This is a genomic window from Pseudomonas sp. 67(2021), from assembly GCF_017491835.1.
GTDB classification, from domain to species: Bacteria; Pseudomonadota; Gammaproteobacteria; order Pseudomonadales; family Pseudomonadaceae; genus Aquipseudomonas; species Aquipseudomonas atacamensis.
This window is the reverse complement of sequence record NZ_JAFGYL010000008.1, coordinates 1-115,343: the sequence shown is the minus strand read 5'-3', so window position 1 is coordinate 115,343 and position 115,343 is coordinate 1. Positions and strand designations below refer to the sequence as shown.

General features: G+C 59.3%; 84 protein-coding genes and 1 pseudogene (1 of these 85 running past the window's edge). 43 read left to right on the top strand and 42 right to left on the bottom strand.

Annotated features, from left to right (window positions below):
• The 4 genes from J5M66_RS12860 to J5M66_RS12845 form a co-directional block, all read left to right on the top strand.
• Positions 1-894 carry the 3' portion of a sugar diacid recognition domain-containing protein gene (locus J5M66_RS12860; RefSeq protein WP_206422082.1) on the top strand. The gene continues 225 nt to the left of window position 1, outside the view, so only the last 894 of its 1,119 coding nucleotides appear in the window; its start codon lies off the left edge, out of view; the stop codon is at positions 892-894.
• Between the two features lie 216 nt (positions 895-1,110).
• Positions 1,111-2,247: a glycerate kinase gene (locus J5M66_RS12855; RefSeq protein WP_206422083.1), complete on the top strand. Its 1,137-nt coding sequence runs from the start codon at positions 1,111-1,113 to the stop codon at positions 2,245-2,247.
• Positions 2,248-2,405: 158 nt separating this feature from the next.
• On the top strand, positions 2,406-4,031 hold the full coding sequence (locus tag J5M66_RS12850; protein WP_110645411.1) for a methyl-accepting chemotaxis protein: 1,626 nt from the start codon (positions 2,406-2,408) through the stop codon (positions 4,029-4,031).
• Positions 4,032-4,072: 41 nt separating this feature from the next.
• On the top strand, positions 4,073-5,260 hold the full coding sequence (locus tag J5M66_RS12845; protein ID WP_206422084.1) for an aminotransferase class I/II-fold pyridoxal phosphate-dependent enzyme: 1,188 nt from the start codon (positions 4,073-4,075) through the stop codon (positions 5,258-5,260).
• A gap of 167 nt (positions 5,261-5,427) precedes the next feature.
• Here J5M66_RS12845 and J5M66_RS12840 read toward each other — a convergent pair whose 3' ends face one another.
• The 5 genes from J5M66_RS12840 to J5M66_RS12820 all read right to left on the bottom strand — a co-directional run bounded on the left by J5M66_RS12840 (position 5,428) and on the right by J5M66_RS12820 (position 10,678).
• Positions 5,428-6,396 (bottom strand): D-glycerate dehydrogenase, encoded by a 969-nt coding sequence (locus tag J5M66_RS12840; protein WP_207808913.1) that lies wholly within the window; start codon positions 6,394-6,396, stop codon positions 5,428-5,430.
• 13 nt (positions 6,397-6,409) lie between these two features.
• Positions 6,410-7,708, bottom strand: coding sequence for an MFS transporter (locus tag J5M66_RS12835; protein ID WP_016774902.1), 1,299 nt, complete (start codon positions 7,706-7,708; stop codon positions 6,410-6,412).
• 57 nt (positions 7,709-7,765) lie between these two features.
• Positions 7,766-8,785: a sugar kinase gene (locus J5M66_RS12830; RefSeq protein ID WP_207808911.1), complete on the bottom strand. Its 1,020-nt coding sequence runs from the start codon at positions 8,783-8,785 to the stop codon at positions 7,766-7,768.
• Positions 8,778-9,560, bottom strand: a complete 783-nt coding sequence (locus J5M66_RS12825; protein WP_207808909.1) for an AP endonuclease — start codon at positions 9,558-9,560, stop codon at positions 8,778-8,780. Before J5M66_RS12825 ends, J5M66_RS12830 begins: the two co-directional genes overlap by 8 nt.
• Before the next feature lie 89 nt (positions 9,561-9,649).
• Positions 9,650-10,678, bottom strand: coding sequence for a LacI family DNA-binding transcriptional regulator (locus J5M66_RS12820; RefSeq protein WP_280074207.1), 1,029 nt, complete (start codon positions 10,676-10,678; stop codon positions 9,650-9,652).
• Between the two features lie 230 nt (positions 10,679-10,908).
• Between J5M66_RS12820 and J5M66_RS12815 the strand changes: the two genes are divergently transcribed.
• Both J5M66_RS12815 and J5M66_RS12810 read left to right on the top strand, forming a co-directional pair.
• The gene (locus tag J5M66_RS12815) at positions 10,909-13,740 is read left to right on the top strand and encodes a hypothetical protein (RefSeq protein WP_207808907.1); all 2,832 of its coding nucleotides are present in this window, start codon (positions 10,909-10,911) and stop codon (positions 13,738-13,740) included.
• Positions 13,741-13,987: 247 nt separating this feature from the next.
• Complete coding sequence (locus J5M66_RS12810) at positions 13,988-16,636, top strand: autotransporter outer membrane beta-barrel domain-containing protein (RefSeq protein WP_243432990.1); 2,649 nt, start codon at positions 13,988-13,990, stop codon at positions 16,634-16,636.
• 67 nt (positions 16,637-16,703) lie between these two features.
• Here J5M66_RS12810 and J5M66_RS12805 read toward each other — a convergent pair whose 3' ends face one another.
• From J5M66_RS12805 to J5M66_RS12795, 3 genes are all read right to left on the bottom strand, one after another.
• Positions 16,704-17,345 (bottom strand): DUF1345 domain-containing protein, encoded by a 642-nt coding sequence (locus tag J5M66_RS12805; protein ID WP_123442354.1) that lies wholly within the window; start codon positions 17,343-17,345, stop codon positions 16,704-16,706.
• Between the two features lie 154 nt (positions 17,346-17,499).
• Positions 17,500-20,598, bottom strand: coding sequence for an efflux RND transporter permease subunit (locus J5M66_RS12800; protein WP_207808905.1), 3,099 nt, complete (start codon positions 20,596-20,598; stop codon positions 17,500-17,502).
• 15 nt (positions 20,599-20,613) lie between these two features.
• Entirely contained in the window at positions 20,614-21,771 is a 1,158-nt protein-coding gene (locus J5M66_RS12795; protein ID WP_207808903.1) for an efflux RND transporter periplasmic adaptor subunit, read from the bottom strand.
• A 275-nt stretch (positions 21,772-22,046) separates the two neighbouring features.
• Here J5M66_RS12795 and J5M66_RS12790 point away from each other — a divergent pair, with 275 nt between their 5' ends.
• Both J5M66_RS12790 and J5M66_RS12785 read left to right on the top strand, forming a co-directional pair.
• Complete coding sequence (locus tag J5M66_RS12790; RefSeq protein WP_016774890.1) at positions 22,047-22,748, top strand: response regulator transcription factor; 702 nt, start codon at positions 22,047-22,049, stop codon at positions 22,746-22,748.
• Between the two features lie 4 nt (positions 22,749-22,752).
• Complete coding sequence (locus tag J5M66_RS12785; protein ID WP_207808901.1) at positions 22,753-24,054, top strand: ATP-binding protein; 1,302 nt, start codon at positions 22,753-22,755, stop codon at positions 24,052-24,054.
• Between the two features lie 5 nt (positions 24,055-24,059).
• On the opposite strand, the gene pncA is transcribed toward J5M66_RS12785, so the two are convergent.
• Both pncA and J5M66_RS12775 read right to left on the bottom strand, forming a co-directional pair.
• Positions 24,060-24,686 (bottom strand): bifunctional nicotinamidase/pyrazinamidase, encoded by a 627-nt coding sequence (pncA, locus tag J5M66_RS12780; RefSeq protein WP_122698179.1) that lies wholly within the window; start codon positions 24,684-24,686, stop codon positions 24,060-24,062.
• A 50-nt stretch (positions 24,687-24,736) separates the two neighbouring features.
• The gene (locus tag J5M66_RS12775; RefSeq protein WP_159894620.1) at positions 24,737-24,904 is read right to left on the bottom strand and encodes a hypothetical protein; all 168 of its coding nucleotides are present in this window, start codon (positions 24,902-24,904) and stop codon (positions 24,737-24,739) included.
• A gap of 285 nt (positions 24,905-25,189) precedes the next feature.
• Here J5M66_RS12775 and ilvA point away from each other — a divergent pair.
• A pseudogene (gene ilvA, locus J5M66_RS12770) lies at positions 25,190-26,179 on the top strand (threonine ammonia-lyase, biosynthetic); the annotation flags it as partial.
• Positions 26,180-26,215: 36 nt separating this feature from the next.
• Here the strand turns inward: ilvA and eco are convergent.
• Entirely contained in the window at positions 26,216-26,701 is a 486-nt protein-coding gene (eco, locus tag J5M66_RS12765) for a serine protease inhibitor ecotin (protein ID WP_207808897.1), read from the bottom strand.
• Between the two features lie 369 nt (positions 26,702-27,070).
• On the opposite strand from eco, the gene J5M66_RS12760 reads away from it, so the two are divergent.
• Complete coding sequence (locus J5M66_RS12760) at positions 27,071-27,340, top strand: DUF1652 domain-containing protein (protein WP_207808894.1); 270 nt, start codon at positions 27,071-27,073, stop codon at positions 27,338-27,340.
• Here J5M66_RS12760 and J5M66_RS12755 read toward each other — a convergent pair.
• The 19 genes from J5M66_RS12755 to J5M66_RS12665 all read right to left on the bottom strand — a co-directional run bounded on the left by J5M66_RS12755 (position 27,337) and on the right by J5M66_RS12665 (position 50,371).
• On the bottom strand, positions 27,337-27,735 hold the full coding sequence (locus tag J5M66_RS12755; RefSeq protein WP_207808891.1) for a hypothetical protein: 399 nt from the start codon (positions 27,733-27,735) through the stop codon (positions 27,337-27,339). The genes J5M66_RS12760 and J5M66_RS12755 overlap by 4 nt on opposite strands.
• Positions 27,736-27,825: 90 nt before the next feature.
• Complete coding sequence (locus J5M66_RS12750; protein ID WP_207808889.1) at positions 27,826-28,095, bottom strand: DUF2790 domain-containing protein; 270 nt, start codon at positions 28,093-28,095, stop codon at positions 27,826-27,828.
• 270 nt (positions 28,096-28,365) lie between these two features.
• A complete protein-coding gene (locus tag J5M66_RS12745) occupies positions 28,366-29,502 on the bottom strand; it encodes a sel1 repeat family protein (protein WP_243432989.1) in 1,137 nt (378 codons plus the stop codon).
• Positions 29,503-29,508: 6 nt separating this feature from the next.
• Positions 29,509-30,483 carry a sel1 repeat family protein gene (locus J5M66_RS12740; protein WP_207808887.1) on the bottom strand — a complete coding sequence of 325 codons (975 nt, stop codon included), beginning with the start codon at positions 30,481-30,483 and terminating at the stop codon, positions 29,509-29,511.
• 4 nt (positions 30,484-30,487) lie between these two features.
• The gene (locus J5M66_RS12735; protein WP_243432988.1) at positions 30,488-33,796 is read right to left on the bottom strand and encodes a hypothetical protein; all 3,309 of its coding nucleotides are present in this window, start codon (positions 33,794-33,796) and stop codon (positions 30,488-30,490) included.
• Positions 33,797-33,829: 33 nt separating this feature from the next.
• A complete protein-coding gene (locus J5M66_RS12730) occupies positions 33,830-34,696 on the bottom strand; it encodes a DUF4123 domain-containing protein (protein ID WP_122611354.1) in 867 nt (288 codons plus the stop codon).
• Positions 34,687-36,741 (bottom strand): type VI secretion system tip protein VgrG, encoded by a 2,055-nt coding sequence (locus J5M66_RS12725; protein WP_133336252.1) that lies wholly within the window; start codon positions 36,739-36,741, stop codon positions 34,687-34,689. The genes J5M66_RS12730 and J5M66_RS12725 overlap by 10 nt, the downstream gene beginning before the upstream one ends.
• 275 nt (positions 36,742-37,016) lie before the next feature.
• Positions 37,017-37,637 carry a hypothetical protein gene (locus J5M66_RS12720; protein WP_071172569.1) on the bottom strand — a complete coding sequence of 207 codons (621 nt, stop codon included), beginning with the start codon at positions 37,635-37,637 and terminating at the stop codon, positions 37,017-37,019.
• A gap of 44 nt (positions 37,638-37,681) precedes the next feature.
• Positions 37,682-38,620, bottom strand: a complete 939-nt coding sequence (locus tag J5M66_RS12715; protein WP_207808882.1) for a carbohydrate kinase — start codon at positions 38,618-38,620, stop codon at positions 37,682-37,684.
• 13 nt (positions 38,621-38,633) lie between these two features.
• Positions 38,634-40,130, bottom strand: coding sequence for a xylulokinase (xylB, locus tag J5M66_RS12710; RefSeq protein WP_207808879.1), 1,497 nt, complete (start codon positions 40,128-40,130; stop codon positions 38,634-38,636).
• Positions 40,131-40,334: 204 nt separating this feature from the next.
• Positions 40,335-41,807: a mannitol dehydrogenase family protein gene (locus J5M66_RS12705; RefSeq protein WP_207808875.1), complete on the bottom strand. Its 1,473-nt coding sequence runs from the start codon at positions 41,805-41,807 to the stop codon at positions 40,335-40,337.
• A gap of 15 nt (positions 41,808-41,822) precedes the next feature.
• Complete coding sequence (gene ugpC / locus J5M66_RS12700) at positions 41,823-42,926, bottom strand: sn-glycerol-3-phosphate ABC transporter ATP-binding protein UgpC (RefSeq protein WP_073476158.1); 1,104 nt, start codon at positions 42,924-42,926, stop codon at positions 41,823-41,825.
• A gap of 131 nt (positions 42,927-43,057) precedes the next feature.
• Entirely contained in the window at positions 43,058-43,888 is an 831-nt protein-coding gene (locus J5M66_RS12695; RefSeq protein ID WP_016774872.1) for a carbohydrate ABC transporter permease, read from the bottom strand.
• A gap of 8 nt (positions 43,889-43,896) precedes the next feature.
• On the bottom strand, positions 43,897-44,823 hold the full coding sequence (locus J5M66_RS12690) for a sugar ABC transporter permease (RefSeq protein WP_041480415.1): 927 nt from the start codon (positions 44,821-44,823) through the stop codon (positions 43,897-43,899).
• A gap of 156 nt (positions 44,824-44,979) precedes the next feature.
• Positions 44,980-46,290, bottom strand: a complete 1,311-nt coding sequence (locus J5M66_RS12685) for a sugar ABC transporter substrate-binding protein (RefSeq protein ID WP_123442386.1) — start codon at positions 46,288-46,290, stop codon at positions 44,980-44,982.
• 342 nt (positions 46,291-46,632) lie between these two features.
• Positions 46,633-47,538, bottom strand: coding sequence for an AraC family transcriptional regulator (locus J5M66_RS12680; protein WP_123442387.1), 906 nt, complete (start codon positions 47,536-47,538; stop codon positions 46,633-46,635).
• Between the two features lie 88 nt (positions 47,539-47,626).
• On the bottom strand, positions 47,627-48,490 hold the full coding sequence (locus J5M66_RS12675; protein WP_123442388.1) for a phospholipase: 864 nt from the start codon (positions 48,488-48,490) through the stop codon (positions 47,627-47,629).
• A gap of 98 nt (positions 48,491-48,588) precedes the next feature.
• Positions 48,589-49,893 carry a glycosyltransferase gene (locus tag J5M66_RS12670; protein WP_123442389.1) on the bottom strand — a complete coding sequence of 435 codons (1,305 nt, stop codon included), beginning with the start codon at positions 49,891-49,893 and terminating at the stop codon, positions 48,589-48,591.
• A gap of 118 nt (positions 49,894-50,011) precedes the next feature.
• Positions 50,012-50,371 (bottom strand): response regulator, encoded by a 360-nt coding sequence (locus J5M66_RS12665; RefSeq protein ID WP_016774866.1) that lies wholly within the window; start codon positions 50,369-50,371, stop codon positions 50,012-50,014.
• 267 nt (positions 50,372-50,638) lie between these two features.
• Here J5M66_RS12665 and J5M66_RS12660 point away from each other — a divergent pair, with 267 nt between their 5' ends.
• Genes J5M66_RS12660 through J5M66_RS12640 form a run of 5 tightly spaced genes read left to right on the top strand, consistent with a single transcriptional unit; the run spans position 50,639 to position 57,165 of the window.
• On the top strand, positions 50,639-54,112 hold the full coding sequence (locus J5M66_RS12660; RefSeq protein WP_122692507.1) for a response regulator: 3,474 nt from the start codon (positions 50,639-50,641) through the stop codon (positions 54,110-54,112).
• Positions 54,112-54,945, top strand: coding sequence for a protein-glutamate O-methyltransferase CheR (locus tag J5M66_RS12655; protein WP_016774863.1), 834 nt, complete (start codon positions 54,112-54,114; stop codon positions 54,943-54,945). The genes J5M66_RS12660 and J5M66_RS12655 overlap by 1 nt, the downstream gene beginning before the upstream one ends.
• On the top strand, positions 54,942-55,535 hold the full coding sequence (locus J5M66_RS12650) for a chemotaxis protein CheB (RefSeq protein ID WP_024013083.1): 594 nt from the start codon (positions 54,942-54,944) through the stop codon (positions 55,533-55,535). The genes J5M66_RS12655 and J5M66_RS12650 overlap by 4 nt, the downstream gene beginning before the upstream one ends.
• Positions 55,529-56,743 carry a hybrid sensor histidine kinase/response regulator gene (locus J5M66_RS12645; RefSeq protein WP_016774861.1) on the top strand — a complete coding sequence of 405 codons (1,215 nt, stop codon included), beginning with the start codon at positions 55,529-55,531 and terminating at the stop codon, positions 56,741-56,743. The genes J5M66_RS12650 and J5M66_RS12645 overlap by 7 nt, the downstream gene beginning before the upstream one ends.
• Positions 56,744-56,787: 44 nt before the next feature.
• Positions 56,788-57,165: a response regulator gene (locus J5M66_RS12640; RefSeq protein WP_016774860.1), complete on the top strand. Its 378-nt coding sequence runs from the start codon at positions 56,788-56,790 to the stop codon at positions 57,163-57,165.
• A 91-nt stretch (positions 57,166-57,256) separates the two neighbouring features.
• Here the strand turns inward: J5M66_RS12640 and J5M66_RS12635 are convergent, their stop codons facing one another.
• The 3 genes from J5M66_RS12635 to J5M66_RS12625 form a co-directional block, all read right to left on the bottom strand.
• Entirely contained in the window at positions 57,257-58,927 is a 1,671-nt protein-coding gene (locus J5M66_RS12635) for an ATP-binding protein (protein WP_160769343.1), read from the bottom strand.
• A complete protein-coding gene (locus J5M66_RS12630) occupies positions 58,924-60,426 on the bottom strand; it encodes an ATPase domain-containing protein (RefSeq protein ID WP_122698197.1) in 1,503 nt (500 codons plus the stop codon). Before J5M66_RS12630 ends, J5M66_RS12635 begins: the two co-directional genes overlap by 4 nt.
• Positions 60,427-60,559: 133 nt before the next feature.
• The gene (locus J5M66_RS12625; RefSeq protein WP_122611339.1) at positions 60,560-61,615 is read right to left on the bottom strand and encodes a tetratricopeptide repeat protein; all 1,056 of its coding nucleotides are present in this window, start codon (positions 61,613-61,615) and stop codon (positions 60,560-60,562) included.
• A gap of 170 nt (positions 61,616-61,785) precedes the next feature.
• On the opposite strand from J5M66_RS12625, the gene J5M66_RS12620 reads away from it, so the two are divergent.
• The 3 genes from J5M66_RS12620 to J5M66_RS12610 are packed head-to-tail and all read left to right on the top strand — an operon-like array spanning position 61,786 to position 65,066.
• Positions 61,786-63,921 carry an FUSC family protein gene (locus J5M66_RS12620; protein ID WP_207808871.1) on the top strand — a complete coding sequence of 712 codons (2,136 nt, stop codon included), beginning with the start codon at positions 61,786-61,788 and terminating at the stop codon, positions 63,919-63,921.
• Positions 63,911-64,111: a DUF1656 domain-containing protein gene (locus tag J5M66_RS12615; RefSeq protein ID WP_016774855.1), complete on the top strand. Its 201-nt coding sequence runs from the start codon at positions 63,911-63,913 to the stop codon at positions 64,109-64,111. The genes J5M66_RS12620 and J5M66_RS12615 overlap by 11 nt, the downstream gene beginning before the upstream one ends.
• Before the next feature lie 4 nt (positions 64,112-64,115).
• Positions 64,116-65,066 (top strand): HlyD family secretion protein, encoded by a 951-nt coding sequence (locus J5M66_RS12610; protein ID WP_160769339.1) that lies wholly within the window; start codon positions 64,116-64,118, stop codon positions 65,064-65,066.
• A 201-nt stretch (positions 65,067-65,267) separates the two neighbouring features.
• Here J5M66_RS12610 and J5M66_RS12605 read toward each other — a convergent pair whose 3' ends face one another.
• From J5M66_RS12605 to mexE, 3 genes are read right to left on the bottom strand one after another with little or no spacing between them, the layout of a single operon-like run.
• A complete protein-coding gene (locus tag J5M66_RS12605; RefSeq protein WP_016774854.1) occupies positions 65,268-66,689 on the bottom strand; it encodes a TolC family protein in 1,422 nt (473 codons plus the stop codon).
• On the bottom strand, positions 66,686-69,877 hold the full coding sequence (locus J5M66_RS12600) for an efflux RND transporter permease subunit (protein ID WP_122881642.1): 3,192 nt from the start codon (positions 69,875-69,877) through the stop codon (positions 66,686-66,688). The genes J5M66_RS12605 and J5M66_RS12600 overlap by 4 nt, the downstream gene beginning before the upstream one ends.
• A 15-nt stretch (positions 69,878-69,892) precedes the next feature.
• Positions 69,893-71,146 carry a multidrug efflux RND transporter periplasmic adaptor subunit MexE gene (gene mexE, locus J5M66_RS12595; RefSeq protein ID WP_039761553.1) on the bottom strand — a complete coding sequence of 418 codons (1,254 nt, stop codon included), beginning with the start codon at positions 71,144-71,146 and terminating at the stop codon, positions 69,893-69,895.
• A 370-nt stretch (positions 71,147-71,516) separates the two neighbouring features.
• On the opposite strand from mexE, the gene gcvA reads away from it, so the two are divergent.
• From gcvA to J5M66_RS12580, 3 genes are all read left to right on the top strand, one after another.
• Entirely contained in the window at positions 71,517-72,422 is a 906-nt protein-coding gene (gene gcvA / locus J5M66_RS12590) for a transcriptional regulator GcvA (protein ID WP_207808869.1), read from the top strand.
• A gap of 75 nt (positions 72,423-72,497) precedes the next feature.
• The gene (locus J5M66_RS12585; RefSeq protein ID WP_122881640.1) at positions 72,498-73,325 is read left to right on the top strand and encodes a DMT family transporter; all 828 of its coding nucleotides are present in this window, start codon (positions 72,498-72,500) and stop codon (positions 73,323-73,325) included.
• Positions 73,326-73,354: 29 nt separating this feature from the next.
• Positions 73,355-74,116, top strand: coding sequence for an SDR family oxidoreductase (locus J5M66_RS12580; RefSeq protein ID WP_122881639.1), 762 nt, complete (start codon positions 73,355-73,357; stop codon positions 74,114-74,116).
• Between the two features lie 78 nt (positions 74,117-74,194).
• Here the strand turns inward: J5M66_RS12580 and J5M66_RS12575 are convergent, their stop codons facing one another.
• The 3 genes from J5M66_RS12575 to J5M66_RS12565 form a co-directional block, all read right to left on the bottom strand.
• On the bottom strand, positions 74,195-74,572 hold the full coding sequence (locus tag J5M66_RS12575) for a type II toxin-antitoxin system RelE/ParE family toxin (protein ID WP_207808867.1): 378 nt from the start codon (positions 74,570-74,572) through the stop codon (positions 74,195-74,197).
• A gap of 2 nt (positions 74,573-74,574) precedes the next feature.
• Positions 74,575-74,865: a type II toxin-antitoxin system ParD family antitoxin gene (locus J5M66_RS12570; protein WP_123442394.1), complete on the bottom strand. Its 291-nt coding sequence runs from the start codon at positions 74,863-74,865 to the stop codon at positions 74,575-74,577.
• Between the two features lie 143 nt (positions 74,866-75,008).
• Positions 75,009-75,923, bottom strand: a complete 915-nt coding sequence (locus J5M66_RS12565) for a LysR family transcriptional regulator (protein ID WP_016774850.1) — start codon at positions 75,921-75,923, stop codon at positions 75,009-75,011.
• 270 nt (positions 75,924-76,193) lie between these two features.
• On the opposite strand from J5M66_RS12565, the gene J5M66_RS12560 reads away from it, so the two are divergent.
• From J5M66_RS12560 to pgm, 4 genes are all read left to right on the top strand, one after another.
• Positions 76,194-77,216 carry a zinc-dependent alcohol dehydrogenase family protein gene (locus tag J5M66_RS12560; RefSeq protein WP_016774849.1) on the top strand — a complete coding sequence of 341 codons (1,023 nt, stop codon included), beginning with the start codon at positions 76,194-76,196 and terminating at the stop codon, positions 77,214-77,216.
• A 550-nt stretch (positions 77,217-77,766) separates the two neighbouring features.
• Positions 77,767-79,233, top strand: coding sequence for a hypothetical protein (locus tag J5M66_RS12555; RefSeq protein WP_122698204.1), 1,467 nt, complete (start codon positions 77,767-77,769; stop codon positions 79,231-79,233).
• Positions 79,234-79,282: 49 nt separating this feature from the next.
• Positions 79,283-80,683, top strand: a complete 1,401-nt coding sequence (locus J5M66_RS12550) for a PLP-dependent aminotransferase family protein (protein ID WP_207808865.1) — start codon at positions 79,283-79,285, stop codon at positions 80,681-80,683.
• Positions 80,684-80,791: 108 nt separating this feature from the next.
• The gene (gene pgm / locus J5M66_RS12545; RefSeq protein WP_095180093.1) at positions 80,792-82,438 is read left to right on the top strand and encodes a phosphoglucomutase (alpha-D-glucose-1,6-bisphosphate-dependent); all 1,647 of its coding nucleotides are present in this window, start codon (positions 80,792-80,794) and stop codon (positions 82,436-82,438) included.
• Positions 82,439-82,492: 54 nt separating this feature from the next.
• Here pgm and J5M66_RS12540 read toward each other — a convergent pair whose 3' ends face one another.
• Positions 82,493-83,188, bottom strand: coding sequence for a pirin family protein (locus J5M66_RS12540; protein ID WP_016774845.1), 696 nt, complete (start codon positions 83,186-83,188; stop codon positions 82,493-82,495).
• A gap of 257 nt (positions 83,189-83,445) precedes the next feature.
• Here J5M66_RS12540 and J5M66_RS12535 point away from each other — a divergent pair, with 257 nt between their 5' ends.
• Positions 83,446-85,926 (top strand): UvrD-helicase domain-containing protein, encoded by a 2,481-nt coding sequence (locus tag J5M66_RS12535; protein ID WP_207808863.1) that lies wholly within the window; start codon positions 83,446-83,448, stop codon positions 85,924-85,926.
• A gap of 49 nt (positions 85,927-85,975) precedes the next feature.
• Here the strand turns inward: J5M66_RS12535 and J5M66_RS12530 are convergent, their stop codons facing one another.
• Positions 85,976-86,248 (bottom strand): DUF1652 domain-containing protein, encoded by a 273-nt coding sequence (locus tag J5M66_RS12530; protein WP_038862172.1) that lies wholly within the window; start codon positions 86,246-86,248, stop codon positions 85,976-85,978.
• 265 nt (positions 86,249-86,513) lie between these two features.
• On the opposite strand from J5M66_RS12530, the gene J5M66_RS12525 reads away from it, so the two are divergent.
• From J5M66_RS12525 to J5M66_RS12465, 13 genes are all read left to right on the top strand, one after another.
• Complete coding sequence (locus J5M66_RS12525) at positions 86,514-87,329, top strand: nuclear transport factor 2 family protein (RefSeq protein WP_073476200.1); 816 nt, start codon at positions 86,514-86,516, stop codon at positions 87,327-87,329.
• A gap of 52 nt (positions 87,330-87,381) precedes the next feature.
• Positions 87,382-88,788 carry an FAD-dependent oxidoreductase gene (locus J5M66_RS12520; protein WP_207808860.1) on the top strand — a complete coding sequence of 469 codons (1,407 nt, stop codon included), beginning with the start codon at positions 87,382-87,384 and terminating at the stop codon, positions 88,786-88,788.
• 31 nt (positions 88,789-88,819) lie between these two features.
• Positions 88,820-89,164 (top strand): cupin domain-containing protein, encoded by a 345-nt coding sequence (locus J5M66_RS12515; RefSeq protein WP_207808858.1) that lies wholly within the window; start codon positions 88,820-88,822, stop codon positions 89,162-89,164.
• A 55-nt stretch (positions 89,165-89,219) separates the two neighbouring features.
• Positions 89,220-90,305, top strand: a complete 1,086-nt coding sequence (locus J5M66_RS12510; protein ID WP_123442400.1) for a polyamine ABC transporter substrate-binding protein — start codon at positions 89,220-89,222, stop codon at positions 90,303-90,305.
• Positions 90,306-90,769: 464 nt separating this feature from the next.
• Positions 90,770-92,215, top strand: a complete 1,446-nt coding sequence (locus J5M66_RS12505) for a serralysin family metalloprotease (protein WP_076562775.1) — start codon at positions 90,770-90,772, stop codon at positions 92,213-92,215.
• Positions 92,216-92,305: 90 nt separating this feature from the next.
• Positions 92,306-92,734, top strand: a complete 429-nt coding sequence (locus tag J5M66_RS12500; protein ID WP_207808856.1) for an AprI/Inh family metalloprotease inhibitor — start codon at positions 92,306-92,308, stop codon at positions 92,732-92,734.
• A gap of 202 nt (positions 92,735-92,936) precedes the next feature.
• A complete protein-coding gene (locus J5M66_RS12495; protein WP_207808854.1) occupies positions 92,937-94,712 on the top strand; it encodes a type I secretion system permease/ATPase in 1,776 nt (591 codons plus the stop codon).
• On the top strand, positions 94,709-96,058 hold the full coding sequence (locus J5M66_RS12490; RefSeq protein ID WP_207808852.1) for an HlyD family type I secretion periplasmic adaptor subunit: 1,350 nt from the start codon (positions 94,709-94,711) through the stop codon (positions 96,056-96,058). Before J5M66_RS12495 ends, J5M66_RS12490 begins: the two co-directional genes overlap by 4 nt.
• A gap of 2 nt (positions 96,059-96,060) precedes the next feature.
• Complete coding sequence (locus J5M66_RS12485; RefSeq protein ID WP_160769327.1) at positions 96,061-97,431, top strand: TolC family outer membrane protein; 1,371 nt, start codon at positions 96,061-96,063, stop codon at positions 97,429-97,431.
• Positions 97,432-97,726: 295 nt separating this feature from the next.
• The gene (locus tag J5M66_RS12480) at positions 97,727-100,672 is read left to right on the top strand and encodes an autotransporter serine protease (protein WP_207808849.1); all 2,946 of its coding nucleotides are present in this window, start codon (positions 97,727-97,729) and stop codon (positions 100,670-100,672) included.
• 468 nt (positions 100,673-101,140) lie between these two features.
• A complete protein-coding gene (locus J5M66_RS12475) occupies positions 101,141-104,218 on the top strand; it encodes an autotransporter serine protease (protein WP_207808841.1) in 3,078 nt (1,025 codons plus the stop codon).
• 57 nt (positions 104,219-104,275) lie between these two features.
• Positions 104,276-105,964 carry a polyurethanase gene (locus J5M66_RS12470; protein WP_207808833.1) on the top strand — a complete coding sequence of 563 codons (1,689 nt, stop codon included), beginning with the start codon at positions 104,276-104,278 and terminating at the stop codon, positions 105,962-105,964.
• Positions 105,965-106,267: 303 nt separating this feature from the next.
• A complete protein-coding gene (locus J5M66_RS12465; RefSeq protein ID WP_207808933.1) occupies positions 106,268-108,121 on the top strand; it encodes a polyurethanase in 1,854 nt (617 codons plus the stop codon).
• Positions 108,122-108,351: 230 nt separating this feature from the next.
• On the opposite strand, the gene J5M66_RS12460 is transcribed toward J5M66_RS12465, so the two are convergent.
• A complete protein-coding gene (locus J5M66_RS12460) occupies positions 108,352-108,576 on the bottom strand; it encodes a YgdI/YgdR family lipoprotein (protein ID WP_016774830.1) in 225 nt (74 codons plus the stop codon).
• A 195-nt stretch (positions 108,577-108,771) separates the two neighbouring features.
• On the opposite strand from J5M66_RS12460, the gene J5M66_RS12455 reads away from it, so the two are divergent.
• The 4 genes from J5M66_RS12455 (at position 108,772) to J5M66_RS12440 (ending at position 115,275) form a co-directional block, all read left to right on the top strand.
• On the top strand, positions 108,772-110,424 hold the full coding sequence (locus tag J5M66_RS12455; RefSeq protein ID WP_207808830.1) for a VRR-NUC domain-containing protein: 1,653 nt from the start codon (positions 108,772-108,774) through the stop codon (positions 110,422-110,424).
• The gene (locus tag J5M66_RS12450; protein ID WP_207808829.1) at positions 110,421-112,751 is read left to right on the top strand and encodes an ATP-dependent DNA helicase; all 2,331 of its coding nucleotides are present in this window, start codon (positions 110,421-110,423) and stop codon (positions 112,749-112,751) included. The genes J5M66_RS12455 and J5M66_RS12450 overlap by 4 nt, the downstream gene beginning before the upstream one ends.
• The gene (locus tag J5M66_RS12445; RefSeq protein ID WP_123442407.1) at positions 112,744-114,663 is read left to right on the top strand and encodes a PAS domain-containing sensor histidine kinase; all 1,920 of its coding nucleotides are present in this window, start codon (positions 112,744-112,746) and stop codon (positions 114,661-114,663) included. Before J5M66_RS12450 ends, J5M66_RS12445 begins: the two co-directional genes overlap by 8 nt.
• Before the next feature lie 78 nt (positions 114,664-114,741).
• On the top strand, positions 114,742-115,275 hold the full coding sequence (locus J5M66_RS12440; protein ID WP_016774826.1) for a hypothetical protein: 534 nt from the start codon (positions 114,742-114,744) through the stop codon (positions 115,273-115,275).
• Positions 115,276-115,343 lie beyond the last annotated feature (68 nt).

Sequence of the window (115,343 nt, the reverse complement as noted above, 5' to 3'; positions counted from 1 at the left end):
ATCAACCTGCCGCTGTTGCTCGATCAGCGCTTGATCGGCGTGCTTGGCATCACTGGCGAGCCGGAGCAATTGCGCACCTACGCCGAGCTGGTGCGCATGACCGCCGAAATGCTCGTCGGCCAGCGCAATCAGCAGGCCGAGCAGCAATGGCGACGGCAGCGTTGCGATGATCTGCTGGCGCTGCTGTTGAGCGAGGCGGGGGATTCGCCGCGCCTGATCGATGAGGCGCAGCAGCTTGGGCTCAAGCCGCAATTGACCCGGGTGCCGTATCTGTTTGAACTGGGGCTTGAGCACGGGCCGGGGCAAACCGTCGAGGCACTGAGTGCGTGGCTGACCTCGCGGTATCCCGACAGTTGGTGCGTGAGTTCGGCGAAGTCTTCGCTGTTGTGGTGTCGCCCGGCGAGCCAGAACGTCGAGCATGATCGACTGCTGGAAAAGCTCGATGGCCTCGGCTGGAAGATTTTGCGCATCGCCGTCGGCGGGCAGGCGGATGGCCTGGCCGGGTTGCGCCGCTGTTATCGACGGGTCGGCGACTTGCTGGCGTATGGTCGTGACGTGCTGCCGAATTCGAGACTGCTGACGCTCAATCGTTATCGCTTGCCGGTCATGCTATGGCGACATCGCAACGATGATGCGCTGGACGAACTGCTCAAGCCGCTGCGCAAGGTTATCGCCAAGGACAGCAACGGCCAGTTGCTGGCGACCCTGCGCAGTTGGTGCGAGCACGACGGGCAGAGCCAGGCCTGTGCCGAAGCGCTGGGTATCCATCGCAACAGCCTGCGCTATCGCATGGAACGGATTGCCGAGTTGAGCGGGATTGATCCGTTGAAGCTGGACGGGATGCTGGCGTTGTATCTGGGGGTGCAGCTGTTGCCGCAGACTGATTCGAATTGATCGGTGTGTTCAATGGCCCCTTCGCGAGCAGGCTCGCTCCCACATTTGGAATGCATTTCAAATGTGGGAGCGAGCCTGCTCGCGAAGAGGCCGGAACATCCAACGCAAGTCTTTTGTGGAAATGAACAATAAACGTCGACGCCACTTGTGCACCCGACCGGCGTCAAGGCGCAGGCCGACTGGCAGCATGAATGCCACTGCAACCGGAGAATTCCCATGAAGATCGTCATCGCCCCCGACTCGTTCAAGGACAGCCTGAGTGCCCAAGGCGTTGCCGAAGCCATTGCCCTCGGACTGGCCCAGGTCTGGCCACAGGCGACGCTGGTCAAATGCCCGATGGCCGACGGCGGCGAAGGCACGGTCGAGTCGATTCTCGCGGCCTGCGAAGGTGAATTGCGCCGCACCCGCGTGCGCGGCCCGTTGGGCGCACCGGTCGAAGCCGCATGGGGCTGGCTACCGCACAACCACACCGCGATCATCGAAATGGCCGAGGCCAGCGGTCTGCAACTGGTCCCGCCGGGACAGCGCGATGCCTGCATCAGCAGCACGTTTGGCACCGGTGAATTGATTCGTGCAGCGCTGGATGCCGGCGCGCAACGGGTGATCCTGGCGATCGGCGGCAGCGCGACCAATGACGGCGGTGCCGGGGCGATGCAGGCATTGGGTGTGAAGTTGCTGGATGCGCAGAATCAGTCGCTGGTGCCCGGCGGCCTGGCCTTGGCGCAACTGGCGCGATTGGACCTGAGTGGACTTGATCCACGTCTGGCCGATGTGCGTTTCGACATCGCCGCCGACGTCAATAATCCGCTCTGCGGCCCCCATGGCGCCTCGGCCATTTTCGGCCCGCAGAAGGGCGCATCGCCCGCGCAGGTTGAGCAGCTCGATCAGGCGCTTGGGCACTTCGCCGAGCTTTGCGCGCAAGCATTGGGCAAGGACGTGCGCGATGAACCGGGCAGCGGCGCGGCGGGTGGTCTGGGCTTTGCCGCCAAGGCTTTTCTCGGCGCGCAGTTTCAGGCAGGCGTCGAGGTGGTGGCGGAACTGGTCGGGCTCGCTGAGGCGGTCAAAGATGCGGATCTGGTCATCACCGGAGAGGGCCGCTTCGATGCGCAGACCCTGCGCGGCAAAACACCGTTCGGGGTGGCGCGAATTGCCAAACAATACGCCGTGCCGGTGATCGTGATTGCCGGGACCTTGGGCGAGGGCTATCAGGAGCTCTATCAACACGGCATCGACGCCGCGTTTGCTGTTACCAGCGGGCCGATGACTCTGGACCAGGCCTGCGCCGAAGCCCCGCGCCTGCTGCGTGAACGCGCCACCGACATCGCCCGGGTCTGGCAACTCGCCTCAGCCTGAAAAATATTTACCGCCGACCCGAAACCTTCCTCAAGCCTGGCCGATACAACGGTCAGGCGCACACAAAACCACAACTCAGTGCTGCCGGACTGTCGCCCGCTATGGGCCAGTGCTCACGGCATGGACGCTCGTAGTTTCTTTCTTTCGAGAGTCCGACCATGTCCCTGCGTAACCTGAATATCGCGCCCCGTGCTTTCCTCGGTTTTGCCTTTATCGCCTTGCTGGTGATTGTCCTCGGCGTGTTCGCCGTCAGCCGCATGACGGTCATTCGTCAGGCGTCGATCGACATGGACACCAACCAGTTGCCAAGCGTGACCCACCTCAGCGTGGTCACGGAAAACGTCCTGCGCATGCGCATTCTTTCGTTCCGTGTGCTGGTCAATCGCGAACCGGCCAGCCTGCAAGAGGCAGAAACCCGCATCGCGGTGCTGGTCGACAAGGTGCGCAAAGCGCAGGCCAGCTACGCTGCGTTGCCGGCAGGCCCTGAAGAGCGCGCGGTCTTCCAGACGTTTTCGACGACGCTCGATAATTACCTGCAAGCGCAGAATCAGATGATTGAGCTATCGCGCAAGGGCGATCTGGAAGCGATGCGCGCGTTGATCAACACGCGCATCAAGGAAGGCACCGATCAGATGGGCGAGCAGCTCAACAAGCTGATCGGCATGAATACGGCCGGGGCCAGAGCGGCGGCCACCAAGGCCGGTGAAAACTATGACAGCGCGATCACCGGGATCATCATCGTCGCCGTGATTGCGGCACTGGCCACCGTGTTGCTCGCCTGGTTGCTGACCCGCAGCATCGTCACGCCGCTCAACCGCGCCGTGCTCGCTGCGCAAACCATTGCCGACGGTGACCTCAGCAAAGCCATCGAAGTTGACGGCAAGGATGAACCGGCGCGCCTGCTCGAAGCCTTGGCCGCGATGCAGACCAACCTGCGCAAAACCATCGAGCAGATCGCCGGTTCCGCCACGCAACTGGGCGCCGCTGCCGAAGAACTCAGCGCCGTCACCGAAGAAGCGTCGCGCGGCCTGCAGCAGCAGAACAACGAAATCGAACAGGCCGCCACCGCCGTCAACGAGATGACCGCTGCGGTGGAAGAGGTGGCGCGCAACGCCGTGTCGACTTCCGAAGCGTCAAACCAGTCGACCCACGCCGCCCGCGAAGGTCGCGATCAGGTGGTGAAAACCGTCGACGCGATCCAGACCATGACTCACGACGTGCAGAACACCGCGCAGATGATTGAAGGCCTCGCCGCGCAAGGTCGTGACATTGGCAAGGTGCTGGACGTGATTCGGGCCATCGCCGAACAGACCAACCTCTTGGCGCTCAACGCTGCAATTGAAGCGGCGCGTGCCGGCGAGGCTGGCCGTGGTTTTGCCGTGGTGGCTGACGAAGTGCGCGCCTTGGCCCATCGCACCGCGCAGTCGACTCAGGAAATCGAAAAAATGGTCGCCGGCATCCAGAACGGTACCGGAGAAGCGGTTTCGTCGATGCAGCAAAGCAATCAGCGCACCCAGTCCACATTGGAAATGGCCCGCGCGGCCGGCGTGGCGCTGGAGCAGATCACGCAATCGATTCACCAGATCAACGAGCGCAACCTGGTTATCGCCAGCGCTTCGGAAGAGCAGGCGCAAGTCTCCCGCGAAGTCGATCGCAACCTGGTCAACATTCGCGACCTCGCCACGCAATCGGCCGCCGGCGCCAACCAGACCAGCGCCGCGACCCACGAACTGTCGCGACTGGCAGTGGATTTGAACGCCATGGTGGCGCGTTTCGTGATTTGAGATACGGTGAAGGCTGGAAACCGCGCTAACAGGAGACGTACATGCGCTATTCAGCCTTGACCCAACGAATCGCCGGGGAGGGTGCCGCTGCCTGGCAGATTCACGACCGAGCGCTGGAACTGCGCGCCGAAGGCGTCGATGTTTTGTTGTTGAGCGTCGGCGATCCGGATTTCGATACGCCGTTGCCGATCGTCCACGGCGCGATCGATAGCCTGTTGGCCGGCGACACCCATTACGCCGATGTGCGTGGGCGGTTCGAGCTGCGCAGTCTGATTGCCGAGCGTCATCGCCAGCGCAGTGGTCAACGGGTTGATCCTGATCAGGTGATTGTCCTGCCCGGCGCGCAATGCGCGGTGTATTCGGTGGCGCAGTGTCTGCTCGATCCGGGCGATGAAGTGATCGTCGCCGAGCCGATGTACGTTACCTACGAAGGAGTGTTTGGCGCTTGCGGTGCCAAGGTAATTGCCGTGCCGGTGCGCCCGGAGAACGGTTTTCGTGTCGACCCCGCCGATGTCGCCGCGCGCATCACCCCGCGAACTCGCGCCATACTGCTTAACAGCCCGAACAATCCCAGCGGCGCGAGTCTGCCCTTGCTGATCTGGCAGGAACTGGCAGCGCTGTGCATTCGCCATGACCTGTGGCTGATCAGCGATGAGGTGTACAGCGAGCTTTTATACGAAGGCGAGCACATCAGCCCGGCGAGCCTGCCGGGCATGGCCGAGCGCACCGCGACGATCAACAGTCTGTCGAAATCCCATGCGATGACCGGTTGGCGCATCGGCTGGATGATCGGCCCGAAACCCTTGGCCGAGCATCTGGTGAATCTGTCGCTGAGCATGCTCTTCGGTCTGCCGGATTTCGTACAGAAGGCCGCACAAGTGGCGCTGCAAAGCGATCTGCCGGAAGTCACGCAGATGCGCGAGGAGTATCGCTTGCGCCGCGATCTGGTCTGCGAACGTTTGTACGGTTGCCCTGGGTTGCAGCCGATTTGCCCGGATGGCGGCATGTTCGTGATGGTCGATGTGCGCCAGACTGGCCTTGGCGCTCAGGCGTTTGCCGAGCGCTTGCTGGAACGTTATGGCGTCTCTGTGCTGGCCGGCGAAGCGTTCGGGCCGAGCGCGGCGGGGCATATTCGCATCGGTCTGGTGGTGGATCGGGTCAAACTGGCGGATGCCTGCGCGCGGATTGCGTTGTGTGCGGTGCAGCTGTTGCAGGCGCGCAGTGCCTGATGGATTTGTGTTGCCTGAACCGGCGCCTTGCTGATCGTTCCCACGCTCCGCGTGGGAATGCCTCTAGGGACGCTCCGCGTTCCAGCTTTCGGAAGGGACGCGGAGCGTCCCGGGCTGCATTCCCACGCTGAGCGTGGGAACGATCAGTACGCAGAGCGTGGGAACGATCAGTTTAGTGGATTCACCAGATTCGCCGGCCGCTGCCCATTCAACGCCGCCAACAGATTCTCCACCGCACAGCGCGCCATTGCTTCACGCGTCTCATGGGTCGCCGAGCCCATGTGCGGCGTCGCCACCACATTGCTCAACTGCAACAATGGCGAATCATGATTCAACGGCTCGCGCTCGAACACATCCAGGCCTGCCGCGCGAATGCGCTTGCTGCGCAACGCCTCGATCATCGCCGCCTCATCGACCACCTTACCGCGCGAGATATTGATGAAGATGCTCTCCGGCCGCATCAGCGCAAATTGTTCCGCGCCGATCAAACGTTCGGTCTGCGCCGTCAGAGGCAAAGTCAGGCAAATGAAATCGGCCTGCTGGAGCAACTCTTCGAGGCTGCGATATTGCGCAGCGAACCGCTCCTCGACCGCCGGCTTGCGCGACTGGCTGTGGTAGATCACCGGCATGCCGAAACCGAAATGCCCACGCTGGGCCAACGCTTCGCCGATGCGGCCCATGCCGATGATGCCCAGCGTCTTGCCGTGCACATCGGTGCCGAAATGCGCCGGGCCGATGTTGCGGCTCCACTGCCCGCCACGGACCATGTTCGCCAGTTCAACCACACGCCGCGCTGCAGCGAGGATCAGGGCGAAACCGGTGTCGGCGGTGGTTTCGGTGAGCACGTCGGGGGTATTGGTCAGCAGAATCTTGCGCCGATTCAGATACTCGATGTCGTAGTTGTCGACACCCACCGAGACGCTGGCAATCGCCTCCAGCTGCGGCGCCAGATCCAGCAGCGCGGCATCGAGTTTCAGGCTGGCCCCGAGCAAACCGTGGGCGCGGGGCAGGGCATCGCGCAACTGCATGAGGCCATCGGCGTCGAGGCTTTCGATCAGCGTTACGTCAAACTGCTCTTGCAGGCGCGCCATCAGCGCGGGCGAAAGTTTCTTGTACAGCACGACCTGTTTTTTCATGGCAAAAGTCCTTTCAGGAATGCGCCGGCACACGCGGTGTGGCGGCGGCTTTGGCGACGACGCGATCACTGGCGCCGGGCTTGAGGAAAATGGTCAACACCACCGACAACAGCAACGCGCCGCTCATCAACAGGTACGAGGCACCGGGCGAACCGGTGGAGCTGTTCAGATAGCCCACCAGATACGAACCGCCGAACGAGCCGAGCGCGCCCATGCTGTTGATCAGCGCCATGGCGCCACCGGCAACGTTGGCCGGCAGGATCTCCGGAACGATGGCGAAAAACGGCCCGTACGGCGCGTACATACAGGCGCCGGCAATCACCAGCAGCGTGTACGACCACCAGAAGTGTTCGGCGCCCAAGGCATACGAGCCATAAAACGCAATCGAAGCGATCAGCAGCGGCGGCCAGACGAAGCGTTTGCGCTTCTGCAATTTGTCCGAACCCCACGACACCGCGAGCATGCCCAGCACCGCCGCCAGATAGGGCAGCGACGAGAGCCAGCCAGCCTCGATCATGTCCATTTGCGCGCCGGCCTTGAGGATCGATGGCAGCCACAAAACGAATCCGTAGACGCCGATGCTCCAGCAGAAAAACTGCAGCGCCAGGATGATCACCTTCGGCGAACGGAACGCCTCGGCGTAGTTCTTCACGGCTTTGATGCCGACCTGCTCTGCGGCGAGGGCGCTTTCCAGATCGTGTTTTTCCTGCTCATTGAGCCACTTGGCCTGGGCCGGACGATCATCGGCCAGACGCCACCAGATAAACGCCCACAACACCGCCGGCAGACCTTCGATGATGAACATCCAGCGCCAGCTGAAATGCTGTACCAGATAGCCCGACACCACCGACATCCACAGCATGGTCACCGGGTTGCCAAGGATCAGAAATGTGTTGGCCCGCGAGCGTTCGGCACGGGTGAACCAATGGCACAGATAGACCAGCATCGCCGGCATCACCGCCGCTTCGACCACGCCGAGCATGAAGCGAATGACGATCAGCCAATAGGCGTTGGATACCACGCCAGTCAGCGTGGCGAGCCCGCCCCAGAGAATCAGGCTGACGAAAATCAGCTTCTTCACGCTGTGCTTTTGCGCGTAGATCGCGCCGGGCACCTGGAAGAAAAAGTAGCCGAGAAAGAACAGCGCGCCGAGCAGCGAGGACAGGCCCGGCGTGATCATCAGGTCTTCGGCCATGCCCGACGCGGCGGCAAAACCGTAGTTGGCGCGATCGAGATAGGCCAGGCTATATGTGATGAACACAATCGGCATGATGTACCACCAGCGGCGGGTGGCGAGGGTTGCAGTTTTCATCGGTGTGACTCCTGAGCTTGTTGTTTTTGTCGCAGCAGGTTCATTGATTTGCGGTAATCAGGCGGGCCTCTTCGCGAGCAGGCTCGCTCCCACAGGCGATTGCATTCCAATTGTGGGAGCGAGCCTGCTCGCGGAGGCGGATTCAAATTCAACCGATAACTCTTGGCGGGTCGGCAACCCCTCCATATCCCCGCGACTCTGCACCGCGCGACTGCCAATCCAGTTCGCTCGCTGCACGGCCTCGGCAAAACTCTGATGCTCGAGCAGGGCGCTGATCATCCCCACCGCAAAGCCATCACCGGCGCCTACGGTATCGACCACCTTGGTCACCGGCACGCCAGCGACAAAACCCTGATCCAGCTGCGTGCGGTAATAAGCGCCCTCAGGCCCGAGCTTGATCGCCACCGCCTCCGCACCTTGATCCAGATAGAACGCAGCAATGTCGGCCGGGTCGTCGAAACCGCTGAGCAAGCGGCCCTCGCTTAACCCCGGCAGCACCCAGTGGGCGAGGGCGGCGAGGCGGTTGATTTCGCGGATCATCTCGGCCTCGCTGGCCCACAGGCTTGGGCGCAGATTCGGGTCGAACGACACGCTGCGTCCGGCGGCGCGCATGCGGGTCATCAGTTCGACGGACATTTCCCGCGCCGAGGCGGATAGCGCTGGAGGAATACCAGTGGCGTGTAAATGGCGGGCGCTGAGCAGGTTGTCGTTGATGGAGTGCGGCGACAGATGACTGGCCGCCGAACCACGGCGGAAATACTCCACCTGCGGGTCGCTGCCGTCGTCGTTACGCGATTTGAACTGAAAGCCTGTCGGATGGTTTTTATCGACCTCGACGTGGCTGCAATCCAGACCTTCCTTGACCAGCGTCTCGACCACAAAGCGACCGAGTGAATCGTTGCCGACCCGGCTCAACCACGCGACGTTGAAACCCAGACGCGACAAGCCGATCGCGACGTTGCTGTCGGCCCCGGCAATCCGTTTGTGAAACTGCTCGACCTTAGCCAGATCGCCGGTCTGCTCGGCGACCAGCATCGCCATGGTTTCACCGAAAGAAAGGATATCGATATCAGACATGGGCTGGCTCCAGGCGCGATTGACCGAGGCGGGCGAGGGCGGCGACGTGTTCGCGGGTCAGTTGCACCAAGTCATCGCCTTGCAGCGGGTATTCGGCGGCGCGCATAACGCCTTGGTCCATGTGCCGCAGCAGTTGTTCCCACAGATGCAGGTCGCTGACGGCCGGCGGCACCGCAACCAGTTTGCCGTCGGCGCGGCGCGCCACGGCTTTGCAATGCACGTAACCGACATGACGCCCCAGCGCGCGGGCGGCGCTGGCGGCAGACTGGTCCTGCCAGCGCCAGTTTCCAATGTCGAAGGTCATCTTGATCGGCAGGTTGTGCTGCTCGACGGCGGCGAAGAAACGCTGGAACGGCTCGATGCGCCCGCCGTGCAGAGTTTGATCGTTCTCTACCAGCAGTTGCACCGGGCTGTGTTTGAGTCGCTCGGCCAGTGCCTGCAAATCAGAGTTGTCGGTGAAATAACCGAGGGACACTTTCAGCCATTTCGAGCCGAATGCCCGGGCCTGTTGCAGCGCGGTAATCAGTTCGGGATTTGGCTGCGCTTGCCCTGCGAGCCAGAGTTCGGTGGGTGAGGAATAAATGCTTTGCAAGCCCTGCGCCTGGGTAGCCTGAGCGAGTTGCGCCGGGTCTTCCCGGGTCAGCAACTCTTCGCGCCACTCGATGCGATTGGCGCCGGAGGCCGCGAGAATCTCAATAAAGGAATCCTGCCCACGCTGGCGCACAAGCTCGGCACCGTAGCTGGACAGACTGATGGAAACGGCTGGTTTATTCATTGTTATTGACCTCTGAAACCGGTTTCATTTTTGTTCAAAAAAATATCAGATGGTTCTGTGGTGTCCTTCCGGGCGCCTTCGCGAGCAGATCAGACTCCGCCAACCTCACGGGTCGACCCACGCTCAACCAGCGCCGGCGCAAAATCCAGCACCCGCGCCATCTCATCATCTCCGCGCAAGCGCTTGAGTAGACACTCAAACGCCCGCGCGCCTATCTCTTGCGTTGGCTGTGCCAGCGCGGTAATTCCGCTGCCCACCAATGGATACCAATCCAGATCATCCAGGGCAATCAAGCCGACATCTTCAAATAGACGCACGCCCAGCGCGCGCAGCGCATGCGTTGCCGCCAACGCCGCCACGCCATTGGCGCAAAACAGCGCTTTCGGGCCATCACCGGGTGTGTTTAAAAAGTTTTGAAGTTGCGCGTTCAGATCATCACCGGTTTCCAGCACCGCCCCAGTCAGGGTCGCGCGCTGAGTAATCTGCGCCTGAAAACTGCTGACCCGCTCGATCCGCGAGCTGGTGCCGTCATACGGTTCGGTGACCAGCAAAAGATCCCGATATCCGCGTTGTTCGAGATGCGCGAGCGCCATCTCTACTGCTTGCGAGTTGTTCAACCCGACCATGTCGCTGTCGAGCCCGTCGACCTTGCGATCCACCAGCACCAGCGGCATCTCGCGGCGCAGTTCGTGCAGTTCGTCCCGGTGATGGCCCAGCGTGTTCACGATCAGCCCTTCGATGTTGTACGAGCGCAACAGCGCCAGATGCTGGCGCTCCTGCTCGTCATCGCGGTCGGTGTTGCAAACCACCAGGCTGTAGCCGTGCGCCCGGCAGGCGGTTTCCACCCCGTGCATCACGGCAATTGAATAAGGGTTACGGATATCGGCGACGAGCATGCCGATCAGGCGCGTACGTCCGCGTTTCAGGCCGCGCGCCATCTGGTTGGGGCGGTAGCCGAGTTCGGCAATCGCGCGCTCGATGCGCAGGGCAATGGCATCTGAGAGCAGGGCGCGGTCATCGCCGATAAAACGCGAGACGCTGGCCTTGGACACCCCAGCGCGTACGGCGACGTCGAGCATGGTCACGCGGCTGCGCTGGGCAGTGGAGAAGTCATTCACGGCTTTCTTCTTTTTGTCTGAAACCGGTTTCAGGAAACACCACTTTCTTTGGTTGCGTCAAGTGAAGACCTGGCTGCTGGTGAAAGGATAGGCGCCCATTTCCGACAGACGGTAGCGACACCTGTCAGATCTGACAGTTGGCGAATCTTAGGGGGAGGCGCTTAATTCGCTCAGCGGATCAGCAATCGTTTTTATAAACGGAACTTGAGTTGGTATGGTGGATGGAAATCATGAGTTCAGTCGATACCTCCAGAAATAGTTCTCGGAACGGTATATTTGCCGCACCACTCTCAGTCGAGGGTATCGATGACAATGATCTGGACGGATATATCCCCAGAGATATTTTGTTAAAAGGTACTCGTATCGTTATTCCTCGCCCGGATGACACTGGATCCGATGACCAATTGATGGTTTTTTGGGTTCAGAATGCGATAGAGACAACGATTTTCGACCAGACCTATCCAGTCGGGATTGTTGATCCTTTTATTTACGTGCCTCTGACGCCGCAACAAATGGCAACTAACGGTGTTGCGCAAGTTTATTACAAGTTTTGGAAGAGAGGTGGCGGTAATCCGGATGAGTCGCCACCGCGTCGGCTGACCATCGATCACACAGCGCTATTGAGCTTTGCGGAGCCCTTGGCGGTGAACGCAACACTCTGGGGTTATTGGAATAACAATACGAGCCCGCCATTGACCAATGGTGGCACTCTGCGAATTCGCCCTCTTGATAGTATTGCCCAGCCCTTAGATGTCGCATGGATTGTATGGAGAGGATATCGGAGTCTTAACGGAAGTGGCCCGGAGGTGGCAGAGGCTTATGGTCGCTGGGAAAAAACACTATCCGCTACAGATATAAAGAACGGCTTCTATTATGTAGTTCCGTTCCAAAACCATATCAGTTCTTTGGTTGACGACGACTCCGCTATTGTGGTCTGTCAATTGTATCGCGGCGGGAGAATTATTGCTGAATCAGAAAAAGGATTGGTGAAAATCGATCGAGTAACACCTGGTAAGCCTGGCCCTTTCGGCCTGACCTCGCATGGAGAGACGATAATGGGAATTACATTTGTACCTAAAAAACAACGGCCAGTTTCCATTGGTATTTCAGCAGCCGCTGGGCCTTTTGCGGATATTGCAGTTGATACGCTCGCGGATGGTTTTATAGCAAAATCTGTAATGGATTCGGGTACTTTGACCATCAATTTCACTCGAACGCAAGACGAATTGGATGACGACAGTATTGATGTTAAATACCGGGAAAAAGGACAGGTGGACTGGAAAGATTACCCAGTCTCCATAGACCTTGGGCCGGTTGCCGATCGGCCGGTTGGCACCATCCCACTGCCGTTGGATGCCGGATTGTTTGCTGAAAAGGCGACCTCCCCCGGTCCGACTGTCTGGGAACTCATGATTGAGCTTTATAAAGGCGGGGGTGGTAACAAGGAAGACTCCAATACTCTGGAATTTACGGTAGATCAGCTTGCGCCGGTCAATACGAAAAACCCTCCGAGAAAAATCAGGCCGACGCCAGTTCCGGTTTTCGTCAATGGCACGCCGCTTCCGCTGCGGAATATCGATCGGACCTGGATAAGTTCTAATGCGGATATGAATTTCACGGCCAATGTTGATTATTTCGGGCGTCGTCCTGACGACGAACTGACCGTCTGGTTGAGCTCCGCTACGCAAGGTTCACCAAGAGTTGAAGTCTATAATGACAAGGTTCCTGCTGATGGTAAGTTCGATATTCCTAGCAGCGAGTTGCTTCAATTCACGAATGGGCGCGTTAATCTGACTTATCGCTGGGATGACTGGTTGGGGAACCTGGGCGAGGAGTCCGTTCCTACTCCCATTCTGACATTGGTATTGCCGCAAGCGCCATCGCTAACAAAGGCCCCGCTGGTGCCAGAAACGGATCCAAATTACAGCGAAGCACTCTATTGGGAGAACTTCGACGGCGGTATTGCGGCTATCGTCGAAAACGCCTTTATCACAAACGCGGAGGCCGGGGATAACGTCTTTGTAGTAGTAACCAGATCCGATGACGAAACCAATTTTTTCGAGACTCCCAAACAGCCATGGGCTAATGCCAATTTGAACTTTGATCTGGGCTACGCAGATCTTGCCAAGATATTTGACGGTGCCGATGATCCCGTGGAAGCCAAGATCCATAGTGAAATGGAGCGGACTGGTATCCCGAACGCTCTCTCACCTTCTGCCACCATTACGTTGGCATTAGATATTGCGGGTGTGACACCACCAAATCCTCCCGATCTGGACAACCCGAATCTACAACTACCGGTCGTGAGGGGGATGTCTGGCGTTGATAACGTGATCGCGGCTACCGATCGCGACAAGCCAGGTACTTTCAGAGTGACAAACGCTCTTTCAGATCCGGATATTGAACCGGGGCATACCGTCAAGTGTTACTTGGGCAACTCCACTATACCTTTCGATAGGTTCACTCCGCTTGTCTCTGTATCAGAGTTTGAGGTCAAGATTGATGCAAGTGATATGGCCAAGTTAACACCGCCAAGCGATACAGCTCGTTATACTATCGAGAAGACCGGAGTCGGTAAGAACGTCAACAAATCCTTGCCACAGACAGTAACGGTCAATAGGATTCCGGTCGTCCTGCCGGAACCTACTATCAGAATCCGAAGGCCTGATCTTCGCGACTATATCGAGTGCTACGCGATGACCAGTCCCACGAGCGGTTATGTTCTGGGACTGCAGATCAGAAAAGATGCGCTGTTACCGCAGGGCACGGTTATCACGGCACATTTTGAAGCACACTCGAATGCGCAGGGTACTGCGTTGATTCCGGGTACGCCGGCGTCGGCGACTTATACCATCAAGGGGCCCACCGAGCCCGATGTTGCTGGCGTGGGTACCGCTGCACACTTCAAGGCCGCACAGCCTAAGCGACTAGGTCCAGCGGTATGGGGGAAATACTGGTATGAAGCCCAAGGCGGTCAGCAATCATCAATTCCAATCATTAAACAGTTGGATACGATCAATAACAGCTTCCAGTACTGCGATCTGACAGAAGCGCCAGTCTAGGGCTGCGATCAATAACGTTGTTTTCTCATCGCGGGAGAGGCAATTTTCTCTCTCGCGATTGTTACCCCAAGTCATGAGGATTTTGATTAAGACTGCAAGCCGGAAGGATAAGTCTCTGTGCATATAAGGACTATTCCTACATAAAACATCAAATTTTATTATTAGGCTATCGCACGTTTTTAGGTGGGCGCTTTTAACACTGCCGAAAAAACAGAGGTTGTTATTGTGCAGACTTGAGGAAGTACCCATGTCCATTTCTTTTCGCTCCAAACACCCGAACACTCTCAGACTGATGATGGCGGCGACATTGATCGCTGCGCCCCAGGCTTATAGTCGAACCCTGTTGCCAGGCGAGAGTGAAGTGGTCACCAATCCGCCAGCACCAGAAGCCTGGGTGGTGTCCCAAGGGGGCACCCTGACCATCGACGACTCGACGGCCCTGACCATCAGTTCACAAAGTGCGAATGTCATTTTCAACGGTGGCCAGAGTCAGCGTATCAATGCGAACACCTCTTCGTTGAACATGTCCGGCGCTGAAGTCAATAGCGCCACGGGCCGGGGAGCGATCCAGCTGATCGACAGCAGAGCAACGATCGACAACTCGACAATCACCAGCACCAACAGTTTCGGGCTGTTGCTGGGACGTAACATCAGCACCCCTGCATCTTCCTCTGCCACCGTGACCGGTAACAGTGTCATCACTGGCGCTATCGGTGGCGCGCAAGCCGTAGGCTTCGCCGTCCTGAACGTTGCGGACTCCAAAATTGTCGGCACGGGCGCCAACAGTTATGGCGTACAACTGGGCGGCGCAACGCTTTCAGCAACGGATAGCACGATCACCGGGGGAAAGGATGGCTTGCAAATCGTGACTGACACGGTCGGCATCAGCGCCAGCACCGTGACGCTCCATAACACCCGTATCACCAGTGGAAGCGGATCGGCCATCGTTCTTGGCTCGTCAGGGAATGCCGGGACTGTCGCCACCATCGATGTTAGCGGTAATTCCGAGCTGGTTGGCGGCAATGGCTCAGTGTTGCAAGCGACCAACCGCTCTACGGCCAACTTCAATGTCAATGGCAGTACTCTGACGGGTGACGTGATTGCCGAAACCAATAGCACTGTTGCTCTTGTCATGCAGAACGCAGCCACGCTCAACGGCGACCTGCAAAACGTTACGAAGTCACTATTCGACTCCTCCAGTACCTTGAACGGCAATGTACTGGGAATCGCCGGGACGGCAACTACGGTTGGAATCGACAACAAATCGACGATCAACGGCAACGTCAACAATGTGGCCAGCCTTTCTCTGAACAATTCCAGCGCACTGACCGGAAACGTCACCGGCGACGCGAACAGTGTCGTTGTTCTGAATAACGCTTCTGCCATTAACGGCAACATCAACAACATCGCCAAGCTCTCGCTGGACAATGCCAGCGCTCTGACGGGCGATGTCGACAGTTCCAGCAACGGTACTGTGTTGCTGAACAACAATTCGACGCTCACCGGGCAGATCAACAACTCGGGAAGCCTGAATATCAACAATGCCGCGCGATGGGTGATGACGGGTGACAACACCGTGCAACGCCTGGCGCTGGATGGCGGTATTGTTCGCATGGGCACAAACGAGGAGTTTCAGCAACTCAACGTCGGCGATCTATCCGGTCACGGTACCTTTGTGATGGGCACGGATCTGGGCAATGGAAATACCGATTTTTTAAATGTCACGGGCAATGCCAGCGGGCAACACCAACTGCAGATCGCTGCTACCGGCACGACGCCTGTCACGGCCGAAGCGGTGAAGGTCGGCAATATTGCTGCAGGCGACGCCAGCTTCTCGCTTGGCGGGCGTGAAACGGTTGATGCCGGCGCTTTCGTCTATCGATTGAAACAGGATGGTCAAGGCTTATACCTCAACCCGGACAGGGAAACCGTCAGCACTTCGACCAACACAGCGTTGGCCTTGGCTGGCAGTGCGCGCAGTGTATCGAACGCGGAAATGAACCTGCTTAATTCTCAGATCGGTGATCGCGGCCTCAGTATCCGACCCAACGCAGCAATGCGCGCGGCCAGTGAAAGCGATACCACCAAGTTGAGCAACAGTGTCTGGGTACGCACGTATGGCAACCAATACAACGTCAAGAATGCTTATGGCGACGGCTATACACAAAACCAGACCGGGATTACCGGTGGTGCCGATACAACGGTGAATATCGCCGGTCAAGATGCGGTATTGGGCGCATTCGTTGGTACAAGTCGGACTGATATGGATCTGAAATATGGTTCCACGGCAACCATTGATAGCGTGAGTATCGGCGTTTACGGCAGCACCTTTGATCCTGTGAGCGGTATATTCATCAACGGTTTGCTCAAGATCAACCAGTTCAACAACAAGGCCAAAGTCACCATGAGTGACGGTACCCGGAGCAAAGGAGACTACAAAGCCTTGGGTGCGAGTGGTGCGGTCACGGTGGGCAAGCACTATCGCTTTGGAGGGGATTGGTTTCTTGAACCTCAAGTCGGCCTGTCAACGGGGGTAACCCAGAGTGACAGCTATCGGCTGGACAACGGTCTTGAAGTTGATGCAGATACCATGCGTTCGGTGCAAGGAAACATCGGCATCCGGGGTGGACGTTTGTTGACACTTGAAGGTGGTGCCTTGCTGGAACCCAGTGTTTCGCTGGGGGCAAACCATGAGTTCGTCAAAACCAACGAAGTCAAAATCAACGACGATAGCTTCGATGACGACCGCGCCAGTAGCACGCTGGAGTACCGTGCCGGGTTGAAGTGGACACCTGCTCAGCGAAACTGGCAGGTCGCGGGCGAAGTCGGCGGCGGTGCAGGCAATACCGTTTCTCAGGACTGGAGCGCGAGTTTGAGAGTAAGTCATTTCTTCTGAACACATGTCATTCAAGTGCCCTGGCGATGCCGGGGCATTTTTTGTGTCGCAAACGCTCCGCTGTAGCTCAACCGAACAATCCAGCAGCGATATTGATTGAAAATCCTAGAATTGCTGTATTGAAAACAAACCCTATCAACGACTGCGCCAGCACGATTTTCCGAATATCTCGAGTTGCAACCCCAACATCGGCCGTCTGCACGGCAACACCGATGGTGAATGAAAAGTACAGAAAGTCCCAGTAATTGGGAGTGGTCAGCCCTTCGGCGAAACGCAGCGCCGGCTCTTTGCCGTTCCAGGTGTAAAACAACCTTGCGTAGTGCACGCAGAAGATCACTCCTATCAGCAGCCACGAGCCGGTCACCGTCAGCGCTGTGAACCCGTAGTGCATCAGTTTGCGTGAGGTTTCCAGATCTCTGCTGCCGGCCAGTTCGAGGGTGATGGTGGCGAGGCTCGCCAATGCGGCGATGCACACCACAAACAGCACCAGTCCGGCGTTCTCATCTTCGACTTCGGCGATGCGACGCACATCCGGGGCCTTCGCGCGTATGGTCAGCCAGAACATCAGGATCAGGTAAGTCCAGACACCGGCGTTCCAGCCGATGAGGATTTTGCTGACGATGGAGTCGGCCGGAACCAGCAGGCCGGTGGCGAGGCCGAGCACGGCGGCAGCGGAAAGGCGAGGGTGGGTGCGGGCGAGCAAGCGCATGGGGACTCACGTTGGTGAACTGTCAGCGCACCATAGCGCAGGCGATACGGCTTTTGTAGGAGCTGCCGAAGGCTCGGGCCGCGATCGGACGATCTTTTGATCTTCTAAAAGCAAAGTCAAAAGATCGCAGCCTTCGGCAGCTCCTACAATTAGATCAGTGTCGTTTGGTGAATCGTTGTACGAGCTTCATGACGACGACGAAGAACACGGGGACGAAGATGACTGCCAGCGTAGCGGTGATCATCCCGCCGATCACGCCAGTGCCGATCGCTTGCTGACTCGCCGAGCTGGCACCCGTGGCGATGGCCAATGGCACCACGCCGAGAATGAACGCCAGCGAGGTCATCACGATCGGCCGCAAGCGCAAGCGAGCAGCCTGCAACGTTGCATCGATCAGGTCGTGACCTTCGTCATACAGGCTCTTGGCAAACTCGATAATGAGGATCGCGTTCTTCGCCGACAGTCCGATGATGGTGATGAGACCGACCTTGAAGAACACATCGTTGGGCATGGCACGCATTGTCACCGCCAACACCGCGCCGAGCACGCCCAGCGGCACCACCAGCAATACAGAGGTCGGAATCGACCAGCTCTCATACAGCGCCGCCAGACACAGGAACACCACCAGTAGCGACAAACCGAGCAACATCGGCGCCTGATTGCCGGACAGACGCTCCTGCAACGACAACCCAGTCCATTCCTGGCCCAAGCCCTTCGGCCCCAACGCTACCAAACGCTCGATTTCCGCCATCGCTTCGCCAGTGCTGTGCCCAGCTGACGGTTCGCCGGAGATGGCAATCGCCGGATAGCCGTTGTACCTGGTCAACTGCGCCGGGCCTTGAATCCAGGTGGCCTGGACGAATGCCGACAGCGGCACCATGTTCCCAGCGTTGTTGCGCACGTGCATTTTCAGCAAATCATCCACCTGACTGCGCTGATCACCTTCGGCTTGCACGACCACGCGCTGCATGCGGCCCTGATTGGGGAAGTCATTGATGTAGCTGGAACCCACCGCAGTGGACAGCACATTACCGATGTCGGCGAACGAAACGCCCAAGGCATTCGCCTGCTTGCGGTCTACGATCAGTTGCACTTGCGGTGCTTCGGCCAGCGCGCTTTCACGGACGTTCATCAACACCGGACTTTTCTCGGCGGCGGCGAGCAGTTCCGTACGCGCCTGCATCAACGTCGCATGGCCCAGGCCACCGCGATCCTGCAAACGGAATTCGAAACCGCTGGACGTGCCAAGGCCATCCACCGGCGGCGGCAGCACCGAGAAGGCCATGGCGTCCTTGATCTGACTCAACGCAGCGTTGGCGCGATCGGCAATCGAGCTGGCAGCATCGTCACTGCCACGTTCCGACCAATCCTTGAGCGTCGAAAACGCCAGCGCCGCATTCTGGCCGCTACCGGAGAAGCTGAAACCCAGAATCACGACACTGTCACTGATCCCCGGCTCATCGGCGTTGTGCGCTTCGAGCTGTTCGGCTACTTGCACGGTGCGGTTCTTGGTCGCGCCCGGCGGCAGCTGGATATCGGTAATGGTGTAGCCCTGATCTTCTGTAGGCAGAAACGAAGAAGGCAGGCGCGCAAAACAGAACCCAAGTCCAATCAACAGGACTGCGTAGATCACCAGGTAGCGACCAGTGCGCTTGAGCGCATAGCCGACCCAACCCTGATAGCGATCGGTCAGTTGCTCGAAGCGACGATTGAACCAGCCAAAGAATCCGGACTTCTCGTGATGCTCACCTTTGGCGACAGGCTTGAGCAATGTTGCGCACAACGCCGGCGTCAACGTCAGGGCGAGAAACGCCGAGAACAGAATCGACGTGGCCATGGACAGCGAGAACTGTTGGTAGATCACGCCGACCGAGCCCTGCATGAACGCCATCGGAATAAACACCGCGACCAGCACCAGAGTGATGCCGATAATCGCGCCGGTAATCTGCGTCAATGCCTTGCGCGTGGCTTTCTTGGGCGACAGGCCCTCCGTGGCCATGATCCGTTCGACGTTCTCCACCACGACGATGGCGTCATCCACCAGAATGCCGATGGCCAGCACCATGCCGAACATGGTCAGCACGTTGATCGAGAAGCCCAGCGCCAGCATGGTCGCGAACGTGCCCATCAGCGCCACCGGCACCACCAGCGTCGGGATCAGCGTGTAGCGCACGTTCTGCAGGAACAGGAACATCACTGCAAACACCAGCAGCATCGCTTCGCCAAGGGTGTAGATCACTTTGGTGATCGAGACTTTGACGAAGGGCGAGGTGTCATACGGAATCTTGTACTCCACGCCCGCCGGGAAGTAGCGCGCCAGCTCGTCCATCTTCGCCCGCACCAGCGTTGCGGTGTTCAGTGCGTTGGCGCCGGGAGACAGCTGCACGCCGACGGCGGTGGACGGCTTGCCGTTCAGGCGAGTGCCGAACTGATATTCCTGACTGCCGATTTCGACGCGCGCGACATCACCGATGCGCACCGTGGAGCCGTCGCGGTTGGCCTTGAGCACGATGTCGGCAAATTCCTGCGGCGTCGACAGCTGGCCTTTGACCAGAATCGTCGCAGTGATTTCCTGTGTGGAAGGCGACGGCAAATCACCGATGCTGCCCGCTGAAACCTGGGCGTTCTGCGCAACGATGGCTTCGTTGACATCGGCCGGCGTCAGGTTGAAGGCGATGAGCTTCTGTGGGTCGATCCAGACGCGCATCGCCCGCTCGGCACCATACAACTGCGCCTTGCCGACACCGTCCAGGCGCTTGATCTCGGTCATCACATTGCGCGCCAGATAATCGCTGAGCGCCACGTCATCGAGCTTGCCGTCGCTGGAGGTCAGGGTAATCAGCAAGAGGAAACCGGAAGAGACCTTCTCCACCTGCAAGCCTTGCTGATTGACCGCTTGCGGCAGACGCGACTCGACAACCTTCAGACGGTTCTGCACATCGACCTGCGCCAGTTCCGGGTTGGTGCCCGGCTGGAAAGTTGCCTTGATCGTCGCGCTGCCGAGGCTGCTCTGCGATTCGAAGTAGAGCAAGTGATCGGCGCCGTTGAGCTCTTCCTCGATCAGGCTGACCACGCTTTCATCGACGGTCTGCGCCGAGGCGCCTGGGTAGACGGCATAGATTTCGATCTGCGGCGGTGCAACGTCCGGGTATTGCGCGACCGGCAACTGCGGAATGGCCAGCGCACCGGCCAACAGGATGAACAGGGCGACCACCCAGGCAAACACCGGGCGGTCGATAAAGAACTGCGGCATATAAGAGCGTCCTGCTTACTGACCAGCGGTCTGGGCAAGTGGAAGAGGGGTTTCGTCGACCTGTACTTTTTCCCCGGGACGGGCGTGTTGCAGGCCTTCGATGACAATGCGGTCGCCGGGCTTCAGGCCGCCGGTGACGATCCAGCGATTATTCTGCACCGCACCCAGTTGCACCCGTTGCTGCGCCACGCGCATCTGCTCATCGACGGTCAGCACCTGGGCAATGCCGGCACTGTCACGCTGCACCGCGCGTTGCGGCACGGTAATGCCGTTCTGAATGGTTGCCTGTTCAAGGCGTACGCGGATGAAACTGCCCGGCAGCAGGTCGAGATCCGGATTGGGGAATTCACTGCGCAGGATGATCTGGCCAGTACCCGGATCGACAGTGATGTCGCTGAACAGCAGCTTGCCGGGCAATGGATACAGGCTGCCGTCATCCTGAATCAGCGTGGCCTTGACCTGATCCTGACCGACTTCCTGCAACTGCCCGGAACGGAACGCCCGGCGCAGTTCATTGAGCTCGCGAGTCGACTGGGTGAGGTCGGCATGGATCGGGTTGAGCTGCTGAATCAGCGCCAGCGGCGTGGTTTCGTTCTGCCCCACCAGCGCACCTTCGGTGACCAGCGCGCGGCCGATGCGGCCGGAGATCGACGCGGTGACGGTGGCATAACCGAGGTTCAGTTTCGCCCGTTCCAGCGCTGCCTTGCTGGCGGCGACATCAGCGGCGGTCTGCCGGGCAGCGGCGCGGGCGTTGTCGTAGTCCTGACCGCTGATGGCCTGGTCCTCGATCAACTGCGCATAGCGTTGTTCTTGCAGTTTCGCCTGAAAAGCGTTGGCCTCGGCTTTGCGCAGCGCTGCTTCGGCACTGTCCAGATCGGCCTTGAAAGGTGCCGGGTCGATGCGGAACAGCACATCGCCCTTTTTCACATCGCTGCCTTCGCGATAGGTGCGCTGCAACACCACGCCCGCCACTCTCGCACGCACTTCGGCAATCCGTGGCGCGGCGATGCGCCCACTCAGTTCGCTGCTGATCGACAGGGGCTCGGTTTTAATGGTCTCGACGCGCACGGTGGCCGGCGGCGTCTGCTCTTCGTCGTTCGAGGATGAATCACAAGCGCTCAGCGTCAGCGCCAATGCGATCAGGCCGAGCCCGGCCAGCAGTTTTCCAGACATGTACAACCCCCAATATTGAAGGCCGCATCCTACGGCCAGACGGGGAGGTTAGCGGTGAAGCTTTGTAGCTGCTGTGTGAAATTGTGTAAGGGTTTTGCTCCGTGGCGGGTGAGGGCGTATATCCTGCAGGCCTTGAAATTTATTGCGACAGTTCGATCGCTTTCGCGAGCAGGCTCGCTCCCATTCGCGAGCAGGCTCGCTCCCACAGGAGATCGCATTTCAATGTGCGAGCGAATGAGCCCTGACTGTCGCCCCAGCATTTTCTGGAACACCCCATGCCCAACATCCTCCTGGTCGAAGACGACACCGCCCTCGCCGAACTGATTTCCAGCTACCTGGAGCGCAACGGTTACTCCGTCAGCGTCATCGGCCGTGGCGACCATGTGCGCGAACGGGCGCGGATCAGCCCGCCGGATCTGGTGATCCTCGACCTCATGCTCCCGGGCCTCGACGGCTTGCAGGTGTGCCGCTTGCTGCGCGCCGATTCAGCGACACTGCCGATCCTCATGCTCACGGCCCGCGATGACAGCCATGATCAGGTGCTGGGCCTGGAAATGGGCGCTGACGACTACGTCACCAAGCCTTGCGAGCCACGGGTGCTGCTGGCGCGGGTGCGTACCTTGTTGCGGCGCAGCAGCCTCGGCGAGCCGTTGGCCGTCAATGACCGGATCGTCATGGGCAATCTGTGCATTGACCTTTCCGAGCGCACCGTGACCTGGCGCGATCAAGCGGTTGAGCTGTCCAGCGGCGAATACAATTTGCTGGTAGTGCTGGCCCGCCACGCCGGCGAAGTGCTAAGTCGCGATCAGATTCTGCAGCGGCTGCGCGGCATCGAGTTCAATGGCACTGACCGCTCGGTGGACGTGGCGATTTCCAAACTGCGGCGCAAGTTCGATGATCACGCCGGCGAGGCGCGCAAGATCAAGACTGTGTGGGGCAAGGGCTATCTGTTCAGCCGCTCCGAGTGGGAATGCTGAGCTGATGTTTCGCATTCTGTTTCGCCTGTATCTGGTGACGATCGTCTCCTATAGCGCGGCGATCTATCTGGTGCCGGATCTGGTGGTCATGGCCTTCCGGGATCGCTTCGTCACCTACAACCTGGACTTTTCCCGAGGTCTGCAATCGCTGATCACCAAGCAGTTTCATGCTGCGCCGCAAGAGCAGTGGCCGGAGATTGCAGCGGCGATGGACAAGGAATTCCAGCCGCTGCACATCGTCCTGACGCCAATCGACGACCCGGTGTTCACTCCCATCGAGCAGGAGCGTCTGCACCGTGGTGAAAACGTTGTGCGCATCGGCGACTGGGGCTGGCGAACATTGGCGGTGACTCCGCTGAATGCGGACATGGCCGTGCGCATGGTCGTGCCGCCCGATCCGGTCGACGTCGATCTTTTGTACTGGAGCATCAACGTGCTGATCGGCGCCATGTTGCTCGGCTGCCTGCTGCTCTGGTTGCGCCCGCACTGGCGCGATCTTGAACGTTTGAAGAGCACTGCCGAACGCTTCGGCAAGGGGCATTTGAGCGAGCGAACCAGAATCGCCCCGAGTTCGAACATCGGCAGCCTCGCCAACGTGTTCGACACCATGGCCGGCGATATCGAGAACCTGCTCAACCAGCAGCGTGATCTGCTTAACGCCGTTTCCCATGAATTGCGTACGCCGTTGACGCGTCTGGATTTCGGCCTGGCATTGGCCTTGTCGGAAGACTTGCCGGCCGCCAGCCGCGAGCGCTTGCAGAGCCTGGTCGCGCACATTCGTGAGCTGGATGAATTGGTGCTGGAGTTGCTTTCCTACAGCCGTTTGCAGAATCCGGCGCAATTGCCCGAGCGCATCGAGGTGTCGCTGGATGAGTTCATCGACAGCATTCTTGGCAGCGTCGATGAGGAGCTGGAGTCGCCGGAAACCGTGATTGACGTTCTGTTGCACGGCCAGCTCGAACGCTTCGCGCTGGATCCGCGCCTGACCGCTCGGGCCATCCAGAACCTGTTGCGCAATGCCATGCGCTATTGCGAAAAGCGCATTCAGATTGGCGTGCAGGTCATTGCCGGCGGGTGTGAGATATGGGTTGACGACGATGGCATCGGCATTCCCGACGACGAGCGCGAGCGGATCTTTGAACCGTTCTATCGGCTCGACCGCAGCCGTGATCGCGCGACGGGTGGGTTCGGCCTCGGTTTGGCGATCAGCCGCCGCGCACTGGAAGCGCAGGGCGGTACCTTGACGGTTGAAAGTTCGCCGCTGGGTGGGGCGCGATTCAGGCTGTGGTTGCCGGCCATGGCCTGAATATCCTAACGGACATCGGATGATTGAATCAGGCTGACGCCGGCCTCTTGCATCCGCGCTATGGCGGCTGCCAGCGAACCGTCCAGATCAATCGCGCGACAGCCATCCAGCACCACACAGACATTAAAACCCGCCGCGCGCGCATCCAGTGCCGAAAACATCACACAGAAATCCAGCGCCAGGCCAACCATGTAAACGGTATCGATGCTGCGCTCTTTCAAATAGCCGGCGAGCCCGGTGGTGGTGCTTCGATCCGCTTCGAGAAAAGCCGAGTAGCTGTCAATATCGGGATTGCACCCCTTGCGGATGATCAATTGCGCGTGCGGTAGATCCAGTTCCGGATGAAATTCGGCGCCGACACTGGCTTGCACACAGTGATTGGGCCACAACGTTTGTGCGCCGTACGGTAACTCAATGACATCGTAGGGCTGGCGCCCAAGATGGCTGGACGCAAACGAGATATGCCCGCTCGGGTGCCAGTCCTGCGCAATCACGACTTGCCTGAACTGGCGCGCGAGGCGGTTGATCAGCGGCACAATCTGTTCACCTTCAGGCACCGGCAATTGGCCGCCGGGAATGAAGTCGTTTTGAACATCGATGACCAGCAATGCAGCGCGGGACGAAATGGGCACGGGGAAATCTTCCTGAGAATAAAACCTCGGCCAGTTTAGCAGGGCTTCTGTCAGCCGCTGGTCTGCAGCACGCATTGCTGGGTTTTACTGTCCCACACCTGGCCTTTCGGACATTCGGGCTTTTTCACGGCGTCGCTTTCATCGACGGCGAAAGCAGCAGGGCTGGACAGGGCGGCGACCAGCAGCGGGACGGCGAACAGCATTTGGCGGATATTCATGGTCGATCTCCACTTTCATCGGCTTGGAGCAGAAGTTGTTGTTCTCCTTTGCAGTGACTGTTCAGTTCTGCGGAAGATTCAAAGTTCTGCAGCGGGCCATTGACTTGTCATCCAACGGCAGGCTAATTTCAGTCCATGACTTTCACCGTATCGCGCTGCCAGCCAAGCATTATTACCGCCATTCCTCATTTGGCGGGCTAGCTCACGACTGCAGCACCCAACCCGCCCTAGAGGCGGGTTTTTACTTTCTGTCTCCGGGGTTCTGAAAACTGTCAGGAGACGACCATGCCGCACAGCCCCGACCAGCAAGCCCTGCTTGAGCATTACGTGAAAAAGATCCTGGCAGCGCCGGTGTACGACATTGCGGTGCGTACCCCGTTGCAGCCTGCGCCGGCATTGTCGCAAGCATTGGGCAATCGGGTCCTGCTCAAGCGCGAAGATCTGCAACCGACGTTCTCTTTCAAGATCCGTGGTGCTTACAACAAACTCGTGCAACTGAGCGATGAGCAGCGAGCGCGGGGAGTGATCACTGCGTCGGCGGGTAATCACGCGCAGGGTGTAGCGCTGGCGGCACGGGAGTTGGGCATCTGCGCGACGATCGTCATGCCGTCTACCACCCCTGAGCTCAAAGTGCTCGGGGTGCGCAGTCGCGGTGCCGAAGCATTGCTGCACGGTGAGAGTTTTCCCTTTGCCTTGGCCCACGCGCTGCAACTGGCCGAGGAGACAGGACGCACGTTCGTTTCACCCTTCGATGATCCTGACGTGATCGCCGGCCAAGGCACCGTGGCAATGGAAATCCTGCGCCAGCATCAAGGCGCGCTGGATGCGATCTTTATCCCGGTCGGCGGCGGAGGTTTGATCGCCGGTATCGCGGCCTACATCAAATACCTGCGCCCGGAAGTGCGGATCATTGGCGTCGAATCCGAACATTCGGCCTGTCTACAAGCCGCATTGCGCGCGGACGAGCGGGTGATTATACCAAGCGTCGGTACCTTTGCCGATGGCGTAGCGGTGGCGCAGATCGGCGCGTATGGCTTTGAGGTTTGCCGCTTCTGCGTAGATGAAGTGATCACGGTCAGCAATGACGAGCTCTGCGCCGCGATCAAGAATATCTACGACGATACACGTTCGATCACTGAACCTTCAGGTGCGCTGGCTGTTGCGGGGATCAAGCAGTACGTGGCGCGCAGTGGGGTTCGCGATCAGACATTCGTCGCCATCGACTCCGGGGCCAACATCAACTTCGACAGCCTGCGCCATGTCGCCGAGCGCGCCGCTGCTTGCGGCGTGCCGGCGTAACAAGCGCTCCGGTTATTCCGGCAGGGCGGTGCCGACTTTGTCCGACGCCGACCAGATGCGATAGCGCACTTCGACGTCCGAAGGCGCGTACACCACGACTGGCAGCTTGCTGTTGTAGCGCAACATGAAGCCATCACCGACGACCGGAACGAACGCGCGCTTTTTCTTGCTGCCAGGCGGGCAGGCCATCATCGTGCTCATCGGGCCGATGACCTTTTCCAGGCGATAGAACGGATAGCCCCAGCCTTGCAGATTCTTTTCATCGAGCACACCGCCCAGACGCTGGCGATTGCAATCCACTTCGAGGGTTCTGCCAGCGAGAATTTCAACCTGGAAATTCTCTTCCTGCTCTTGTTTCGGCAGATGGATGACCTGACGGGTAAACCCGGCTTCGGCTTTGGGATACGGCGCCACGTCTTCGAGCTTGGCGGCGTGGGCGAGGGTGGAAAGGTTGGCGATTAACAGCCCAGTGATCGCGCAAATGCGTAAGGAATTCATGGAAGCCTCCGTGCGAGTTGAATTGCAATGGGAGACATTCTTGCCGTCATGGTCTTCGAAAGCAAATTCGGCCGGAGATTGCAGATTGCAGTGGATGGGCGGTCGGTTCATGCATTTTGCAAATAGCAGGATACTGGCCATCTTTCCAAGTGCTTGATTTTGCAGGGCGCCAAACGAACCGATCAAAGGCACGTTTTATGCGTTCTTCCGGTGAGGCGCACCGGATTTGGACGCCTACACTCCAATGGGCATTTCGCAGTACCACCATTTGCCGCACCAAGGAAACAGCGGGGGCACACCCGTGAAGGCGCAGCAAAGGGTCAGCGTGAATACTTGATTGGCAATCGCACAGAAAGGAGAGGGTTCGCCATGTTTTTATCTGCCTTGGAATTACGCAATATCATTGAAAGCAGCTTCCTGCCGAAACGCTGCCAGTGCACGCTGTCACCCGACTTGTCGATGTCCGTCAAAGTATTTGGCGACCATCGGACCGACCAAGCCGATCTCTACGTCAGTGGAATCGACGCCAGCCGACTGAACAGCTGCCGTGAAATCAACAACCTGGTCGCTGGCCTGCGTTCCGACCTCGGGCAACAAACCACGACACATCAAACCAGCGCTCGTTCTCGAGCCGTTTAACCCACCGTTTCACCCAGTTCGACCGTCTCGCGCCGGGCCTGCACGAAACCCAGGCCCAGCGCGAACTCGACCAGCACCGCGAGCAAAATCCCGGGGCCGGCATGGCCATTGAGCCATTCGCCAAAACCCAACGCCGCCAAACCGAAACAGCCGACGATAAAACCATTGCTCAGCGCACTGCGTGCCGCTGACGGCGGAGCATTGCGCAGCAAATAAAACATCACCCCCAACGCCGCAAACAGCCCCGCGCTGCGCCTTGCGACTACGCCAGTGCCTTCCGAATAGCCAATACTCCAGATCGCCAGCAACACCTCCGGAAAAAATCCCCAGACCAGCGCCAGCAGAAAACACAGGATTGAAGAGAAGCTCGACAACGTGCGAAACGACAACTGCATGGCCAGTCCTTGCGGCAGTAGGGAAGGCCCCGAGCATAACCGCCGGAGCCACCCCACGCCTATGGCGAACCGGAAAATCAGAAGCGTCTGTCAGTTCTGCCGACTGCATGCGTCAGATAATTTCCTGTAACTGATTTGTGCGGGCTTGCCGGTGTTGTCGATGTATTTCATGTCGGCGGTGATGACTTTGCACTCGAAGGTCGGCGGTTCGGTTAGCGAAAGTACCTTCGCCACGTGTAGTGGCATGCCGTATTGGTAGGGTGTTTGATTCGATGTGGCGGAGGTGTCGTTGGCTTGGGCCAGTGCGGCGTATGAGCAGCAGGCGAGGGTGGCGGTGAGCAGGAAGGGACGAATGTTCATGAGAGGACTCCAGCGTAACGGATAGGCGCCCGGCACGAAGCCGAACGAGCCTGCCGCACTGGGCGTCAGCGGGGGAGAGCTGAGGGTGTGCGGTGATATGGAGTCTCTGACTGTGGCGTTAAGGCTGAGTTAACCGATTTGAACATGAGCTGAGTTATTTACGGTTGCTTTTCCCTTGTCTCGGGCATTTGTCGTTTGCGATATGAATCATTAGGGTACGGGCTTTGACGTGCTCGAAAAAAATTAATGATAAGGCTGTACTGCTAAATTTCAGTACCCTAACTTATCTGGAAAAAACGAGAGCGGTGGGTGAGTGGCCTTCCACGTTTTTGCGAGTTCTTTTGCTTTTTCTAATTGCTCTTTTGACAGCTTTTTTTCTACTTCCGGCAATACGTCGTTAACGTTGTTTATTACGTTTCCACCACCATCAAGCTCCAGTAGATTCGACAATAGTGCGTATGACTTTACCGGGTCTGATTGGAATCCGTATTTTGGTTCAGCTTCGCCAATATATGACGCGTAACCAAAAACTGCAGATGCATAGCCTGAGGCTGCAGCTTTTTCATTCCATTTTCTAAATGATGACAAATCGGCTTTTTCAATCCTGGTAGCGGCAAATCCCATCATGGCTGGTGGATAACCATTCTCTGCAGCGGCTTTCATCCATTTTTCGATTTCATCTGATCTGCTAGAGGGTAGTAGGAACATGCCTCCCCCCTCTTGATACTTGGTCGCTAAACGAAATTGCGCTAATGCAAAACCTTTTTCTGCGGACTTTTCAAGCCATTCATCGTTTCCTGTTATCTCCCATAGTAGGTACATCGACTCAGCGTCACCATGAGATGCCTGATCTGTAGCAAGGGTTTTGGCTTTGTTCATCCAATCTTTAGTTGATTGCTCAGAGGAAGAACAATTATTCATAGTTACGCACAAATCTTGATCCGCGCCGCCGAGCCGAATCATAGAATAAATATTGCCTTTCTTTGCTGACTCCTCGTAAGCCTTTTGCGCTTCTTGGGTCATATATCTGTTGTTTTTTCTTATTGATTCTCCTAGATAGTAAAGTGCTTCATCATCACCGCCTTCGGCTGCTATTTGCAATGTTTCAGTTGCGGAGATGGCCTTGTTTTGATTGTATAGTTCAATGCCCTTGATTTTTGCCTGAGATTGTTCGTTCGTAAGCGCCAGTGACTGGGGCGACGCTAACGTTAATAAAATAAGCGTAGTGGTGATCACTTTTGGTAGTGTAAGTGCTAAGTTGTTTCTCGGTTGCAGTTGTTTAGCTGGTATATCGGTCTTTGTGAAACTTTTGAAAACGATACGGCAGAGCGCGAACGACAAGGCTGTCGATTGTTCTAATTGGGGAAGATTAGCCTCGTACCGGTTATTTCTTGCATTCTGCTTCATTACTAATTAAAAACCTAATTTCCTTGGAAAGAAAGAAAGGGGCGGGTGGGTGGCCTTCCACTCAATTGCATATTTTTCCGCTTCCTCAATCTGGTTCGATGTCATTTTTGCAGCAATTTTAGGAAGCTTCCCTTCCACATAGACTTGAACGTTTCCACCGCCATCCAATTCTTTAAGCAAAGAGACGAGTGCGTAGCCCTTGATCAAATCGACGGGGTAGCCAACTTTGTCGGGCGTGTGGGAAAGATATGCACCATAGGTTGCGACGGCATTTTGATAACCGGTTTTCGCCGCTTCTTCCCACCAATGCCGAACACCTGCCAGATCATTTCGCTGGGAAAGAATCGAAATATATTCGATCATTGCAGGAGGGTAACCTCCTTCCGAAGCAGCCTTTAGCAACTCCTCCTCGGCACTCTTTCTTTTCCAAGGTAGCAAAAATGTGCCTTCCCCCTCGGCGTAACGATTAGCGAGCAACCACTGTGACGGCGCATATCCAGCCGCTGCTGATTTCTGCAACCAATCCAACTCTGCAGTCGCGTTGTAAAGCACAGCCATCGCTTCGCCGTCGCCACCCAAAGCGCGAGGTGTAGCAGTTTTTATCAATAAATCTAGCCAGTCACTTGGTTTTTTACTACTAGCAGGACATTGGTTGACAACCGAGCACAGGTCTTCCGATACGGTGGCGAGTTTAAACATCGCATAATAATCACCCTGTGATGCTGATGCCTCGTACCATTTTTGCGCTTCGACAGTCATTCCTTGTTTTTTTTGATGAAGCTCGTCAGCTAAATAGAATTGTGCTTCCGCATCGCCCGCTTCGGCTGCTATGCGAAGTTCCAGTTCTGCTGGTTTGTATTGATTGAAAAGCATTATCCCACGAGTTTTTGCGGCCTGCTGAGTTGGTGTAAGCTCGGCAAGTACGTTGTTTGATAAGAGGGTTGCAATTGCGGTTGCTATATATATAAGTGTGCGCGACATTTTTTTATCCCTTGATGTATGTAGCTGGAGGGACATATTTTGCTTTTCCGCCAGGAACAAAAGTTTGTCCGTAGTATCGGGTTCTGTGACAAAAGCCATCTAGGTTCGCGCCTAAAAGGTTCACGTGCGCTTTATACCGGGCACGCATTTCGTCGTTCGCATCGTCGTGCAGTCGCAGAATTGCTTCTGACATGAAATTGTCCATATGCAGTCGATTCTCGCAATATAGCTGTTCTGCTTCGTCTGCGGCTTTGGTTCCGAACCGATTCATGCTCATGCATGCTTCTTCAAATTGAGCTTGGGCAAGGGTTATTGTTCCTTGCTTTTCCGCTTGGCGGACAATCAATCCTAGTATGCGCTCAACAGCCTGCTGCTGAAGCAGTTGACACTGGTCTTTTGTATAAGACTTTTCTGTGGCTTTAGAGCTTGCACTAGGCGCTCCATATTCCGAAATCTTGAATTTCTCCGGCGCGGAAATCAATGTCATCAACATTGGGCCAAGCGCACCTGGAGTCGCTGCCAAGATCCATTGGTCTAACTCAGCTTGATTATGATAATTCATAATCGTATGAGCGATAATTACTCCTCTGCCGCCCCCGGTTAACGCCTCATATAACGACATCACCATATCAACGCCTTGCATGTAAGTCATCGCCACTTCCATCCCGGCAGCGCCAAGAAAGTTTAGTTTGTCGATGTAGTCGGCGGCTTCGTCCGTCACAAAAATTAGCGATTTATCCTGATTTTTATGCATTTCCCGTCGCAGCAAGTTAATCAAGTCAGTAACACCGTCATAGCCTACTTCAAATTGAAATTCGCCGCCGACACCAGCGCCGACGATGACGGAAGCCTTGAACCGCATGATGAAGCGGCCTTCATGCAAGGAGATCCCAATATCTGCCGTAGTACCCAGCCCATACGCGGCAGTAAAGCCTGCTGTGAGTCTGGCCAGGCTCGCCCATTGGCTAGCTTTCGCGTTGTTGACGGTGTTCGCCATGCCGGGCGAAGGGGCGGTGCGCAACACAGCGATATCTTTCGGCGGAGCCCAGTTCAAGGCGCCTGTCAGTAGAATCCCAGCCTGAACTCCTGCAAAGAGATTGAATTGGGCTTTAGCCCCATCTTCAACCCGTACTTTCGCGGCGTCGCCCGCCAGAACAGGTTCGCTTCTAGTTGTAGTTGCTACGGCATTGGTGGTCTCCGGACGTTTTGCATCGGTGATTTCCGGAAGATTGAGGCCGCCTTGTACGTTTGCACGTCCCAACTGCACGCTGGAGGAGAGGAGGAGGGTAGCGCCTGTGTAGCCCCACGCTCTAGCGCCCAAATGGATCGAAAACCTGCCGAGATTCAGGTTTTTGCGGTTTTTCTCGTAATCCAGGTACGGGATCAGGATGTCTTTTGCTTGATCTTTACCCGGCAGATCCATCTTCATCAACTCAACTTCACCGCGTGCCAAGTCAATCCCAAGGCTGGCTTCGGCTTTGGCAGAGGCCTTGAAGTTATCGGTGACGCTGAAGCTCGGACCAGTGACCTTGGTTCCAGTGTGGATGGAGGACTGTGGTGGCGTGAGGCAACGAACCAATTGTGCTTGAGGACTGTTATCGAACAGGCGCAACGAACTTCGAACTTCTTCTTTGAACAGCAGCTGCCGAAGGCGCAGCCCCCAGTCTTTGCGGGCGCCTGCGTCCTCAATAGTATCCACTGTCAGTTTTTTCGACTTGAGATAGGAATGGAAGAGTTCTACATCGAACCAGCCTTTTTCATCGAACCAGTTGCTTTCCTGATCCTTGATGGCCATCGCGCCTTCGAGGCGTAGCCATTCATGGAAAGGGTTATCGTCTGTGTCAGTTTGCGCTTTCCCGTTGCTGTTGCCGGGAAGTTTCTGCAGGTCTTTGCTTGCAGTAGCACCGAGCGCGCTTACGTCTTTTTTCAAGGCTTTTTCAATGCCTTCCAGATTAAGCAGACTCAAATGCTTGACCGGACTGTTGGGGCTATTGAAAAGCGCCACTTCGCGCAACGGAAAGCCAGCCTTGACCAGGCGCTCTTCCGGTTTCGGCTGAAATTGCTCTGGCTCCCACAACAGATGGCGCAGTGGTAGGGCTGCGGCTACAGCGGCTTCTGCATCATCGCGAAGCTTCATGCGCTCTTGTTGAATGCGCTGCCACTCGGTTTTTTCAGCCTGCACGATGCCCGCTGGTGCCGCTACGTTTTGGCCGCTGGCGTCAATCCAGGCTTTGTATTTGGTGCGGATTTGTTCAGCCAGTTTGACCTGCCGCTGTTCCATCTCGAGATATGATTTGAATTTCTCGATACCTGCGCTGATTTCGCCTGTGTCAGGAATGAGGGCAAACTCAGGAAGTGCCAAGCCATAGTCGGCGACTTTCAAAATCGAATCGATATAGGCAGCAAAGTCTTTTTCGATTTTTTTGCGTTCCTTGGCCACGTCGTTCAAATAACCGCACATCCGGGCCTTGCCATCGATCACACAGTTTGTGGCGTCCAGATACGCCTTCTTGTTCTTCTTGAAATCTTCTTCTTTGAGAGTAGTCAGCTTGCCGCTGGCTGTGAGTGCCGCACGGGCTTTCAGATAGGTCTGAACACGAGTTCTAGCCTCAAGAGCACCGGGCGAAAACAGGTTGCCACTTTCATAGATATAGCCAGCTATCTTGGCTTGCTCTATTGCTACAGCCTTCAGCTTCTTCCACTCGTTGTAGAGTCGTTGCAGCTTTTGCCCCTCGGAGTTGGCCTCAAGCAGGCTAGCCTGTTGCTGACCGGCCAGTGCCCGGTTCCGTGCGTACTCACTCTGATCCGGCAACTTCTCCAGCGCCGCTGAATTTCGGGCGTCACGGCTCACGGATTTCAAGCGCATGGCCATGGTTGGCTGCGCAATATCCGGCTCCTGAGCTTCGATTTCCAGCATTCGGCTTTTCTGTTCACCTTGCAGGAAGTTTGACAACTTGGGTTCGAGGAAGTACTCGAGCAACCCCGCGGTGTTCATCCCCTTTAAACGTTCCTCAGGAGACTTGCTTGCGCTGATATGTTGCTCAAGTTCATTCATCGCTTCTTTGATCGAGCTTGCAGCGCGTTCAGGCAGCAGATAGAACATTCTTTCCTTGGTTGCGTAGATCACCTCGCCATAACTTGTCGAGCAAGCCGTTTCCACTTTGTCGAACGCGTTGGGGCAACTGGCAGGCATTACAGGCTGAGGATCAAGCTCCAAGGCAGGTTTCGTTTCAACCGGTGTCGACGGGGCTGAGGCAGTTGCCGCAGAGCTGTCGCGATCTACCTTTGTTGCTTCTGAGATTTCAGTATCCATTTCGCTTCCATTCATTCTTAACGGACGGGTTCATCAAGCAACGCTGGTGGTGAGTTGCTGCAGCTGCTGTACTTTGATGAACGACTCTTCCCTGGATTGCAGGATGGCCATTGCCTGTGGCTGTGTTTCAAGCAGTGGGCCATTTGTGATTGACCCCAGCTTCAGCAAGTGACGGCCTTCGTAAATATTGTGGGCAACCAGCACATTGAGGTTTGCCACAAGGTTGGGCAGATGCTCATCGCTCGGCTCGCCGTAATCTGCGTGATGTTCATCTGCCCAATAAATCCAACCCAAATGCTCTTGAACGTTCGCCGCGGATGGCGGCAGGCTGAACACTGAAGTATCGCCCAGCCATTCGACTTCCGAGACGGCGCGCCAACTGAGCCATGGACCTTTATTGCGCCCAAAATGAACCGGCGCTGGGCTGTATACGTGCTGCCAAGGGCCGAACAGCTGATGGGAGTTGTCGCCAGCGGTATAGGCCAGCGCGGCCCACAGGCTTGGCTTGTGGTAGCTCAGCAGGCTTTGTCCGCCAGAGCCATCATTAGCGCGCAAGAGCCAGCGCGCATGGGCGAGCGCTTTGTCAGAATCAGCTGTGGTAATGGCAATGCCAGAGAAATTTTCCTCGCACAGCTTTGCTGCCTCGGCCGCAAGGCGACTGCCCCACGGCGCGGTGATCCAGAGCGGACCGTCAGCGGCGATCTCAGCGAAGGCGGTTTTGAGGAACAGGCTCTGTGCATCTACCACCGGTTCGCCAACACGATAAAGGCGGCTCATCGCGTCAGGCTGTCGAACCGGGTCAATAATGAAACACACTGTTGATTCAGAGCTTTCTCTCGGTAAATCAACGAACCCATGGCGTGGAGCTTCGAGGAGTGCGCTGAGCGCTTTCACATGCATGTGCAATCCTTACGGCTGCAGGCGCCGTTGCTTTGCTTGCCGCACAACGGCGTTATTCCAGACTCATTCAGACGTTTGGGCAGCGGGACAGGGACTTTCCCCGCCTTATCCGCATCCACAACCTTCATCGGCCCCGGCAACAACGGCGCCGCCGGCGTGCCCACCCCGGGCGAGCCGCCGGTATTGACCTTCACCTCAGCGCCGCTGATGGTCACGCCACCCGCATCGACCTTGACGAAGCTGCCGCCAGCCTTGGCGGTCAGTTCCATGGCGCCTTCGACCACGACTCTCTGGCCGGCGTAATAATGGATTTCATTGCCGGCCTCAACAAACTGCCCCGTCCCCACCTTCACATGCTGCGTCACACCCACCGTCAGGTGATCATCCGCGCGCATTTCGCTGATTCGGTCCAGATGGGTGATCCGATGTTCTTCGACCTTGAACTCGCTGAGCACATTGGCTTCAACGGTGTCATGCCGTTCGTTGCCGACGCGGATTTTCTGGTCGTGTTCGATGTTTTCGTCCCAGTCGCGCTGGGCGTGGATGTAGATCTGTTCGGCGCCTTTTTTGTCTTCGATGCGGAATTCGTTGTAGCCCTTGCCGCCCGGGGAGCTGAGGGTTTTGAATGTGCTGCGGGTCTTGTTGGCGGGCAGGTCGTAGGGGACGACGTTTTCCTTGTGGTACAGGCAGCCGGTGACGAGGGGCTGATCGGGGTCGCCTTCGAGGAAGGTGACGAGGACTTCCATGCCGATGCGCGGGATGGCAATGCCGCCGTACGCTGCGCCGGCCCAGCCGCTGGCGACGCGCATCCAGCAGGTGGTTTTGTCGTCGGACTGGCCGTCGCGGTCCCAGTGGAACTGCACTTTGATGCGGCCGTACTGGTCGCAGTGGATTTCTTCACCGGCAGGGCCGGTGACGACGGCGGTCTGGCTGCCGAGGACTTTCGGTTTCGGGTGTTCGAGGGCAGGGCGGTAGTGCGCGTCCCACGGGGTGGCGAGGAAGCTGTTGCGGTAGCCCTGGTGGAAATCGCTCTTGTTGTCGGTGACGTCGCTGGTGACGTTTTCACCGAGCACTTGCGGCTGTTTGCCTTCGTGGAAGACTTCCAGCAGCAGCCACAGGTCGTTCCACTCGGCGCGCGGGTGTTCGGCGAGCGTGAGGAAATGGCCGCTGGTGAGGGTGGGTTCATCACCTTTGCCTTCGGCGAGTTTGTAGTCGCTGCGATGGCGTTCGAGGGCGCGGGTCGAGAGGAACTTGCCGCGCTCGCGGGTGGTGAAGCGGCCGGGGTAATCGTAGTCTTCCAGGTCGGGGGCGAATTCGGATTTGACTGCGCCTTCGGGCAGCAGCTTGGGTTTTTCGAAATCGTAGTCGCGACGGCTGACGCGGGTGGTGCGGGTTTCCAGGCGCAGGTTGAAGCGCTTGATCACCGGTTTCTCCGCAGCCATGCCGGAGTCCTGCTGGTAGCTGACCGGCTTCAGTTTGCGGAACACGGTCTGGTCGTCGCCGAACACCAGTTTGTGGCCGCTGCTGCTGTGCTGGAAATGGAAGTGAATGCCTTCCTCTTCGCACAGACGCTGGATGAAATGCAGGTCGGACTCGTCGTATTGCACGCAATACTCGCGTTCCGGGTACTCGGCGCCGAGCTGGAAGCTGTAGGCGTCAGAGAGAATGCCGCGATCTTCCAACACCTGGGCGATGATTTTCGGCACCGTCAGTTGCTGGAAGATCTGCTGATCATGGTTGTGCTGCAGATAGGCCAGTTGCGGCATCAGGCTGATGCTGTAGCGGGTCAGGGTCTTGCCGGAGTCGCCCTGCTCGATGCGATAGACCTGGCCGTGAATCTTGCCTTCGCCGGTGGCGCCGAACGTCAGACAGGCGCGCTTGTGCAGCAGCTCTTCGAGCTTCAGGTCGGGGCGGGCGCTGACCAGTTCGAGGTCGAAACGGAACGGTTCGTTGAGGGCTTCGCGACCGGTGAAGCTGAGGACTTGCAGGTCGGCGTTGGCGTCTTCGATCGAGAGGGTGATGTGGGTTGCATTGGCGTCCAGCATGCCTTGAATTCCGTCCGTTGAATAAGCAGGTGATGGATGTTGCAGGATTAGACGGCCTCATTCAAGGCGCAAATGGCGTAGGTGTGGGGCCTTGATGCCATAGGGAAAACCCTTAGGAGGGCGATTTGGGTCAGTGAAATCGGGCCTTTCATAGACTTTGATGGTGTTTGAGAGATTGCCAACGCGGGCAAGCCCGCTCCCACAGGTTTCTCGGGTGTAAACAAAATCGGCGTTCACTAAGGTCCCGTGGGAGCGAGCCTGCTCGCGAACGGCTTCTACAACCAATGCCAGAACCGGCTCCAGAACCCGCGATTGAGGTCTTCCTTGCAGCCGGCATATTGCTGCGCATACAGATCCGAACGGTTCTGCACCTTGCGCGCGGTCGGCGGTAACCAGGCTTTGCTCGCGTAGGTCTTGTTGCGAAAGCCGCCCCAGCCTTCGTGGTAGTTCAGGTACTGGTTATAGGCGTCGTATTTGTACACGCCGTTGATCGAGGTGGTCTTGTCCATGTACCAGCCGACGAAGTCGATGGCGTCGTCGAAATCTTCGCGATCGGCCCAGTTGCGGCCGGTGCTTTTCTGGTAGTCGGCCCAGACTTCATCCTTGGCTTGCGCATAGCCGGAAGCGGTGGAGACGCGGCCCCAGGGAATTACCCAGAGCAGGTATTTGCGCGGCGTCTTGGCGTCGTAGCGGTAGCCGGATTCCTGATACATGATCGCGAACGGCACCTGGATCGGCACGCCCCAGCGTTTCTGGGTGACTTGCGCAGCGTCGTACCAGTCGCTTTTCTCGCGGAAGATTGCGCAGATGTCTTCCGGCGAGCGGGGCGGCGAGGTGCCGCAACCGCTCAGCAGGGTGGCCAGGGTCAGAAGGGCGAGGATGTGCCTGAGATTCAAAAGCTTGTTTCCGTCGTGCGCAAAAAGGCCGACAGTCTACGCGCTCAGCTCAATTGATGACGATAGGGCAAATCCGGACCGGTTTTGCTGCAAGTCAGCGCGGCGGCTTGTACGGCGAACCTGAGCATGCCGTCGATTTGCTCTCGACTGAGCTGCTGCACGCCTTCGACCGAGTCCAGCGAATGTTCGGTCAGCCAGGTGATCAGCGCCGCCTGGAAGGTGTCGCCGGCGCCTACCGTATCGGCGATCTGAATCTGATTGGCCGGCACCGACCACGAGCCATGCGCGCGACTGAACACCGTTGCGCCGTCGCCTCCGCGCGTCAGGAATACGATCTGGCAGCGATGTTCGAGCCAGCCTTCAATCACGTTTTGCGGATCCTGCTCGGGATAGAGCAGGCTCAGATCCTCGTCGCTGACTTTGATCAGATCGGCCAGGCGCACCAGCGTGGCGATGCGCTCGCGCCATAGATCGATGTTCGGCTCGGGATTGAGGCGCACGTTGGGATCGAGGCTGATCAGGCGTTTGCCGCTTTCGCGTTGGACCAGTTTCAGCAAGGTGTCGCCAATCGGCTGTACCACCAGCGAAAACGAGCCAATGTGCAGGCCGCGCACCTCGTCGCCGAGCGTCGGCAGATGTGCCTCGCTCAGTTGCCGGTCGGCACAGCCTTCGCCACGGAAGCTGTAATGCGGTGAGCCATTGGCGCCTACCGCGACCATTGCCAGGGTGGTCGGCGCGGAAAAATCCACCAGATAATCCGGGCGCACACCTTCGTCCTGCAGCACTTGCTGCAAACGCCGGCCGAGATAGTCGGTGGACAGCCCACCGAAGAGCGCCGAGTCCACGCCCAGACGGCGCAGACCGACGGCGACGTTGAACGGCGAGCCACCGGCAATCGCCTTGAAATTGACTTTCGAGGCCAGCCCGCTGGCATCGTTTTCGCTGAAGAAATCAAACAGGGCTTCGCCACACACCAGGTACATAGTTGTTTGCTCGTTATAGGGTTGCGACATGCTGTTGATAGCGTTCGTAGGCCTGCTGGAACGCCGCGACATTGGCGGCGATCGGCAGGGTTTCGCTGCCTGCGTCGAGTTTAACGCAGCGCTCGCACAGCTCGGCCAGGGAGACATCATCGCCGTGAGAACGCGACGCGCACCACGCCGCTTGAATCGCGGCACCCAGTGCGGCGGCTTCGCTTTGTTCGGTGCAGATCACCGGAGCGTTCATGATATCGGCGACGATCTGCCGCCACACCGCGCTCTTCGAGCCGCCGCCGATCAGGCAAATGCGCAGGCTTTGTAAACCATTCTGGCGGAGCAAATCCAGCCCGTAGCGCAAACCGAAGGTGGTGCCTTCGACGGCCGCGCGGCACAGATTGGCCTGGGTCAGGTTGTCCATGGTCAGGCCGTGCAGGCTGCCCGTGGCGTTGGGCAGGGCGGGGACGCGCTCACCGTTGAGGAACGGCAGCATGCTCACGCCTTCGGCGCCGATCGGCGATTGCGCGACCAATTCGTTGAAGGTCGGCAGGTCGAGCTTGAACAGTTCGCGAATGGCACCGGTGGCGTTGGTCAAGTTCATGGTGCAGATCAACGGCAGCCAGCCGCCGCTGGAGGAACAGAACGTGGCAACCGAGGCATCGGCGCTGACGTTCGGCTCCTCCGAATAGGCGTAGACCGTGCCGGACGAACCGAGGCTCATGGTGATCGCGCCGGGCTGGATATTGCCGGTGCCGATGGCGCCCATCATGTTGTCGCCACCGCCACTGGAAACCACCGCGTTGGGGTTGATGCCGAGTTGCTCGGCGATTGCCGGCAGGAGAGTGCCGACGGCGGCGTGCGCGTCGATCAGCTCCGGCAGTGCGGCTTGTAAACGGCCGCTGGCGTCGATGTCGCGCAGGATCTGCAAATCCCACTGCCGCGTGCGCACGTTGAAATAACCGGTGCCGGAGGCATCGCCGTATTCGCTGCAGGCGCGGCCGGTGAGCCAGTAGTTGAGGTAGTCGTGGGGCAACAGAATCCGCGCGATGCGCGAGAACACATCGGGATGCTGCTCTTTGGTCCAGAGCAGTTTCGACACCGTGTAGCCCGGCGCAATGACCACGCCGAGGCGTTCCAGCGAACCTTTCTCGCCACCCAGTTGCGCGAGCAAGCGCTCGTTTTCCGGCGTGGTTTCGGTGTCGCACCAGAGCTTGGCCGGGCGCAGCACTGCGCCTTGCTCATCGAGCAGGACCAGGCCGTGTTGCTGGCCGGAGACGCCAACGCCACGGATCGCCTGGCCGTCGACGTTGGCCGCTTGCAAGGCCTGGCGGGTGGCGCTGACGAAAGCGTCGAGCCACTGTTGAACGTCTTGTTCGCGGCGGCCGTTGGCGCCGCCGATCATCGTGTGCGGCGCCGCGCCCAGACCGAGCACCTGACCGCTGTCGGCATCGAGGATGATCGCTTTGGTGCCTTGGGTGCCGCAGTCGATACCCAGGAAGAGCTTTGTTGTTGTCATGTATGGGCCTGTCAGATTGCGCTGAAGATCAAGAGCTACCCCCTCACCCCAGCCCTCTCCCCCATGGGGGCGAGGGGGAAAGGGAGCAGATTTTCATGCCTTTCACACTCTGTATTCGACTCGGAATTTCAGGTCGATGAATAACGGAAGAACCACGCGGTCGGTTCCCTCTCCCTCCGGGAGAGGGCTAGGGTGAGGGGCTTTTCAGCCGAGCACCCGTTCCAGAGTCCGCGAAACCCCAACCTCGCGCAGACTCTGGCAGCACCACTCGAATGCCGCAACAAACTCCGCCGACTTCGGTATCGCCGTGCCGAAAATCTCTTCCACGCCCAACAGGCGCTCGGTGATCAACTCATCGTCCGCTACCAATCCCTGACAGAACGCCGCTCGCGGGTCCGGAATCGAATACGTATCGCCATTCTCATCCATGCCCTTCAAATACAGCGCCCACGCCGCGACTACCAGTGCCGCACGTTGGGTCTCGCGGCCATCGGCAATCAGCCGATTGATCGTCGGCACGGTGAACTTGGGAAACTTCGACGAGCCATCCGAACACACGCGCTCCAGTTGATCGGCAATCGCCTGATTGGAAAACCGCGCCACCAGCGTGTCCTTGTATTCGCTCAGATCAATGCCCGGCACCGGCGCCAACTGCGGCGTGACATCCAGATCCATATAAGCGCGCATGTACCGCACGAACAGCGGATCGTTCATGGTCTCGTGGACGAAGCGATAGCCCTTGAGAAAGCCCAGATACGTCAGCGCCAGGTGACTGCCGTTGAGCAGTTTGATTTTCATCTCTTCGTACGGCGATACATCGTCGGTGAACTGCACGCCGACCTTTTCCCACGCCGGGCGGCCGTTGACGAATTTGTCTTCCAGCACCCACTGCACAAACGGTTCGCAGACCACCGGCCAGGCATCGTCGACGCCGTGTTTGTCGGCCAGTTGCAGACGATGCGCGGTGCTGGTCATCGGCGTGATGCGGTCGACCATGGCGTTGGGGAAGCTGACGTTCTGGTCGATCCAATCGCGCAATTGCGGATCACGCAGCGAGGCGAACGCCAGCAGCGCCTTGCGCGCGACGGCGCCGTTGTGCGGCAGGTTATCGCAGGACATCACAGTGAATGCCGGAACGCCCGCCGCCCGGCGTTTGGCCAATGCGGCGCAAAGGAAGCCGAACACGGTGCCCGGCGTTTCGGGATGGGCGAGGTCGTGTTGAATCTGCGGCAGATGCGCCATGAATTCGCCGTTGCTGTCGTCGATGCAGTAGCCGCCCTCGGTGATGGTCAGCGAGACGATACGGATCTGCGGTTCGGCGAGTTTGTCGATCAGCGTTTGCGCGCCATCTTCGGCCAGCAGCATGTCGCGGATTGCGCCGATGACGCGCACTTCGGTGTCATCGCTGTCGCCCAGTTCAAACAAAGTGAACAGGTAATCCTGCTCGCGCAGATCATCGCGGGCACGGCGATCTTCCGGGCGCAGGCCGACGCCGCAGATTGCCCAGTCCAGCGCTTCGCCAGTGTTCATCAAGGCATCGGTGTAATACGCCTGATGCGCGCGGTGGAAACCGCCGACGCCGATGTGGGCGATGCCCTGGCGTGTGTCGCTCAGGTTGTAGCCCGGCAGTTGCACTTCGGCGGCGAGGCGGTTGAGGTTCTGTTGGTTGAGTTTCATCGGATAGTCTCGAAATCAGGCGGCAGCGCGCAGTGGGCGAGTCAGCGCCACACCTTCAGCGTCGAACAGGTGGCAGTGAGTCGGGTCCAGACGCAGGCTCAATTGCTCGCCATAACGGCTGGCCAGATCGCCGCGCACGCGCATGGTCAGGGCTTCACCGGCGCTGGTGGTGACGTGGCAGAAGGTGTCGCTGCCAAGGCGTTCGCTGACATCGGCAGTCACCTGCAGCGTGCAGTCGCCAGGTTGCGCCAGCTCCAGGTGTTCAGGGCGAATACCCAGCGTGACTGCGCTGCCGACACTGAGGTTGGCGGCGTTGAACGGCAGGGTGATGCGCGTGCCGGCGTCCAGCGAAACTTCGCAGCTGGCGCCGTCGATGCGGGCAATCTTGCCTTTGAGGAAACCCATTTTCGGCGTGCCGAGAAAGCCTGCGACAAACAGATTGGCCGGGTTGTGATACAGGTCCAGCGGCGAGCCGACCTGCTCGATCCTGCCGCCATTGAGCACCACGACTTTGTCGGCCATGGTCATCGCTTCGACCTGGTCGTGGGTCACATAGATCATCGTCGCTTGCAGGTCTTTATGCAGGCGCAGCAATTCCAGACGCATCTGTACGCGCAACGCCGCGTCGAGGTTCGACAGCGGTTCATCGAAGAGGAAAATTTTCGGGTTGCGCACGATGGCGCGGCCGATCGCCACGCGCTGGCGTTGGCCGCCGGAGAGCTGTTTCGGCTTGCGCTCGAGCATCGGCCCGAGTTCAAGAATACGTGCCGCTTCGCCGACCTTGCGCTCGACTTCGGCTTTCGGCACGCCGGCCAGATCGAGGGCGAACGACATGTTCTTTTTCACAGTCATGTGCGGGTACAGCGCGTAGGTCTGGAACACCATCGCCAGATCGCGCTTGGCCGGGCTGACTTCAGTGATGTCGCGGCCATCGAGTTCGATGGTGCCGCCGCTGACCTCTTCAAGGCCGGCGATCAGGCGCAGCAGGGTGGATTTGCCGCAGCCCGACGGGCCGACGAAGACCACGAATTCCTTGTCGTTCACTTCAAGGTCGATGCCCTTGATGATGGAAAAGCCTTCGAAGCCTTTTTGCAGATTCTTGATTTTCAGGTTGGCCATGAGATGGGCCTCCGCATTGTTGTTTTTCAAGATCAAAAGATCGCAGCCTGCGGCAGCTCCTACAGGAGATTTAAACCGATTCGACATTCCATGTAGGAGCTGCCGAAGGCTGCGATCTTTTGCTTTTCAGTTCACTTCACGGCACCAAACGACAGCCCGCGCACCAGTTGCTTCTGGCTGATCCAGCCAAAGATCAGAATCGGCGCACAGGCCAGGGTCGAGACCGCCGACAACTTGGCCCAGAACAACCCTTCGGGGCTTGAATACGAGGCGATCAACGCGGTCAGTGGTGCGGCATTCGAAGAGGTCAGGTTCAGCGACCAGAACGCCTCGTTCCAGCACAGGATCAGCGACAGCAGCACGGTCGAGGCGAGGCCGCCCTTGGCGATCGGCAGCAGCACGCGGACCATTTCCTGCCACAGCGTCGCACCGTCGAGGCGGGCGGCTTCGAGGATGTCTTTGGGGATGTCCTTGAAGTAGGTGTAAACCATCCAGACCACGATCGGCAGGTTGATCAGCGTGTAGATCACGATCAGCGCAATGCGCGTGTCGAGCAGGCCGAAACTCTTGGCCAGCAGGTAGATCGGCATCAGCACGCCCACCGGCGGCAGCATCTTGGTCGAGAGCATCCACAGCAGCGTGCCTTTGGTGCGCTGGGTTTCATAGAACGCCATCGAGTATGCCGCCGGCACCGCGATCAACAGGCACAGGGCCGTGGCGCTGAACGAGATCACCACCGAGTTCCAGGCGAAGCTGAAGTAATCGCTGCGCTCGTTGATGTGCAGGTAGTTCTCCAGCGTTGGCGTGAAGATGAACTGCGGCGGCGTGGCAAAGGCGTCGATTTCGCTCTTGAAACTGGTCATCACCATCCAGAAGATCGGGAAGAAAATCACGATCGCGATGGCCCAGGCCAGGGTGCCGAGCAGCAGGCTTTGCAGGCGGCGGGATTGTTGGAGGGTCATGGCAGGCCTCACGCTTTGTCAGTCAGGTTTTTGCCGATCATCCGCACCAGAATGATCGCGGCGATGTTGGCGATGACCACGGCAATCAAACCGCCCGCCGAGGCCATGCCGACGTCGAACTGCACCAGCGCCTGGTTGTAGATCAGGTAGGCGAGGTTGGTCGAGGCGTAGCCGGGGCCACCGTTGGTGGTGGTGAAGATTTCGGCGAACACCGAGAGCAGGAAGATCGTTTCGATCATCACCACCACTGCAATCGGCCGCGCCAGGTGCGGCAGGGTCAGATGCCAGAAGATCGCGATCGGGCCGGCACCGTCCAGGCGTGCGGCTTCTTTCTGTTCCTGATCCAGCGACTGCATGGCGGTCATCAGAATCAGGATCGCGAAGGGCAGCCATTGCCACGAAACGATGATGATGATCGACAACAGCGGGTAGTGCGCCAGCCAGTCCACCGGTTGCGCACCGAACAGCTTCCAGATGTAGGCGAGGATCCCCGAGACCGGATGGAAGATCAGGTTCTTCCAGATCAATGCGCCGACGGTGGGCATGATGAAAAACGGCGAGATCAGCATCACCCTCACCAGGCCGCGCCCAAGGAATTCGCTGGCCTCCAGCAACGCGCTGATCAACACACCGAAGACCACGCTGATCAGTAACACGCTGCCTACCAGCAACAACGTATTGGTGGCGCCGGGCATGAAGCCCGAATCGGTGAGGAAATAGGTGAAGTTCTCCAGCCCGACGAATTCGTTTTCGCCGGGGTAGAGCAGGTTGTAGCGGATCATCGAAAAGTACAGGGTCATGCCCAGCGGCACGATCATCCACAGCAGCAACAGCGCCACCGAAGGGCTGACCAGAAACCAGCCGGGATTGCGCACCCGCAGCTTGCGCTGCGGTGGCGACAGGTCGATGTGGGCTTTGGCAGTTGAAGTATTCATGGCATTCACAACCGAGTCATACAGACCTATGGAGATCCCCATGTGGGAGCGAGCCTGCTCGCGAAAGCGCTGGGTCAGTGTCATGTGTGTTGGCTGACACGACGCCTTCGCGAGCAGGCTCGCTCCCACAAGAGGCAGGAGCAAGTCGCTCAGCGCTTACTTGGGATAACCCGCGCGCTTCATCTCGCGTTCCGTGGTCTGCTGCGCAGCCGCCAGCGCCTGATCCACCGTGGTCTGGCCGATCAGCGCCGCCGAGAACAGCTTGCCGACCTGGGTGCCCACTGCCTGGAATTCAGGAATGGTCACCAATTGAATGCCGATGTACGGCACCGGTTTCAGCGTCGGCTTGCTCGGATCAGCTGCTTTCAGCGATTCCAGCGTCACCTTGGCAAACGGCGCGGCGTTCATGTACGCGTCGCTGTAGGTCGAAGCGCGGGTGCCCGGCGGCACGTTGGCGATGCCATCGGTCTTGGCAACCAGTTCGCCGTACTCTTTGGACGTGGCCCAGGCGCTGAAGGTTTTTGCTGCGTCCTTGGCCTTGGAACTGGTCGGAATCGCCAGCGCCCACGAATACAACCACGCCGAGCCTTTATCCGTGACCTGATGCGGAGCGAAGGTGAAACCGACGCTATCGGCGACCTTGCTCTGGGTCTTGTCGGTGACGAACGAGCCGGCGACGCTGGCGTCGACCCAGATCGCGCATTTGCCGCTGTTGAACAGGGCGAGGTTTTCGTTGAAACCGTTGCTCGACGCGCCCGGCGGGCCGGATTTCTTCATGGTGTCGACGTAGAAATTCAGTGCGTTTTTCCATTCCGGGCCGCTGAATTCCGGTTTCCACTGCTCATCGAACCAGCGCGCGCCGTAAGCATTGGCGACCGTGGTGACTAGCGCCATGTTCTCGCCCCAACCGGCCTTGCCGCGCAGGCAGATGCCGTACTGCTCTTTGTCTTTCTGGGTGAGCTTTTCCGCAAACCCGGCGATCTCTTCCCAGGTCGGACGCTCCGGCATGGTCAGCCCGGCTGCCTTGAACAGGTCGGTGCGGTAATAGGTGATCGAACTCTCCGCGTAAAACGGCAGCGCATACAGCGAACCCTTCACCGACAGGCCTTCGCGCACCGACGGGAAGACATCGTCGAGGGCGTAACTGGCCGGCAGGTCCTTCATCGGCTCCAGCCAACCCTTGCCGCCCCAGAGTGCGGCTTCGTACATGCCGATGGTCAACACGTCGAACTGGCCGCCCTGTGTGGCAATGTCGGTGGTCAGGCGCTGACGCAGGACGTTTTCTTCCAGCACCACCCAATTGAGCTTGATGTCCGGATGCTCGCTCTCGAAGGTTTTCGAGAGTTTCTGCATGCGGATCATGTCGCTGTTGTTGACGGTGGCGATGGTCAGGGTCTGGGCGCCAAGGCTGACGCTGCTGAGGGTCATGCAGGTGAGAGCGAGCAGAGCTTTTGCAGTGGGTTGCATCGTGCACTCCTTTTCTGGCACCCGTCGGGGCAGAAGGACAGTTATTGTTTTTGTGTCTTCCGAATGCAGGAAGAATCTGCGCTGATTACAGCCTTCCACGGCGGAGCTGACAAATCATCCCTAGCACTTTTGTTGATACTTTTTTGCACTGGGGTTTGGGCGGGGGAACGCAGGGAAGGGGTTTTGCGCGAGGGACCGTTAGCGAATGCGTACAGATTTCGCCAGCCGGGGCACGGTTTTTTGTGGGAGCGAGCCTGCTCGCGAAGATGGTGTGTCAGCCACAGGATTTTTCACTGACAGACCGCTTTCGCGAGCAGGCTCGCTCCCACAGCTGGCGTGTCGTCAGAGATGGTTCTGTTCAGTCAGCCGCTGCACCGCCAGCCGTCGATAGTGCGACGGCGTCATGCCCTTGAGTTGCTGAAAGCGTCGATTGAAGTTGGAAATATTGTTGAAGCCCGACTCGAAGCACACCTCGGTCACAGGTTTGTCGCCATCGGCCAGCAGCTCACAGGATTTGCTGATGCGCAGGCGATTGACGAATTCGATGAAGTTGCGTCCGGTGGCCTGTTTGAATACCCGGCTGAAATAGGTCGGCGTCATGCCCAGGTGCTCGGCCACTTCTTCCAGTGAAATGTCCCGGGCGTAATGGCTGAAGATGTAATCGACCGCGCGGTTGGTGCGGTCGATGTTGTGTTCGTCGGCCAGTTGCGGCGTGGTGGCACCGGACAACAACAGGTAATCCTCACTGGCCGCGAGCAGTTCCATCAGGATGAAAAAATGCCCGAGGCGGGTGATGCCGGTGCTGTCGGCGATCCGCTGCATAAGCGTCATGGCCTGACGGATCGTGCGCTTGCAACGAAATTCGATGCCGTACTGCGCACGCTCAAGCAGTGGCGCCAGGGATTTCAGCTCAGCGAACACCTGGTGGCCGCTCTCGAACAATTCGTCGGTGAAGTTGACCAGCATGTCGCGCTTCTCCACCACTTCATCTTCAGCGATCTGGCTGATCCAGTTGTGCGGCAGGTTGGGACCGGTCAGAAACAGGGTTTCCGGATAAAAGTTGCCGATGTAATCGCCGATGAACACCTTGCCGGAACTGGCAACGATCAGGTGCAGTTCGTATTCCTTGTGAAAATGCCAGCGCACCAGCGGGCAGGGGAAGCCGTGCTGGCGGTAGATGATGGACAAGCCGTTATGGTCGTCCATCAACTCGTAGGAAGGGTCGGTCACGCGAGCGGTTCGGGTCATGACGAGGCACTTTTTTATTATCGCTGCGCGATCATGCCTCGTTTTTTGCCATTTGTGCCACTTCTGACCGGCCGTCCGTGGAGACCGCTCAGCTGAGCTTGTCGCGCGCCTTTTGCAAGTTGGCCATTTGGCAGAACCGCACGATGTTCGAATTCTTGATGAAGTCGAAATTGATGATGTTGCACTTGCGCGCCCAATCGGATTTTTCCGGATCGAACCACTCGCCAAGACTGTCGAGGATTCGCTGTGGCCCGCCGAGTGTGTAACTGGTTGCCGACAGCGACCACGGGCGGCGCGTACTGACAGGTGTGCTCAGTACGTTGTCTATATAGCCATAAAGATCCGAGGTGCTGACCTGTGATTTGCCGATCCACTTGTGATTGATCTGGCTATAAAAGCGGAAGTCCAGGGTTTCCCAGGTCATCGGCGCAGCCACCATAATGCGCTGCAATGGATCAATGGCTTTGAGTTGGCCAATTGTCAGGTGCAGATTTTCGGTGGGAATGATCCGTTCCCCAAGGTGCTCCAGCAAAGCTGTTCTGAATTCCTCATGGTTGAATGGATCTGTAGCGTTGGAAAGTTCATGAAAGTCCAGAACGATAAACTCGTTCGGGCTTCTTTCATAAAACCCCTTGAGGTCTCTGATCAGGTCTTCAAGCGTTCGCGAAGAGTTGAATCCATTGTGCTGGAAACGGAATCTCGCCAGTTGTTTCGCCTTGCTGTTGTAAACAAGGCGTACATCAAGTGCGCGAGCGCCGCGATTCAACTGCGAATAAAACGAAACGTCCTGGCAGGCAAGCCAGTTTTTCCCGGGAATCAGGGCGTAAGAAGCTTCCCAGTCACAGCCGGCGTTGTGCGCGCCGGGCAGGGTCATTTCGAATAACGAAAGATTATCGATTTGTGGTGAATCAGCCATCCATTGATGGGTTGGTATATCGTCGAAGTTTTCCATGTTGCATATCCTGCGAAGTGGTTGATTAGTTGCGCGCAGGATGTTTATAGGCATGTTCGTGTTATTGCGAAAGTTCGCTTTTAATGCAAGTCATGTAATTAACGCTCTGTTGGATTCAACTGGTTTTTCGCTTCGATCCATTGAGCCATGTATTGAGTGCTTTTGAGTGTGTGATGTCGCAGCATGGCGCCGGTGAAGTTGTCGTTTCTAAGTTGTGCCAAGTGTTGTCGGCAATCAGCTATCCGGTTGATCAGACGCGGGCCATGTACGCTGCGCTGATAACGTTGCTGCAAAAGTGCCGAAGCCTGAATCTGCGCTTGCTGCCAGCGCGCTGGATCTTCGTACAGTTGCACGGCCTGTTCGGCGAAGGTGTTTGCGTCCAGGGCAACGGCTCCCGGCCAAGGAGCATCGCCGTGCATGGCTTCGGCGCCGATCGGTGTCGTCACGCTTGGCGTGCCACAGAGCATGGCGTCGACCAGTTTGCCCTTGATTCCCGCGCCAAAGCGCAATGGCGCAAGGCAGACTCGTGCTGCTGACATCACTTCAAGCGCATCTTCGGCCCAGTCCATGATGTGAAAGCCTTGGACAGGGTTGTGCAGTGCGGTGGCTTTGGGCGGCGTATAGGCGCCATAGATATGCAGTTGCGCGCGAGGCAAGCGCGCGCGGATCAGCGGCCAGAGCGTGGTCTTCATCCAGAGCACGGCATCCCAGTTTGGCGCGTGACGGAAGTTGCCAATGCTGAGGAAATGCGCGCGCTCTTCGAAACCTGGCGCGGCGGTGTCCGGAAGATCAATCATCAACGGACACCAATGCAGGATTTGCCGAGGCAGGCCGAATTCCTCCACCAGCAGGTCGATCTCGACTTCGGAAATCATCAGGTTCAAATCACACCGGTACAGCGCAGCGATTTCCCGTTTGGCCAGATCGGTGCTCGCCATCAGCTGGAATTCTTCGTGCAATGCCGGTGCGAACAGTTCGGTGAAATCAGTCTGCTCGTCGTTGATTTTCAGCCGGTCTTTCAGACGCTGATGACGCGCATGCCGCAGGCTTTGCAGGTCGGAGGTTTCCAGGATGCGCAGGGCGTCCGGACAGTGTTTCTCCACCCGCCAGCCAAACTGTTCTTCCATCATGAACTGATCGAACAGCACGATATCCGGCGCCAACTCGCTGATGAACGTATCAAAGCTGCTGTTGTTGAGTTCGATCGGCACTTCGCAAATGCCCAGCGCCGTCAGATCAGCTTTGTGTTCCCCCGGGCCGGCCGGGCTGCTGAACGTGATGTCCCAGCCTTGCTCGAGGAACGCTTCAAGAATCTGCATGACATGCCCGCTGGCCGCCGAAGAGCGGGGCTCGGGCCAGACGTAGCCGATGACCAGGACTTTGGTGGGAACGGAGTGGGACATCACTGGATTCTCGGCGCGTAAAAAAGGGCGCAATTAAACCACAGTGATGCGTGCTCATCGCCAGTGCCGGTTGATCACGATTGCTCGGGTTCCAGCCAATGCCGGTAGATGTGCAGGACTATTCCAGTATGGATTTGACCTTGTCGCGTAACTGGTCAATCGAAAACGGTTTGCCGATGACATGCATGTCGCCGGGTACTTCGATAGTTTCGGCATAACCGCTGGCAAACAGGATGGGCAGAGCAGGGCGCAGCTCCCGCGCCTTTTCAGCAAGTTCGCGGCCATCCATGCCAGGCAGGCCGTGGTCGGTCATCATCAAATCGATCAGCTTGCCAGCGTCCCCGAGAATCTTGAGTGCCGCTTTACCGTCATCTGCCTCCAGCACAGTGAATTCCAGCTCCTCCAGCACATCCACGATGAGCATGCGCACGATGTCGTCATCTTCTACGACAAGGATAGTGGAGGCATTGGCAGACATGGCAGGACTCTCAGAAAAAATGAAATCGGGGGATACCGGGCAAGCGAATTTTGCCGGACTCTTGCATGAGTAAGTGGCGCATAGCCACAAGTTCCCGAGCTGATACAAAAAAGAACAGGTCAGTGCGGTGCGGCAAGGATAACCGTTGGCGTCGTCCAATGCGCAGGCGTGTGTAGGAAAATGCCATCATTTGTGTGAGAAAAATGGATCCATGGCGGGGTTTTGGGGCAAACTCTCGGGTTTTCAACAGTTCGACAAGGCTGCCCCATGTCCTCTCCGTCCTCGGTTGATGAACAACGGTTCCGCAAACTTCTGAGTCGCAACGTCAGCCTGCCGCTGGGCGTTGGCGTGCTCAGCGCCGTGTTCTTCGTCTCGCTGATCACTTATTTGCTGTCGGTCATCCAATGGGTCGAGCACACCGACCGGGTGATCAATAACGCCAATGAAGCGGTGAAGCTCACCGTTGATCTGGAAACCGGCATGCGCGGCTATCTGCTCAGCGGTGACGAGCACTTTCTCGACCCGTACGAAGTTGCCAAGCCGCGTATCGAGGTCGCTCTCAATACGTTGCTGGAGCTGACCGCCGATAATCCGGTGCAGACCGATCGCCTGCGCCGTTTGCAAGCCTTGCAGGTGGAGTGGGCCAATTACGCGCAGTCTATGATCGATCTGCAGCGCAGCAGTGGCGACTATCGCGGTGCGGTCAAGGCCGGGCGGGGCAAGCGCCTGACCGATGAAATCCGCAAGCAATTCGAGGACGTCATCGAGACCGAGCAGGTGCTGCGCGCCACGCGCAATGAGGATGTGCGCCGCACGACGATCTGGAGCATCACCCTTTACCTGATCTTCATCGTTGGCATCAGCGGTTTGCTGGCCTACATCGGCCGCCGTGATCTGCTCAACCTGTCGACCAACTACAGCGCCAACCTCGCCGCCCAACTGGCCAGCGCCGAACGCCTCGAGAAACAGGCGTGGCTGCGCAACGGCCAGACGCAACTGGCCGAGCAGGTGTTGGGTCAACTGACGCTGAACCTGCTGGGGCGCAACATTCTGCAATTCTGCGCGCAATACCTCGGCACTGCCGTCGCCGCGCTTTATGTGCGCGAAGAACATGGCGGCCTCAAGCGCGTGGCGACTTATGGTTTCTCCCGCGAGCAGGAAGAGCTCAATCAAACGATCTACAGCGGCGAAGGTATCGTCGGCCAAGTGGCAGAACAGGCACGCCTGATCCGTCTCGACGCGGTCCCGGGCGACTATTTCAAAGTCAGCTCCGGGCTCGGCGCAGGCCTGCCGCACAGTGTGCTGGTGGTGCCGACCAGCGATGATGATCGGGTCAATGGTGTGATCGAACTGGGCTTCCTGCGTCCGCTGTCCGAGCGCGACATCGAACTGCTGGAACTGATTGCCGGCAACATCGGCACCTCGATCGAAGCGGCGCGTTACCGTCAGCGCTTGCAGGAAGTGCTCGCCGAAACCCAGCAGCTCAATGAAGAGCTGCAAGTGCAGCAGGAAGAGCTGAAGACTGCCAACGAAGAGCTGGAAGAACAGTCGCGGATTCTCAAGGAATCCCAGGCGCATCTGGAAACCCAGCAAGTGGAGCTGGAGCAGACCAACGAGCAGCTCGCCGAACAGCGCGATGCGATGGACAAGAAAAACACCGAGCTGAATCAGGCGCAGATCCAGCTCGAAGAGCGTGCCGAAGAGCTGCAACGCTCGAGCAAGTACAAATCCGAATTCCTCGCCAACATGTCCCACGAACTGCGCACGCCGCTCAACAGTTCGCTGATTCTGGCCAAGCTGCTGGCGGAGAACCCGCAGCAGAATCTGTCGGCGGAACAGGTCAAGTTTGCCGAATCGATCTATTCGGCCGGCAACGATCTGCTCAACCTGATCAACGACATTCTCGACATTTCCAAGGTCGAGGCCGGCAAGCTTGAAGTGATTGCCGAAAACACCCGCGTCGATCGTCTGGTCGACGGCTTGCGCTCGATGTTCGAACCCTTGGCGGCGGACAAGAAACTGGCCTTCAGCGTCGAGGTTCAGCCGGACGCACCGGGCTTGCTGTTCACCGACCGACAGCGTCTGGAGCAGGTGATCAAGAACCTGCTGTCCAATGCGATCAAGTTCACCGAGCACGGCGCCGTCAGCCTGAGCATCACCGCGCAGCCGAACGATCACATCGCCTTCAGCGTCAAGGATTCCGGGATCGGTATCGCCGCGGATCAGCAGGAAAGTATCTTCGAGGCGTTCCGTCAGGCGGATGGCACCACCAATCGCAAATACGGCGGCACCGGTCTGGGCCTGTCAATCTCGCGGGATCTGGCGACGTTGCTGGGCGGTTCGATCAGCGTCGACAGCGTGCCGGGGCAGGGCAGCACGTTTACGCTGGTGTTGCCGCGTCAGTATCACGAATTCGGTGAAACGCCGGCCGCGCCACTGACCTTCCACCCGGCACCTGTGACGCCTGCGCCAGTTGCTGTTGCGGCTCCGCTCGCATCGGCGATTCCGGCAGTTATCCCGCGCTTTGCCGACGATCGCGACAAGGCACCGTTCGCCACCCGCTGCATTCTGGTGGTGGAGGACGAACCGAACTTCGCCCGTATCCTCTATGACCTGGCCCATGAGTTGGGCTACATGTGTCTGGTCGCCCACGGCGCTGACGAAGGTTACGACCTGGCCCGCGAATTCGTGCCGGATGCGATCCTGCTCGACATGCGCCTGCCGGATCATTCCGGTCTGACCGTGCTGCAACGCCTGAAAGAACGCGCCGAAACCCGGCACATTCCAGTGCACGTGATTTCCGTGGAAGACCGCGTCGAAGCGGCCATGCACATGGGCGCGATCGGCTACGCAGTGAAGCCGACCACCCGCGAAGAGCTCAAGGATGTGTTCGCCCGTCTCGAGGCCAAGCTGACGCAGAAGGTCAAACGCGTGTTGCTGGTCGAAGATGACGATCTGCAACGCGAAAGCATCGCGCGGCTGATTGGCGACGAAGACATCGAAATCACTGCCGTCGGCCTGGCCCAGGACGCCCTGGAATTGCTGCGCACGACCATCTACGACTGCATGGTCATCGACCTCAAGCTGCCGGACATGCTCGGCAACGATCTGCTCAAGCGCATGTCCACCGAGGACATCTGCTCGTTCCCGCCGGTCATCGTTTATACCGGACGCAACCTGACCCGCGACGAAGAGGCCGAACTGCGCAAGTATTCGCGCTCGATCATCATCAAGGGCGCACGCTCCCCGGAGCGATTGCTCGACGAGGTCACACTCTTTCTGCACAAAGTCGAATCGCAGCTGTCCCATGAACGGCAGAAGATGCTCAAGACCGCGCGCAGCCGCGACAAGGTCTTTGAAGGTCGCAAAGTGCTGCTGGTGGACGACGATGTGCGCAATATCTTCGCCCTGACCAGCGCGCTGGAACACAAAGGCGCAGTCGTGGTGATCGGCCGTAATGGCCGCGAAGCGATTGAGAAACTTCATGAAGTCGAGGACATCGACCTGGTGCTGATGGACGTGATGATGCCGGAAATGGATGGCTTCGAAGCCACCATGGAAATCCGCAAGGATCCGCGCTGGCGCAAGCTGCCGATCATCGCGGTGACGGCCAAGGCCATGAAGGACGATCAGGAGCGCTGCCTGCAAGCGGGCGCCAACGATTACCTGGCCAAGCCCATCGACCTTGATCGTCTGTTCTCGCTGATACGTGTGTGGTTACCGAAAATGGAACGCATCTAGTGGAACGCAGCAGTTCAGCCGAGCGCAACAGCGAAATCGAATTACGCTTGTTGATCGAGGCGATTTACCTGAAATACAGCTATGACTTTCGCGACTACTCCGGCGCTTCGATCAAGCGCCGGGTGCAGCACGCGCTGAGTCAGTTCGAGTGCGCGACCATCTCGGCCCTGCAAGAAAAAGTCCTGCACGACCCGACCGCGTTCATGCAGCTGCTGCAACTGCTGACGATCCCGGTCAGCGAGATGTTCCGCGATCCGTCGCACTTCCTGGCGATCCGCAACGAAGTGGTGCCGCTGCTGCGTACCTATCCGTCGCTGAAGATCTGGATTGCCGGATGCAGCACGGGCGAGGAGGTCTATTCGATGGCGATCCTGCTGCGCGAAGAAGGCCTGCTCGACCGCACGATCATCTACGCCACCGACATCAACCCGCGCTCGCTGGAGAAGGCCAAGCAAGGGATTTTCTCCATGGAAAACGTCCGCGCCTACACTGCCAACTATCAGCAGGCCGGCGGTCAGCGTTCGTTTGCCGATTACTACACGGCAGCCTATGGCTACGCGATTTTCGACAAGAGCCTGTGCGAGAACGTGACGTTCGCCGACCACAGCCTGGCCACCGACAGCGTGTTCTCCGAAACCCAGTTGATTTCCTGCCGCAACGTGCTGATCTATTTCAACAAGAAGTTGCAGGACCGGGCGTTCGGTCTGTTCCATGAATCGTTGTCGCATCGCGGCTTTCTGGTGCTGGGCAGCAAGGAAACCCTGGATTTTTCCAACTATTCGAACCAGTTCGAGGCGTTGGTCAAACAAGAACGGATCTACCGCAAATCATGAACGACACCCCGAGCCTGCCTCGCATCGAGGCCGTCGTGATCGGCGCCTCCGCAGGCGGTGTCGAGGCGTTGCTGACCCTGCTCGGGCCATTACGCAAAGGCTATGTGCTGCCGATCATCATCGTTCTGCATCTGCCGGAAGAGCGCCGCAGTCATCTGGCCGAAGTGTTCTCCCGCCGTGTGGCGATGCCGGTCAAGGAAGCTGAAGACAAGCAGGACATTGAAGCCGGCACGGTGTATTTCGCCACGCCCGGTTATCACTTGTCGGTCGAAGCGGATCGCAGCCTGTCGCTGAGCCTGGAGGACCGCGTACATCATTCGCGGCCGTCTATTGATTACCTGTTTGAATCGGCCGCTGACGTTTACCGCGAGACACTCGCCGCCGTGCTGCTGACCGGCGCCAATCAGGATGGCGCGCGCGGGCTGGCCTGCGTCAAGCGCTGCGGCGGCCTGACCATTGTTCAAGACCCCGATGATGCACAAGTCGCCACCATGCCCCAGGCTGCACTGAACGTTCTGCAGCCGGATCATGTCCTACCCATTCACGGCATCGGCCGTCTGCTAGTCGAGCTGGAACGAATCGCATGCTGAGTAATATCCAAGCCAAACTGTTGATCGTTGACGATCTGCCAGAAAACCTGCTGGCGCTGGAAGCGCTGATCAAGCGCGAGGATCGCACGGTCTACAAGGCTCTGTCGGCGGACGAGGCACTGTCGCTATTGCTGCAACACGAATTCGCCATGGCCATTCTCGACGTGCAGATGCCGGGCATGAACGGCTTCGAACTGGCCGAGTTGATGCGCGGCACCGAGAAGACCAAGAACATTCCGATCATTTTCGTCAGCGCCGCTGGCCGTGAACTCAACTACGCGTTCAAGGGCTACGAAAGCGGTGCGGTGGACTTCCTGCACAAGCCGTTGGACATTCATGCGGTGAAGAGCAAGGTCAACGTTTTCGTTGATCTGTATCGCCAGAGCAAGGCCATGAAACAGCAGGTCGAGGCGCTGGAGCAGGCCCGACGCGAGCAGGAAGCGCTGCTGCAACAGCTGCAAAGCACGCAGCTTGAGCTGGAACAAGCGGTGCGCATGCGCGATGACTTCATGTCCATCGTTGCCCACGAGGTGCGTACACCGCTCAATGGCCTGATCCTTGAAACCCAGCTGCGCAAGATGCACCTGGCCCGGGACAACGCCGCGGCGTTCACCCTCGACAAGATGCAGGCGATGGTCGATCGCGATGAGCGGCAGATCAAAAGTCTGATTCGCCTGATCGAAGACATGCTCGATGTCTCGCGAATCCGCACCGGCAAACTGTCGATCCGCCCGAGTCGTTTCGATCTGGTGCAACTGGTCAGCAATCTGCTGCAAAATTTTGCACCGCAAATGGAAGCGGCGGAAACCAGCGTTTCCTTTGAGGCGTCCGAGCCGGTCGAAGGTTGCTGGGACGAGTTCCGCATCGAGCAAGTGGTGTCCAATCTGCTGACCAACGCCTTGCGTTACGGCGGTCGCAGCCCGATTCAGGTGCGCGTCTATCGCGAAGCTGACGAGGCTCGGGTCGAGGTCCAGGATCACGGCATCGGCATCAGCGCCGAGAACCAGAAGCGTATTTTTCAGCAGTTCGAACGGGTGTCCGCCAAGACGGTGGTGGCCGGGCTCGGGCTGGGTCTGTTCATTTCCGAGCAGATCGTCGCCGCCCATGGCGGCTCCATCGTCGTCGAGAGTGAAATCAACGAAGGCGCCCTGTTTCGCGTTTGTCTGCCGATCCAGGAAAACGGCATATCCGACGCAACCTCTGAGTGACCACACGGTCGTATCAGCAGCTATTGACCGAACAAAGGCTTCCCATGAGCGTAGATGCGCAAGATGTAGTACTCGTCGTCGAAGACGAACCGGTTATCTTGATGGTCCTGACGGATTACCTGTCAGGGCAGGGCTATCGCGTGTTGCAAGCGGAAAATGGCGAGCAGGCTTTCGAGATCCTCGCCAGCAAACCTCACCTGGACATGCTGATTACCGATTTCCGCCTGCCGGGCGGGATCTCCGGCGTGCAGATCGCCGAGCCGGCAGTGAAGCTGCGACCGGACCTCAAAGTGATTTTCATCAGCGGCTACCCGCAGGAAATCCGTGAAACCGGCAGCCCGATCACCAGCAAGGCACCGATCCTGGAAAAACCGTTCGATCTGGATGTGTTGCAGGAAAAGATTCAGGAATTGCTGGCCTGATATGTTGGAGCTGCCGAAGGCTGCGATCTTTTGATTTTGCTTTTTATAGATCAAGGTCAAAAGATCGCAGCCTTCGGCAGCTCCTGTAGATTCAGCTATTGATCATCTCGCGCACCTTGGCGGTGAGCAGATCAAAGGTGAAGGGCTTGGTGATCATCTGCATTCCCGAGTCGAGAAAGCCACCGCGCACCGCCGCGTGCTCGGCATAACCGGTGATGAACAACACTTTCAGACCTGGCCGGTATTGCCGACCAACCTCCGCCAGTTGACGACCGTTCATCCCCGGTAGGCCAACATCGCTGATCAGCAGGTCGATGCGTTGCGTCGAGTTGAGAATCGGCATGGCGCCGTCGGCATCACCGGCCTCCACGAACGCATAACCCAACTCACTGAGCACGGCGCTGACCAACACGCGCACTGCCGGATCGTCTTCGACGATGAGTACGGTTTCGCCATCCATCGCATACGGAGCCTGCTGCGAATCCGAGACGGGAATTTCCACTTCTTCACCACGGAAACGCGGCAGGTAGAGTTTTACCGTGGTGCCTTCATCGATTTCACTGTCGATCGACACATGCCCGCGCGACTGCTTGCTGAAGCCATAGATCATCGACAGTCCGAGGCCGGTGCCCTGGCCGATCGGCTTGGTAGTAAAAAACGGATCGAACGCACGGCTGACGACGCTCTGCGGCATGCCGCTGCCATTGTCAGTGACGCTGAGCATCACGTAATCGCCCGGCTCCAGATTGCTGTAAGCCGCGGTAAAATCGCGGTGAAGGACCTGATTGCTGGTTTCCACCACCAGTTTGCCGCCCTCGGGCATCGCATCGCGGGCGTTGATTACCAGGTTGAGCAGGGCGCTTTCGAGTTGATTGGGATCGGCCTCGGCAACCCAGAGGTTGTCGTCCAGGCGCATTTCCAGATGAATGCTTTCATTGAGGCTGCGTTGCAGCAGCTCGCCCATCGACAGCACCAGCGTGTTCATCTGCACGGCTTTCGGGTCGAGCGATTGCCGGCGGGAGAACGCCAACAAGCGGTGAGTCAGGCCGGCGGCGCGGTTGGCGGAGGTCACGCCTAGATCGATCAGACTGTCGAGGTCTTCGGTGCGGCCCCGGGCCAGACGTCGGCGCAGCAGTTCCAGGCTACCGATGATGCCGGTGAGCATATTGTTGAAGTCGTGAGCGATGCCGCCAGTGAGTTGGCCGACCGCTTCCATTTTCTGCGATTGGCGCAGCGCTTCTTCGTTGTGGCGAAGCTGTGCGGTGCGCTCTTCAACCTGTTGCTCGAGGGTTTCCAGAGTTGATTGCAGGCGTCGTTCGCTTTCACTCAGGTCGATCAGCCGATCGCGCGCTTCATATTGTCGTCGCCGCCCACGCAGGGCGGCGGAGACCAGACTGACCAGCGTCGCGGGATGGAAGGGGCGCTCGAGAAAAGTCACGTTGCCGAGCAGGGTGCTGAGACGCGACGGCGGCCCTTGTTCATCGCCGCCATGATGAGTCAGCAGCACGATGGGCATGTCCGACCAAGCGGGCTGCTGGTCAAGGTAGGCGATAAGCCCTTCCAGTTCCGGTCCGCGCAACGCCTCAGCAGCAATCAGCAGCAATCCGGCGCCGACCTCCAGTTCGGTGCACAGAGCGGCGAGATTCGGCGCCACCATGCCGCCGTAACCGGCTTCGTTGAGAATCATCAACGCGATCTGGCTGTCGCGACCCATGGGCGCCAGCACCAGCACCCGCTCGGCCAACGGCGTGTTGACCGTCACAAGCTTTCATCCTCAAGCAATGGATTGCTCGCTCCCATGTAGGTCGGCACGCCACGCAGCACGCCCTGGAAGGATTCCAGCGGTTGGCCGATGGTCATGCCACGCGAGGAGATCCGGTATTCACGGATGGTCGACTCGTGGTTGCCGGTACGTTTCTTGATAATCGAGATCGCCCGGCGGACTTTGCCGAGGGCTTCGAAGTAGCGCAACAGAATCACCGTGTCGGCCAGGTAAGTGATATCGACAGGCGCCTGCATATCGCCCACCAGACCGTGCTGGGCGACCGTCATGAAAGTCGCCGCGCCTTTGCGGTTAAGGTACAGCAGCAGCTCGTGCATGTGCAGCACCAGCGCGTTTTCTTCCGGCATCGCTGCCTGATAGCCATTGATGCTGTCGATCACCACGGTTTTGATACCCAGCTCATCGACGCAGCGGCGCACGCGATGGGACAACTCACCGGGAGACAATTCGGCGGCGTCTACTTGTTCGATCAGCAGATTACCGGTGGCCTGCAAGGCTTTGAGGTCTATGCCGAGATGACGCATTCGTTCGAGCAGCAGGCCCAGCTCTTCATCGAAAATGAACAGCGCGGCTTTTTCGCCTCGGGCCACCGCTGCGGCGGCGAAGATCATCGAAATCATTGATTTGCCGGTACCGGCCGGGCCGAGAATCAGCGTGCTGGAGCCGGTTTCGATGCCGCCGCCGAGCAGGGCGTCCATTTGCGGGATGCCGCTGGACAACTGCAGCCGCGCGTAGTCGCCGCGATGTTCCGCCGCTACCAGGCGTGGGAAAACATGGACGCCGTCGCCCATGATGGTGAAATCGTGGAAACCGCCACGGTATTTCTGCCCGCGATACTTGACCACTCGTACCCGACGACGCTCGGCGCCGTAGCTTGGCGTCAGCTCTTCAAGGCGAATCACGCCGTGGGCGACACTGTGCACGGTCTTGTCGAGGGATTCGGTGGTCAGGTCATCGAGCAGCAGGACGGTGGCGTCGTAGCGCACGAAGTAATGCTTGATCGCCAGAATCTGCCGACGATAGCGCAACGAGCTCTGCGCCAGCAGACGGATCTCCGAAAGGCTGTCGAGCACTACACGGGTCGGTTTGAAGCGTTCGACCACTTCGAAAATCTGCCTGGTCGCCTCGCCCAGTTCAAGGTCCGAGGAATACAGCAGACTTTGCTGGTGTTCGGCATTGAGCAGGCTTTCCGGCGGTGTCAGCTCGAAGATCTTGATGTTTTCGTTCAGCTCCCAGCCGTGGGAGAGCGCACCTTGACGCAGTTCTTTCTCGGTTTCCGAGAGAGTGATGTACAAGCAGCGTTCCCCGGCCAGCGCACCGGCGCGGAGGAAATGCAAAGCCACGGTGGTTTTGCCGGTTCCGGGTTCCCCCTCGAGCAAAAACACATGGCCGCGAGACAGGCCACCGGCAAGGATGTCATCCAGACCTACAATGCCGACGGCGGCCTTTGCACTGATCAACTCGTTTGATGTAGTCAAAAAACGCCCTCTTATGACTAGGGTAATCCGGCGGCTGGCTTAAGTGAGCCGCCTGAATAACTTGACCTCAGGGCATGTTCACGGTTCCGCTTTTTCTTTCGACAGGTGGTTGATTGCACCCGCTTTACCTTGATTAAAGACCCTGTTGCAGGGCCGGGTCGTCCGGATTCAGCTGCTCCAGTTGCGCCAGCAGGATCTGCACATTCTGCAATTGGCCGCTTTCCTTCCAATAGTTGATCAACAGCACTCGCGCCTTGCGGTCGGCGGGGTGGCGCTGGACGATTTCCTGCAATTGTTTCTGCGCCGCTTCCAGTTCTTCCGCACTGTGCAGTGTCGTGGCGAGGTCGTAGCGATAATCCTTGTTGTCCGGTTCCAGTTCGACCGCTTTGGACAGGCCGAGCAGGGCATATTCGCGCTGGCCGTGGTGCAGCAGCCACAGGCCGAGGGCATGTTGCAGATAGGCCGAATCGGGCTGCGCCTTGAGTTGGCGGGCGAGCAACTGGCGAGCGGCATCGCTCTGGCCCTGGCGGTCGAGCACATCGATCTGCATGACCAGCGCCGGCAGGTTGCCCGGTTCCAGGCGCAAGGTATTGTCCAAAGCCTGTTGGGCCTGTTTGTATTCGGCGTTGTGAATATAGAGACGGGCCAGTTGCGCATAGTTGGCGGCGCTTTCCGGCTGGCTTTCCAGGGTCTGTTGCCAGCCGTCGATGGCCTGCTGTAGCGGTGCGAAATACAGGCCGAGCTCGTCCGGGGCCAGGCCGAGCAGGGCATTGATCGCGGCGAAACGGACAGTTTGTTCTTCATCATCAAGCAACGGTCCTAGCAGCAGACTGCGCTGCCCGCCGGGCACCAGACCGACGATGCTTTTGATCGCTGCGACGCGAACTTGCGGCGCTTCGTGATGCAAGTCGATGTCCGCCAGCTTCAACGCCTGCGGACTGGGGTAATTGGGCAACTCGCCATGCAGCCAGACCCGGCGCTTGACCGAGATGTCCGGGCGGCCCAATTGCTGGTACAACTGGCGCGCCGCTCCGGGTTCACCGGTGCGCGCGGCGTTCAGCGCTTCGCTGTAGCCATGTTTGATAGCATCGGGGATGGTCGGAGTGCTGCTGCGCCAGGACAGCCAGACGACGCCGAGGATCAGTACGAGGCCTAAGCCGATCAGCAGGTTGCGGCGGGACTGAGTCATGCGGGTTTCCGAAAGCTTCGAACTTGAGCAGAGCGGCAAGCTTCGTTCAGCTTGGCGCGTGAGTCAAACCGTTGCCAGCGAATCGTCCTACAACACGTGTCGACTGTGAAATCCGTCAGGCTTTTGCTGCAATGTCTACGCTTGCAGAAGTCGTTTTAAAGAGAGTGCCCATGTCTGCGCTGTACACCTATTTCAAGGCTTTGATCCATCCCGGTCAGGCTGTTCTGCTGTTTGCCCTGCGGACCATCGCCGCCGGGCTGTTGACCCTTTATCTGGCGTTCATCTTCGATCTCGAACAGCCGAAGTGGTCAATCATGGCCGTGGTGATCGTCAGCCAGCCACTGGCAGGGATGGCACTGGCGCGCAGTTTCGGCCAGGTGATCGGCACCACGGTGGGTGCGGCGGTGGCGGTGCTGATCATGGCGATTTTCCCTCAGGCGCCGCTGCCGTTCATCACGACATTGGCGTTGTGGCTGGCGCTGTGCACGGCGGGCGGCACCTTGTTGCGCTACACCAGCTCCCAGGCGTTCGTGCTCAGTGGTTACACCGCAGTCGTGGTGGCCTTGCTGGCGATTCCGGATCAGGACGGCACCTTTCTGCTGGCGGTCACCCGCGTCACCGAAACCCTGTTGGCGGTTGCCTGTGTCTGTGTGGTCAGTTTGCTGACGGCCCGGCCTGAAGCCGTCGCCAAGGGCTATTTCACCAAAATCGATCAGGTCATAAAACTGGCCGCCAGCCACGCCGCCGAAGTGCTTCGCACGGAAGAAAGCGAAGCCGATTTCCAGCGTCGGCAGATGCAGCTGCTCGGCGAGATCAGCGCACTGGAAGGTTTACGACGTCATTTGTATTTCGATGCCCCACGTTTGCGCGATGCCGACAACCTGGTATTGCTGCTCGGCAATCAACTGATGCTGCTGACCTCGCGCCTGACCGCGCTGCGTCATCAGCGCGAATTGCTCATCGAACGCTGGGAGGGTGATCTGCCGCTGGAGGTCCAGCAGCTGCGTGCCGAGGAACTGGCGTTGCTTGAGCAACTGGCGCAACAGGGCCGCGCGCTGTCTGGCGCCGATCGGCAGCGTTTCGTCACCTTGCAGCAACAGTTCGAAGCATTGGCGTACAAGGCCGAGCAGCAGACCGAGAACATGAGCGCGACCCTGCGTTCATTGGCTTGGGCGCTGCGTTGGGAGCAGGCGCGCCTGTTGCAGCAACTTGAGCAGATCCTCGAACTGAGCGACGCGATTCAGGAAGGGCGCCCGGCCAGTTGTCTCTATCGCGGCCAGAGCAGTCCGTTGCATCTGGATTTCACCCTGGCCTCGATGAATGCGATCCGTGCCTTTACCGCGCTGTTGGTCAGCGGGTTGATCTGGATCGAAACGGCGTGGGATGGCGCGCGCGGCGGGATGATTCTGGTGGGGATTCTCTGCTCGCTGATGGCGACTTTTCCGCGTCCGCTGATGGCTGCGCAAAGCTATGCGCGAGGCTTGGGTCTGGCGCTGGTGGTGTCGGCGCTCTATCAATTCATGCTGGTGCCGGCGATCAGTGATTTCGAGCTGCTGGCCTTGCTGCTGGCGCCGCTGCTTTATGCCATTGCCGTGGGAATTTCCAGTCCGGCCACCGCCGGCATAGGCATGGGCCTTGGGCTGTCGAGTTTTCTCATGCTCGGGCCGCAAAACACCGGTACTGGGCAGAATACGGCAATCCAATGGTTCGAATTCGCCGGCGCCTACGTCAGCGCAGCGATGCTGGCCCTGATCGTTTATGCGCTGATCTTCCCGTTCCGCCCGGGCTTGCGCATCCGCCGCCTGTACGGCGAAGCGCGGGAGCAGGTGTACCAGCTGAGCAAATTGCCTGCGACCGATGAACAACAATTCGCTTTCGAGAGTCGGATGACCGATCGCCTGACCAGCATGCTCGGCCTGCTGCCAGCGGCGAACGATCGTGCCATGCAGCGCTTGTATGAAATCAGCCTGGCATGCGTGGCCTTGGGCGTGGCGATGCATCAGCTGCGGCAGCAGGCGCAGAACAATGGTTTGCTCACCGATGCGTTCGGCCAACGCCTGGCGTCGGCGTTGCGCAAGACTGGTCGTTTGGTTGCCGGTCGCGACGATGTCCAGCTTGCGGCGCTGCTGGCCACGTTGCACCAACTCGGAGATGAGCTGGACGAGCTGCACGCCACCAGTCATGAACATCTTTGGTCGGTGTTTCGCATGCGTGTGGCGCTGCTGATTGTGGTGTCGTTCCTCGAGCGGCACGGCGAATATTTGCAACCTCAAGGCCTGGAAGGAGAACCGCAACTTGCCCATTGATTTCGAAATTGGCGGGGTTTATCTGCCGCCGATTGCCCAGGCACTGTTACTGGCGATTCCGATTTTCATGTTGCTGGACTGGTGTCTGCGGCGCCTCGGCGTGCTGCGCCTGGTGTGGCATGAAGCACTGTTCGAAGGCGCGCTGTATGCCTGTGTCTGCGCCACGCTGATTCTGTTGATGGGAGCCTGATGTCTTGAAAGCACTAGTTGCACGAATGATGACCGTGGCAGTGGTGATCCTGGCGATCGTCCTCGGCTGGTTCGCCTGGGAGTATTACACCCGCGCGCCGTGGACACGGGATGCTCGGGTGAGGGCGGATGTGGTGACGCTGTCGGCGGATGTTTCGGGGCGAATCGTCAAACTGGCAGTGCAGGACAACCAGCATGTCGACAAGGGCCAATTGTTGCTGGAGATCGATCCGGCGCGCTATCAACTGGCGGTCGAGCACGCCCGGCGTTCGGTGGAAGTGTCCAAGGCGTCGCTGGGGCAATCGCAAGCGGCAATCGTCGCCAGTGAAGCGTTGCTCAAACAACGTCAAAGCGAGGAACGCCGCCGCCGTGCGCTGAAGCAGGGCTTCGCCATTTCCGGTGAAGAATGGGAGAAGGCCAGTACCGACGTGGCGGTTGCCCAGGCGGATCTGTTGCGCAATCAGGCCAACCTCGGGCTGGCCGAAGCCAATGTGCAACTGGCAATTGCCGCGCTGACCCAAGCCGAACTGGACTTGCAGCGCACCCGCGTTGAATCGCCAGTGAGCGGTTACGTGACCAACCTGCTGACCCGCCAGGGTGATTACGCACAGGCGGGCGGGGCACTGCTGGCGCTGGTCGACAGCGATTCGTTCTATGTCAGTGGTTACTTCGAGGAAACCAAGCTGCCGCGAATCGAGGAGGGTGATCGGGTACGCATTCAATTGATGAGCGGTGAGCGTTTCGGCGGCACGGTAGAAAGCATCGCCTTCGCCATCGCCGACCGCGAAAACGCGCCGGGCAGTCGTCTGCTGGCGAACATCAACCCGAGTTACACCTGGGTGAAACTGGCGCAACGGGTGCCGGTGCGTATCGGCATCGATGGCGACTTTGCCGGCAAGCATCGCCTGCGCGCCGGTACAACCGCCACCGTCACCGTCCTGGAGGAGCACCGCTGATCCCCTGTGGGAGCGAGCCTGCTCGCGAAGGCGGAGTATCAGCCACCGCTGATATGTCTGACCTGACGCTTTCGCGAGCAGGCTCGCTCCCACAAGAAACCCAGTGCTGCACAAAGGCATAAAAAAACCCCGCGACCGAATGATACGCGGGGCAAAAAATTTGGTTGGTTGCGGCCAACCAAAGGAGCTCTTTAACAACCTTTACTTGCTGGCGACTGTCTCCGGTTGCCAGCCACCGCCGAGGGCCTTGTAGATCGCGACGATGCCGCGATACAGCTCGACTTCGGCCTGGGCCTGAGTGTCTTCGGCGTTCAGGCGCTCACGCTGGGCGTCGAGCAGGACGAGGAAATCGGTGGTGCCTTCGCGATAACGGATTTCTGCCAGGTCAGCAGCCTTGCGACTCGATTCGCTCTGACGGATCAGCGAGATCAGGCGTTGCTGACGCTTGCCGTAATCGCTGAAGGCGTTTTCCGATTCTTCCAGCGCCAGCAGTACTTGTTGCTCGTAGTTGGCCAGCGCGCCTTCGGCGTCAGCATCGGCGCCGCGCAAACGGGCACGGACGCTGCCGAGGTCAAACGCCGCCCAGGTGATGCTCGGGCCGAGCGCCCAGGCGTTGGCTGCCGAAGAACCGATCTGCGAACCACGCCCGGCGGTCCAGCCGAGGAAGCCGCTGAGGCTGACCCGCGGGAACAGATCGGCTTTGGCCACGCCGATGCGCGCAGTGGCCGAAGCCAATTGCCGCTCGGCGCTGAGGATGTCCGGACGACGTTGCAGCAGTTCACCCGGATCACCGATTGGCAGCGCCTTGGCGATGGCCGGCAGATCTTTCGGGCTCAGGTCGACGGTCAGTTTGTCCGGGCGTTCGCCGAGCAGGGTAGCGATACGGTTTTTCTGCCGAACCTGTTCCGCCTGCAACTGCGGCACGGTGGCTTCGACGTTGGCCAGACGCGCATCGGCGCGCTCGACATCAAGCTGATCACCGACACCGGCGTCACGCAGGCTGATGGTGATCTTGCGCGACTCCTGCTGGTTGTTCAGGTTGGCCACGGCGATTTTTTCCCGCAGCTGGGCGCCGCGCAGTTGACCGTAGGCGTCGACCAGTTCGGCAATCATGGTGACTTGCAGTTGGTACAGATCGGCTTCGGCGGCCTGCTGGTCGGCATCACTGGCTTCCAGATTGCGCTGGATGCGGCCGAACAGGTCGAGCTCCCAGGCCATGTCCAGACCGAGATCATAACGTTCGCTATTGACCCGGTCGGTGGTCTGGCCGGGAATCTGGCCCTTGCCCAGGTCACTGCTGGCGCGGCTGGTGATGGTCGGCATCGCGTCATTGCTGGCGTCGTCGCGGATTGCCCGGGCGGCTTTCCAGCGGGCGAACGCCACGCGCAGTTCACGGTTGCCTTGCAGCGACTGGCTCACCAACTGGTTCAGGGTCGGATCATCGAATTGCTGCCACCAGATGCCTTCGAATTTCGAGCGGTCGAAGTTCTTTTGTCCGGCGGCGCCGTCGGTGGCGGTCGTGATGTTGGCCGCCTCCGTGGCCGGGGTCTTGTAGTCGGGGCCGACGGCGCAGGCGCTGAGGGCCAGCACCAGCAGACTCGGCAGGAAGACTTTCAGACTCATTGTTGCGCCTCCAGTGGCTTTTGAAGAGTGTGCGCCTTGGCTGCTTTGCGCTGCTCGCCGCGTTCGACAAAGTTACGGATCAGTACGTAGAACACTGGCGTCAGCAGCAGACCGAAGAAGGTCACCCCGAGCATCCCGGAGAACACCGCCACACCCATGGCGTGACGCATCTCGGCACCGGCACCGCTGGAGAACACCAGTGGAACCACACCCATGATGAACGCGAAGGAGGTCATCAGGATCGGCCGCAGACGCAGGCGGCAGGCTTCCAGCACCGCTGCGAGCGGGTCGAGGCCTTCTTCCTGTTTATCCTTGGCGAACTCGACGATGAGAATCGCGTTTTTACAGGCAAGTCCCACCAGTACGATCAAGCCGATCTGGGTGAAGATGTTGTTGTCACCGCCGGAGATGATCACACCGGTAATGGCCGACAGCAGGGTCATCGGTACGATCAGGATCACCGCCAGTGGCAGGCTCCAGCTTTCGTATTGTGCGGCGAGCACCAGGAACGCCAGCAGCACGCAGAGCGGGAACACGAACAGCGCGGTGTTGCCGGACAGAATCTGCTGGTAGGTCAGGTCGGTCCACTCGTAGGTCATGCCGTTCGGAAGTTCTTCCTTGAGCAGTTTCTCGATGGCTTTTTCCGCCTGGCCGGAGCTATAGCCCGGGGCTGCGGCACCGTTGATTTCAGCGGTGATGAAGCCGTTGTAGTGCATCACGCGATCCGGTCCCGAGGTGTCGCTGACCTTGATGAAGGTCGCCAGCGGGATCATCTCGCCTTTGTTGTTGCGTACTTTCAGCTGACCGATCTGATCGGATTCAAGACGGAACTGCTGTTCGGCCTGAACGTTGACCTGATAGGTGCGCCCGAAGCGGTTGAAGTCGTTGGCATACAGCGAACCCAGGTAGATCTGCAGGGTGTCGAAGATGTCGCTGACGGCCACGCCGTGGGTCTTGGCTTTTTCACGGTCGATGGCGGCATCGACCTGTGGCACGTTCACCGTGTAGCTGGTGAACAGGCCGGCCAGTTCCGGCACGTTGTGGCTCTTGTTGATGATGTTCATGGTTTCTTTGTACAGCTCGTCGTAGCCGAGGTTGCCCCGGTCTTCGATCTGCAGGCGGAAACCGCCAATGGTGCCCAGGCCTTGTACCGGCGGTGGCGGGAAGATCGCCATGTACGCTTCCTGAATGTTCGCGTACTGGCCGTTCAAGGCACCGGCAATCGCACCGGCGGACATGCTCGGGTCTTTACGCTCGTCGAACGGTTTCAGGGTCACGAAGACGATGCCGGCGTTCGGGCTGTTGGTGAAGCCGTTGATCGACAGGCCCGGGAACGCTACGGCGCTTTCCACGCCCGGCTGTTTCAGCGCGAGGTCGGACATGCGCTTGATCACGTCTTCGGTGCGATCCAGGCTCGCGGCATCCGGCAATTGCGCGAAGGCCACCAGGTATTGCTTGTCCTGGCCGGGTACGAAACCGGTCGGCGTGCTGGAGAAACCGAAGAAGGTCAGCACCATCAGGCCTGCATACACGAGCAGGGCGATGCCGCTGCTGCGGATGACCCGGCGCACGGTGCCGACGTAGCCATGACTGGCACGGTCGAAGAAACGGTTGAACGGACGGAACAGCCAGCCACCGAAGATTCTGTCGAGCACTTTCGAGAAGCGGTCTTTCGGCGCGTCGTGACTTTTCAGCAGCACAGCAGCCAGCGCTGGCGACAGGGTCAGCGAGTTGAACGCCGAGATCACTGTCGAGATCGCGATGGTCAGTGCGAACTGTTTGTAGAACTGCCCGGTGAGGCCGGAAATGAATGCCGCCGGGACGAACACTGCACACAGCACCAGTGCCGTGGCCACGATCGGCCCGGTCACTTCACGCATGGCGCGCTTGGTCGCTTCGACCGGCGTCAGTCCGAGTTCGATGTTCCGTTCGACGTTTTCCACCACGACGATGGCGTCATCCACCACGATGCCGATGGCCAGCACCAAGCCGAACAGCGACAGGGCGTTGAGCGAGAAGCCGAACAGGTGCATGACCGCAAACGTACCGATCAACGATACCGGCACCGCCACCAGCGGAATGATCGAGGCGCGCCAGGTCTGCAGAAACAGAATCACCACCAGCACCACGAGGATCAGCGCTTCGAACAGGGTGTGCACCACCGCCTCGATCGAGCCACGAACGAAGATCGTCGGGTCATACACGATGCTGTAATCCATGCCCTGCGGGAAGCCTTTCTTCAGCTCTTCCATCTTGCCGCGCACTTCGTTGGAAATGTCGATGGCGTTGGAGCCGGGACGCTGGAAGATCGGGATTGCCACCGCCGGCTGATTGTTCAGCAGCGAGCGCAAGGCGTATTGGCTGGAACCCAGTTCAATGCGTGCAATATCCTTCAGGCGAGTGATCTCACCGTCATCGCCTGCACGAATGACGATGTTCTCGAACTCTTCCTCGGAAACCAGACGGCCTTGGGTGTTGACCGACAGCTGGAAGCTTTGCGCGGTCGGGGCAGGGGGCGCGCCCAGTTGACCGGCGGCCACTTGGCGATTCTGCTCGCGAATCGCGGTCACCACATCGGTCGCGGTCAGATTGCGCGAAGCGGTCTTGTTCGGGTCGAGCCAGACACGCAACGAGTAGTCGCCCATACCGAACAACTGCACATCACCGACACCACCGAGGCGAGCAAGCTCATCCTTGATGTTCAGGATTGCGTAGTTGGACAGGTACAGCATGTCGTAGCGCTTGTCCGGTGAGGTCAAGTGCACAACCATGGTCAGGTCGGGCGAAGCCTTGTCGACGGTGATACCGATGCGCGTCACTTCCTCAGGAAGCTTCGGCTCGGTCCGGGTCACCCGGTTCTGCACCTGCACCTGCGCGTTGTCCAGGTCAGTGCCCAGGGCGAAGGTGATGGTCAGGGTGATCTTGCCGTCAGCGGTCGATTGCGAGGACATGTACAGCATGTTCTCGACGCCGGTGATGGCCTGCTCCAGCGGAGCGGCCACGGTTTCACCGATGACTTTGGGGTTGGCCCCCGGGAAGTTGGCGCGCACGACCACGGTCGGCGGCACGACTTCCGGGTATTCGCTGATCGGTAACTGGAACAGCGAGATCGCACCGGCGATCAGGATCAACAGCGACAGCACCGCTGCGAAGATCGGCCGGGAAATGAAGAATTGGGAAAAATTCATCGGAGTTGTCGTCCCTTAACCGCGTGGGGTCGTAGCGGCCAGCTTCGCAGCCGAACCCGATGCGCCCTTGGCAGGGGCAACTTTGGGCAGGTTGCTGGCTTCCAGCGCTTGACGTTGTTGAGCGAGGGCGGCGAGGGTCTGCTCGCTGGCCATCGGAATCACCTCAGGGGTGACCGGTGAGCCAGGACGAACCCGTTGCAGACCCTTGACGATGATCGTGTCGTCCTTGTTCAGGCCGTTGCGGACGATGCGCAGGCCTTCGATCTTCGGACCGAGTTCGACGGCACGGTAGGCAGTCTTGTTGTCGCCATCCATCACCAGCACGAACTTCTTGCCCAGGTCAGTGCCCACGGCTTCGTCATTGATCAGCATGGCGTTGTAGGTGCCGCTGCCGACCAGTTTCAAGCGAGCGTAGAGGCCAGGGGTGTAGGTGCCGTCAGCGTTGTCGAAGACTGCGCGACCACGGATGGTGCCGGTTTTCGGATTGACCTGGTTGTCGACGAAGTTCATCTGGCCGAGGTGCGGGTTGCCGTCTTCGTTGGACAGGCCCATGTACACCGGTGTGGTGGCGCCGCGCTGACCGTTGCGGGCCAGTTGGGTGTATTTGAGGAACACGCGTTCGTCGGCGTCGAAGTAGGCGTAGACCTTGTCGGTGGAGACGACGCTGGTCAGCGCGGTGGTGTCGGCGGTCACCAGGTTGCCGGCAGTGATTTCGGCGCGGCTGACGCGGCCGCTGATCGGTGCGGTCACGCGGGTGAAGCTCAGATTCAGTTTGGCCAGGTCCAGTTGTGCCTGCAGGGCACCAACGGCGGCGCGGGCTTCTTGGGCGGCGCTGGTGCGCGAGTCGGCCAGTTCAGCGGAAATGGCGTTGCTGGTACGCAGGCGTTCGCCGCGAGCGGCTTCGTTTTCGCTGCGAGTGGCGGTGGCGCGGGCTTGAGCAACCAGAGCTTCGAGGCGGCGTACCTCGGCCTGGAACGGACGCGGGTCGATCTGGAACAGCAGGTCGCCTTTTTTGACCAGCGCGCCTTCGGTGAACGCGACCTGATCGATCTGGCCCGAAACCCGTGGGCGGATTTCAACGGTTTCCGGCGCTTCGAGGCGCCCGGTAAATTCGTCCCACTCGTTGACCGGTTGTTCCAGCACCTTGGCCACGCTGACTTTGGCAGCGGGCGGGGCGCCGGCAGTCTCCGGAGTTTTGCCGCAGGCGCTCATCACCAGTACGGCCAGCATGGCCAACGGGAAGCGCAAATGTTTGAGTGATTGTTCCATGGATGCAATCCGCCGAAGTATTGAAGATGGGCGGATGATGCTCGGCGCAGGTGTGATGGCACGAATCGAATGAAGCAAAGGTAACTATCATTCGGAATGATATAAGCGCCGAGGCAGCCCTCTAGCATGCACATTTCGTTAGGGGGCTATCAATCGGCCTGAAGGCAATTCTGTGTTGCTTGATCTGCAATGATCGCGACCGAAGCTGCGCGCGGAGGATTATCCGGCGATTAAATGCCGCGCTGCTATCAGCACCTCGCCCACTTGCCGGAGCAATACGCCAATGTCGCGGAATGGGCAATCAAGGGAGTTTCGCTCTAACATGAGCGTAACCTCATGCTCTGATATTTACCGTCCCCGGATCATTTTTATGCGAGACCTGCCCCCGACCGCGACCCTGCGGGCTTTCGAAGTGGCCACCCGGCACCCGACGTTCACGGCTGCCGCTCAAGAACTGCACGTGACCCAAAGCGCTGTCAGTCATCAGCTCCGGCATCTGGAAGAACTTTGGGGATTGCAATTGTTCGAGCGCGGCAAGGCGTTACGCCTTACAACAGCGGGGGCGACGCTGGCGCCGATCGTGCGCGAGTTTTTCATGAGCCTCGAGGCCACGCTGGAGGATCTGCGCGAGCAAAAGGACAGGGTTCGCCTGACCGTCAGCACCACCTATTCGTTCGCGTTGAAGTGGCTGCTGCCACGCTTGCCGAACCTGTCGCGCCTGCACCCGGAGCTGTTGGTGTCGCTGGACACCACGGACAAGATCATCCATTTCGCCAGCGGCGAAGCCGATGTCGCCATTCGCTTGGGCAAGGGCAATTATCCCGGTCTGTATTCGGAGTTTCTGTTTGGGGAGCAAGTGTTTCCCGTGGCCAGCCCCGAACTGCTGCAGCGCGTCGGCACGCCGGGCAGTCCCGCGGAGTTGCTGCAGATGCCGTTACTTATCCGCGACGGCGCCGAGTTGGCGCCGAAATGGGAGGTGTGGTTTCAGTCCGTCGGGCTGGAGTTTTTACCGCTGCGCGAAGGCGTCAGGTTTGGTGATACCAATATGACGGTGGAAGCTGCGTTGCTCGGCCAGGGTGTGGCGCTGGTGCGCAGTGGGCATGTCGAAAATGAAATCGGCGACGGCCGCTTGCTGAGGCTGTTCGATGTGCCGTTCACATCGCCGCTTGCCTATTATTTCGTCTGTCCCAAAGGCATCGAAGCCCAGCCGCATATCCTCAAATTTCGCGAGTGGTTGCTCGGTGAGGCGTTGAAAGTGCAGGGCGCGCAGCACTGAGTCATGAGGTATTGCTCATGACTGGATGAAGAGACTTCTCTGTAATGTGGGCTGCGGCGATGACTAAAATGCCGCATGCCAATCCATCTCGTACTCCTCGTTCTGTTCGCCGCGCTCCTGCACGCCAGCTGGAACGCGCTGCTGCGCGGCGGTGCCGATCGGCTCTGGTCGATGACAATAATGTGCGTGGCCATCGCCATCGTCTGCCTCATTGCCACCTTTTTCATGGCCGCGCCTGCACCTGAGAGCTGGGGGTATGCGCTGCTCTCGGCACTGCTGCATGTCGGCTACAACCTGTTCCTGGTGCGCAGCTATCGGGTCGGCGACCTTGGGCAGATCTATCCGATTTCCCGCGGCTCGTCACCGGCGCTGATCACCCTTGGCGCCGCGCTGTTTGCCGGCGAAACCATTACTCCCGCTGAGCTGCTCGGCATCGGTCTGGTATCCGGCGGAATCATTTCCCTGGCCTTTCGCGGGCGCAGCCTGTCGGTGCCGAGCCTGCCGTATGCGCTGGGCACCGGTTGTTTCATCGCTGCCTACAGCGTCGTCGATGGCATTGGCGCCAGGCTTTCCGGTGCGCCGCTCGCGTACACGGTGTGGATGAGCGCCCTGTGGGGTGTGTTGATGCCATTGGTGTATATCGGCCTGCGCGATGCTCGCAGTCTGTTTTCCGTACGGCCCGGAATGCTGACCGCTGCGGTCGGCGGACTGGTCTCGTTGCTGGCCTACGCAATCGTTATCTACGCCATGAACGAAGCGCCACTGGGTGCGGTGTCGGCCTTGCGCGAAACCAGCGTGTTGTTTGCCGCATTGCTCGGCTATTTGTTCCTCGGTGAAAAGCTCACCGTCCGCAGGATGCTGGCGTGCGTGGTCATCGCCAGCGGCGCCATCATCATCGGCTGACACAGCCCAACTGCTCAGGAGAACGTCGCATGGATAACGTTTCGCAGGCCCCGCTGATTCTGATCACCGGCGGCAGTCGCGGAGTCGGCGCCGCCACCGCCCGACTCGCTGCCGCGCAAGGCTACGACGTCGCCATCAGCTACGTCGCCAACGAGTCCGCCGCGCTGGCGGTGGTGGCGGATATCGAAGCATTGGGGCGCAAAGGCCTCGCGGTGCGTGCTGACAGTGCTGACCCCGAGCAGGTTGCTGAACTGTTCTCGGCTCTCGATCGCTCATTTGGACGGATCGACGTTCTGGTCAATAACGCTGGCGTTCTGGCAAAACAGTCACGCATGGAGGACCTGAGCTTTGAACGCATGCAGCGCATCTTCGCGGTCAATGCTCTGGGACCGATCCTGTGCGCGCAGCAAGCGGTGAAGCGCATGGCTTATCGGCACGGCGGCACAGGTGGGGCTGTGATCAACGTTTCTTCTGCCTCGGCGCGCCTGGGCAGCCCGAATGAATACGTTGACTACGCAGCATCGAAAGGCGCGCTGGAAACTTTCACCATCGGCTTTGCCAAAGAAGTCGCGCGCGAGGGTATTCGGGTCAACTGCATTCGCCCGGGGCACATCTATACCGACATGCACGCCAGCGGCGGCGAACCGGGGCGGGTGGATCGCGTGAAGGACACGATCCCGATGGGGCGGGGCGGTCAGCCGGAAGAGGTGGCGCGGGCCATCTTGTGGCTGGCCAGCGCGGAGGCCTCGTTTGTCACGGGTACTTTTCTGGATGTGACTGGCGGCAAGTGATTCGGGTCGGGAAAGAGGCTAAAGGGATTTCAGGGTCCAGATTCAGAGGGGGCGCCTGATCTTCCTGTTCTTGGCCAGTCAGGTCATGGGGTCAGGTCGTTCAGCCGCAGGCAAGTGCAAATGCGCTTCCATGGCGTCATGAAGGAGTCTGACGACCTCGATCACGTCGTCATTTGCCACGCGATAGAACACGATATGGCGCGGGCTCTTGACCGTTCCATAAGTGGGTTTCGCCTGCTGGCGTGAATAGATGAGGTGATAGCTGCGGAGGCCTGGTGCAAGCTCATCGCGGTCATGGCTGCCAATGCGATAAGGCGTGTCGGCCAGCGCTTGCAGCGCTGCAAGGATCAGCGCTTGGTAGCGCTGGCGGGCCTGGTCGCCGAACTGGGTATGGGAGAGTCTGAGTATGTCGACAATGTCGGCGCGCGCGGGGTTGGAAATCCGATATCGCGGCATCCTCAGTGTTTCTCGCGCGCGGGGAGGGTAGCCTCCTGGCTCAAGCCTTCAAGGTAACGTTCCAGATCCCCTTCGTTCACCTGAGTAAAACGCCCACGCTCAAGATCCATGATGCCGATCGAGGTCGCCTGACGCAGTGCCTCGATTTTGGCGGTATCTTCGGCGACGCGCTGCTCCAACAGCCGCAAGCCTTCGCGCATTACCTCACTGGCATTCTGATACCGGCCTGACTGGACAAGGTCATGAATAACCTGTTCCTGGTGAGGAGTGAGCACTACGTTTCGGGTCGCCATAATTATCTCCAGTGCTGGCCAAACCGGTAGTTACGAACATTGGCATATTATGCCAATTTGCCCGTCCGGATATTGAATCGGGATCTGATTCCGACGGGGTGCGTCCTACGGTACTTCCGATAAAGCACCCTAGCCGACGATACCTAAAGACTATCCGGATCCCCGAAAAACATCTGAATCCGCGACCTCAACCACCGCTCTCCCGGATCGTTGTCCTGCGAGCCACGCCAAGCCATGTGCAGTTCAAACGTACGCGTCGGCAGTGGCGGATCTTCAGCACGAAGCCCACCAGCCGCCGTCAGTGCCTCAGCCGTGTAATCCGGCACGGTCGCGACGATATCGGTGCCCGCCAGCAGCGTGCCGAGTCCGTTGAACTGTGGCACTGCCAGCACCACGTGCCGTTTGCGTCCGAGTTTTTCCAGTTCTTCATCGACAAAACCACTGAGGTCTCCAGCGAACGACACCAGTGCGTGCGGTCGGGCGCAGTAGTCGTCGAGGCTCAGCGGCCCCGGCACGGTGTCGGCGCGCAGCAGCTTCGGTGCGCTGCGGCGCAGGACCTTGCGCTTGGCGTTGGCCGGCAGGTCGGTGGTGTAGCTGACGCCGATCGAAATCTCGCCGGAGGCGAGCAGGCCCGGCATCAAGATGTAGTTGACCCGCCGCACCACGAGGACGATGCCTGGTGCTTCGGCGCGCAGGCGCTTGAGCAGCATCGGCAGCAGGGCGAATTCGACGTCGTCGGATAATCCAATGCGGAACACCGATGTGCTGGTCGCCGGATCGAAATCGGCGGCGCGACTGACGGCGGTCGAGATCGAATCAAGGGCGGGCGAGAGCAGGGCGAAGATTTCCACCGCGCGGGCGGACGGCTCCATGCTGCGGCCGGTGCGGACAAACAAGGGATCGTCAAACAGGCTGCGCAGGCGCGACAAGGCCGCACTGATAGCCGGTTGGCCGAGGAACAATTTTTCCGCGGCCCGAGTCACACTGCGTTCGTGCATCAATGTTTCGAACACGATCAGCAGGTTCAGGTCGACACGACGCAGGTCATTACGATTCATCTGGAGTCCTGGCAGAGTCATCAAACTTGACGAGGGCGACCATATGAGAACAATGGCCGGCATGAATCTTACGGGGAAAGGCTGGTACTCTGCACCGGAAAATTCAGCTTTACTGCGACGGTGGCAGGCCTTTTTTCATGGATTCTGCCAATGCCGCCCTTGATGCGGAATCAATGACAGGCATGTCGACTATTAATAGCCACTGATGGTCTTGGGTCCAAAGCCCAGATAGAGTTCATGGCATTAGAGGTTACTTTGACGAGGTTTGCGATGTCCCGCACGATCCGTTTTCACAAGTTTGGTCCGGCCGAGGTGCTCAAATGCGAAGAGCATGCGGCTGCTCAGCCAGGTCCTGGCGAAGTGCAGGTGCGTGTCGAGGCAATCGGCATCAGTTGGTACGACACCCTGTGGCGCCAGAATCTGGCGTCGTCCCAGGCACGTCTGCCTTCGGGCCTCGGTCATGAAATGGCTGGCGTGGTCACTGCGGTGGGCGCTGATGTCGACGACCTGTCCGTCGGCGACAAAGTGGCCAGCTTTCCAGCGGAAAGCCCGAACGACTATCCGGTTTACGGCGAGTCGATCGTTCTGCCGCGCACCGCGCTGACCCGTTATCCCGATGTGCTCAGCCCGATCGAAGCGAGTGTGCATTACACGCCGCTGCTGATCGCCTACTTCGCTTATGCCGATCTGGCGCGGGTCAAACCTGGTCAATTTGCGCTGGTGACTGACGCCAGCCACTGCGCCGGGCCGTCGTTTGTGCAATTGGGCAAAGCGCTGGGTGTGCGAGTGATCGCCGCGACCAAATCGGCGGAGGAGCGTGAGTACCTGCTGTCCCTCGGTGCGGAGAAGGTCATCGTCACCGAAGAGGAAGATCTGTTGATGCGCATCAACAAGATCACCGACAACCGCGGCGTCGATGTGGTGTTCGATGGTCTTGGCGGCCCGCAGATGTCGTTGCTTGGCGATGTACTGGCCCCACGCGGCAGTCTGGTGCTGTACGGCTTGCAAGGTGGTAACCAGACCCCGTTCCCGGCGTGTGCGGCGTTTCAGAAGAACATCCAGTTCTTCGTGCACTGCATCGGCAACTTCACCGGCAAGCCGGAGCTGGGCATTGTCCAGGACCACGTCGCTCTGCAGCGTGCTTTGCGTGACATCAACCAGTTGACCGCTGACCGCGTGCTCCTGCCGCTCAAGACTCGTGTATTCGCGTTCAACGAGTTCGTTGAAGCGCATCGCTACATGGACGAATGCCCATGCCGCGAGCGAGTGGCCCTGCAAGTGGAAACCGCGTAAATCCGCTCATTAGAGTCCGTGGCCGCCACGGACTCTTTTCTGTTTAGATCCTCCGCTGTCAGTAAACCCTTCCCGATATCGAAGCATCGGCCCTTCAGCAACTGAACTGGTTTTTGCCTTCGATCTGTATCTTCTAATCACACTATAAGCACTGATAATTGAATGATTACTTTCATCTCAAGGAATGAGCTATGGCTGTGCATTCAGTTTGTCCAAGGCAATATCAAATGGCTGGCTCGGCTGGCTTCGTCAATTTCTGTTTAATTGCTGTAGGGCGTTTCGGAAGTTGCTTCTCCTTTTCTTGTAATGATTTGTCGTGGGACGTTGTGGGAAGTTTCCTCAGATCATTTGCGAATGGCGAAAGCCCAATGAATACGGGTGGTTGAACGTGACGATTGGCATCTGGATGGCTTTATTCAGGTGAAGTGTTTCAAATAACTACAACTTTGTAAGTGTTAGCATTTCAGCGTCTATTACTTATTGATCCAATTGCCGCGCGCCCATTGTCATGTCTGCGCGGCATGAAACTTTTGATACCGGGTAAATACCGATGAGCACGATCCATGATCAGGCAATGAACTATGTCTATCAGCAAGTATTGCAGCGTCTGCTGAGTTTCTTTTCCCGAGCCGAGCGCACGGCATTGCAGTTGCTGATACAGCGCCTGGTGGTGGCCGCTGGCGGCATGGAAAACATTGGGCAATTCAAGGTGCTGGTGCCTCAGTCCGGCCTGCGTGACGGCTGCTACACCCTGGCCTTGCTCCGGGCTGCGCAGTTGACCATTGCCGGACGTGCTCCGGCGACCTTCCAGTTGCGCGTGGCGTCCCTGCGCTGGAGTGGCGACAGCCCGCTCGCCCTGCAAAACCTGCATCGCAGCTACAGCGCACTGTTTCTTTATGACGATCCGCGGGTCGAGGTGCTGATGGTCGATAACCGCGAAGTGCTGCCGTTCGACCATCGCACGCCTGTGAGCAGCGAAGGGCGTGAGGCCAGCCGCGTCAATCTGCTGCTGGTCGGGCACTGTCGCACCTGGCTGGAAACGCCTGAATTATGGGATGACGCCTATCTGGCGACGGCCGAGTACTACAGCCAGATCGCCCGCTGGAACAATGGTGTCGACGCCATGATCAGCACTGAAACCAAAGGCAGTCAGCAGCATTTCCTCGAAGGCCTGAACCGTGCAATGCAGCGAGTGGCAATAGCCGGTCCAGAACTGGTCAATGCCGGATTCGAAGCGCTTTTTCCGCTGCTCGACGGGCTCGGTGATGATTTTTACCGCGAGCTGCGCGCAGATGATGACCGGATAGCGTGGCGCCCGGAAGGTGAGTTCGAAGCCTGCCGGCGCACCAGTTTTATCGACATCAACGACATGATGGTCGGCAAAATCGAGGATCGCTGGCCGCTGCTGGGCGAATTTCTCGGTTATGAACCTGACGATTTGGCGCTGTACCAGGGCGAAGCGGTATTCGCTGACCCTCTGATCTCGGCGCACGTGCGAGGTTTGTACGCACGCTTCATCGAGGGGCGCGACTATGAGGCGGGTATCGACGATTATGTTCGTCACACGCTGGCCGACATGCGGCGAAAACAGGTCGCCGAATCTGTCTGCGAGCACTTGCTGGCCAGCTATGACAATGCCGGCGGGCCGGAGCAGCTGCGGGCGCTTGCCGAGGATTACCTCATCAATGGTTTCGGATTGAGCGAAACGCAGCTGGTGTGCCTACTGTTTGCGCCGTTCATCGACAACGGCAAAGGTCTCGAGCGGTTCCTGCGCAACTGTCATCCCGGCATGCTGGTCGCCATGCCTGACCTGCACCGCGCCATGCAAGGCTTGCACGCGCCGGAGCAGGTTTTGAAGTGGATAACGGAAGTGAGCGGGTTGCCAGTCAGGTTGGTGATCCGCCTCTATGCAACGGGCCCTGTGCAGATTCATGCGCCTGCGCAATTGGCCTCGGAGAGTTCGGGTTCGGATGAGGCGCGTTCGGCTGCGCCGTTCGAGCGGTCGACGGAACGCTGACGGTGAGCCGGAGCCTGGGTGGTGAACCGATATCTACGGAAATGAGGGTGTGAAAAGCGCGCGGGACAACGACTTTGTTTATCAGGCAGTTTATCGATATCTGACCACGCTGATTGATGACGCCGGAGGTGGTACGGCGGTACGCATGCCTTCCTTGCGACAACTGGCGGATCGACTGAATGTCTCCATTTCAACGGTGCAGTACGCCTATTCGCTTCTGGAGAAGGAAGGTCGAGTCTATTCGATAGCCAAGTCAGGGTATTACGCGCAAGCGCTGTTCAGCATGGATGCGCCCGGCAACGGCAATGATCTGCTGGAGACCGTGTACGTCAACGCCAGACGTCCCGGAATGTGTGTGTTGAGCGCCGACGAACCGGCCTCGCTGCAACCGCTGGACAGTCCGTTGTTGACGCTGGAACGTGAGCTTCTGCGCCAATATCCGCGTCAGCTACAGACATTCGTGCAGCCTTGCGGAGAGCTGGAGTTGCGGGTTGCCCTGGCAGCGCGGTACACGAGTTCGACAGAGCATTTCTGGCATGCCGATGACATCTACATCGGTGCTGATCTGCGCGGGGTCCTGGAAATTCTGATTTCGGTGCTTGAATTGCGTCACGCCAGCGTAATTGTCGAATCACCGTGCGACTGGGTGATACTGCGTCTGCTCGAGTCGTGCGGGGTGCGCGTGATCGAATGGCCATTGCTGGCCGAAGGCGTGCTTGACCTGTCGGTACTGCAATCGCTGCTGGAGAACGAGCCAGTACGTCTGGTTCTTTTGTCTTCAGTGTTGAGCATGCCCCACGGCAAGGGTTTCACCCATGAGCGTCAGCAGGCCGCCGCGCAGTTGCTCAATCAACATGGCGTCTGGGTGCTGGAAAACGACTGCTACAGCGAGCTTGACGAGCGCAATGATTCACAGCGTTTGCGCAGTTGGCTTGATCCTGAGCGTCTGCTGGTGTTTTCCACTTTCGAGAAATTCATCGGCGCTGAAGCGCCATTCGGCTTTGTCCTGTCGCGTCACTGGCGTGAGGCGCTGCAACGCCATTTTCTGCTGCGCGCATTTCGCTTGTCGCCGATCCGCCAAAAGGCGATTGCCCGGTTGTTGAATGGCGGGCGGCTTGATCAGCATTTATTTGTGCTGCGGCGAATGCTGGGTGAGCGGCGAGCCGTGTTGATCCAGGTTCTGCACGAACGTTTGGGCGATACGCTGCAGATAGTCGAGCCGCAGGGCGGGGCGACGGTGTGGGTGCGTTCGTTACGGCCGGTCGATATGGCGAATGTGTTCCGTCGCCTGCTCAAGCAACAGATCATCGTGGCCCCCGGCGAGCTGTTCAGCCTGCAAGGTCTGCATGCGGATCATCTGCGGATAAGCGCGTTGCACCACGGCGAGCGGGATCTGCCGAGTGTCATCGGCTTGCTCGGCGATGCCTTGCGCCTCTCACCTGGCCAATAACGTTAAAAAACATCGGGCGAGTTTCGGATACATCCCGTCGCACAGTGGTCAAACTGCCAGTAAACTGCGCTGCATTTCCTGAACCACTCCGATTTCAGAGGTTTTTGCATGACACTCAGTCCTTTTGCGGGCAAACCGGCACCGGCAGAACTGTTGGTCGATATCCCGCGACTGGTTACGGCCTATTACACCGGCCAGCCTGATGCATCGATTTCTACCCAGCGAGTGGCGTTCGGCACCTCCGGCCACCGCGGCAGTTCGTTCGATTTGAGTTTCAACGAATGGCATGTTCTGGCCATTAGCCAGGCGATCTGCCTGTATCGCGAAGCCCAGGGCATCACCGGCCCGCTGTTCGTCGGCATCGACACCCATGCATTGTCGACCCCGGCCGGCGCCAGCGCGCTGGAAGTCCTCGCCGCCAACGGCGTCACCGTGATGATCGCCGAAGGCGATGAGTACACGCCGACCCCGGCAGTTTCTCACGCCATTCTCTGCTACAACCGCGGCCGTACCTCTGGCCTGGCGGACGGTATCGTCATCACGCCGTCGCACAACCCGCCACAGAGCGGTGGCTACAAATACAACCCAACCAACGGTGGCCCGGCCGATACCCACATCACCAAGTGGATCGAAGCCAAGGCCAACGAGCTGCTGGCGAACAAACTGGCCGGGGTCAAACGCATCAGCTACGAGCAAGCGCTCAAGGCCAGCACGACCCATCGTCACGATTACTTGAACACCTATGTCGCCGACCTGATCAACGTCATCGACTTCGATGCCATCCGCGACGCCAAGCTGCGCCTGGGTGTCGATCCGTTGGGCGGAGCAGGGGTGCGCTACTGGTCGGCCATCGCCGAACACTACCGTCTCGACCTGGAAGTGGTGAATAAACAGGTCGATTCAACGTTCCGTTTCATGACCGTCGATTGGGACGGTCAAATCCGTATGGACCCATCGTCCAGCCACGCGATGCAGGGCCTGATTGGCCTGAAAGAGCGCTTCGACGTGGCGTTTGCCTGCGACCCGGATCATGACCGCCACGGTATCGTCACGCCGTCCGGTGGTTTGCTCGCGCCGAACAACTATCTGGCGGTATCCATCGACTACCTGTTCCAGAACCGTCCGCAATGGCGCGCCGATGCCGCTGTCGGCAAAACCGTGGTCAGCAGCGGTCTGATCGACCGCGTGGCCAAGCGCCTGGGCCGTCGCCTGTACGAAGTGCCGGTGGGTTTCAAATGGTTCGCCGACGGTCTGTTCGATGGTTCGCTGGGTTTTGGCGGTGAAGAGAGTGCTGGCGCGTCGTTCCTGCGCAAGGACGGCGGCGTATGGAGCACCGACAAGGACGGCCTGATTCCAGCCTTGCTCGCCGCCGAAATGACCGCGCGCACCGGGCGCGATCCAAGCCAGGCCTACCGCGCCCTGACCGACGAACTGGGCGAACCGTTCTCGGTACGCGTCGACGCCAAGGCCAACCCTGAGCAGAAGGCACTGCTGAGCAAGCTGGCGCCGGAACAGGTCACCTCGACCGAGCTGGCAGGCGAGAAGATCCAGAGCATCCTCAGCCATGCACCGGGCAACGATCAAGCCATTGGCGGTCTGAAAGTCATGACCGAAAACGGCTGGTTCGCCGCGCGTCCTTCGGGCACTGAAGACATCTACAAGATCTACGCCGAAAGCTTCCTCGGCGACGACCACCTCAAGCAACTGGTGGCCGAGGCGCAAACTCTGGTAGACGGCGCCATTTCCAGCAAATGATGCGCACATGAAAAAGGGCAACCGTACCGGTTGCCCTTTTTTATTGCCTGCAGATCAAGCCAGGTCGACCAGTACGATTTCGCTGTCCTCGATAGCCGTGACCGTCAGCACTTGCTCGTGGGCCACCGCCACACCGTCACGCGCTTGGGCACGCAAGCCATTGACCTCGATCACGCCCGTGGCCGGAACCAGATAGGCGCGACGCCCTTCGTCGAGCCGATATTCGGCGGTTTCACCGGCCTTGATGTTCGCCGCCACCAGACGCGCATTGGCACGAATGTGCAGGCTCTCATCGTCGCCATCCTTGCCGCTGGCCAGCGTCACAAAACCCTCGCGCTCGCCTTTGGGAAACGGCTTGGCTCCCCACGACGGCGGCGCACCGGTTTCGGTCGGCAGAATCCAGATCTGGAAGATCTTGGTTTCCTTGTCTTCCAGGTTGTACTCGCTGTGAGCAATGCCGGTGCCAGCGCTCATCACTTGTACGTCGCCGGCTTCGGTGCGGCCCTTGTTGCCGAGGTTGTCCTGGTGCGTGATGGCACCTTCCCGCACGTAGGTGATGATTTCCATGTCGCGGTGCGGATGCTGCGGGAAACCGGTGCCTGCGGCGATGATGTCGTCGTTCCACACGCGCAAGTTGCCCCAGCTCATCCGCTGCGGATCGTAGTATTCGGCAAAGGAAAAGTGGTGATGCGCGTCCAGCCAGCCATGATGGGCGCCGCCCAGCGAGCTGAAGGGTCTGAGTTCAAGCATGATCGTCTCCTAATAAGGGTCGTCAGGGGGCGGGCCCCGTGGTTGATGACGGCGATCATCTATCAGGCAATCATCGATAAAAAGCGCAAAAACTGCCGCATCATGATCAGGTTATTTGATGGGAAGGTGCCTCGACATCGTCTCATCCGACTTTCAATTCGTCGCCTAAACCGATGACCTGTAAGCATTTCGCTAGAACTCATCAGCAAATCCAGACACCATAGCCGCCACAGCCTCACACCCTGGAGTCCGTCAGCGTGGCGCAACACATTCCCGATCTTCCCCCTGAACTTCGTCCACTGGCCGTGATGCCCTGGTTCAAACGTCTGGCCGCGCGATTCTTTGGTCACGGGTTGACCAAGCTGCGCGCCCAGCACCGGGCCTCGTGGCTGCACGGGCAAGCCGACGGATTTCGCAGTGGCCACACCGCCGGCGTCGAATACGGTTTCAAGGAGGGCAAGCTTGAGGGTTTGGAGGAAGGCCGGCAGGTTCTGCTGATTCGCGACAGCCGCAACACCGAGCATCGGCCGCCCAGCGTCGATAACAACCTGTTCGATGACTGGCGTCTGCCGCTGACGGCTGAACTGAAGAAGCGCATCAAGGCTGACGTCGCCCGTTTGCTTCCGGCCCACGCCCAGCCCAGCGCTGCGCAGTGGAAGATGATCTTCAGCGATACGCCGTCCACCTCGGTGGTGGCCGGTGCCGGCGCCGGCAAATCGACCACGCTGGTGCTGCGCATTCTGTTGCTCAGCCATTATCTGGGTTTTGAGCTGGATTCGATGACCGTGGTGACCTTCACCCGCGAATCGCGTAAGGACTTCATCAACAAACTGATCGAAATCTTCACGCTGTGGGGGCAGCCGCTGAACCTCAAGCAGGCACGTGAGCTGGTCAGAACCTTCCACTCACGCATCCTGCCGATGGTGCGCAGCCTGCCGGGTTTCGAGCGTTTGCAGGCCTTCGAGAACCTCAGCGATCGCCCGCAAAGCGGCGCAGAGGAGGTCGACAGCAATCCGTTTGACCTGCGTATCAATGACGCACAGCGCCAGCAACTTAATGCTTGTTATCACCGGCTGTTCAACGACGATGAGCGTTTCCGCCAGTTGATCCAGCCGCTGTCCCGCGCGGGTTTGCAATTAAAGGAACTGGAACGCGACCACCCCGATGTGCAGAAGCGCATGGCGGTCACCGAACTGGCAGCCAAGCGCGATGAAGAACTCTGCGATGTGATTGAAGATTTATGGTTTCGTGCAGGGGCGTGGCCGATCAAAGGCATCGAACCGAATCGGCAGACCTTCGAAATCAATGGCTCGCAGTTCCACGCTCATGGCTATATTCCCAGTCTCGATGCCTGGGTGGTGCTCGGCTTTGATCCCAGGGAAAACGCCCAGCTGACCCGACCCAACGCCAAGCTGAGTGTCCGTGCAGAGTGGGCGGTCAAGCGCACCCTGTTTCAAGCTTTCTGCCGTAAACCATTGATATGGTTAGATAGTTACGAGTCATCCAGGCGCGTTCTTGCGACGTTGGCCGGAGATGCCAGCGCCGGTCCAGGCTTCGATTACAAGGTCAAAGGCGAGCTGGCATCGGCGCCATTGCTGGATTGTTTTGTCGCCGCAGCAGGCTTTATCGAAAACCTCGGCCTGGATGTACCAGACGCGGTCAGTCGGATGAGCTTCGCCAAGGACGATCCCGATCGCTTTTTCTTTGAAGCCCTGAGCCTGTTCTGGCGCGCATTTGAAGATCACTTGCTGGATCAGAAGCCGCCAGTGATGACCTACAACCGCATGTTCGCGCTGTTCAGCGAGCACTCGCCGGAAAACCTCAAGCTGCTCAGCGATGAGTTGCTGCGGCCTATGGCGCATTTGATGATCGATGAGTTCCAGGACGTATCGCCGCAGATCGTTTCGTGGATTCGCGCCAGCCTCAATGAAATCCGCAGCCGTGGCCCGGCCATGCACGTTGGGCGAGGGGCGCAGCGGTCGTCGCTGTTGTGCGTCGGCGATGACTGGCAATCGATTTACGGTTGGCGCGGCAGCTCACCGAGCTACTTCATGGAGTTCAACAAGGAATTTCCTTCACCGAGCACCACAAGAGTAATGCTCAGTGACAACTATCGCAGCCATCAGCACATCATCGACGCCGCCGAACACATTGTCCGTGCAGCGCCGGCAATCGCAGGCAAGAAGGCCAAGGCCAGTGGTGAGCCTAAGCCGCTTCACCCGGTCAACGTGCTTGAGCGGGACGATGAAGCATTGGGTCAGCGCCTGGCCGAGCATTATCGGCGCGGCGATTCAATCTTGATGCTTTATCGAAAAAGCAGCGATAACTTATTGATAGAGCAGCATATTCAGCCTGTACTTAATGTAGATTCGAGCTTGCCCTACGACGCGCGGCGGCTGAAGCAACTGACCTATCACAGCGCCAAAGGCTTGCAGGCTGATGCGGTATTTCTGCTTGGCGATTGCCAGCATCTGACCAGTTCTCCGTACAAGAATCAGGTCTATCGCATGGCGGGATTGGGCAAAAGCGGCGACAGCGAGCCTTATGACACTGCGCAAAAGGACGAAATCCTGCGCCTTGCCTACGTCGGTATCACACGCGCCGTCAGCCATTGCTATTGGTACGTCGAACCGCAAGACAGCCAGGCGGTAAACATGCCGAGGGCGTCGGATCGAGTCGCCAAGGGCAAACCCTTCTTCGTCGACCATCGACGCGAAAAGGAAAAGACCAGCGCCTGACCCATAAAAAGCCCGCATCGCTGCGGGCTTTTTGTTTTAAATCAGTTAGTTATGCGTAGTTCTTGAGAGATTCCGGAGGAGTGAAGGCTTCCAGCTCATCCTCGATGGCTTCGATCATGCGCTCGACGTCCGCCGCGTTCATCACCGTTGCGCAGGGAATGCCGGCGATGGCGATCATGGTTTCGCCGCTGGCCCGATCGAAAAGACGGGCGATCATGCTGCCCGGCGCATCCATCGTCGCCTCGAAACCCATGGGATGAAAATGCCAGCGCATCAGCTGGCAAGCGTTTGGAAAGGTGACTTTGCTGAACCCTTTATTCATGGTGTTGCCCGCCTGCTTCATCGAGCGCTTCCTTTTGCTCATGTTAGGTGGGAAGAGCCTTCATTGGCTCAACCAGTGCTTGAGCTTTAAAAGTAGCATTCGTGTGTGAAAAAACTGTGAGTTTTTTCAGTCCGTTTAGCGATTGATTCGCATTTTTTGATGTAAGTCACTGGCTCATCGATTATCGCCAAAACGCCACCATGGATTTTTCATTGAAGCGGCAGAGGAAGTTGGGCAAGCTCGGTTCTTTTTCGCCGAGCCGCTTATGCACGCCGATGACGACGGCCCCGAACAGACCCAGGCCACGGCCGCCACGGTCATGCGCTATCACCTGAGCTGGAAACACCGGGATCTGGACAGCGTCATGGCGCTTTATCACGCCGAGATCCAGTACAACGATTTCTTTCAGAACCGGGTGCTCGGTCTGGATGAGTTGCGCGAATATGTGCGCGTGAGCATGCCTCGAGAATCCGACGAACTGCTCGAACATTGCGACCGAATCCGGGTGGATGGCAACACCGCGTTCATTCAGTACGAGGTGACTTTGCGTGGCGGCGATGGCCTGGTGTCGTTTCGCTCCAGCGAAGCGATCACGGTCAAGGACGGCTTGATCTGGCGCGTCAACGAGTACGCCTCGCTGGTGCGTACTCAAGCCGACGGCAGTTCGGCACAGAGTCAGCGTCCGGCGGTCAGTCGGCTGGGTCTGTCACCGCGGCAGCTGAGTTTCATGGCCGAAGACCTGCAGCAGTATTTCGAAAAGCAGCAGCCCTATCTGGACCCTGAGCTTGACCTGCAACGGGTGGCGAAGGAGTGCGGGTACAGCCGTAATCAGATCTCCTATCTGCTCAATCAGGTGCTCGGGCAAAGCTTTTATCGCTACGTCAATCAGGCGCGCCTGCAGCATTTGCTGCGTGCGCTGGACAGCGCCACGCCGCCGTTGCGCGTCGACGAGCTGGCGTTTGCCGCCGGCTTCAATTCGTTGTCAGCGTTCTACAAATGCTTTCGCGAACACACCGGCCAGTCGCCCAAGGCCTACGCCAAACAAATTTCTCTGCGGGCACGCGCGCAAGACATCCACTGAAGGCAGCCACTAGGATCGACGCCATCGAAGGTTTTCAGTGGCGGAGTCTGGCATGTCGGCGTGGCGCACGATCAGTTTGTGGATGGATCAGCTCGATGAACCGCTGCTGGCGCGGCCTGCGCTTGAGCGGGATCTGGATGTCGACGTGGCGATCATCGGCGCCGGTTACACCGGACTGTGGACGGCGTACTACCTGAAAAAACAGGCGCCCGGCCTGGATATTGCCATTGTCGAGGCGCAAACCGCCGGGTTCGGTGCGTCCGGACGCAATGGCGGCTGGCTGATGGGTAACTTGCTGGGTGAGGATCGCTTGCTTGCAGGCTTGTCGCCGCAGCAGCGCAGGGCTTCGTTTGATCTGCTGCACAGCATCCCCGATGAAGTGGAGATCGTCCTCGAACGAGAAGGCATCGACTGCGATTACCGTAAGGGCGGGGTGCTTTATTGTGCCGCGCGCTACCCAGAGCAGGAAGCCGTTCTGCGTGATTACCTGAGCAAGCTGCACGCCCAAGGCCTTACCGATAACGACTACCGCTGGCTCAGTCCCGAGCAGTTGGCCCAGCAGATCCGCGTGGCCAAGCCCTACGGCGGCATCTTCGCTCCCCATGTCGCGACCATTCACCCGGCGAAGCTGGTCCGTGGTCTGGCGCGGACCGTGCAGAACATGGGCGTGAAAATCTACGAAAACAGCCCGGTCACCCACTGGCAACCTGGCAGTCTGCGTACCGCCAAGGCCAGCGTGCGCAGCCGTTGGATCGTCCCGGCGGTGGAAGGTTATTCGGTGACCTTGCCGCCACTTGGCCGTTATCAATTGCCGGTGCAAAGCCTGATTGTCGCCACCGAGCCGCTGTCCGCTGCGACCTGGGACGAAATCGGCCTCAATCGCGGCCAGGCCTTCAGTGAATTCAGCCGCCAGGTCACCTACGGCCAGCGCAGTGCCGACAATCGTCTGATCTTCGGCGCCCGTGGCGGTTATCAGTTCGCCGGCAAGCTGCGCCATGACTTCAACCTCACCCGCGATGAAGTCGAGTTGCGCCGCTATCTGTTCGGCGAACTGTTCCCGCAGCTGAAAAATGTGCAGATCACCCACGCCTGGGGCGGCAACCTTGGCATGTCGCGGCATTTCAGGCCGCACATGCTTTGCGACCGCGCCAGCGGCATCGCGCTATCGGGCGGTTATGGCGGCGAGGGCGTCGGTGCCAGCAATCTCGGCGGCCGGACGCTGGCCGATCTGATTCTTGAGCGCGACAGCGAGCTGACCCAACAACCGTGGGTCCTGCCCGACGGTGGCATTCATGCGCTGCGTGCCTGGGAGCCAGAGCCATGCCGCTGGCTCGGCTACAACGCGATCATCAAAAGTTTCGTGCACGAAGACCAGACCCTGGCCAATCCCGCGACCGCGCCCTGGCGGCGCAAGCTCGCCAGCCGGGTTGCCGGGTTCATGGAAGGTTTCATGCACTGAACGTCGTTTCCCTCAATAAACAGGTCACGCCATGAGCATCACCCAATTCAAGAACACCGCCACGCTTGAGCTCGAAGAATCCAACCCGGTCGCCGTGCCCCTCGGCGAACCCGTCGCAATTGCCTCGACCACCAGTGTCGAGCGCGACGACGGTGTTGAAACCGGCGTCTGGGAATGCACCCCGGGCCGCTGGCGGCGGCAGATCACCGCGCAGGAGTTCTGCCATTTCATTTCCGGGCGCTGCACCTTCACCCGCGACGGTGGCGGCGAAACCCTGCACATACAAGGCGGCGACGCACTGATGTTGCCTGCCAACACGCTCGGGATCTGGGATATCCAGGAAACCGTGCGCAAGAGCTACGTGCTGATTTTCTGATTGTTTGATCCTTTGATTGCCTGCCAACAAAAAAAGCCCATACAGGAATCGCCTCATGATCCAGAAAACCCTCGCATTGGCGCCGCTGCTGCTGGCCGCTTCCGTCAGTCACGCGGCCGAGACGGTCAAGGTCTACAACTGGTCCGACTACATCGCCCCGGACACTACGAAGAATTTCCAGAAAGACACGGGCATCGGCGTCACCTACGACGTCTACGACAGCAACGAAACCCTCGACGGCAAGCTGATGACCGGTAAATCCGGTTACGACGTGGTTTTTCCGTCGAACCACTTCATGGCGCGGCAGATTCAGGGTGGGGCGCTGAAGAAACTCGACAAGAGTCAGTTGCCGAACTGGAAGAATCTCAACCCGGCGCTGCTCAAGGCCTTGCAGACCAATGACCCGAACAACGAGCACGGTTTCCCTTATCTGTGGGGCAGCACCGGTATCGGCTACAACATTGCCAAGGTCAAAGCGGTGCTGGGCGACAACGCACCGGTGGATTCCTGGGATCTGATCTTCAAGCCCGAATACATGGAAAAACTGCAGAAGTGCGGCGTGGCGATCCTCGACAACGGCCCGGAACTGCTCCCGGCGGCGCTTAACTACCTGGGCCTGCCGCACCACAGCAAGAATCCCGAAGACTACAAAAAAGCCGAAGCTTTGCTGATGAAAGTGCGGCCCTACGTCAGTTACTTCCATTCTTCGAAGTACACCAGTGACCTGGCCAACGGCGACATCTGCGTAGCGGTGGGCTTTTCCGGCGACATCCTGCAAGCGGAGAACCGCGCCAAGGAAGCCAAGAACGGCGTCGAGATCGGTTATGCGATTCCCAAGGAGGGCGCGGCGATCTGGTTCGACATGGTCGCCATGCCCGCCGACGCACCAGACGAAAAGGCCGGCTACGCCTTCATGAACTACCTGCTGCGCCCCGATGTCATGGCCGGCATCACCAATTACGTGCATTACGCCAATGGCAACGAACAAGCCGACAAACTGATCGACCCGGCGATCAAGAACGACACCAAGGTTTACCCGAGCCCGGAAATGATGGGCAAGCTGTTCGCGCTGGAGGCGATGCCGTTGAATATCGACCGGATCCGGACACGGGTTTGGAACAAGATTCGCACCGGTAGCTGAGTTTTTTCAGGCCAACATACAAGACCCCCTGTGGGAGCGAGCCTGCTCGCGAAGCGGTTTGTCATTCGACACTTATGTTGACTGGCTTGGCGCCTTCGCGAGCAGGCTCGCTCTCACATTCGTTATTCAATGAATCAGGATAGTTGATATCAAAGCACTGGCACCGCTGACTGAAAGTGTGACTTGCCCAACAAATTCAAACTTACCGATATTTAATATTTAAATAGAAAATCGTCAGACAATTTCCACCCTCGCCGCAACTAAAAACAATCTTTTCTCCCCGCACGCTTTGTTTACGGCAGTTTTCCGATACCACCAAATTGGATCGCAAAAAAACTCTTTACGACAGATTTCCAATTGTGTCAGGTTCGTTACGCCTTCATTGGGCGAGTGATAGGACGATCTCGCCAAAGATCGTCCTGTCGGACAAAAACTGTTCCATTGCTAAACAAGGAAGTGTGTTTATGTCGAAAGTTAAAACCAATGCTGTTGATTCCGCCGAACAGGCTTTCCAGCTGGCCGCGTTCAGCTCGGCGTACAACCAGATCAATAGCTTCAGCCATCAGTACGACCGTGGCGGCAACCTCACGGTCAATGGCAAACCCTCGTACACCGTCGATCAGGCGGCTACGCAATTGCTGCGTGACGGCGCTGCCTACCAGGACAAGGACGGCAGCGGCAAGATCGAACTGACCTACACGTTCCTGACCTCGGCCTCGAACAGCACGATGAACAAGCACGGGATCAGCGGATTCAGTCAGTTCAGCGCGCAGCAACAGGCGCAGGCCAAGCTCGCCATGCAGTCCTGGGCCGACGTGGCCAATGTCACCTTCACCGAGAGAGCCTCGGGCGGCGACGGGCACATGACCTTCGGTAACTACAGCGGTGGCCAGGATGGCGCTGCGGCGTTTGCCTATCTGCCGGGGACCGGCGCTGGTTATGACGGCACCTCGTGGTACTTGATCAACAGCGGTTACACGCAGAACAAGAACCCGGATCTGAACAACTACGGTCGTCAGACCCTGACCCACGAAATCGGCCATACCCTGGGCCTTGCGCACCCCGGCGACTACAACGCCGGCAATGGCAACCCGACCTACAACGATGCGACTTATGGCCAGGACACCCGTGGCTACAGCGTCATGAGTTACTGGAGCGAGAGCAACACCAACCAGAACTTCAGCAAGGGCGGCGTCGAAGCCTACTCGTCCGGCCCGCTGATGGACGACATCGCCGCGATCCAGAAGCTCTACGGCGCCAACACCAGCACCCGCACTGGTGATACCACCTACGGCTTCAATTCCAATGCCGGCCGTGATTTCCTCAGCGCATCGTCGTCGAGCGACAAAGTGGTGTTCTCGGTGTGGGATGCCGGCGGCAAGGACACTCTGGACTTCTCCGGTTTCACCCAAAACCAGAAGATCAACCTCAATGACGCTTCTTTCTCCGACGTGGGCGGTCTGGTCGGCAACGTGTCGATTGCCAAGGGCGCGATCATCGAGAACGCGATTGGTGGTTCGGGCAGCGATCTGTTGATCGGCAACAGCGTAGCCAACGAACTGAAGGGCGGTGCCGGCAACGACATCCTGTACGGCGCTGGTGGTGCTGACAAACTGTGGGGCGGTTCTGGTTCGGACACTTTCGTGTTCGCCGCCAGCTCGGATTCCAAGCCGGGTGCGATCGATCAGATCCTCGATTTCGTCAGCGGTCTGGACAAAATCGACCTGACCGGCATCACCAACGGCGCGGGCCTGCACTTCGTCAACAGCTTCACCGGTTCTGCCGGTGATGCCGTGCTGACCTCGTCGGGCGGTAACAGCCTGTTGTCGGTGGATTTCTCCGGGCATGGCGTGGCTGACTTTATCGTCAGCACCGTGGGCCAGGCAGCGACCAGCGACATCGTGGCGTGATGTGAAGGGAAAGCGGCGCCCTGGCGTCGCTTTCTTCACTTGCATCGGTAGGCGTCGTACGCAACGCTACAGGCTGGAGCGAAATTTCCCATGACCTACAGAGCTTTTACCTACACGGCATCGGCGTGGCTTTCAGCGGCGCTCGTTACGATTTCAGGAGCAACAGCGATGGCAAGCAGCCTCAGACTTGAAGAACCTTCCGTGTTTGCCGGAAAGTGGCAGGCAACACTGTCCAGCACAGTCGATGACCTGCGAGCGCAAAAGCTCCAGGACAAGCCCTCGAATACTTGTAGTGTCGAACTGCTCGCCAACAAGACCGTTGGCCAGGGCGTAGACTGTCTGGGTGCATGGCTCGAGCAAGCTCCGATCGGCTGGTTTCCTGATCCTGACGGCTTGTCGATCACCGGTAACGAAGGCTCAAGAATCCAGTTTTTCAGCCGACAACGTGACGGGTTATATCTGGCGACTTTGAAGTCCGGGCTGATCGTCACGCTGGAACGTACGGCGCCCAATAACTGATCTGCCTTTTACAAACCAATATAGCTATAGCGATTCGTCGCATGGTTATAAGCAAGGTAAATAAAATCAACTGCACTGCATCAATCAGCGCTAGTTGTTATGAAAATTTAAATGGGCGCCACGGAAGTGTATTCCGGGAGGGTCGCTTAATTAATTGAAGTCTCGCCCCGCAGGCGCGATGAATACTGTTCAGGAAGAATCAATGAAGATGGCGAAGGCCCCAGCCACCGCTCCGTTAATCAAGGCATTGGGTGACTATAAAAGCATCTTGATCAGCGTCGGTTGTTTCACCGCACTGATCAACGTGTTGATGCTGGTGCCGTCGATCTACATGCTGCAAGTCTATGACCGGGTGCTGTCGTCACAGAACGAAACCACCCTGGCAATGCTGTCGTTGATGGTGGTCGGTTTCTTCGCCTTTATCGGCCTGCTGGAAGTGATCCGCAGCTTTATCGTCATCCGCATCGGCAGCCAGTTGGAGCGCCGCTTCAATCTGCGCGTCTACCAGGCCGCATTCGAGCGCAATCTGTTCAAGGGCGAAGGCAACGCCGGGCAGTCGCTGGGCGACCTGACCCACATTCGCCAGTTCGTCACCGGCCCGGCGCTGTTCGCCTTCTTCGATGCGCCGTGGTTTCCGGTCTATCTGTTTGTCATCTATTTGTTCAATGTCTGGCTCGGCGTGCTGGCTACGGCGGGTGCGCTGTTGTTGATCGCGCTGGCGTGCCTCAACGAATACATGACCAAAAAGCCCCTCGGCGAGGCCGCCGGTTTTTCCCAGCAATCCAGCCAGTTGGCCACCAGCCACTTGCACAACGCCGAAACCATTCAGGCGATGGGCATGCTCGGCTCGCTGCGCAAGCGCTGGTTCGGGGTGCATTCGCGCTTCCTCGGCTTGCAGAACCAGGCCAGCGACACCGGCGCGGTGATCAGTTCGCTGAGCAAGACCCTGCGCCTGTGCCTGCAATCTCTGGTGCTAGGCCTGGGCGCGTTGCTGGTGATCAAGGGTGACATGACTGCGGGGATGATGATCGCCGGTTCGATCCTGATGGGCCGCGTGCTGAGCCCGATCGATCAGCTGATCGCCGTTTGGAAACAGTGGAGCGGGGCGAAGCTGGCTTACCGCCGTCTCGATGCGCTGTTGCAGGCGTTTCCGCCCAGCGACGAGGCGATGGCACTGCCGGCACCGAAAGGCCAGATCACCTTCGAACAAGTCAGCGCCGGCCCGCCCGGGCAGCGTGCAGCCACTTTGCACATGGTCAATTTCAATCTGAGTGCTGGTGAAGTGCTGGGTGTGCTCGGCGCTTCCGGTTCCGGCAAATCGACGCTGGCTCGAGTGCTGGTCGGCGTGTGGCCGGTGCTGGGCGGCACCGTGCGCCTCGACGGCGCTGATATTCATCGCTGGAACCGCGATCAGCTTGGTCCTTACATCGGTTACCTGCCGCAAGACATCGAATTGTTCAGCGGCAGCATCGCCGAGAACATTGCGCGCTTCAGCGAAGCCGATCCGCAAAAAGTCGTAGCCGCCGCGCAACAGGCCGGCGTTCACGAAATGATCCTGCGCTTGCCGCAAGGTTACGACACGCAACTGGGCGAGGACGGCAGCGGCTTGTCCGGCGGCCAGAAGCAACGCGTGGCCCTGGCCCGCGCGCTGTACGGCACGCCAAGTCTGGTGGTGCTCGATGAACCCAATTCCAACCTCGACACCGTCGGCGAAGCGGCATTGGCCAGCGCCATTGCGCAACTCAAGGCGCAAGGCACCACGGTGATTCTGGTGACGCACCGTTCTTCGGTGCTGGCTCAGGCTGACAAATTGCTCGTGCTCAACGATGGCCGTTTGCAGGCGTTCGGCCCGAGTCAGGATGTGCTCAAGGCACTTTCCGGTCAGCACGAACAGCAACGCGAAAAGGCCGCACAAGCACCGGGCGGGCTCAGCATGAGCCGGCAGTATCAGCCCACGACAAGGAATTCGGGTGTATGAGCAGCGCCAGCATGAACACTGAAAACGAAGCGAACATGGAACACGCCTACCTCACCGAGCGCCCGGAACGCGATGCGAAATTCTTCGCGCGCATGGGCTGGATTCTGGCCATCGTCGGCGCTGGCAGTTTCTTCACTTGGGCGGCACTGGCGCCGCTGGATCAGGGCATTCCGGTGCAGGGTACGGTGGTGGTCTCGGGCAAACGCAAGGCTGTGCAGTCGATGAGCAGCGGCGTGGTCAGCCGGATTCTGGTGCGCGAAGGCCAGATCGTGAAGCAGGGCCAGCCGTTGTTCCGCCTTGACCAGACGCAAGTGGCTGCCGATGTGCAATCGCTGCAGGCGCAGTACCGCATGGCTTGGGCCAGCCTCGCGCGCTGGCAGGCCGAGCGCGACAACCTCAAACAAGTGACCTTTCCGCCTGAATTGAGCAACGACCCGGACCCGCGCCTGGCGCTGGTGCTGGAAGGCCAGCGGCAACTGTTCAGCAGCCGCCGCGAAGCGTTCTCCCGGGAACAAGCGGCACTGCGCGCCAATATCGAAGGCGCCACCGCACAACTGGCCGGCATGCGCCGCGCCCGCAGCGACCTCAATGCCCAGGCCAGTTCCTTGCAGCAACAATTGAGCAACCTGCAACCGCTGGCCGACAACGGCTACATCCCGCGCAACCGCTTGATGGACTACCAGCGGCAACTGTCGCAAGTGCAGCAGCAGCTGGCAGAAAACACCGGTGAAAGCGGCCGTGTGGAGCAGGGCATCCTTGAATCGCGCCTGAAGTTGCAGCAGCACGGCGAGGAATACCAGAAGGAAGTGCGCACGCAACTGGCCGATGCGCAGCTGAAAAGCGTGACGCTGTCCGAACAGCTGACCTCCGCCGGTTTCGACCTGCAACACAGCGAGATCCTCGCCACCGCCGATGGCGTGGCAGTCAACCTCGGTGTGCACACCGAAGGCGCCGTGGTGCGCCAAGGCGAAACCCTGCTGGAGATCGTTCCGCAAGGCACCACCCTGGAAGTGGAAGGGCACTTGCCGGTCAACCTGATCGACAAGGTCGGCACGCATTTGCCGGTGGACATTCTGTTTACCGCGTTCAACCAGAGCAAAACCCCGCGCGTGCCCGGCGAAGTCAGCCTGATCTCCGCTGACCAGATGGTCGATGAGAAAACTGGCGTGCCGTATTACGTGTTGCGCAGCAGCGTCAGCGATCAGGCGATGGAAAAGCTCAACGGCCTGGTGATCAAGCCCGGCATGCCGGCGGAAATGTTCGTGCGCACCGGTGAGCGTTCACTCCTCAACTACCTGTTCAAACCGCTGCTTGATCGTGCCGGTTCTGCGTTGACCGAGGAATAAGGATGTTCGGCTGTATGAAAAAGCTTTGCATGCTGGGGGCCGCAATGACGCTGCTCGCGAGTCACTCGGCAGTCGCGGCCATGGGGCCATTCGAGATTTACGAACAGGCGTTGCGCAACGATCCGGTGTTCCTCGGTGCAATCAAGGAGCGCGATGCCGGCCTGGAAAACCGCGTGATTGGCCGCGCCGGGCTGCTGCCTCGGATCGGTTACACCTACAACAAGGGCCGCAACTCTTCCAGGGCGACGTCTCTGGATGATCGTGCGCGCAATCGAACTGATGAGCGCAACTACAACAGTTACGGCTCGGCGCTGACGGTGCAGCAACCGCTGCTCGATTACGAGGCTTACGCGGCGTATCGCAAAGGTGTCGCCCAGTCGTTGTTCGCCGACGAAGCGTTTCGCGGCAAGAGTCAGGAACTGTTGGTGCGCGTGCTGGATAACTACACCAAAGCCTTGTTCGCCCAGGACCAGATCGACATCGCCCGGGCGAAGAAGAAGGCCTATGAACAGCAGTTCCAGCAGAACGAACACATGTTCAAGCAGGGCGAGGGCACGCGCACCGATATTCTCGAAGCCGAGTCGCGCTATGAACTGGCGACTGCCGAGGAGATCGAAGCGCGCAACGAGCAGGATGCCGCTTTGCGCGAGCTGGGCGCGCTGGTGGGCGTGCCGGCGGTGGACATCGGCGATCTGGCGCCGCTTGGTCAGCAATTTCAGACCTTCACCCTGCAACCGGCCAACTTCGACACCTGGCATGAACTGGCGATCAGCAACAACCCGAACCTCGCTTCGCAGCGTCAGGCCGTGGAAGTGGCGCGCTACGAAGTCGAGCGCAACCGCGCCGGGCATCTGCCGAAAGTCAGTGCTTATGCCTCGATGCGCGACAACGAGTCCGAAAGCGGCAACACCTATAACCAGCGGTACGAAACCAACACCATCGGCCTGGAAGTCAGCGTGCCGCTGTACGCCGGCGGCGGGGTGTCGGCCTCCACACGGCAGGCCAGCCGCACCATGGAACAGGCTGAGTACGAACTGGATGGCAAGACCCGCGAAACCCTGATCGAACTGCGCCGCCAGTTCAGCGCGTGCCTGTCCGGGGTGAGCAAATTGCGCGCTTATCAGAAGGCCCTGAAGTCGGCCGAGGCGCTGGTGGTCTCGACCCGACAAAGCATTCTGGGCGGCGAACGCACCAATCTCGATGCGTTGAATGCCGAGCAGCAACTGTTCACCACCCGCCGCGACCTGGCCCAGGCGCGCTACGACTACCTGATGGCCTGGACCAAATTGCATTACTACGCCGGGACGCTGAATGAGCAGGATCTGGCGCGGGTGGACGAAGCATTTGTGGTCGCGCAACAGCCCTCACCCTGACCCTCTCCCAGAGGGAGAGGGGACTGACCGAGTGGCCTGCGATAGCTGCATCGACCTGAACGACCGAGCTGGACGCAGGTTTGACATCAACAAAAATCGGCTCCCTCTCCCACAGGGACAGGGGACTGACCGAGTGGCCTGCGATAGCTGCATCGACCTGAACGACCGAGCCGGACGCAGGTTTTGACATCAACACAAATCGGCTCCCTCTCCTCGGGGAGAGGGCTGGGGTGAGGGGAACAGGCGACACCGCAATTCAGCCCTGAACAAAACAACAAAAACGAGAGTGATGACCATGGACGTACGCATAAAGCCGATTTCGCTCGGCACGCTGTTGCTGGTGACTTCGGCAACGCAGGCCCAATACCTGGAATCAGGCCAGCCCGGCGATCCATCCAGTTGGCGCAGCGCCGAGTTCTTGCGTGACTGGGGTCTGCAACGCATGCAGGCCGATCAGGCCTACGCAGCCGGCATCACCGGCAAGGGCGTGAAGATCGGCGCGCTCGATTCCGGTTTCGATGCCGCCCACCCGGAATTCTCCGCCGACCGTTATCACCCGGTAACGGCCAGCGGCAGCTACGTCGATGGCTCAGCGTTCAACGTCGACGGCACGCTCAACCCGAACAACGATTCCCATGGCACCCACGTGGTCGGCACCATGGGCGCAACCCGTGACGGCAGCGGCATGCACGGCGTGGCTTACAACGCGCAAATCTTTGTCGGCAACACCAACAAGAACGACAGTTTCCTCTTCGGTCCAAGCCCTGATCCGCGTTATTTCAAAGCGGTCTACGACAGCCTTGCCGACGCCGGCGTGCGGGCGATCAATAACAGTTGGGGCAGCCAGCCGGCGGATGTCAGCTATCGCACTCTCGCGGATCTGCACGCCGCCTACGCGCAGCACTGGAACAAGGGCACCTGGCTCGACGCCGCTGCCGACGTTTCCCGGCGCGGTGTGATCAACGTTTTCAGCGCCGGCAACAGCGGTTATCCGAACGCCAGCGTGCGCTCAGCGCTGCCGTACTTTCAGCCGGATCTGGAAGGTCACTGGCTGGCGGTGTCCGGGCTCGATCAGAGCAATCAGCAGAAGTACAACCAGTGCGGCATCGCCAAATACTGGTGCATCACCACGCCGGGGGCGAAGATCGACAGCACCATTCCCGGCGGCGGTTATGCGATCAAGTCCGGCACCTCGATGGCGGCGCCGCACGCGACCGGCGCCTTGGCGCTGGTGATGGAACGCTATCCGTACATGAACAACCAGCAGGCGCTCGAAGTGCTGCTGACCACCGCCACCCAGCTCGATGGCTCGGTCACCAACGCACCGAACGAGCGCGTCGGCTGGGGCGTCGCCAACCTCGACCGGGCGCTGCGCGGGCCGGGGCAATTGCTCGGTGCGTTCGATGCCAATCTGGGGGCAGGGCAGCGCGATGTCTGGAGCAATGACATCTCCGACAAGGCGCTGATCCAGCGCCAGCGCGAAGACCTCGCCGAGCACAGCGCCTGGCAGCAAAACCTGCAGGACAAAGGCTGGCAGAACGGTGTTCCGGCCGGCGCCAGTCAGCAGGACCAGACCGATTACGCCGTCGGCATGTTGCGTGATGCGGCAGCGGCAAACCGTGTGTATGAGGGCAGCCTGATCAAGTCTGGAGCCGGGCAATTGCTGCTCAGCGGCGCAAATACCTATCGCGGCCCGACCACGGTCAACGGTGGTCTGCTGACGGTCAACGGTTCGCTGACCTCAGCGGTCACCGTCAACGACAGCGGCACCCTCGGCGGCTCGGGTAGCATCGGTGCGTTGACCGCCAACAGCGGCGGCCGGGTCGCACCGGGCAACTCCATCGGCACCTTGAACGTCGGCGGTGATGTGACACTCGCCCCGGGCTCGACCTACGCCGTTGAGCTATCGCCTACCAGCAGCGACCGCATCGTTGCCGGCGGCACGGCAACCGTCAGCGGCGCCAGCGTCAGCCTGGCGCTGGAAAACAGCCCGAGCTTGCTCAGCAGCGCCGAAGCGCAAAGCCTGCTCGGCCGCCAGTACAACATCCTGCAAGCGGCCGGCGGCGTGCAGGGACAGTTCGCTGCGGTGGTGCCGAACTACCTGTTCATCGGCGGCGCCATCGACTACGCCGCAACCGGCATTCAGCTGAATATCCAGCGCAATGCCACAAGCTTCTCCAGCGTCGGGCAAACGCCGAACCAGCGCTCGGTGGCGGCGGCAGTCGAAGGGCTGGGCGCTGGCAATTCGGTTTACGAAAGTGTGCTTCGTGCGCCCACCCAGGCCTCGGCACAGCAAGCCTTCCAGCAACTGAGCGGCGAGATTTATCCGGCGCTGGGGACGATGCTGATCAACGACAGCCGCCAGTTGCGTGATGCGGTCGGCGAGCGGCTGCACGATGAATCGGCGACCCGCAGCAACGGCTGGATCAAAGCCCTCGGCGCCTGGGGCAGCACCGATTCCAGTCACGATACGGCCGGCTACAACACCTCGATCGGCGGCCTGCTGGCGGGCGTCGACGGCGCGCTGGACGAGCAGACCCGCATCGGTCTGGTCACCGGTTATAGCGACAGCTCCTTGAGCATGGGTTCGGGCACGCATTCCTCGGCGAAAGTCGACAGCTACCACCTCGGTGCTTACGCCGGGCACGACCTCGGCGCCTGGCGCTTGAGCACTGGCGCGGCGTACAGCTGGCATCGCGGCGATGTGAAGCGCGATCTGCAATACGACGGCGTCAGCGCCAAGCAGAAAGCCAAGCTTGATGCGACCACCACTCAGGTTTTTGCCGAGGCGGCGTATCGCTTGCAGCTGCAAGCGCTGGCGCTAGAACCGTTCGCCAACCTGACCTACCTGCATCTCGACACCGAAGGCTTTACCGAGAAGGGCGATGCCGCTGCGCTGAAAAGCTCGGGCGATCAGCGCGATGTGGTGTTGAGCACCTTGGGCGTGCGGGCGAGCAAAACCTTCCACCTTTCCAGCCAGCAAGCGCTGGACGTCAGCGCGCGTCTCGGCTGGCAGCACAGCCTCAGCGATATCGAATCAGAGCAGCATTTGCGTTTTGCCAGCGGCGGCGCGCCGTATTCCGTGGAGAGCTCGGCGCTGGTGCGTGATGCCGCACTGGTCGGCGTGCAGGCCAGTCTGGCGTTGAGCAAGGACGTGCGGGTCAACCTCGATTACAACGGCCAACTGGCCAGCCGCGAGCAGCTGCATGGCGTAGGGCTGAGCCTGAACTGGCAGTTCTGATTCCATAGGTTTGAGCCACTGTGGCGAGGGGATTTATCCCCGCTCGACTGCGCAGCAAAAACCTGTGTTGATCGTTCCCACGCGCAGCAAAGGAATGAAGCCCGGGACGCTCTGCGTCCCATTGGAACGCGGAGCGTCCCTAGAGGCATTCCCACGCAGAGCGTGGGAACGATCAAGGCAACGCCAGCCGCGAGAAGGTGCATGGCGTCGGGCTGAGCCTGAACTGGCAGTTCTGATTGCATGGGTTTGAGCCACTGTGGCGAGGGGATTTATCCCCGCTCGACTGCGCAGCAGTCGCAAAACCTGTGTTGATCGTTCCCACGCGCAGCAAAGGAATGCAGCCCGGGACGCTCTGCGTCCCATTGGGACGCGGAGCGTCCCTAGAGGCGTTCCCACGCAGAGCGTGGGAACGATCAACGGCAGCACAGGCAACCGGATTTTTCGCAACATCACTAAGGAAGGTCGTGGATGGATAACAACAATACCCCCGCGCAATCGGGTGGCCGCTTTGCCCTGAAAACCCTGACAGTCGCGATGCTCTGTGCCAGTGCGATGGCACAGGCAGCGCCTTACGTTGAGAACGGCCGCAGCGGCGATCCGTCGAGCTGGCGCAGCAATGAATTCAAGGCCGACTGGGGCCTGGGTGCGATCGGCGCGGATTACGCCTACGCCGCCGGCTACACCGGCAAAGGCGTGAAACTGGGCATCTTCGATCAGCCGGTCTACGCCGCGCATCCGGAGTTCTCTGGCAGTAACAAAGTCGTCACTCTGGTCACCAGCGGCATCCGCGAATACACCGACCCGTATATCCCGGTGAAAGCCGGCGACGCGTTTCGCTATGACGGTTCGCCCTCGGTCGGCTCCGATGGCAAGCTTGGCGCCCATGGCACCCACGTCGGCGGTATCGCGGCGGGCAGTCGCGACGGCGGGGTGATGCACGGCGTTGCGTTCGGAGCGCAGATCATCAGCGCCGACAACGGCGACCCAGGTCCCGAAGATGGCATCGTGCGTGGCAACGACGGCGCGGTGTACAAGGCCGGTTGGGATGCGCTGATCGCCAGCGGTGCGCGGATCATCAATAACAGCTGGGGCATCGGCATCACCGACCGCTTCGACCTCGGCGGCCGCGATCCGGCGTATCCGCACTTCACCGTCAACGACGCGCAGTTGCAGTTCAACGAAATCCGCACCTTGCTCGGCACCAAACCCGGCGGCGCCTACGACGGCGCGATTGCCGCCGCACGCAGCGGCATCGTCACTATTTTTGCCGCCGGCAACGACTACAACCTGAACAACCCGGATGCCATTGCCGGCCTCGGTTATTTCGTTCCGGACATCGCGCCGAACTGGATCACCGTCGCCGCATTGCAGCAGAACCCGGACGCCGCCAGCGCCAATCCGTACGTGATCAGCACGTTCTCCTCGCGTTGCGGCTACACCGCCAGTTACTGCGTCTCGGCGCCGGGCACCAAGATCTACAGCTCGATCATCGAAGGTACCAACGCCGACAACTTGACCACCGGCTACAAAAACTACAACGGCACCTCGATGGCCGCGCCACATGTGGCCGGTTCCATCGCGGTGTTGATGGAGCGCTTCCCGTATATGTCCGGCGATCAGGTCGCCAGCGTGTTGCGCACCACTGCGACCGACCTCGGCGCACCGGGCATCGACGCCTTGTACGGCTGGGGCATGATCAACCTGCGCAAGGCTATCGATGGCCCGGCGATGTTCGTCACCGAGCAGGACATTCCCGAGGAGTTCCGCGTTCAGGGCGCGTACGGTTCCGGCCAGTTCGTTGCTGACTTGCCGGGCATCGGCGCAATCATCGATCAGGGCAAACCCACCGAACGCGTATGCAGCGATATCACTTGCGGCCTCGACACCTGGCGCAACGACATCGGCGGCCACGGCGGTCTGACCAAGCAAGGCATCGGCACCCTGGTGCTGACCGGCAATAACACTTACAGCGGCCCGACCCTGGTCAATCAGGGTCGACTGGCCATCAACGGTTCGCTGCAATCGGCGGTCACTGTCAACAATGGCGGCATCCTCGGCGGCAATGGCCGCATCGGCGCGCTGGCGGTGAACAGCGGCGGTACGGTGGCGCCGGGCAACTCCATCGGCACCCTGAACGTCGCCGGTGACGTGACCTTCGCGCCGGGTTCGACCTACGCCGTAGAGCTGTCGCCAACCAGCAGCGATCAGATCGTCGCGGGCGGCAAAGCGGTCATCAACGGTGCCACGGTGAGCCTGTCGCTGGAAAACAGCCCGACCTTGGTCAGCACCGGCGAAGTGCAAAGCCTGCTCGGTACCCGCTACAACATCCTGCAAGCGGCAGGTGGCATTGAAGGGCGCTTCGGTCAGGTCTTGCCGAATTACGCCTTCCTTGGCGGCACTCTGGATTACTCGGCGGGCGGCATTCAGCTGGCGGTCGGGCGCAATGAGGCATCGTTCGCCAGCGTCGGTCTGACGCCGAACCAGCGCGCCGTCGGTGCGGCGGCCGAGCGTTTAGGTGCGGGCAATGCGCTGTTCGAAACCCTGTTGCTGTCGCCCAACGCGGCGTCGGCGCAGCAGGCCTTTCAACAGTTGTCCGGCGAGATTCACCCGGCCATCGGCACGCTGCTGATCAACGACAGCCGCTACCTGCGCGAAGCCGTCGGCGAGCGCCTGCGTGAGCGTGATCTGTTCAACGCCGATGCGCCGACTGATGAACGCAGCAACGTCTGGATCAAGGTGCTGGGGTCGTGGGGTGAAAGCGATGGCGGACACGACAATGCCGATTCCAACAGTTCCATCGGCGGGCTGCTGGCTGGCGTCGACGGTCTGATTGCTGAAGATACCCGTCTCGGTTTCGTCACTGGTTACAGCGACAGCTCGTTGAGCATGGGCAGCGGCACGCATTCGTCGGCCTCGGTCGACAGCTACCACTTGGGTGCGTATCTGGGCCATGAAATCGACGCGTTGCGCCTGACCGTCGGCGGCGCCTACAGCTGGCATCGTATCGATGTGAAACGTGATCTGCAGTTCGGCGACGTCAGCGGCAAACAGAAAACCAAACGTGACGCGACCACCGCGCAACTGTTCACCGAGGCCGCTTACGATCTGGGCCTGCAACCGTTGAACCTGGAGCCGTTCGCCAATCTGTCCTACGTGCACCTGAACACCGACAGCTTCACCGAGAAGGGTGACGCTGCCGCGCTGAAGGGTGGTGAAGACAACCGCGACGTGGTGCTGTCGACCCTCGGCGTGCGCGCCAAGCGCAGTTTTGCCGTGTCGGACAAGCATCAGCTGGAACTGGGCGCCAGCCTCGGCTGGCAGCACAACCTGAGCAGCGTCGATGCCGACAGCCATCTGGCCTTCGCCAACGGCAACAGCGCGTTCACCGTGCAGAGCGTGTCGATGGATCGTGACGCTGCCGTGGTCGGCGTGCGCGCAGGGCTGGCGCTCGATCGCGACGTGCGGGTCAACCTCGACTACAACGGCCTGATCGGCTCGAACGAAAAAGATCACGGCGTCGGTCTGACGCTCGACTGGCAGTTCTGAGGCGTAACCGGCAGCACTTCATGGGCTGCCGGTTTTTTTACAAAAGGAGCGCTGCACATGGGATTGTTCGATTACAAAAATGCCGACGGCAAGGGCCTTTACAGCGATGCCATCGCGCTGACGCTGTATGCCTACACGCCCACCGGCAAACCATTGCCTGCCACCGCGTGGGCACCGGTCACGGCGACGGCGCTGGGCTATCAGGGCAAGGTCGGCGCGCAAGGCACGTTCTTCGGTGAACAGGACGGTTTCACCAGCGCCGAGGCCGAAGTGCTCGGCAAGTACGACGCTGCGGGACAACTGATCGGCCTCGGCATTACCTTTCGCGGCACCGGTGGGCTGGGTTACAGCGACACTTTCGGCGATCTGAAAAACAATCTGCTGGCAGCGGTCGGGCCGTCGGATTACGCCAGCAACTACGCGAAAAACGCCTTCGACAATCTGCTCAAGGCCGTCGCCGCTTTCGCGATCACCAACGGTATTGCCGCCAAGGATGTGTTGATCAGCGGCCATAGCCTCGGCGGGCTTGGGGTTAATAGTGTTGCTGAATTGAGCGCGGACAACTGGGGTGGCTTTTACAAGGATGCCAGTTACATCGCCTTCGCCTCGCCGACCCAGAGCAGCTCCGGCCCCCAGGTGCTCAACATCGGTTTCGAGAACGATCCGGTATTTCGCGTGCTCGACGGCACCACGTTCAGCACGGCATCGATGGGCAAGCACGACAAGCCGCACGAATCGACCACTGACAACCTTGTCAATTTCACCGACAACTACGCTTCCACGGCGCAGAACCTGGTGCCATTCAGCATCGCAAATCCGCTGAACTGGTCGGCGCACAGTTCCCTGGGCTACGCCGATGGCTTGAATCGGGTGATTGATTCGGCGTTCTACAACCTGACCGAGCGCGACTCGACGATCATCGTCTCCAATCTCGAAGAGGCATCGCGGAGCAAGACCTGGGTCGAGGACCTGGGCCGCAGCGGCGAGCCGCACAGCGGCAGCACCTTCATCATCGGCACGCAGAGCAGCGACTGGCTCAAGGGCGGGGCGGGTAATGATTTTCTTGAAGGGCTGGGCGGCGACGACCGTTTTCGTGATGACGGCGGCTACAACGTCATTTTCGGCGGGCAGGGCCATAACACCTTCGAACTGCAGAAACCGTTGCAGAACTTCAGCTTCGCCAAGGACGGCGACGGCACGCTGTACGTGCGCGACGCCTACGGCGGCATCAGCCTGACCCGCGACATCGGCGCGCTGGTCAGTAAAGAGGCGGGTTCGTGGTGGGGCAGCAAGGAAATCACCTGGGGCGTCACCGCCAAGGGTTTGAGCAATGGCAGCGAACTGACCCAGTACAACCATTCGCTCAGCGGTGATGGTTATGGCAATGCCTTGCATGCCACGACCGACGGCGACTGGCTGTTTGGCCTTGGTGGCGATGATCAACTGATCAGTGACAAGGCGCAGGTGACTTTCGTCGGTGGCGCCGGTAACGATGTGATGACGGCGGTGGGTGGCGGCAACACCTTCCTGTTCAGCGGCGCGTTCGGTTTCGATGCGATCAATGGTTATCAGGGCAGCGACAAACTGTTGTTCATGGGCGTCGAGGGCGCAGGGCAGGGTTATGACTACAAACAGCATGCCGCGCAGTCTGGTTCCGACACCGTGCTGAAGATTGGCGATTTTGCCGTGACGCTGATTGGCGTCGGCGTGGCTAACCTGACGGACTCGAGTTTCGTCTTTGCCTGATTCCGAAGTTGCAGGAGATCTCATTGTGGGAGCGAGCCTGCTCGGGAAAGCGCTGGTTCAGGCGATTGTGGTGTTGAATGTGCTACCGCCTTCGCGAGCAGGCCCGCTCCCACAGGTATGGCGTACACATGATCGTTCCCACGCTCTGCGTGGGAATGCAGCCGGGGACGCTCTGCGTCCCACAAGATCGCAGCCTCCGGCAGTTCCTACAGAGGCTGTGCACGATGTAATGAATGCTCCGGAGCCCCGTGCTCTGGCTGTGAGCTATCTCTGACAATTCCAACAACAAGAGAGGCAATGGCAATGGGTGTATACGACTACAAGAACTTCGGCACAGCCGATTCCGCGGCGCTGTTCAGCGATGCCATGGCGATCACGCTGTATTCCTATCACAACCTCGATAATGGCTTCGCCGCCGGTTACCAGCACAACGGCTTCGGCCTCGGTCTGCCGGCGACGCTGGTTACCGCGCTGATTGGCGGCACCGATTCGCAAGGGGTGATCCCCGGTATCCCGTGGAATCCCGATTCGGAAAAACTCGCCCTCGAGGCCGTGCAAAAGGCCGGCTGGACGCCGATCAGCGCCGCGCAATTGGGCTACGACGGCAAGACCGATGCACGCGGGACGTTCTTCGGCGAGAAGGCCGGCTACACCAGCGCACAAGTGGAAATCCTCGGCAAATACGACGCTCAGGGTCACCTCACTGAACTGGGTATCGCCTTTCGCGGCACCAGCGGCCCGCGCGAAATCCTCATCGGTGATTCGATTGGCGACGTGATCAACGATCTGCTCGCGGCGTTCGGCCCGGCCGATTACGCAAAAAACTACGTCGGCGAAGCTTTCGGCAATCTGCTCAACGATGTCGTCGCATTTGCCCGGGCCAACGGCCTCAGCGGCCAAGACGTGCTGGTCAGCGGCCACAGCCTGGGCGGTCTGGCGGTGAACAGCATGGCTGACTTGAGCGCTGGCAAGTGGGGCGGTTTCTTCGCCGACTCCAACTACATCGCCTACGCCTCGCCGACGCAAAGCAGCGGCGACAAGGTGCTGAATATCGGCTACGAAAACGACCCGGTGTTTCGCGCCCTCGACGGCTCGACTTTCAGCAGCGCTTCAGTGGGCGTGCACGACGCGCCGCATGCCTCGACCACCGACAACATCGTCAGCTTCAACGACCACTACGCCTCGAACGCCTGGAACGTGCTGCCGTATTCGATCCTGAATATCCCGACGTGGATTTCGCACCTGCCCACTGGCTACGGCGACGGCATGACCCGCGTGCTGGAATCGAAGTTCTACGACCTGACCAGCCGCGACTCGACGATCATCGTCGCCAACCTGTCGGACCCGGCGCGGGCCAACACGTGGGTGCAGGACCTCAACCGCAACGCCGAAACCCACAAGGGCAGCACCTTCATCATCGGCAGTGACGGCAACGACCTGATCCAGGGCGGCAGCGGCAATGACTATCTGGAGGGGCGCGCCGGCAATGACAGCTTCCGCGACAACGGCGGCTACAACGTCATTCTGGGCGGGCAGGGCAGCAACACCCTCGACTTGCAGCAGACGGTGAAGAACTTTGATTTCGCCAACGACGGCGCTGGCAATCTGTACATCCGCGATGCCGACGGCGGGATCAGCATCACCCGTGACATTGGCAGCATCGTCAGCAAAGAGCCGGGTTTTCTCTGGGGCATGTTCAAGGACGACGTGCTGCACAGCGTCACGGCCACGGGGTTGAAAGTCGGCAGTAACCTCACCGCTTATGAATCGAGCGTAAAAGGCACGGCCAGTGCTGACATGCTCAAGGCGCATACCGGCGGTGACTGGCTGTTTGGCCTGGAAGGCAATGATCATTTGCTCGGCGGTGCGGGCAATGACGTGTTTGTCGGTGGTGCTGGCAATGACCTGCTAGTATCGGGCGGCGGGGCGGATACGTTTCTGTTCAATGGCGCGTTTGGCCAGGATCGTGTGGTTGGCTATACGGCCGATGACAAACTGGTGTTTCTTGGCGTGCAGGGCGTGTTGCCGGGGGATGATTTGCGAGCCCATGCATCGGCGGTCGGGCAGGATACTGTGCTGACGTTTGGTGGGGATTCGGTGACGTTGGTGGGGGTGGCGCTTGGGAGCTTGAGCGCCGACGGGGTTGTTATCGCCTGAGGTTGGTGTGGGGCCTTCGCCGGCCCCTTCGCGAGCAAGCTCGCTCCCACACGGGATCTGCGTCGTTCACACATCCTCCAGTAGGAGCTGCCGAAGGCTGCGATGTGATCGTTCCCACGCTCCGCGTGGGAATGCAGCCCGGGACGCTCTGCGTCCCACTCAAGAGCCGAACGCGGAGCGTCCGTGGAGGCATTCCTTTGCTGCGCATGGGAACGATCATTCAGGCCAAGTCAGTCTTCCTTGCGCACGGTCGCGACTTCATCGGCGCGAACCTTGACCTTGGCGCCGGAAATGTCCTCGAATTCGTAGAAACCGTCTTCGGTCTCGGTCTTTGGCATGTCCTCGGTCAGGTACTGGGTGCCGTTCTGCAACGTCACCACGGTCTGGGTCGAACAGCCGCCCAGCGCCAACAGGGCTGCGACCGCTACAGGAATGCCCAGCATCTTGATTTTCATACCCACCTCTGACTCCTTGCTTGAATGTGATTGCGGGCATTGTCGGCCCTGTAACGCGGTTGGTGCCAGCATCGGCGGAAAAGTTCGATAGCGGCGCGAAAAAATGCCATTGATCTTTTTCCGTTTGCGCCGGGCAGGGCTGAGCTGGTATCTGTACGCATAACCAGTGTTCGCTTGCCGTGGCTTTGAATTCCCGTGACCTCCAACCCTCTCGACGATCCGTTCTATTACCTCAACAACTTCCGGCAAGTGCTTGATTGGCTTGGGCTTCGCTATGCCGATGTGATGAGCGCGAGCGAGCATGGCTTCATCCGCGACTTCAATACGCTGCCGCAAGCCTCGCAGGGATTGCTGGTACGCATGGTCATGCGCAAGGGCATTCACTTTCGCGCGAGCAAACTCAACTATCTGGAAATCGGCGACATTGCCGAGGCGGCGCGGCCGTTGCTCGAACACGGCTGGCTCGACGAACACGCTGCGCTGACCCTGGCAGAGCTGTTTGATGTCCTGCTCAAGGCCGAGCTGCTGCAAGCGTTCGGCACCTTTATAGAACAGCCGAAAGGGCGCAAGGACGAGTGGCTGCCGGTGCTGGCCGAACAGTTCAGCGAGGCGCAGACCCTGCGTGTCTGGGCGCCGCAACTGGCTGAGCGGCTGTTCAGCCTGACCCTGATGGACCTGTGCGATCGCCTGCGGTTGATGTTCTTCGGCAATCTGTATCAGGACTGGTCGGAGTTCGTGCTGGCCGACCTGGGCATCTTCACTTATGAAAAAGTCGAGTTCTGCGCCGACTCCCGAGGCCTGCGCAGCCGCGAAGACGTCGACGCCTGCCTGTTCCTGCATCAATGCCAGTTGCGCTTCGAGGCCGGTGAACCGCTGGATGAGATCGTCGAACAGATCAACGCCGTGCAATTCGACAACCCGTGGCTGCGCCGCCGACAAGCCAAGGCGTTGTTCCAGATCGGCCAGTACGCCGAGCGCATCGGCGACTTTGCCCTGGCCCTGAGTGTTTACCGCGACTGCGCCTACCCGGGCGCACGACTGCGGATGATCCGCGTGCTCGAACGCTGCGACGAATACGCGCTGGCGTTGGAACTCGGCACGCTGGCCGAACAGGCCCCGCAAAGTGCGGCCGAGCAGCAAGGCTTGCAGCGCATCGTCCCGCGCCTGCGGCGCAAACTCGGTGGCCCGCCGCTCAAGCGTGCCAAGGCCAGAGAGGTCGAGCGCCTCGATTTGCACTTGCCGCGCCTCGATCCGGCGCGGTCGGTGGAGTTTCATGTGCAAGCGCACTTGCACGCCGATGACGGCCCGGTGCATTACGTCGAGAACAGCCTGATCAATTCGCTGTTCGGCCTGTTGTGCTGGCCGGCGATCTTCGCGCCGTTGCCGGGTGCGTTTTTCCACCCGTTCCAGCGCGGTCCGGTCGATCTGCTCAGCGAGGACTTCCTCGAGCGCCGCGCCGAGCTGTTCCAGGCCTGTTTGGGCGAACTCGATAATGGCCGCTACGCCGAGACGATTCGCCAGCGCTTCGTCGACAAGTGGGGCATCCAGTCGCCGTTCGTGGTCTGGGGCGCGCTCAATGAAGACTTGCTGGAGCAGGCGCTGGCCTGTCTGCCCGCCGAACACCTGAAACACTGGTTCAACCGATTGCTGCTCGACATCAAGGCCAACCGTGCCGGCATGCCGGACCTGATCCAGTTCTGGCCGCAGCACAAGACCTACCGCATGATCGAAGTCAAAGGCCCCGGCGACCGCTTGCAGGACAATCAGCTGCGCTGGCTGGAGTTCTGCCACGAGCATCAAATGCCGGTGGCCGTGTGTTACGTGCAATGGGCGGAGCAGAGCGCTTGAGCTACAGCGTTGCCGTGCGTGCACTGTGCGAGTTCACCGCCAAGACCGGCGACCTCGACCTGCGCTTCACCCCGTCACCGACCGCGCTGGAAGGCATCGTCGGCCATCGCACCGTGGCCTCGCGACGCAGCGAACAGTACCAGAGCGAAGTGGCGCTGCAAGGCGAATTCGGCGAGCTGAAGGTCAAGGGCAGGGCAGACGGTTACGACCCGGCGCAAAACTGCCTGGAAGAAGTCAAAACCTATCGCGGCGACTTGAGCAAGCAACCGGCCAATCACCGCCAGTTGCACTGGGCGCAGGCGAAAATCTACGGCTGGTTGATGTGCCAGAAACTGCAATTGCAGCAGATCAATCTGGCGCTGGTGTATTTCGACGTCGTCAGCGAAAAGGAAACCTGCCTGGTTGAATCCCACAGCGCCGAGTCGCTTCAGGGGTTTTTCGCGCAGCAGTGCGCTTTGTTCCTGCAATGGGCCGAGCAGGAAATGGCCCATCGCGAAGCGCGCAATCTGGCCGCGCAACAACTGCCGTTCCCGCACGCGGATTTTCGTCCCGGCCAACGGCATCTGGCCGAATCAGTGTTCAAAGCCGTCAGCACCGGCCGCTGCCTCATGGCCCAGGCGCCGACCGGCATCGGCAAAACCCTTGGCACGCTGTTCCCGATGCTCAAGGCCCTGGCGCCGCAGCAGTTGGACAAGGTGTTCTTTCTCACCGCCAAGACACCCGGACGCAAACTGGCGCTCGATGCCAGCCAGGTGTTGTTCAGGCAAACGCCGGACTTGCCGCTGCGGGTGATGGAAATGGTTGCTCGCGACAAGGCCTGCGAACACCCGGACAAAGCCTGTCATGGCGAATCCTGCCCGTTGGCCCAAGGTTTTTATGATCGCTTGCCGGCCGCCCGCGAAGCGGCCAGCCGCATCAACCTGCTCGATCAGGCGGCGATGCGCGAAGTCGCCGCGCAGCACAGCGTGTGCCCGTACTACCTGAGTCAGGAAATGGCCCGTTGGGCGGATGTAGTGGTTGCCGACTACAACTATTACTTCGACTTCAGCGCGCTGCTGTTCGGTCTGGCCCAGCTCAATCAGTGGAAAGTCGCGGTGCTCGCCGACGAGGCGCACAACCTGGTCGAGCGCGGCCGGCAGATGTACAGCGCCAGCCTCGACCAGTTCACCCTCGCCAGCGTGCGCAAAACCGCGCCCGCAGCGTTGAAGAATTCCCTGCAACGGGTCAACCGCGAATGGAACGCGCTGCATGCGCCGCAACTGGCGGCCTATCAGGCCTACGACAAGGCGCCGGACAAGTTCCTGCACGCCATCTCGCTGTGTTGCGCGGCCATTGGCGATTACCTCAACGAACATCCGCAAGGCCTCGACAGCGGTCTGCAGAACTTCTATTTCGACTTGCTGCAATTTGCCCGGGTCGCCGAGCTGTACGACGAGCATTACCTGTTCGATATCAGCAAACGCGACCTCGACCGCAAGCGTCCACTCTCGCAACTGTGCCTGCGCAATGTGGTGCCGGCGGCGTTCATCGGCCCGCGCCTGACAGCGGCGCGCAGCAGTGTGCTGTTCTCGGCCACGCTGAGCCCGCGCAACTACTACGCCGACCTGCTCGGCACGCCCGCCGACACGGTGTGCATCGACGTCGAATCGCCGTTCAGCGCCGAGCAGTTGCAGGTGCACATCGTCAGCCAGATCTCCACGCGTTTTAACCATCGCCAAGCCTCGCTGGAGCCGATCGTCGAGCTGATCGCACGCCAGTTCAGCGAGCGACCGGGCAATTATCTGGCGTTCTTCAGCAGTTTCGATTACCTGCAACAGGTCGCGACCTTATTGGCCGAGCGCCATCCGCACATCACTCAGTGGCTGCAATCGCGGGGCATGGCCGAGGGCGCGCGGCAGGCGTTTCTCGACCAGTTCAGCGCCGACAGCCAGGGTGTGGGGTTTGCGGTGTTGGGCGGCGCGTTTGGCGAGGGCATCGATTTGCCCGGCGCGCGGCTGATCGGCGCGTTCATCGCCACGCTGGGGCTGGCGCAGCTCAACCCGGTCAACGAGCAGATGAAGCGGCGCATGGCCGCCATTTTTGGCGCCGGCTACGACTACACCTATCTGTACCCGGGCATGCAAAAAGTCGTACAAGCCGCCGGGCGGGTGATTCGCACCCGTGAGGATCGCGGCACGGTCATGCTGATCGACGACCGCTTTGCCGAAAGCCGCATCCAGCAACTGCTGCCACGCTGGTGGGCGATCAAAAGCGAACCGGCGCTTTTCAAATCGACGGATTCACGCATACTTCAGCCCATGACAGTGGCTGGTGAGTGTGATGAGTGAGAACAACAGAACCGCAGCGATCGAAGACAGCCGTTTCCGGCTGCTGATCGACGCGGTTGTCGACTATGCGATCTACATGATCGACCCCGACGGTACCATCACCAGTTGGAACTCCGGCGCCAAACGCTTCAAAGGTTATGAAGAAGCGGAAATCATCGGCGAGCACTTCTCGCGCTTCTATACCCCGGAAGACCGCGCCAACGGTATGCCGCAACGGGCGCTGGACACAGCGATCCGTGAGGGTCGCTTCGAAGGCGAGGGCTGGCGCGTGCGCAAGGACGGCACGCACTTCTGGTCGCACGTGGTGATCGATCCGATCATCGACCCCGACGGCAAGCTGCTCGGTTTCGCCAAGATCACCCGTGACCTCACCGACCGCAAAATGGCCGAGGAAACCCTCAAACAAAGCGAACAGCAGTTCCGCCTGCTGGTGCAGGGCGTCACCGATTACGCGATCTACATGCTCAGCCCCGAAGGCTGCGTCAGCAACTGGAACCAGGGCGCGCAGCGCATCAAGGGCTATTTGCCGGAAGAGATCATCGGCCAGCATTTTTCGATTTTCTACACCCCCGAAGACCGCGAACTCGGCGAGCCGCAGCGTTCGCTGGAGATTGCCACCCGCGAAGGCCGCTTCGAGAACCGCAGCTGGCGGATGCGCAAGGACGGCACGCGCTTTCTTGCTCACGTAGTGGTCGATGCGATTCGCGGCGACACCGGCGCGTTGCTCGGCTTCGCCAAGATCACCCGCGATGTCACTGAGGCCCACGAAGCGCAGCAGGCCCTGGAAAAGACCCGCGAGGCGTTGTTCCAGGCGCAGAAGATGCAGGCGATCGGCCAACTCAGCGGCGGTATCGCTCATGACTTCAACAACCTGCTGACGGTGATTCTGGGCAACCTCGAGATCGTGCAGAAACGCATCGGCGACGCGCCGAAAATCGCTCGACTGCTGGAAAACGCCACCCAAGGCGCCTTGCGCGGTGTGTCGCTGACCCAGCGCATGCTGGCCTTCGCCCGGCGCCAGGAACTGAAGACCGAATCGGTGGATATCCCGCAACTGGTGCAAGGCATCACCGGGCTGCTGCGCAGTTCGCTGGGACCGGGGATTCGTATCGAAACACGCTTTCACGACGACCTGCAGCCAGTGCTGGCCGACAGCAACCAATTGGAACTGGCGATCCTCAATCTCGCCACCAATGCCCGCGATGCCATGCCCGACGGCGGCACGGTGATCATTCAGGCGCAAGCCGAAGTGGTGCTGGAACAAACTCATTCGACCCTCGCGGCGGGGCGCTACGTGTGCCTGAGCCTGATCGACAGCGGCGAAGGCATGGACGAAACCACGCTGGCCTGCGCCCGTGATCCGTTCTTCACCACCAAGGGCTTGGGCAAAGGTACCGGGCTCGGCTTGTCGATGGTACACGGCTTCATCGAGCAGTTGGGCGGGCGCTTTATTCTGAAAAGCGAGAAGGGCCAGGGCACGGCGGCCGAGCTGTGGATTCCGGTAGCGCTTGAGCGTACGGCCAGTCGCCCGGCGTACAGCAACGCAGCGCCGATCGCAGTACCGCGACTCAGCGTGCTGGTGGTCGATGACGATTCGCTGGTGCTGACCAGCACCAGCCTGCTGCTGGAAGACCTCGGCCACCGCGTTATCGGCGCGACCTCCGGCGCCCAGGCGCTGGCGCTGTTCGATCAGGGCGAAGTCATTGATCTGGTGATCACCGACATGGCCATGCCAAAAATGAGCGGCGCGCAACTGGCCCATGCCTTGCGCATGCTCAAGCCGGATCTGCCGATCATTCTCGCCACTGGATATGCCGAACGCCTGGAGGGTTTTGCCGCTCAACTGCCGCGTCTGCCGAAACCGTTCACCCAAGCGAGTCTGGTGCAGATCATCGCTCAATCGATGAAGTGACGCGCTGGTCGATCCGGCTGAACTAGTGCTGACGCGTGCCTTTCCAAAAGTCTTGTTCACTTTTGGAGGGCACGTCTCTTGTCTCGCATATTGACCCAGCCAAGCGCTGTTGAAGAAGCCTTGGCCGAACACGACGCCAAGATGTTTGGCTCACCCAAGGAGCGCCTGGATTTCTATCGCCGGGAAATCCAGTACGAAACCAGCATCCTCGCCAACCGCACCGACGCCTACCTGGCGGCGCAGTCGTTTCTGGTGATCGCTTTTGCCTCGTGCATGGCTAACCTCAATCCGGAGTGGGGCAAGATGTTCACCCTCGTCGTTCCGCCGTTTCTCGCGCTGCTCGGGGTGCTCAGTTCATTGAATGCCTGGCCGGGGATTCGTGCGGCATACGACATCATCGATCACTGGCACTTCAAACAGAGCCAGTTGCTGCACAGCGAGCCGGTAATGGGCGCGGCGTATGACGAATCACCACTGTTCAGTGAGATGGAATCCAGCCACAAGGGCTATCGCAAGTCGCTGCTGTTCTCGGTGCGCACGCCGTGGATTTTTGCCACGTTCTGGGTGATGTTGGGGGTGTATGCGGTGTTTATTCAGGTGACCAATCCTTGAGGTGGATTGGTCGGGACAGGTGCTGGATGTTGTGGTGTTAATGTGATTTTACCCCCTCACCCCAGCCC

Coding starts and splice junctions, on each gene's coding strand:
- J5M66_RS12500 (WP_207808856.1), top strand. CDS start 92,306: ATGACCTACAGAGCTTTTACCTACACGGCATCGGCGTGGCTTTCAGCG.
- J5M66_RS12750 (WP_207808889.1), bottom strand. CDS start 28,095: ATGAACATTCGTCCCTTCCTGCTCACCGCCACCCTCGCCTGCTGCTCA.
- J5M66_RS12585 (WP_122881640.1), top strand. CDS start 72,498: ATGCCAATCCATCTCGTACTCCTCGTTCTGTTCGCCGCGCTCCTGCAC.
- J5M66_RS12685 (WP_123442386.1), bottom strand. CDS start 46,290: ATGCAACCCACTGCAAAAGCTCTGCTCGCTCTCACCTGCATGACCCTC.
- J5M66_RS12515 (WP_207808858.1), top strand. CDS start 88,820: ATGAGCATCACCCAATTCAAGAACACCGCCACGCTTGAGCTCGAAGAA.
- J5M66_RS12830 (WP_207808911.1), bottom strand. CDS start 8,785: ATGTCTGATATCGATATCCTTTCTTTCGGTGAAACCATGGCGATGCTG.
- J5M66_RS12725 (WP_133336252.1), bottom strand. CDS start 36,741: ATGCTGGACGCCAATGCAACCCACATCACCCTCTCGATCGAAGACGCC.
- J5M66_RS12495 (WP_207808854.1), top strand. CDS start 92,937: ATGAAGATGGCGAAGGCCCCAGCCACCGCTCCGTTAATCAAGGCATTG.
- xylB (WP_207808879.1), bottom strand. CDS start 40,130: ATGACAACAACAAAGCTCTTCCTGGGTATCGACTGCGGCACCCAAGGC.
- J5M66_RS12790 (WP_016774890.1), top strand. CDS start 22,047: ATGCCCAACATCCTCCTGGTCGAAGACGACACCGCCCTCGCCGAACTG.
- pgm (WP_095180093.1), top strand. CDS start 80,792: ATGACACTCAGTCCTTTTGCGGGCAAACCGGCACCGGCAGAACTGTTG.
- J5M66_RS12815 (WP_207808907.1), top strand. CDS start 10,909: ATGAGTTCAGTCGATACCTCCAGAAATAGTTCTCGGAACGGTATATTT.
- J5M66_RS12480 (WP_207808849.1), top strand. CDS start 97,727: ATGGACGTACGCATAAAGCCGATTTCGCTCGGCACGCTGTTGCTGGTG.
- J5M66_RS12670 (WP_123442389.1), bottom strand. CDS start 49,893: ATGTCCCACTCCGTTCCCACCAAAGTCCTGGTCATCGGCTACGTCTGG.
- J5M66_RS12510 (WP_123442400.1), top strand. CDS start 89,220: ATGATCCAGAAAACCCTCGCATTGGCGCCGCTGCTGCTGGCCGCTTCC.
- J5M66_RS12645 (WP_016774861.1), top strand. CDS start 55,529: ATGCTGAGTAATATCCAAGCCAAACTGTTGATCGTTGACGATCTGCCA.
- J5M66_RS12620 (WP_207808871.1), top strand. CDS start 61,786: ATGTCTGCGCTGTACACCTATTTCAAGGCTTTGATCCATCCCGGTCAG.
- J5M66_RS12755 (WP_207808891.1), bottom strand. CDS start 27,735: ATGCAGTTGTCGTTTCGCACGTTGTCGAGCTTCTCTTCAATCCTGTGT.
- J5M66_RS12470 (WP_207808833.1), top strand. CDS start 104,276: ATGGGATTGTTCGATTACAAAAATGCCGACGGCAAGGGCCTTTACAGC.
- eco (WP_207808897.1), bottom strand. CDS start 26,701: ATGAATTCCTTACGCATTTGCGCGATCACTGGGCTGTTAATCGCCAAC.
- J5M66_RS12605 (WP_016774854.1), bottom strand. CDS start 66,689: ATGAGTCTGAAAGTCTTCCTGCCGAGTCTGCTGGTGCTGGCCCTCAGC.
- J5M66_RS12690 (WP_041480415.1), bottom strand. CDS start 44,823: ATGAATACTTCAACTGCCAAAGCCCACATCGACCTGTCGCCACCGCAG.
- J5M66_RS12540 (WP_016774845.1), bottom strand. CDS start 83,188: ATGCTTGAACTCAGACCCTTCAGCTCGCTGGGCGGCGCCCATCATGGC.
- J5M66_RS12555 (WP_122698204.1), top strand. CDS start 77,767: ATGAGCACGATCCATGATCAGGCAATGAACTATGTCTATCAGCAAGTA.
- J5M66_RS12460 (WP_016774830.1), bottom strand. CDS start 108,576: ATGAAAATCAAGATGCTGGGCATTCCTGTAGCGGTCGCAGCCCTGTTG.
- J5M66_RS12740 (WP_207808887.1), bottom strand. CDS start 30,483: ATGTCGCGCACACTTATATATATAGCAACCGCAATTGCAACCCTCTTA.
- J5M66_RS12675 (WP_123442388.1), bottom strand. CDS start 48,490: ATGGAAAACTTCGACGATATACCAACCCATCAATGGATGGCTGATTCA.
- J5M66_RS12525 (WP_073476200.1), top strand. CDS start 86,514: ATGCACGCCGATGACGACGGCCCCGAACAGACCCAGGCCACGGCCGCC.
- J5M66_RS12485 (WP_160769327.1), top strand. CDS start 96,061: ATGTTCGGCTGTATGAAAAAGCTTTGCATGCTGGGGGCCGCAATGACG.
- J5M66_RS12745 (WP_243432989.1), bottom strand. CDS start 29,502: ATGAAGCAGAATGCAAGAAATAACCGGTACGAGGCTAATCTTCCCCAA.
- ugpC (WP_073476158.1), bottom strand. CDS start 42,926: ATGGCCAACCTGAAAATCAAGAATCTGCAAAAAGGCTTCGAAGGCTTT.
- J5M66_RS12805 (WP_123442354.1), bottom strand. CDS start 17,345: ATGCGCTTGCTCGCCCGCACCCACCCTCGCCTTTCCGCTGCCGCCGTG.
- J5M66_RS12800 (WP_207808905.1), bottom strand. CDS start 20,598: ATGCCGCAGTTCTTTATCGACCGCCCGGTGTTTGCCTGGGTGGTCGCC.
- J5M66_RS12845 (WP_206422084.1), top strand. CDS start 4,073: ATGCGCTATTCAGCCTTGACCCAACGAATCGCCGGGGAGGGTGCCGCT.
- J5M66_RS12625 (WP_122611339.1), bottom strand. CDS start 61,615: ATGACTCAGTCCCGCCGCAACCTGCTGATCGGCTTAGGCCTCGTACTG.
- J5M66_RS12855 (WP_206422083.1), top strand. CDS start 1,111: ATGAAGATCGTCATCGCCCCCGACTCGTTCAAGGACAGCCTGAGTGCC.
- J5M66_RS12575 (WP_207808867.1), bottom strand. CDS start 74,572: ATGCCGCGATATCGGATTTCCAACCCCGCGCGCGCCGACATTGTCGAC.
- J5M66_RS12650 (WP_024013083.1), top strand. CDS start 54,942: ATGAACGACACCCCGAGCCTGCCTCGCATCGAGGCCGTCGTGATCGGC.
- J5M66_RS12520 (WP_207808860.1), top strand. CDS start 87,382: ATGTCGGCGTGGCGCACGATCAGTTTGTGGATGGATCAGCTCGATGAA.
- J5M66_RS12795 (WP_207808903.1), bottom strand. CDS start 21,771: ATGTCTGGAAAACTGCTGGCCGGGCTCGGCCTGATCGCATTGGCGCTG.
- J5M66_RS12775 (WP_159894620.1), bottom strand. CDS start 24,904: ATGAATATCCGCCAAATGCTGTTCGCCGTCCCGCTGCTGGTCGCCGCC.
- J5M66_RS12475 (WP_207808841.1), top strand. CDS start 101,141: ATGGATAACAACAATACCCCCGCGCAATCGGGTGGCCGCTTTGCCCTG.
- J5M66_RS12735 (WP_243432988.1), bottom strand. CDS start 33,796: ATGGATACTGAAATCTCAGAAGCAACAAAGGTAGATCGCGACAGCTCT.
- J5M66_RS12465 (WP_207808933.1), top strand. CDS start 106,268: ATGGGTGTATACGACTACAAGAACTTCGGCACAGCCGATTCCGCGGCG.
- J5M66_RS12490 (WP_207808852.1), top strand. CDS start 94,709: ATGAGCAGCGCCAGCATGAACACTGAAAACGAAGCGAACATGGAACAC.
- J5M66_RS12640 (WP_016774860.1), top strand. CDS start 56,788: ATGAGCGTAGATGCGCAAGATGTAGTACTCGTCGTCGAAGACGAACCG.
- J5M66_RS12665 (WP_016774866.1), bottom strand. CDS start 50,371: ATGTCTGCCAATGCCTCCACTATCCTTGTCGTAGAAGATGACGACATC.
- J5M66_RS12560 (WP_016774849.1), top strand. CDS start 76,194: ATGTCCCGCACGATCCGTTTTCACAAGTTTGGTCCGGCCGAGGTGCTC.
- J5M66_RS12760 (WP_207808894.1), top strand. CDS start 27,071: ATGTTTTTATCTGCCTTGGAATTACGCAATATCATTGAAAGCAGCTTC.
- J5M66_RS12835 (WP_016774902.1), bottom strand. CDS start 7,708: ATGAAAACTGCAACCCTCGCCACCCGCCGCTGGTGGTACATCATGCCG.
- J5M66_RS12680 (WP_123442387.1), bottom strand. CDS start 47,538: ATGACCCGAACCGCTCGCGTGACCGACCCTTCCTACGAGTTGATGGAC.
- J5M66_RS12530 (WP_038862172.1), bottom strand. CDS start 86,248: ATGAATAAAGGGTTCAGCAAAGTCACCTTTCCAAACGCTTGCCAGCTG.
- gcvA (WP_207808869.1), top strand. CDS start 71,517: ATGCGAGACCTGCCCCCGACCGCGACCCTGCGGGCTTTCGAAGTGGCC.
- J5M66_RS12785 (WP_207808901.1), top strand. CDS start 22,753: ATGTTTCGCATTCTGTTTCGCCTGTATCTGGTGACGATCGTCTCCTAT.
- J5M66_RS12730 (WP_122611354.1), bottom strand. CDS start 34,696: ATGCATGTGAAAGCGCTCAGCGCACTCCTCGAAGCTCCACGCCATGGG.
- J5M66_RS12695 (WP_016774872.1), bottom strand. CDS start 43,888: ATGACCCTCCAACAATCCCGCCGCCTGCAAAGCCTGCTGCTCGGCACC.
- J5M66_RS12810 (WP_243432990.1), top strand. CDS start 13,988: ATGTCCATTTCTTTTCGCTCCAAACACCCGAACACTCTCAGACTGATG.
- mexE (WP_039761553.1), bottom strand. CDS start 71,146: ATGGAACAATCACTCAAACATTTGCGCTTCCCGTTGGCCATGCTGGCC.
- J5M66_RS12715 (WP_207808882.1), bottom strand. CDS start 38,620: ATGTACCTGGTGTGTGGCGAAGCCCTGTTTGATTTCTTCAGCGAAAAC.
- J5M66_RS12825 (WP_207808909.1), bottom strand. CDS start 9,560: ATGAATAAACCAGCCGTTTCCATCAGTCTGTCCAGCTACGGTGCCGAG.
- J5M66_RS12565 (WP_016774850.1), bottom strand. CDS start 75,923: ATGAATCGTAATGACCTGCGTCGTGTCGACCTGAACCTGCTGATCGTG.
- J5M66_RS12570 (WP_123442394.1), bottom strand. CDS start 74,865: ATGGCGACCCGAAACGTAGTGCTCACTCCTCACCAGGAACAGGTTATT.
- J5M66_RS12705 (WP_207808875.1), bottom strand. CDS start 41,807: ATGAAACTCAACCAACAGAACCTCAACCGCCTCGCCGCCGAAGTGCAA.
- J5M66_RS12445 (WP_123442407.1), top strand. CDS start 112,744: ATGAGTGAGAACAACAGAACCGCAGCGATCGAAGACAGCCGTTTCCGG.
- J5M66_RS12600 (WP_122881642.1), bottom strand. CDS start 69,877: ATGAATTTTTCCCAATTCTTCATTTCCCGGCCGATCTTCGCAGCGGTG.
- J5M66_RS12580 (WP_122881639.1), top strand. CDS start 73,355: ATGGATAACGTTTCGCAGGCCCCGCTGATTCTGATCACCGGCGGCAGT.
- J5M66_RS12505 (WP_076562775.1), top strand. CDS start 90,770: ATGTCGAAAGTTAAAACCAATGCTGTTGATTCCGCCGAACAGGCTTTC.
- J5M66_RS12850 (WP_110645411.1), top strand. CDS start 2,406: ATGTCCCTGCGTAACCTGAATATCGCGCCCCGTGCTTTCCTCGGTTTT.
- J5M66_RS12840 (WP_207808913.1), bottom strand. CDS start 6,396: ATGAAAAAACAGGTCGTGCTGTACAAGAAACTTTCGCCCGCGCTGATG.
- J5M66_RS12660 (WP_122692507.1), top strand. CDS start 50,639: ATGTCCTCTCCGTCCTCGGTTGATGAACAACGGTTCCGCAAACTTCTG.